The 115,341-nt window shown below is 56.8% G+C and carries 97 protein-coding genes and 1 pseudogene; 37 read left to right on the forward strand and 61 right to left on the reverse strand.

Annotated features, from left to right (window positions below):
- From G516_RS0110175 to G516_RS0110190, 4 genes and pseudogenes are all read right to left on the reverse strand, one after another.
- A pseudogene (locus G516_RS0110175) lies at window positions 1-241 on the reverse strand (IS110 family transposase); the annotation flags it as partial.
- Window positions 242-495: 254 nt separating this feature from the next.
- Entirely contained in the window at window positions 496-1,575 is a 1,080-nt protein-coding gene (locus G516_RS0110180; protein ID WP_245582649.1) for a TRAP transporter substrate-binding protein, read from the reverse strand.
- 70 nt (window positions 1,576-1,645) lie between these two features.
- Window positions 1,646-2,614 carry a PDR/VanB family oxidoreductase gene (locus tag G516_RS0110185; RefSeq protein ID WP_211225094.1) on the reverse strand — a complete coding sequence of 323 codons (969 nt, stop codon included), beginning with the start codon at window positions 2,612-2,614 and terminating at the stop codon, window positions 1,646-1,648.
- A 12-nt stretch (window positions 2,615-2,626) separates the two neighbouring features.
- Window positions 2,627-3,697 carry an aromatic ring-hydroxylating oxygenase subunit alpha gene (locus tag G516_RS0110190; protein ID WP_028293565.1) on the reverse strand — a complete coding sequence of 357 codons (1,071 nt, stop codon included), beginning with the start codon at window positions 3,695-3,697 and terminating at the stop codon, window positions 2,627-2,629.
- Between the two features lie 238 nt (window positions 3,698-3,935).
- Here G516_RS0110190 and G516_RS0110195 point away from each other — a divergent pair, with 238 nt between their 5' ends.
- Window positions 3,936-4,643 (forward strand): GntR family transcriptional regulator, encoded by a 708-nt coding sequence (locus G516_RS0110195; protein ID WP_028293566.1) that lies wholly within the window; start codon window positions 3,936-3,938, stop codon window positions 4,641-4,643.
- 279 nt (window positions 4,644-4,922) lie between these two features.
- Here the strand turns inward: G516_RS0110195 and G516_RS21965 are convergent, their stop codons facing one another.
- From G516_RS21965 to G516_RS0110215, 4 genes are all read right to left on the reverse strand, one after another.
- On the reverse strand, window positions 4,923-5,765 hold the full coding sequence (locus G516_RS21965; RefSeq protein ID WP_036535791.1) for a class III extradiol dioxygenase family protein: 843 nt from the start codon (window positions 5,763-5,765) through the stop codon (window positions 4,923-4,925).
- The gene (locus G516_RS0110205) at window positions 5,765-6,127 is read right to left on the reverse strand and encodes a protocatechuate 3,4-dioxygenase (RefSeq protein WP_028293567.1); all 363 of its coding nucleotides are present in this window, start codon (window positions 6,125-6,127) and stop codon (window positions 5,765-5,767) included. Before G516_RS0110205 ends, G516_RS21965 begins: the two co-directional genes overlap by 1 nt.
- Before the next feature lie 30 nt (window positions 6,128-6,157).
- A complete protein-coding gene (locus G516_RS0110210) occupies window positions 6,158-6,571 on the reverse strand; it encodes a nuclear transport factor 2 family protein (protein ID WP_028293568.1) in 414 nt (137 codons plus the stop codon).
- Window positions 6,572-6,636: 65 nt separating this feature from the next.
- Complete coding sequence (locus G516_RS0110215) at window positions 6,637-7,350, reverse strand: alpha/beta fold hydrolase (protein WP_028293569.1); 714 nt, start codon at window positions 7,348-7,350, stop codon at window positions 6,637-6,639.
- A gap of 182 nt (window positions 7,351-7,532) precedes the next feature.
- Here G516_RS0110215 and G516_RS21970 point away from each other — a divergent pair, with 182 nt between their 5' ends.
- A complete protein-coding gene (locus G516_RS21970; RefSeq protein ID WP_051219230.1) occupies window positions 7,533-8,456 on the forward strand; it encodes a LysR family transcriptional regulator in 924 nt (307 codons plus the stop codon).
- Window positions 8,457-8,493: 37 nt separating this feature from the next.
- Here the strand turns inward: G516_RS21970 and G516_RS0110225 are convergent, their stop codons facing one another.
- The 6 genes from G516_RS0110225 to maiA form a co-directional block, all read right to left on the reverse strand.
- Window positions 8,494-9,768: a TRAP transporter large permease gene (locus G516_RS0110225; RefSeq protein WP_028293570.1), complete on the reverse strand. Its 1,275-nt coding sequence runs from the start codon at window positions 9,766-9,768 to the stop codon at window positions 8,494-8,496.
- A complete protein-coding gene (locus G516_RS0110230) occupies window positions 9,768-10,298 on the reverse strand; it encodes a TRAP transporter small permease (protein ID WP_028293571.1) in 531 nt (176 codons plus the stop codon). The genes G516_RS0110225 and G516_RS0110230 overlap by 1 nt, the downstream gene beginning before the upstream one ends.
- 63 nt (window positions 10,299-10,361) lie before the next feature.
- Window positions 10,362-11,363, reverse strand: a complete 1,002-nt coding sequence (locus G516_RS0110235) for a TRAP transporter substrate-binding protein (protein WP_084644991.1) — start codon at window positions 11,361-11,363, stop codon at window positions 10,362-10,364.
- Between the two features lie 155 nt (window positions 11,364-11,518).
- A complete protein-coding gene (locus G516_RS0110240; RefSeq protein ID WP_028293573.1) occupies window positions 11,519-12,217 on the reverse strand; it encodes a fumarylacetoacetate hydrolase family protein in 699 nt (232 codons plus the stop codon).
- 73 nt (window positions 12,218-12,290) lie between these two features.
- Complete coding sequence (locus tag G516_RS0110245) at window positions 12,291-13,337, reverse strand: cupin domain-containing protein (protein WP_028293574.1); 1,047 nt, start codon at window positions 13,335-13,337, stop codon at window positions 12,291-12,293.
- 72 nt (window positions 13,338-13,409) lie between these two features.
- Window positions 13,410-14,051 carry a maleylacetoacetate isomerase gene (maiA, locus tag G516_RS0110250; protein WP_028293575.1) on the reverse strand — a complete coding sequence of 214 codons (642 nt, stop codon included), beginning with the start codon at window positions 14,049-14,051 and terminating at the stop codon, window positions 13,410-13,412.
- Between the two features lie 127 nt (window positions 14,052-14,178).
- Between maiA and G516_RS0110255 the strand changes: the two genes are divergently transcribed.
- Window positions 14,179-15,108 (forward strand): LysR substrate-binding domain-containing protein, encoded by a 930-nt coding sequence (locus tag G516_RS0110255; RefSeq protein WP_028293576.1) that lies wholly within the window; start codon window positions 14,179-14,181, stop codon window positions 15,106-15,108.
- Window positions 15,109-15,185: 77 nt separating this feature from the next.
- Here the strand turns inward: G516_RS0110255 and G516_RS0110260 are convergent, their stop codons facing one another.
- From G516_RS0110260 to G516_RS0110270, 3 genes are read right to left on the reverse strand one after another with little or no spacing between them, the layout of a single operon-like run.
- Window positions 15,186-16,508: a TRAP transporter large permease gene (locus tag G516_RS0110260; RefSeq protein ID WP_028293577.1), complete on the reverse strand. Its 1,323-nt coding sequence runs from the start codon at window positions 16,506-16,508 to the stop codon at window positions 15,186-15,188.
- Window positions 16,505-17,026, reverse strand: a complete 522-nt coding sequence (locus tag G516_RS0110265; protein WP_051219232.1) for a TRAP transporter small permease — start codon at window positions 17,024-17,026, stop codon at window positions 16,505-16,507. Before G516_RS0110265 ends, G516_RS0110260 begins: the two co-directional genes overlap by 4 nt.
- Window positions 17,023-18,075 carry a TRAP transporter substrate-binding protein gene (locus G516_RS0110270; RefSeq protein WP_028293579.1) on the reverse strand — a complete coding sequence of 351 codons (1,053 nt, stop codon included), beginning with the start codon at window positions 18,073-18,075 and terminating at the stop codon, window positions 17,023-17,025. Before G516_RS0110270 ends, G516_RS0110265 begins: the two co-directional genes overlap by 4 nt.
- 745 nt (window positions 18,076-18,820) lie before the next feature.
- Here G516_RS0110270 and G516_RS23920 point away from each other — a divergent pair.
- Window positions 18,821-19,759 carry a helix-turn-helix domain-containing protein gene (locus tag G516_RS23920; RefSeq protein ID WP_028293580.1) on the forward strand — a complete coding sequence of 313 codons (939 nt, stop codon included), beginning with the start codon at window positions 18,821-18,823 and terminating at the stop codon, window positions 19,757-19,759.
- 173 nt (window positions 19,760-19,932) lie between these two features.
- Here G516_RS23920 and G516_RS0110280 read toward each other — a convergent pair whose 3' ends face one another.
- A complete protein-coding gene (locus tag G516_RS0110280; RefSeq protein ID WP_028293581.1) occupies window positions 19,933-21,021 on the reverse strand; it encodes a hypothetical protein in 1,089 nt (362 codons plus the stop codon).
- Window positions 21,022-21,489: 468 nt separating this feature from the next.
- Between G516_RS0110280 and pobA the strand changes: the two genes are divergently transcribed.
- Window positions 21,490-22,695, forward strand: a complete 1,206-nt coding sequence (gene pobA / locus G516_RS0110285) for a 4-hydroxybenzoate 3-monooxygenase (protein ID WP_211225097.1) — start codon at window positions 21,490-21,492, stop codon at window positions 22,693-22,695.
- Window positions 22,696-22,836: 141 nt separating this feature from the next.
- On the opposite strand, the gene G516_RS0110290 is transcribed toward pobA, so the two are convergent.
- From G516_RS0110290 to G516_RS0110300, 3 genes are all read right to left on the reverse strand, one after another.
- Window positions 22,837-23,349, reverse strand: coding sequence for a hypothetical protein (locus tag G516_RS0110290; protein WP_028293583.1), 513 nt, complete (start codon window positions 23,347-23,349; stop codon window positions 22,837-22,839).
- An 83-nt stretch (window positions 23,350-23,432) separates the two neighbouring features.
- Window positions 23,433-24,809 (reverse strand): class II fumarate hydratase, encoded by a 1,377-nt coding sequence (locus G516_RS0110295; RefSeq protein ID WP_028293584.1) that lies wholly within the window; start codon window positions 24,807-24,809, stop codon window positions 23,433-23,435.
- Between the two features lie 89 nt (window positions 24,810-24,898).
- A complete protein-coding gene (locus tag G516_RS0110300) occupies window positions 24,899-25,264 on the reverse strand; it encodes a hypothetical protein (RefSeq protein ID WP_028293585.1) in 366 nt (121 codons plus the stop codon).
- A 239-nt stretch (window positions 25,265-25,503) separates the two neighbouring features.
- On the opposite strand from G516_RS0110300, the gene G516_RS0110305 reads away from it, so the two are divergent.
- Entirely contained in the window at window positions 25,504-26,046 is a 543-nt protein-coding gene (locus G516_RS0110305) for a flavodoxin (protein ID WP_028293586.1), read from the forward strand.
- A 95-nt stretch (window positions 26,047-26,141) separates the two neighbouring features.
- Here G516_RS0110305 and G516_RS0110310 read toward each other — a convergent pair whose 3' ends face one another.
- Window positions 26,142-27,044 (reverse strand): LysR family transcriptional regulator, encoded by a 903-nt coding sequence (locus G516_RS0110310; protein WP_028293587.1) that lies wholly within the window; start codon window positions 27,042-27,044, stop codon window positions 26,142-26,144.
- A 119-nt stretch (window positions 27,045-27,163) separates the two neighbouring features.
- Here G516_RS0110310 and G516_RS0110315 point away from each other — a divergent pair, with 119 nt between their 5' ends.
- Both G516_RS0110315 and G516_RS0110320 read left to right on the forward strand, forming a co-directional pair.
- Window positions 27,164-28,048 (forward strand): MBL fold metallo-hydrolase, encoded by an 885-nt coding sequence (locus G516_RS0110315; protein ID WP_051219234.1) that lies wholly within the window; start codon window positions 27,164-27,166, stop codon window positions 28,046-28,048.
- Window positions 28,049-28,153: 105 nt separating this feature from the next.
- Window positions 28,154-28,840, forward strand: a complete 687-nt coding sequence (locus tag G516_RS0110320; protein WP_051219236.1) for a DsbA family protein — start codon at window positions 28,154-28,156, stop codon at window positions 28,838-28,840.
- Between the two features lie 18 nt (window positions 28,841-28,858).
- Here the strand turns inward: G516_RS0110320 and G516_RS0110325 are convergent, their stop codons facing one another.
- The 5 genes from G516_RS0110325 to betC all read right to left on the reverse strand — a co-directional run bounded on the left by G516_RS0110325 (window position 28,859) and on the right by betC (window position 36,416).
- Window positions 28,859-29,281, reverse strand: coding sequence for a hypothetical protein (locus G516_RS0110325; protein WP_028293590.1), 423 nt, complete (start codon window positions 29,279-29,281; stop codon window positions 28,859-28,861).
- Window positions 29,282-29,652: 371 nt separating this feature from the next.
- Window positions 29,653-31,266, reverse strand: a complete 1,614-nt coding sequence (locus tag G516_RS21980) for a BCCT family transporter (protein WP_036535793.1) — start codon at window positions 31,264-31,266, stop codon at window positions 29,653-29,655.
- A gap of 586 nt (window positions 31,267-31,852) precedes the next feature.
- Window positions 31,853-33,652, reverse strand: coding sequence for a SulP family inorganic anion transporter (locus G516_RS0110335; RefSeq protein ID WP_036535798.1), 1,800 nt, complete (start codon window positions 33,650-33,652; stop codon window positions 31,853-31,855).
- A gap of 147 nt (window positions 33,653-33,799) precedes the next feature.
- Window positions 33,800-34,705 carry a choline ABC transporter substrate-binding protein gene (locus tag G516_RS0110340; RefSeq protein WP_245582653.1) on the reverse strand — a complete coding sequence of 302 codons (906 nt, stop codon included), beginning with the start codon at window positions 34,703-34,705 and terminating at the stop codon, window positions 33,800-33,802.
- A 169-nt stretch (window positions 34,706-34,874) separates the two neighbouring features.
- Window positions 34,875-36,416, reverse strand: a complete 1,542-nt coding sequence (betC, locus tag G516_RS0110345; protein WP_028293593.1) for a choline-sulfatase — start codon at window positions 36,414-36,416, stop codon at window positions 34,875-34,877.
- Between the two features lie 187 nt (window positions 36,417-36,603).
- On the opposite strand from betC, the gene G516_RS0110350 reads away from it, so the two are divergent.
- Window positions 36,604-37,503, forward strand: coding sequence for a choline sulfate utilization transcriptional regulator (locus G516_RS0110350; RefSeq protein ID WP_028293594.1), 900 nt, complete (start codon window positions 36,604-36,606; stop codon window positions 37,501-37,503).
- 207 nt (window positions 37,504-37,710) lie between these two features.
- On the opposite strand, the gene G516_RS0110355 is transcribed toward G516_RS0110350, so the two are convergent.
- The 3 genes from G516_RS0110355 to G516_RS0110365 all read right to left on the reverse strand — a co-directional run bounded on the left by G516_RS0110355 (window position 37,711) and on the right by G516_RS0110365 (window position 41,422).
- Window positions 37,711-39,486: a tannase/feruloyl esterase family alpha/beta hydrolase gene (locus G516_RS0110355; RefSeq protein ID WP_245582650.1), complete on the reverse strand. Its 1,776-nt coding sequence runs from the start codon at window positions 39,484-39,486 to the stop codon at window positions 37,711-37,713.
- Window positions 39,487-39,694: 208 nt separating this feature from the next.
- Window positions 39,695-40,162: a MarR family winged helix-turn-helix transcriptional regulator gene (locus G516_RS0110360; protein ID WP_028293596.1), complete on the reverse strand. Its 468-nt coding sequence runs from the start codon at window positions 40,160-40,162 to the stop codon at window positions 39,695-39,697.
- A 219-nt stretch (window positions 40,163-40,381) separates the two neighbouring features.
- Window positions 40,382-41,422 carry a TRAP transporter substrate-binding protein gene (locus G516_RS0110365; protein WP_028293597.1) on the reverse strand — a complete coding sequence of 347 codons (1,041 nt, stop codon included), beginning with the start codon at window positions 41,420-41,422 and terminating at the stop codon, window positions 40,382-40,384.
- 533 nt (window positions 41,423-41,955) lie between these two features.
- Here G516_RS0110365 and G516_RS0110370 point away from each other — a divergent pair.
- From G516_RS0110370 to G516_RS0110395, 6 genes are all read left to right on the forward strand, one after another.
- Complete coding sequence (locus tag G516_RS0110370; protein ID WP_028293598.1) at window positions 41,956-43,353, forward strand: aldehyde dehydrogenase; 1,398 nt, start codon at window positions 41,956-41,958, stop codon at window positions 43,351-43,353.
- Window positions 43,354-43,468: 115 nt separating this feature from the next.
- On the forward strand, window positions 43,469-44,323 hold the full coding sequence (locus G516_RS0110375; protein ID WP_051219238.1) for a p-hydroxycinnamoyl CoA hydratase/lyase: 855 nt from the start codon (window positions 43,469-43,471) through the stop codon (window positions 44,321-44,323).
- A gap of 329 nt (window positions 44,324-44,652) precedes the next feature.
- The gene (locus tag G516_RS0110380) at window positions 44,653-45,951 is read left to right on the forward strand and encodes a thiolase family protein (RefSeq protein ID WP_028293600.1); all 1,299 of its coding nucleotides are present in this window, start codon (window positions 44,653-44,655) and stop codon (window positions 45,949-45,951) included.
- An 18-nt stretch (window positions 45,952-45,969) separates the two neighbouring features.
- The gene (locus G516_RS0110385) at window positions 45,970-47,793 is read left to right on the forward strand and encodes an acyl-CoA dehydrogenase (RefSeq protein WP_028293601.1); all 1,824 of its coding nucleotides are present in this window, start codon (window positions 45,970-45,972) and stop codon (window positions 47,791-47,793) included.
- 113 nt (window positions 47,794-47,906) lie between these two features.
- On the forward strand, window positions 47,907-49,784 hold the full coding sequence (locus tag G516_RS0110390) for a feruloyl-CoA synthase (protein WP_028293602.1): 1,878 nt from the start codon (window positions 47,907-47,909) through the stop codon (window positions 49,782-49,784).
- Window positions 49,785-50,103: 319 nt separating this feature from the next.
- On the forward strand, window positions 50,104-50,856 hold the full coding sequence (locus G516_RS0110395) for a DUF4198 domain-containing protein (protein ID WP_028293603.1): 753 nt from the start codon (window positions 50,104-50,106) through the stop codon (window positions 50,854-50,856).
- Window positions 50,857-51,062: 206 nt separating this feature from the next.
- Here G516_RS0110395 and bfr (G516_RS0110400) read toward each other — a convergent pair whose 3' ends face one another.
- The 10 genes from bfr (G516_RS0110400) to G516_RS0110445 all read right to left on the reverse strand — a co-directional run bounded on the left by bfr (G516_RS0110400) (window position 51,063) and on the right by G516_RS0110445 (window position 59,732).
- Entirely contained in the window at window positions 51,063-51,563 is a 501-nt protein-coding gene (gene bfr / locus G516_RS0110400; RefSeq protein ID WP_028293604.1) for a bacterioferritin, read from the reverse strand.
- Window positions 51,564-51,574: 11 nt separating this feature from the next.
- Window positions 51,575-52,048: a bacterioferritin gene (gene bfr / locus G516_RS0110405; RefSeq protein WP_028293605.1), complete on the reverse strand. Its 474-nt coding sequence runs from the start codon at window positions 52,046-52,048 to the stop codon at window positions 51,575-51,577.
- A 240-nt stretch (window positions 52,049-52,288) separates the two neighbouring features.
- Window positions 52,289-52,768, reverse strand: coding sequence for a DUF2947 domain-containing protein (locus tag G516_RS0110410; protein WP_028293606.1), 480 nt, complete (start codon window positions 52,766-52,768; stop codon window positions 52,289-52,291).
- Window positions 52,769-53,114: 346 nt separating this feature from the next.
- Window positions 53,115-54,524 carry a threonine synthase gene (gene thrC / locus G516_RS0110415; protein WP_028293607.1) on the reverse strand — a complete coding sequence of 470 codons (1,410 nt, stop codon included), beginning with the start codon at window positions 54,522-54,524 and terminating at the stop codon, window positions 53,115-53,117.
- Between the two features lie 141 nt (window positions 54,525-54,665).
- Window positions 54,666-56,153: a tetratricopeptide repeat protein gene (locus tag G516_RS21985; RefSeq protein WP_156879013.1), complete on the reverse strand. Its 1,488-nt coding sequence runs from the start codon at window positions 56,151-56,153 to the stop codon at window positions 54,666-54,668.
- Between the two features lie 4 nt (window positions 56,154-56,157).
- Window positions 56,158-56,823, reverse strand: a complete 666-nt coding sequence (locus tag G516_RS21990) for a hypothetical protein (RefSeq protein ID WP_051219242.1) — start codon at window positions 56,821-56,823, stop codon at window positions 56,158-56,160.
- Between the two features lies 1 nt (window position 56,824).
- Window positions 56,825-57,232 carry an ExbD/TolR family protein gene (locus G516_RS0110430; RefSeq protein ID WP_028293608.1) on the reverse strand — a complete coding sequence of 136 codons (408 nt, stop codon included), beginning with the start codon at window positions 57,230-57,232 and terminating at the stop codon, window positions 56,825-56,827.
- A gap of 2 nt (window positions 57,233-57,234) precedes the next feature.
- Window positions 57,235-57,597 (reverse strand): MotA/TolQ/ExbB proton channel family protein, encoded by a 363-nt coding sequence (locus G516_RS0110435; protein WP_051219245.1) that lies wholly within the window; start codon window positions 57,595-57,597, stop codon window positions 57,235-57,237.
- A gap of 12 nt (window positions 57,598-57,609) precedes the next feature.
- Window positions 57,610-58,923, reverse strand: coding sequence for a MotA/TolQ/ExbB proton channel family protein (locus G516_RS25065; protein WP_051219247.1), 1,314 nt, complete (start codon window positions 58,921-58,923; stop codon window positions 57,610-57,612).
- Window positions 58,923-59,732 (reverse strand): DUF3450 family protein, encoded by an 810-nt coding sequence (locus tag G516_RS0110445; protein ID WP_028293610.1) that lies wholly within the window; start codon window positions 59,730-59,732, stop codon window positions 58,923-58,925. The genes G516_RS25065 and G516_RS0110445 overlap by 1 nt, the downstream gene beginning before the upstream one ends.
- A gap of 327 nt (window positions 59,733-60,059) precedes the next feature.
- Between G516_RS0110445 and G516_RS0110450 the strand changes: the two genes are divergently transcribed.
- Together G516_RS0110450 and G516_RS0110460 are read left to right on the forward strand one after the other, a co-directional pair.
- On the forward strand, window positions 60,060-62,303 hold the full coding sequence (locus tag G516_RS0110450) for a TonB-dependent receptor (RefSeq protein ID WP_028293611.1): 2,244 nt from the start codon (window positions 60,060-60,062) through the stop codon (window positions 62,301-62,303).
- 145 nt (window positions 62,304-62,448) lie between these two features.
- Entirely contained in the window at window positions 62,449-63,129 is a 681-nt protein-coding gene (locus tag G516_RS0110460) for a Fe2+-dependent dioxygenase (protein ID WP_028293612.1), read from the forward strand.
- Between the two features lie 159 nt (window positions 63,130-63,288).
- On the opposite strand, the gene G516_RS0110465 is transcribed toward G516_RS0110460, so the two are convergent.
- From G516_RS0110465 to G516_RS0110485, 5 genes are all read right to left on the reverse strand, one after another.
- A complete protein-coding gene (locus G516_RS0110465; RefSeq protein ID WP_028293613.1) occupies window positions 63,289-64,386 on the reverse strand; it encodes an alpha-hydroxy acid oxidase in 1,098 nt (365 codons plus the stop codon).
- 31 nt (window positions 64,387-64,417) lie between these two features.
- Window positions 64,418-66,007: an NADPH cytochrome P450 oxidoreductase family protein gene (locus G516_RS0110470; protein ID WP_028293614.1), complete on the reverse strand. Its 1,590-nt coding sequence runs from the start codon at window positions 66,005-66,007 to the stop codon at window positions 64,418-64,420.
- A gap of 32 nt (window positions 66,008-66,039) precedes the next feature.
- A complete protein-coding gene (locus G516_RS0110475) occupies window positions 66,040-66,870 on the reverse strand; it encodes a DUF4198 domain-containing protein (RefSeq protein ID WP_028293615.1) in 831 nt (276 codons plus the stop codon).
- Between the two features lie 58 nt (window positions 66,871-66,928).
- Window positions 66,929-67,450 carry a DUF2271 domain-containing protein gene (locus G516_RS0110480; protein ID WP_028293616.1) on the reverse strand — a complete coding sequence of 174 codons (522 nt, stop codon included), beginning with the start codon at window positions 67,448-67,450 and terminating at the stop codon, window positions 66,929-66,931.
- Between the two features lie 187 nt (window positions 67,451-67,637).
- Window positions 67,638-68,270 (reverse strand): PepSY-associated TM helix domain-containing protein, encoded by a 633-nt coding sequence (locus tag G516_RS0110485; protein WP_156879014.1) that lies wholly within the window; start codon window positions 68,268-68,270, stop codon window positions 67,638-67,640.
- Between the two features lie 390 nt (window positions 68,271-68,660).
- On the opposite strand from G516_RS0110485, the gene G516_RS0110490 reads away from it, so the two are divergent.
- Window positions 68,661-74,129 (forward strand): glutamate synthase-related protein, encoded by a 5,469-nt coding sequence (locus G516_RS0110490; RefSeq protein WP_036535854.1) that lies wholly within the window; start codon window positions 68,661-68,663, stop codon window positions 74,127-74,129.
- A 9-nt stretch (window positions 74,130-74,138) separates the two neighbouring features.
- The gene (locus G516_RS0110495) at window positions 74,139-75,962 is read left to right on the forward strand and encodes a sulfite reductase subunit alpha (protein ID WP_211225095.1); all 1,824 of its coding nucleotides are present in this window, start codon (window positions 74,139-74,141) and stop codon (window positions 75,960-75,962) included.
- 115 nt (window positions 75,963-76,077) lie between these two features.
- Here G516_RS0110495 and G516_RS23925 read toward each other — a convergent pair whose 3' ends face one another.
- Both G516_RS23925 and G516_RS0110505 read right to left on the reverse strand, forming a co-directional pair.
- Complete coding sequence (locus tag G516_RS23925) at window positions 76,078-77,115, reverse strand: methyltransferase family protein (protein ID WP_051219251.1); 1,038 nt, start codon at window positions 77,113-77,115, stop codon at window positions 76,078-76,080.
- Window positions 77,115-79,193 carry a TonB-dependent receptor gene (locus tag G516_RS0110505; RefSeq protein WP_028293620.1) on the reverse strand — a complete coding sequence of 693 codons (2,079 nt, stop codon included), beginning with the start codon at window positions 79,191-79,193 and terminating at the stop codon, window positions 77,115-77,117. Before G516_RS0110505 ends, G516_RS23925 begins: the two co-directional genes overlap by 1 nt.
- Before the next feature lie 183 nt (window positions 79,194-79,376).
- Here G516_RS0110505 and G516_RS22005 point away from each other — a divergent pair, with 183 nt between their 5' ends.
- A complete protein-coding gene (locus G516_RS22005; protein ID WP_051219253.1) occupies window positions 79,377-80,351 on the forward strand; it encodes an AraC family transcriptional regulator in 975 nt (324 codons plus the stop codon).
- A 51-nt stretch (window positions 80,352-80,402) separates the two neighbouring features.
- On the opposite strand, the gene G516_RS0110515 is transcribed toward G516_RS22005, so the two are convergent.
- Window positions 80,403-81,680 carry an MFS transporter gene (locus G516_RS0110515; RefSeq protein WP_169449525.1) on the reverse strand — a complete coding sequence of 426 codons (1,278 nt, stop codon included), beginning with the start codon at window positions 81,678-81,680 and terminating at the stop codon, window positions 80,403-80,405.
- 297 nt (window positions 81,681-81,977) lie between these two features.
- On the opposite strand from G516_RS0110515, the gene G516_RS0110520 reads away from it, so the two are divergent.
- The 3 genes from G516_RS0110520 to G516_RS0110530 all read left to right on the forward strand — a co-directional run bounded on the left by G516_RS0110520 (window position 81,978) and on the right by G516_RS0110530 (window position 85,233).
- Window positions 81,978-84,080 (forward strand): TonB-dependent siderophore receptor, encoded by a 2,103-nt coding sequence (locus tag G516_RS0110520; protein WP_028293622.1) that lies wholly within the window; start codon window positions 81,978-81,980, stop codon window positions 84,078-84,080.
- 188 nt (window positions 84,081-84,268) lie between these two features.
- Window positions 84,269-84,634: a VOC family protein gene (locus tag G516_RS0110525; RefSeq protein WP_028293623.1), complete on the forward strand. Its 366-nt coding sequence runs from the start codon at window positions 84,269-84,271 to the stop codon at window positions 84,632-84,634.
- A 152-nt stretch (window positions 84,635-84,786) separates the two neighbouring features.
- Complete coding sequence (locus tag G516_RS0110530; protein ID WP_028293624.1) at window positions 84,787-85,233, forward strand: pseudoazurin; 447 nt, start codon at window positions 84,787-84,789, stop codon at window positions 85,231-85,233.
- A 368-nt stretch (window positions 85,234-85,601) separates the two neighbouring features.
- Here G516_RS0110530 and G516_RS0110535 read toward each other — a convergent pair whose 3' ends face one another.
- Window positions 85,602-86,018, reverse strand: a complete 417-nt coding sequence (locus tag G516_RS0110535; RefSeq protein WP_028293625.1) for a hypothetical protein — start codon at window positions 86,016-86,018, stop codon at window positions 85,602-85,604.
- 223 nt (window positions 86,019-86,241) lie between these two features.
- On the opposite strand from G516_RS0110535, the gene G516_RS22010 reads away from it, so the two are divergent.
- From G516_RS22010 to G516_RS0110565, 6 genes are all read left to right on the forward strand, one after another.
- The gene (locus tag G516_RS22010; RefSeq protein ID WP_036535808.1) at window positions 86,242-86,778 is read left to right on the forward strand and encodes a sigma-70 family RNA polymerase sigma factor; all 537 of its coding nucleotides are present in this window, start codon (window positions 86,242-86,244) and stop codon (window positions 86,776-86,778) included.
- Window positions 86,775-87,734, forward strand: a complete 960-nt coding sequence (locus G516_RS0110545) for a FecR domain-containing protein (RefSeq protein WP_028293626.1) — start codon at window positions 86,775-86,777, stop codon at window positions 87,732-87,734. Before G516_RS22010 ends, G516_RS0110545 begins: the two co-directional genes overlap by 4 nt.
- A gap of 154 nt (window positions 87,735-87,888) precedes the next feature.
- Complete coding sequence (locus G516_RS22015; protein WP_051219255.1) at window positions 87,889-90,207, forward strand: TonB-dependent receptor domain-containing protein; 2,319 nt, start codon at window positions 87,889-87,891, stop codon at window positions 90,205-90,207.
- 10 nt (window positions 90,208-90,217) lie between these two features.
- Window positions 90,218-90,496, forward strand: coding sequence for a hypothetical protein (locus G516_RS0110555; protein WP_028293627.1), 279 nt, complete (start codon window positions 90,218-90,220; stop codon window positions 90,494-90,496).
- Window position 90,497: 1 nt separating this feature from the next.
- Complete coding sequence (locus G516_RS0110560; protein WP_028293628.1) at window positions 90,498-90,791, forward strand: hypothetical protein; 294 nt, start codon at window positions 90,498-90,500, stop codon at window positions 90,789-90,791.
- Window positions 90,792-90,848: 57 nt separating this feature from the next.
- Window positions 90,849-92,423, forward strand: a complete 1,575-nt coding sequence (locus G516_RS0110565; RefSeq protein WP_028293629.1) for a PepSY-associated TM helix domain-containing protein — start codon at window positions 90,849-90,851, stop codon at window positions 92,421-92,423.
- A 39-nt stretch (window positions 92,424-92,462) separates the two neighbouring features.
- Here the strand turns inward: G516_RS0110565 and G516_RS0110570 are convergent, their stop codons facing one another.
- Together G516_RS0110570 and G516_RS0110575 are read right to left on the reverse strand one after the other, a co-directional pair.
- Window positions 92,463-93,680 (reverse strand): ABC transporter permease, encoded by a 1,218-nt coding sequence (locus G516_RS0110570; protein ID WP_028293630.1) that lies wholly within the window; start codon window positions 93,678-93,680, stop codon window positions 92,463-92,465.
- Between the two features lies 1 nt (window position 93,681).
- A complete protein-coding gene (locus tag G516_RS0110575; protein ID WP_028293631.1) occupies window positions 93,682-94,413 on the reverse strand; it encodes an ABC transporter ATP-binding protein in 732 nt (243 codons plus the stop codon).
- Window positions 94,414-94,476: 63 nt separating this feature from the next.
- On the opposite strand from G516_RS0110575, the gene G516_RS0110580 reads away from it, so the two are divergent.
- The gene (locus G516_RS0110580) at window positions 94,477-95,115 is read left to right on the forward strand and encodes a DUF3299 domain-containing protein (protein WP_051219257.1); all 639 of its coding nucleotides are present in this window, start codon (window positions 94,477-94,479) and stop codon (window positions 95,113-95,115) included.
- Between the two features lie 18 nt (window positions 95,116-95,133).
- On the opposite strand, the gene G516_RS22020 is transcribed toward G516_RS0110580, so the two are convergent.
- The 4 genes from G516_RS22020 to G516_RS0110600 all read right to left on the reverse strand — a co-directional run bounded on the left by G516_RS22020 (window position 95,134) and on the right by G516_RS0110600 (window position 99,624).
- Window positions 95,134-95,811: a ZrgA family zinc uptake protein gene (locus tag G516_RS22020; protein ID WP_051219259.1), complete on the reverse strand. Its 678-nt coding sequence runs from the start codon at window positions 95,809-95,811 to the stop codon at window positions 95,134-95,136.
- Entirely contained in the window at window positions 95,808-96,965 is a 1,158-nt protein-coding gene (locus G516_RS0110590) for a DUF1624 domain-containing protein (RefSeq protein ID WP_028293633.1), read from the reverse strand. The genes G516_RS22020 and G516_RS0110590 overlap by 4 nt, the downstream gene beginning before the upstream one ends.
- 103 nt (window positions 96,966-97,068) lie before the next feature.
- Window positions 97,069-99,171 carry a TonB-dependent siderophore receptor gene (locus tag G516_RS0110595; protein ID WP_211225096.1) on the reverse strand — a complete coding sequence of 701 codons (2,103 nt, stop codon included), beginning with the start codon at window positions 99,169-99,171 and terminating at the stop codon, window positions 97,069-97,071.
- A 255-nt stretch (window positions 99,172-99,426) separates the two neighbouring features.
- Window positions 99,427-99,624: a heavy-metal-associated domain-containing protein gene (locus G516_RS0110600; protein WP_028293635.1), complete on the reverse strand. Its 198-nt coding sequence runs from the start codon at window positions 99,622-99,624 to the stop codon at window positions 99,427-99,429.
- 253 nt (window positions 99,625-99,877) lie between these two features.
- Between G516_RS0110600 and G516_RS0110605 the strand changes: the two genes are divergently transcribed.
- Both G516_RS0110605 and cueR read left to right on the forward strand, forming a co-directional pair.
- Window positions 99,878-102,391 (forward strand): heavy metal translocating P-type ATPase, encoded by a 2,514-nt coding sequence (locus G516_RS0110605; RefSeq protein WP_028293636.1) that lies wholly within the window; start codon window positions 99,878-99,880, stop codon window positions 102,389-102,391.
- 108 nt (window positions 102,392-102,499) lie between these two features.
- Window positions 102,500-102,892 (forward strand): Cu(I)-responsive transcriptional regulator, encoded by a 393-nt coding sequence (gene cueR, locus G516_RS22025; protein WP_036535812.1) that lies wholly within the window; start codon window positions 102,500-102,502, stop codon window positions 102,890-102,892.
- Here the strand turns inward: cueR and G516_RS0110615 are convergent, their stop codons facing one another.
- From G516_RS0110615 to G516_RS24680, 6 genes are all read right to left on the reverse strand, one after another.
- Entirely contained in the window at window positions 102,893-105,862 is a 2,970-nt protein-coding gene (locus G516_RS0110615; RefSeq protein WP_156879015.1) for a pilus assembly protein, read from the reverse strand.
- Window positions 105,859-106,470, reverse strand: coding sequence for a pilus assembly PilX family protein (locus G516_RS23930; protein ID WP_051219261.1), 612 nt, complete (start codon window positions 106,468-106,470; stop codon window positions 105,859-105,861). Before G516_RS23930 ends, G516_RS0110615 begins: the two co-directional genes overlap by 4 nt.
- Before the next feature lie 3 nt (window positions 106,471-106,473).
- Window positions 106,474-107,493 carry a PilW family protein gene (locus G516_RS0110625; RefSeq protein WP_028293638.1) on the reverse strand — a complete coding sequence of 340 codons (1,020 nt, stop codon included), beginning with the start codon at window positions 107,491-107,493 and terminating at the stop codon, window positions 106,474-106,476.
- Complete coding sequence (gene pilV, locus G516_RS22035; RefSeq protein WP_051219263.1) at window positions 107,490-107,996, reverse strand: type IV pilus modification protein PilV; 507 nt, start codon at window positions 107,994-107,996, stop codon at window positions 107,490-107,492. Before pilV ends, G516_RS0110625 begins: the two co-directional genes overlap by 4 nt.
- A gap of 205 nt (window positions 107,997-108,201) precedes the next feature.
- On the reverse strand, window positions 108,202-109,626 hold the full coding sequence (ffh, locus tag G516_RS0110635) for a signal recognition particle protein (protein WP_028293639.1): 1,425 nt from the start codon (window positions 109,624-109,626) through the stop codon (window positions 108,202-108,204).
- A 199-nt stretch (window positions 109,627-109,825) separates the two neighbouring features.
- Window positions 109,826-110,086: a hypothetical protein gene (locus G516_RS24680; protein WP_156879016.1), complete on the reverse strand. Its 261-nt coding sequence runs from the start codon at window positions 110,084-110,086 to the stop codon at window positions 109,826-109,828.
- A gap of 169 nt (window positions 110,087-110,255) precedes the next feature.
- Between G516_RS24680 and G516_RS22040 the strand changes: the two genes are divergently transcribed.
- The 5 genes from G516_RS22040 (at window position 110,256) to G516_RS0110660 (ending at window position 115,200) form a co-directional block, all read left to right on the forward strand.
- Window positions 110,256-110,972, forward strand: coding sequence for a YitT family protein (locus G516_RS22040; RefSeq protein ID WP_084644996.1), 717 nt, complete (start codon window positions 110,256-110,258; stop codon window positions 110,970-110,972).
- Between the two features lie 144 nt (window positions 110,973-111,116).
- Entirely contained in the window at window positions 111,117-112,691 is a 1,575-nt protein-coding gene (locus tag G516_RS0110645; RefSeq protein WP_245582652.1) for a DUF4331 domain-containing protein, read from the forward strand.
- Window positions 112,692-112,701: 10 nt separating this feature from the next.
- Complete coding sequence (locus tag G516_RS0110650) at window positions 112,702-112,971, forward strand: hypothetical protein (protein ID WP_028293641.1); 270 nt, start codon at window positions 112,702-112,704, stop codon at window positions 112,969-112,971.
- Window positions 112,972-113,104: 133 nt separating this feature from the next.
- Complete coding sequence (locus G516_RS0110655) at window positions 113,105-114,283, forward strand: hypothetical protein (RefSeq protein ID WP_156879017.1); 1,179 nt, start codon at window positions 113,105-113,107, stop codon at window positions 114,281-114,283.
- Between the two features lie 104 nt (window positions 114,284-114,387).
- Window positions 114,388-115,200 carry a cytochrome C assembly family protein gene (locus tag G516_RS0110660; protein ID WP_028293643.1) on the forward strand — a complete coding sequence of 271 codons (813 nt, stop codon included), beginning with the start codon at window positions 114,388-114,390 and terminating at the stop codon, window positions 115,198-115,200.
- Window positions 115,201-115,341: the final 141 nt, after the last annotated feature.

Genomic DNA, 115,341 nt, shown 5'->3' on the forward strand with positions numbered 1-115,341 from the left:
TCACATAAGTTGGATGGATCACTCTAACCTTGTGTCCTAATGCTTTGATTGAGCGTCCCCAGTAGTGAGCTCCTGAGCAAGCTTCCATCGCGACCAGTGCAGTTGGTTGCTGCCGTAAGAAATCCAACAGCTGATGTCGCTTGAGCTTTTTGCTGATCAGCTTCTTTCCTGTTGAGCTATTTACATGAACCTGAAAAACCTGTTTGGCCAAATCAATGCCGATCGTATTAAGCTTGGTCATGTGACCCTCCCACTTACTCTGGATGCCGAATTGATGTAGGTGCAACTTCATCATGGCACATGCTTAGGGTGGGACGGGTCCATTTCATTTCCCGGACAAATTCCCACCTTAAAACAGATACACCAACGGCCCACTCTCCCGGATAGCTTATTCCCTACCCAAAACAGATTCGCCACCAGCCAGCGCCCGAGGGTGGTGCAATACCCGGGTGCGTCGGCCGGTGGCGAAACCCTGCTGTGGTGTTATGCCACCGGTTATTCAGCGATTTTCTCGTACTTGCTGATCAGGTCGTTGGCTTTCTGGTACAGCTGTTTACCGTCGAAGCCTTCGTCATCCATTTCCTCAATCCAGTGGTCGGTTACGGGCTGCATCACTTGTTTCCAGCGAGCAACTTCGGCCTCCGACAGTTGGTTGATGACGTTGCCGTTGGCCACCATGGTCTTGCGGTTACGCACTTCGGCGTCGTCCCACACCTGACCAATCCAGCCGGCGGTTTCAATGCCGGAGTTGTTATCGATCACCCGTTGCAGGTCTTTTGGCAGCTTGTCGTAGCTGTCCTTGTTCATGGCGAACACAAAGAACTGGGTGTACAGGCCCGGTTTGGAAGTGATCTCGGTGGCGTACTGGGTCATTTCATGGATTTTCAGCGGCGTCACCACTTCATAAGCCAGCAAGGCAGAGTCCACCACGCCTTTGGAAATGGCAGATGGCAGCGTCGGCACCGGCAGGAAAACCGGTGATGCTCCCGCCAGCTCCAGCGCTTCAGCCATCAATTTGTTAGGGGCACGAACTTTCAGGCCCGCCATGTCTTCCAGTTTGGTTACGGGTTTGTCGCGTAACAGAATAGAACCGGCATAGTGGGTATGCAGCGCCAGCAGATGAACGTCTTTCAGCTCGTCTTGCATTTCCTCCTCGGCGTATTGCTGCAAAGCCATGCTGCTGACCCGGCCAGAGGTCGCCATAAACGGCAGTTCAAACACACCGGCTTTGGGGAAACGGCCCGGCGTGTAACCCCCCACGGTCCAGACAATATCGGCAACGCCTTTGCGTGCTTGGTCGAACAGCTGCGGTGGCTTGCCACCCAGTTGCATGGACGGGTAAATATCAATCTTGATACGGCCGTTAGATTCCTTCATCACCTTTTCGGCCCATGGCTCAAGGAAGTTGCTATGGGCGTTAGACGCCGGTGGCGACATATGGTGAAGCTTCAGGGTAACTTCCGGTTCTGCTGCCAGAGCATGGGACGCCATGCCCAGCGACAGGGCGACTGCGACGGATTTGGCCAGAGCCGAGGCTCGCGGCGGCAGGACTGCCATCATGGTTTTTATCTTCATACCTTTGCCTTTTTATAGTTATTGCGCTTGGTTGACAGGTTTATTGTTATTACGAGCAGTGCCGGGCGGATCAGAGATCCAGCACCAGCAAAGGGGATGCTGACCGAGAGCAACAAGGCGTGATCCACTGATTGGAAGCCTGCTCTTCTTCGGTCAAATAAAGATCACGGTGTTCGGGCTGACCATCGACCACCCGGGTCATGCAGGAACCACAAATGCCCTTGCCACACGACACTGGCACGTCGACCCCCGCTTCCATCAAAACTGCGGCAATGGATTGGTCTGCCGCAATCTCGAATTCCTGACCGCTGCTGTGCAGCCGCACGGTAAATGCCGCTTCATCAGAGGTTGTTTCAACGGCCGGGGCATCAAAGTATTCGCGGTGCAGGTTGCTGTGGTTCCAGCCCATGGTGTCGGCGGTTTGCCAGATGGCGTCCATATACCCCACCGGGCCACAGGCAAACAGATGGGTATTCGGCTGCGGACGCACCAGCAACCGGGCCATATCGACCCGACCACCGTCGTTGGCAATGTACAGATGCACACGCTCGACAAAGGGCGACTGCTGCAACTCGCGGATAAACGCTGCCTCCGCCAGTGACCGCACGCTGTAATGAAGCTCGAACGAGCGGCCCTGCTGGTGCAGTTGCCAGGCCATCGACAACACCGGCGTAATGCCAATGCCGCCGCCCATCAGAATCGAGTGACTGGCACCGTCGACCAGCGCAAACAGATTGCGTGGTGGGCTGATTTGCAGCCGGGTGCCCACTTGCCACTGGGCATGAATGGCACGGGAACCGCCCTGGCCGTCGTCTTCCCGTTGCACGCCAATGCGGTAGCCTTGCGCTCCCGGTTGGGCACAAAGGGAATACTGCCGAATCAGGTTATCGCCGTTATCCACAGCAATATGTACATCAATATGATCCCCCGCATTGGCGGCGGGTAACGGCTTGCCGTCGAGAGTCACCAGCTCGTAACTGGTGACCCGGGCGGATTGCTGCTCAAGAGCACGGATTTCAACGTCGATCAGATCGCTCATGGCCAGCTCCCGTTACGACACGTTGCGGCGCTGGGCATCGGAGGCAATCACGTCAGCGTGCTGCTCTTCTGCTAACAGGCGGTCGATGATGCGACGGGACTGTACGCCACCGGCGTCAATGTTCAACTTCAGCAATTCCCGCTCTGGCCACTGCAGCAGGTTGGCTTGCTGGCGTTCCAGCATTTCGAGGTCTTCACCAAAAATCTTGCCCTGCCCCTCACGGATGCTGGCGGTCAGCTCGGCATCGTCGGCCTTGAAGTTGCGGGCCATGCCCCAGAAATACCAGTGGGAGGTTTCGGTTTCCGGGGTAATAAAATCGACCACCACGCTGGAAGCGCGGTCTTTCTGGTCGGCGTTGATACCGCCTTTGCCTGCCAGTGCGACACCCACGTCGATCATGACGTGGCTTGGTGGCGTAAACCGGCAGATCTGCCAGCGGTCCACGCTGGCTTCGGGGTCGAGGTCGTTGGCACGCATGGCCATTTGCCAGAATGGCGGTGCCTTGATGCCTTCCATTTCGCGCAGGGTCAGTACCTGTTCACCATCCACTTTGGTTTCCGGCGCCGCTTCGTCAATTTCCTTTTGGCCAATGGAGGTGGAGTGCACGTAGGTTTCGTGGGTCAGGTCCATCAGGTTGTCGATCATCAGCTTGTAGTCACAGTGGATGTGGTACAATCCGCCGCCATAGGCCCACTCGTCGCTTTCCGCCCATTCGTAGTGGTGCATTTTAGCCGGGTCTGCGAGGGCTTTTTCGCCCGGCCACACCCAGATAAACCCGTAACGTTCGATCACCGCGTACGACTTCACACACGGGAAAGCACGTACCCGCTGCAATGGCATGCTGGCGGCCTTGCCGTCGCTGCCCATCGCCAGACCGTGGTAACCACACACCAGCTTGCCGTCTTCCACATAGCCCAACGACAGCGGCGCACCACGGTGGGGGCAGAAGTCTTCTACCGCTACTGCGGTGCCGGTTTCGTCGCGGTAAAAGGCCATCTTTTCGCCACAAATGGTGCGGCCCAACGGCTTGGATTCAATTTCGTCCGGGGTACAGGCAACGTACCAGGCATTCTTGATAAACATGGTGACCTCTCTTGTTGTTATTGTCGGCGCTTGTCTCTGCTCGCCAATTGGATCCAATTAGATAGAAAATATGGATCCAGATCAGCAAAATTTGGTTTTATTGGCTCAATTGGATCCATTTTAGGTATTTTTTGGGATCCAAAAACATTCAAAACCGCGCCATACAGGCAATTTTTGAGCGGCTGACATACAATCGGGATCCAATAACAACAACGCTGACCCAAGGACTTCCATCGTCATGGCTTCTACCGGCAAACAGGTACTGGTTACCCTGCGCAAACAAATTGCCGACGGCATTCTCAAAGGTGGCCAACGGCTGGCCGAGATCCCCACCGCCGAGTCGCTGGGCGTCTCGCGGATGCCGGTGCGCATTGCCTTCAAGGAGCTGGAGCAGGAAGGCTTTCTGATCAAAACTGGCCGTGGCTATACCGTGCGGGAAACCTCCCATGAAGAGATCACCGGCGCGATTGAAGTCCGTGGGGTGCTGGAAGGTTTGGCCGCACGACAAGCGGTGGAACGCGGATTGGATCCAAACGTGCTGCCAACGCTCAGCCAGTGCCTGAAAGACGGCGATGCGCTGTTTGCCAAAGGCTACCTGACCGACGAAGACTTCGAGACCTACCACGACGTTAACTGCCTGTTTCATGAGACCCTGATCAAGGCCAGCCACAACCCGGCCATTGAAGCAGCGCTGGCCCGCAATCAGCACCTGCCGTTTGCATCCGTCACCGCCCTGGCGGTCGACCCCGGCAAGCCGGAACGGGAATTTCGCCGTTTCTACTACGCCCACTTGCAGCATCATGCGGTGGTGGATGCCCTCGCCCGAGGCCAGGGCGCACGCGCCGAAGGCCTGATGCGAGAGCACGCCAACGCCACCCTGGGCTATGCCAACGAATACGCAGCCGACGACTCCGATGGCGAACAAAGCAAGCTGATTCGCCGCTAAGCGTTCGGCGGCTTAAGGACCCTCTGAATAACTCGGTGCCCGCTCTGGATGACAGGGCGAAGCTGAATCACGAAGCTGGTTTGCAGGCTTGACGGGTCAAGTCAAAAATCAGCGACACAGAGTCAGCAATGCCCTGGTATCCCCGCAGGGCGCGGCCTGCAGCCCGCCAGAACGGTGTTGGCGAATTTGGAAAGGGCCAGCCATTCCGCTGCATTCGCCGCCTTGTTCTGACAACCTGCAGGACTCGCGCAGAGCTGTGCAGAGTTATTCAGAGGGTCCTTAACCGTTTTGCAGCGCCAGCAAGCCAATCCCGGTGGTCATGGGGGCGTAATAAAAGCGATGCACCTCTTCAACCTGAGCCGCCATGGCACCGCGCATCACCAACCACATGATGACTTCGCCACCTTCTGCACCGGCGGCCGTCATCACCTCCTTGTGCGATAAATCGGCCAGCGCTTCGGGCTCGGTCTGGATTCGTTGCATCCATTGCTGATCCCACTGCTCGTTGATAAAGCCAAAGCGTTCGCCGTTAAGCTGATGGGATAAACCTCCGGTGCCGACAATCGCGACCCGCAAATCCTCGGGCCAGCTTTCTATCGCCCGCTTCAGGGCTTGTCCCAGCTTGTAACAGCGGCGACCACTGGGCAGCGGATGCTGGATCACGTTCACCAGCAAGGGCACCACCTTCACCGGCCAGTCGTTGTCACTGTGCTGCCACAACAGCGGCATAGCGGTTAAAAAGCCGTGATCGAGTGCCATTTCCTGACACAGGGTCAGATCAAACTCATCGGCCACCAGCTGATTGGCCAGATGACGTGAAAACGCGGCGTGACCTTCAAACTCGGGCAATGGCCGTTTGCCATAGCCTTCATCGGCAATCTGGTAACGGTCTGCGACACCCAGCGCGAAGGTGGGATAGCGGTCCAGAAAGAACTCGGTGCCGTGGTCGTTGTAAACCAGAATCACCACATCCGCCTTGACCTCTTCGGCCAGCCATTGCTTCACCGGCTGGTAACCATCGAACAGAGGCTGCCAGGCGGGATCGGTTTGCTTGTGCTGGTCGTAGGCGCGACCAATGGAAGGAACATGGGAGGAGCCGATACCGGCAACGATTTTGGCCATTACACCGCCCCCGCAACACGCCGGGTTTGCATGAATGCCTCGTAGCTTTCGCCACGCATTTCGGCACCAATCTGATACAACCCATAGCCCAGAGTGGCCGCCAGCTTGAGGAAGAAAAACAGGTTGCCGCCCAGTTGGGTCAAGCGCAGCCAGTCGCGCTGGCGAATGGCGTCTTTTTGTGCCTCGGTCAATTGGTAAGCCGTCATATAGGCTTCTTCATCGGCCAGATACAGGTCCCGATTTGCCTGTGTTTTTAACGAGTTACACATTTTGTTAATGGCATATCCCTGCTGCGACAATGCCAGATCGAAGACATAGGTGCCCGGGATACCCCAATGGGTATCCGTGGTGATATCGGTCATGTGGTTATTCTCCGGGTGGAAATTGCGCGCTTACAAAACGAAGCGGGCCTTGCGTTCGCTGATGCGCCATTCGCCATTTTCGAGCACACATGCGTCCTCGAACTCACCAATCTTCAGCACAGGCTGCTCGTCCGGGCCATCCGCCGCGGTGTCCTTGGCGTACAGCTGCACATAGCTGTGCACCGTGGCTGAGTTGGCACTGTGGATATCGACCCGCATATTGCTGCAAATATGACGGGTAACCCGGCTAGCAGGACGGCTTTCGTAGGCATCAACAATGGCCTTATGGCCTTGCAGTGGGACCGAATTACCAGGCCGATAGAGGCTTCCTTGCTGACTGAAACAACGGGCAAAGCGATCGAACTGACGGCTGTCGACGAAATGCACGGCATCCAGCACCACGCGGATACAGGCGCTTTCTATCTGTTGATGGAACTCTGTCATGGCAAATGTCCTGCAGCTTGATAGCGGCTTACGTGGTTATTGTTATAGTGATTTTTATGGCGGCTTCAGTGATGACTCGTGAGCCAGTCGGCCAGCACCTGATTCACCGCTGCCGGTTGTTCCATGGTGCTCATATGGCCACTGTGCTCAATCACCGCCAGTTCTGCCGTGGGGCACAATTGCGCCATGTCCTGATGACGCGCCAGCGGGCTCCAGCTGTCCTCCCGGCCACACATCAACAAGGTTGGGCAAGTCAGCTGTTGCAATACCTGCGTGGCATCCGGACGGTTTAACAAAGTATGGATCTGGGCGGCAAAAATGGCCGGGGTTTTGGCCTCAATCATGGCCAGAATCAACTCAATAAATTCCGGCTGATCCAGCCGCTCGGGGTGCACCATTCCCTGCACCCATTTCTCCCCAACTGCGCGCATTCCCTGGCTTTGCGCCAGCCCCAGCAGCGCCATACGCCCCGCCCGTTCCTGCTCTCCGGCGCTGCCTTCAGACCGCGCCTGATAACCGGTGTCCAGCAGCACCAGATGGCTTACCCGTTCGGGTGCCAAACGAGCAACTTCCAGCGCTACCCGGCCGCCCATCGAATGCCCGACCAGCACAAACTCTTCTGGACTGGTTGCCAGCACCTGCTGCGCCATCGCCTCAATGCTGTCCAGTTCGCCGTAATCGGCAACCAGACAACGGCTATCGGGGAACGCGTTCAGCTGCTCGCTCCAGACCGTTTGGTCACACAGCAAGCCGGGCAGGAAAACCAGATTGGCAGGCATATCAGCTCCAGCATCAATGGTTGTTATTCAGCGTCAGCCAACGGCTTCAGGAAGCCGCGGTATGACGCTGCTTGGCAGGATATGGCATCATGCTATCTAATCCTTTTTGCAATAAAAAATGCAGAATCGAGCAGTCTGTAATCTCGATTTGGAAAAAATAGCAACACAGTGGAGGCGCAACCATGGATACCCTGACCAACCTGAAAACCTTTCTGGCCGTCTCCAACCATGGCAATTTCACCGCCGCCGCCCGCAGTCTGCATGTGGTGCCTTCGGTGGTCGCCAAACGCATTGCCCAGCTGGAAAACACCCTCGGTAACCGGCTCTTCGACCGCACTACCCGCACGCTGGAATTAACCGATGCCGGCAGTCGTTTGCTGCCTTCTGCACGCCAGTGTCTGGCGGAATTTGAGGCGCTGCTGCAACACGCCAGCACCGACGACAGCAAGCTGGAAGGTCACTTACGGTTGATGCTACCGACCACCATATCCATGGCCGCCCTGTCTCGTTCGATCACCCGTTTCATGGCGACCCATCCGGGCATTACGGTGGAAACCCTGATGAGTGATCGTTCGGTCAGTCCGTTGGAAGAAAACATCGATGTGATGATCAGCGGCCGACTGGCGCACTACGACGGCGTGGTTCAGCTGCCGCTGGCACCAACCATGGTCGGCCTGTACGGCTCGCCGGAATATCTGGCCCAGCGAGGTTCGCCCAAGCACCCCGCCGATCTGGTCGACCACGATTGTCTGGTGTTCAGCCCGCAGGGCAACACCTGGGCGTTTGAATCCAGTAAGGGGCCGGTCTATGTGGATGTGCAACCGCGACTCAGCAGCGACGATAACTACACCCTCACATTAGGAGCCCAGCAAGGTTTGGGGCTGGCTATTTTACCCGCCTACATTGCTCGTGCCGGACTGCAAGACGGCAGCCTGATTGCGTTGATGACAGACATACCACCGCAAGACCGCTGGTATCGGGCGCACGTTCCCAAACGCAATGAGAAACTGGCCCGGGTGCGGGCCTTGTGTGAATGGATCAGAGAGGATATCGAGGCGCTGAACAGTGGCCAGGACCGTCAGGCCCAAAGTGCCCAAAGTTCCTAAAGGGCCTGACGGTGTTTTCAGCTCGGTCTTTAAACAGCTACTTCAGCAAAACAGATGGCAACCAGAGCGACAGCTCGGGAATAAAGGCAATCAGCAACATGCTGACGGCCATCGCCATAAGGAACGGGATCATGGCTTTGAACAGTGGCATCATCTTCAGATCCGCCGACACCATGGCGATGTACAGTCCCGGACCCACCGGCGGTGTAACCAGCCCCACCAATGTCGCCAGACTGATCACCACACCAAAGTGAATCGGGTTAATGCCAAAGCCGATGGCCGCCGGCAAAATGATCGGCACCAGCACAATCATCACGGCGATGCTTTCGAGGAACATGCCCAGCACGATCACCAGCAGGTAAACCAGCATCAGGAACACCCAGGGCGACGAGGTCAGGCCGGCAATCCACTCCACCATCATGTCGGGGATACCTTCGAATGACAGCGCCCAACCCAATACCGAGGCCATGGCGATCAGGCCGGTAATGGTCGCGGTGCTGGTCGCTACCGAGGCAAACACCGCACCGAGGTCTTTCAGCTCAATGGTCTTGTAAACCTTCCAGCCCATCACGAAAGCCATCACGGAGGCAATCGCACCGGCTTCGGTGGGCGTCATTACGCCACTGATGATGCAGAGAATCACGGTGACCGGAATCGCACCCGGCAGCAGCCCATCCAACAAGTCCTTGCGGACATTGCGATGGGCCATGCCCTCGCCTTTCGGCAAGCCCTTGATCACACCGGTAAGGAAAATCACGCTGGCAAAACCGGCCACCACCACCAGACCCGGCACGATACCGGCAATAAACAGGTCGGAAATCGGCTGATAAGCCACCACGCCGTAAATAATCATCAGCATGGATGGCGGAATAATCGGGCCCAGCAGGCCACCGGAAATGGTCACCGCCGCGGCGAATTCCTTGTTGTAGCCCTTCTTCACCATCGACGGAATCATCAGCTGGCTCATCACTGCAATCTGGGCGGTGGCAGAGCCCAGGATCGACGCAGCCATGGCGTTGGTGGTGAGGTTCACGTACGCCATACCACCGCGAAAGCCACCCACGAACACATCAGCGGCGTTCATCAAACGGGAGGTCAGGCCGCCCTTGTTCATCAACTCGCCCACCAGCATAAACAGCGGGATGGCCAGCAAACCATTCTGACTCAGAGAGCCATACAGCTGGATCGGCAGCGAGCTGATCAGCATGGTCAGGTCGGTCTGAAACAGAAATACCAGCGTCCCTAACAGCAGTACGATAAAGATCGGCAGGCCCGCCAGCAGGGCAATAAAAAACGCAGAAACCGTCGCCATCAGGAAGCCTCCTGTGCGGTAGCCGGTGCAGCGGCAGGCTCGGAGGCCAGTTCGCTGTCGGCGGGAATGATCACTCGCACAGCCTGATGGATGGTCATGCAATAAATAGAGAACACCAGCACCGAGTAGTTGTACCAAAGCGGAATACTGGTGGTGGCAGATACCTCACCGCGCACTTCCGGACGGCTGATCCATTCGCTGGCGTACCAGCTGAGAATGCCAAAACACACCAGTCCGACCAGATCCAGTGCCCGCACCAGCCACACCCGGCTTTCCGGCGGGAATGCCAGCATCAGAATATCCACCCGCACCAGTTTGCCCAGATGCACCAGATAGCTGACGCCCATAAAGGAAATCATGATCAGCAGCTGTACCGAGACTTCTTCAGCCCAAAACAGCGGCGCATTGAAAAAATACCGCAGGATCACCTGGGCACAGAGAATCAGGGTCATTGAGCCGGTTAACAGGATCATCACACCCCGTTCGAGCCAACCCAGCCCGCTGTCCAGCTTGTTGATTAACGCCAGCATAGCTACCTCACTTCGTTGATTGCTGGCTACCGGAGCACGGCAGCCAGCAATCACATCGGGCTGTTACTTGTTTTCTTCGTAGAAGGCTTTGATGTCAGCATTCTCGTTGGTGTACTTCTCAACGATGTTGCTCATCAGCGGCTGCAGCACAGACTGATCGAACCGGGTAACAGTCACTCCGGCTTGCTTGAGCGCTTCCAGATTGGAAAGCTCTGCGGCTTCCTGTTGCTTGAAGCCCCACTGTTCGGCGTCCTTGAAGGCAGCCATCACGGTCGCGCGTTTGTCATCGCTCAAACCGTCCCACCATTTCTTCGAGGCCACCACAATGCCAGGGAAAGCCATGTGGTTGGTAAGCGTCAGCACCGGCGCTTGCTGGTACATTTTCAAACCCACCACCACATCAAGGTCGACATCAACAGCGTCGAGCAGGTTGGTGGTCAGTGCCGGGGACACTTCCGACAGCGGCATGGCCGTTGGTGCCGCATCGAGGCCCTGCCACCAGTCGTTGAATACCTTGTTCGGGAACGAACGGACTTTCTTGTTGGCAAAATCGGCAACGGTGTTCATTGGTTGGGTCGAAATCACATGACGCATGCCCGCCAGGGTGTAACCGAGGCCCACCAGTTTGTCTTGCTCCAGCTTTTTCAGCATCAGCTGAGCCTGCTCTTTCTGGGTCGCTGCGGCCGCATCGGCAACGTCGTCAAACAGTCCCGGCAGGAACCAGCCAGAAATGGATTCTTCACGGTTCGACAGCACACCAGCGGTCAGTACCGCCAGCTGGATACCACCGGATTGCAGCAGATCGATCATCTGTTGCTCGCCGCCCAGTTTCGACAGCGGGAAAATCATGATTTTGGTTTTGCCGCCGGTCGCGTCCTTCAGGTTGTCATTGAAGTGGGCGGAGGTTTTGTTCCAGATGTGGCTTGGCGGCGTCACCATGCCCATTCGCAGGGTTTCTGCCTGGGCAGTCACGCTGGTCATGGCAGCAGAGCCAATGATGCCAAGCGACAGCAGGGTATGAGTGAAAGCTCGTGGTAATGCGCTGAGACGGAGTGTCAGGTTCATGGGGTAGCCCTTTGCACGTAATTGTTGTTTTTGATTGCGCTGTTCTTTTGCCGCTCTTCTGGCCTGAATACTGGCCGGAAGAGCAGCAGCGCCAGCTCACTCTGGCGCGGGTCTGACGGGGTGGCCATGTGTGGCCGTTATTACTTGTGTGGCCGTTACTTAATGGTCAGCTCGATATCGCCAAGCTTGTCGATCGATCCGGTGATCACATCACCAGCGACCACTGGGCCAACACCTTCCGGCGTACCGGTGTAAATCAGATCGCCTGGCTGCAAGTGGTAAAACTGCGACAGGTGAGCAATCACTTCACGGACGTTCCAGATCAGCAGGCTCAAAGTGGAAGACTGCTTCACTTCGCCGCCGACTTTCAGTTCGATCTTGCCGTCTTCGATCACGCCCACCTCTTCCTTACGGACGATAGGGGCCAATACCGCAGACTCTTCGAAGTTCTTGCCCAGATCCCATGGACGACCGGTTTCACGTGCCTTCAGCTGCAAGTCACGACGGGTCATATCAAGACCACAGGCATAGCCGTAAACGAGGTCGTCGGCATCCGCTTCGGCGACGTTGAAGCCTTCCTTACCGATCGCTACCACAAACTCCATCTCGTAGTGGTAGTTGGCGGTTTTGGCCGGGTAGGCGATGGTGGCACCGGTTTCAACCAGCGCACTGGCGTCTTTCAGGAAGTAGAACGGCTCCTGGGTGGTTTTATCCACCGCCACGCCCATCTCGGCGGCGTGGGCCAGATAGTTACGGCCAACACAGAAAATACGGTTTACCGGGAAGCGTTCTTCAATGCCTTTGACGGGCGCGCTGACAACCGGCTTGGCTGGAAACAACAGGGAATCGGTCATGCTGGATATCTCCTTTGCTGGCGGCTGAAGGCTCTGGCGTCAGCCACCACAGTGATTATTTACGGGGTTCGAATTAAAAAATGCCGAGGTATTGGTGCAGCGGCTCTTCATCGGCGGTCATGATGAACAGCGGCTCACTGCCAGAGGCATTACTGAGGGTGATGTCGGTGTAACCCGGTGCCGCCAGCGTGTCTTTTTCAACAAACACCAGCGGCTCTCCAGCACTGGATGGATGACCTTCAACGGTCATGCTGCCTGCCCCTTCAATGATGTGGAACACCACCGGCGTGGTACGTTTGGGCAGTTGCACGGTTTCACCCGGACGCAACATCAGGGCACCAAAGCCAATGCTCGGGAACAGGCTGCGGCCGGTTTCCGGATTGACGTAACGGGTGCTCAGCAACCCCTCGGCGTAGTCGTTGGCCATTTCCACCAGACAGGCACGGGTCTTCGACCATGGGTAACGCATCATCGGCGTATCGGTGCTGCCGCGTTGCATGTTCACATTCGGCACTACCCCGGCAGCGCTGTAGTCGGAATAGGACTTGTCACGCTTGGCTTTGGCGGTTTGCAGTTCACCCTCAATGGCCCAGGAGCTGTTGAGGCGATACATCAGTGGCAGGTCGAGCACGTCCAGCCAGACGATCGGGCCATCACCTTCGTGATGGTGTTCGTGCCACTTGCCGGACGGCGTCAGGATCAGATCGCCACGTTCCATCTTGCAGGGCTCGCCATCGACCGTGGTATAGGCACCCTCGCCTTCCACAATTACACGTACGGCGTTGGGGGTGTGGCGATGGTTGGGCGCGGTTTCGTTCGGCAGAATCAGCTGCATACCGAGGTAAATGCTCGGGGTCGCCTGAATGTTGTCGAGGCCGTGACCCGGGTTGGCCAGAATCAGCACCCGCCGCTCGGCTTTTTCCATCGGTGTCAGGTCACCGGCTTGCATCAACAGCGGCCGCAGACTTTCGTAATCCCAGTTAATTACCGAGGTATCCCGGGTTGGCACATGGGGCGGCAACACCGAGCGCATGGATGGCCATAGCGGCACCAGATTGCGCTCGGTCAGCGCTTCGCGGTATTCAAGTGGCAAGTCTTCCAGCTTTCCGAGTTCTTGCATGGGTCAGTCCTCGTTCGGGAGCTGGCCAGCAGCTCCGTTTGTTATTTTTGTTTTCCGCAGCAGGCGCTGGCCTTACTGCATAAAGTCCGGCTGATTGGCTGGCGCCGCTTGCTGGAAAGCAGGCAACGTCATGCAATGTTCGTAAATGGCATTGATGCGCGAATAGGCCGACAGATCACAACCAAAGCGCTGGGCATTGGCGACCTGGGGAATCAAACAGACGTCCGCCAGTGTTGGCTCGTCACCAAAGCAGCAAACACCATGGCCGTGTTTTGCCAGCAGAGCTTCGGCAGCATCAAAGCCTTCCTTGATCCAGTGTTTGTACCAACCGGTTTTGTCGTCGTTGGACACATTCAGCGTGTTGGTCAGGTAGCCCAACACCTTGAGGTTGTTGACCGGGTGCATGTCGCAGGCAATCACACTGGCCAGCTCCAGCACGCGGGCTTTCGACAGGGCATCTTGCGGGATCAGACGTGGCTCAGAGTGGCGGTCATCCAGCCAGGTCAGAATCGCCAGCGACTGGGTGATCAGAGTGCCATCGTCTTCCACCAGAGTCGGTACGCCTTTGGCCGGATTGTGGATAACGTATTCCGGCTGACGCTGCTCCCCAACGCGAATATTGACGCCGTGGTAGTCATAACGAATGCCTTTCAGGGCCAGGGCAATCCGCACCCGAAACGAGGTCGAGCTGTTGAAGAAACTGTAAAGCTGCATTTGTTGTTATCTCCGTTGCAGTCCGGCAGCCGCTGATGGCTGTATTGGAAGTGGAGTCAGTATTGACCAGTGGAGATAAAACGAATAATGATATGTTTCGATAGAGCCATACCCTAAAGGATATACCTTGAGTTGGACCAAACAGCTGCGTTTCAAACATCTGGATTTGCTGATTGAGCTGGCTGAAAGCGGCAGTCTCAGTGATGCCGCCCGCGCCACACACTCCACCCAGCCGAGCCTGTCGAAGTGGCTGCGGGATCTGGAAGATGACATTGGCTCGCCCTTGTTCGAGCGTCACGCTCGTGGCCTGAAGCCAACGGCGCTGGGCAGTATGATGATTGCCCATGCTCGCCGGATGAAATCGGAAATCGACCGCACCCAGCAGGATCTCAACTCACTGATTCAGGGCGGCAGTCGCATTCTGTCGGTAGGCACTTCCCCGGCGGCGGCGCCCAACTATGTGCCTGGCACCATCATGCGATTCCTGCGCGAGCACCCCAATGCCCGCATCCATGTCGAAGAAGGCACCATGAACGCCATGCTGGAAAAGCTGGCGCTGGGCAAGCTCGATCTGGTGGTTGGCCGGATGGATAACTACCGCCCCAGCGAGCGGCTGCGCAGCACCATTTTGTATGACGAACGTCTGACTGTGGTCGCCCGCCCCAACCATCCCCTGACCCAGAAGATCGCCCTGCAATGGCGCGACCTGTATGAGTACGACTGGATTGTCTGGCCCGACGGCACCCCGATTCGCGCCAAGCTCGATCACGCCCTGACCGCCGCCGGCATGAAGCCTGCACCCATGCGGGTGGAATCGTCGTCACAGGTGGCCAACCTGTGGATGATTACCTACAGCAACATGCTGTCGATCAGCTCCGAGCGCGTCGCCCGCCACTTTTCCGAGCGCGGTCTGGTGGTGCAATTGCCGATGGAAATCGCCCACGCCGAGGGCAGTGTTGGTATGTGCTGGCGTGACAATCAGGAAGACGATGCGCTGTTACAGAGCTTGCTGGAGTGCTTCAAGCTGGAAGCCGAGAAAGTGACGTATCTGGACTGAGCCGTTTCGGTCTTTGAAACAGCCACAAAAAAACCGGACGCTGCATACACAGGGTCCGGTTTTTTATAAGGTCAGGCTCAGCCGATCAGGTGCACCAGCCAGAGCGTGATGCCCGGGAAGATGATCATCAGGATCACCCGCAGGATGTCGGAGATCAGGAATGGAATCACACCGCGGAAGGCGTCGGTCATCTTCAGTTCCTTGTCGAAGGACTTGATGATGAACACGTTCATGCCCACCGGAGGCGTAATCAAACCGACTTCCACCACCACCAGCGCAATGATGCCGAACCAGATGCCCAGATCGGTTGGTGACAGACCAAAATCCATGCCCATGATGATCGGGAAGTAGATTGGAATGGTCAGCAGAATCATTGCCAGCGAGTCCATGAAACAACCCAGAATCAGGTAGCTGATCAGCATGATGGTCAGCACCATGTATGGGGAGTAACCGGCGTTGCTGATCCACTCGGCACCCGCTGCTGGCAGCTGGGTCAGGGCCACAAACACACTGAACAGGTCAGCACCCAGCAGGATGAAGAAGATCATCGCAGTGGAAACCGCTGTTTTCAGGATGCTTTCCTTGAAGCCGTCCCAACGCATACCACCGTGGGTGAAGGCCAGAACCGCGGTCAGTACCACACCCACAGAAGCGGCTTCGCTTGGGGTAAAGATACCGGCGTAAATGCCGCCCAGTACCACCAGGAAGATCATGGTGATGTGCCATACATCCAGTGTGGAGCGGAATTTCTGTGCCCAGCTGGTTTTTTCACCGGCAGGGCCTGCTTCCGGCTTCATGCGCACAACCACTGCGATTGCCAGCAGGTAACCAAAGGCGGCCAGGAAGCCCGGCACAAAGGCCGCAATAAACATCTTGGCGATGTTCTGCTCGGTCAGTACCGAGAAAATAATCAGTACCATGGACGGTGGAATCAGGATACCCAGGGTACCACCTGCTGCCAGCGCACCGGCAGACAGACCGCCGTCGTAGTTGGCTTTCTTCATTTCCGGCAGCGCCACTTTACCCATGGTAGAAGCGGTGGCCAGAGAGGAACCACAAATCGCACCAAAGGCCGCACAGCCGGATACGGAGGCCATCGCCAAACCGCCACGCAGCTGACCGATCCAGGTGTTACAGGTTCGGAACAGTTCACTGGTAATACCGGCACGGGTTGCCAGTTCACCCATCAACAAAAACAGCGGTACCACCGACAGGTCGTAGGTGGAGTACTTGGCCACCGGTACGGTACCAAAGTAGTCCAGCACGGATTCATAACCCGCCAGCAGGGTATAACCCAGCGCGCCACAAGCCATCATGGCCAGCGCAATCGGAATACGGAAGGCCATCAGCACCAGCAGCAGTGCGATCATGCCAAAGGCCAGTTCTACGTTCTCAGTCATTCTTCACTTGCCCCCATAAAAAAGCTGATGAGGCGTTCCAGAGCGCGCAAGCCCACCAGGGTGCTTGCCAACACACCGGCTGCGTAAACAATCCACAGCGGCAGTTCCAGAATCATGCTCTGTTCCATGTAGTCGTAGGCGTCGTAACCGGCGATGGTCATTTGCCACGCCATCACACAGGACACTACGAAGAAACAGAACTCGCCAACGGTCTCCAGTACCTTCAGGGGCTTGGGAGCCAGGTTGTTGGTGAATACGTCCACCACCACGTGTCCGCAGGCACGGTGGCCTTCGGGCAGAAACAGAAAGATCGCAATCCCTAAGCCGGCTTCTACCAGCTCGTAGTCTCCACTAATCGCAGTTGAAAACAGGGCGCGACCGATAACGCTGACAACAGTCATGAAGGCTAGGGCCAACATGATGACACCGCCCACCAGCGCAAGCTGACGGGCGAGCCATGTCAGAATGGCGCGCACCTGTACCAGCCACGCAGGCTGGTTCAGGGCAATGTCATTCATGATTCACTTACTACCTTTTCGTACTTCTTGATCAGATCGTTGGCTTTCTTGTACAGACGAGTACCGTCGAGATCTTCGTCGTTCATGTCTTCAATCCAGTCGTCAGTTACCGGCTGCATGGCTTTCTTCCACTTGGCGGTTTCTTCCGGAGAGATGGTGTAGAACTTGTTGTTCTCGGCACGGGACACTTCGTAGCCTGGCAGTTCTGCCTGGTCGAATTCGTAACCCATGCGACGGGCTTCGTTGATACCAGAGTTGTTATCAATCACTTTCTGCAGGTCAGCAGGCAGCTTGTTGTAGGTTTTCTTGTTCATCACGAACATGAAGAACTGGGTGTACAGACCACGCTCGCCCTTCACTTCGGTGTGGTTAGGCGCCAGCTGGTGAATCTTCAGCGGGTTAACCACCTCGAAAGGCATCACGGCAACGTCAACAACACCTTTGGACAGTGCGCTTGGCAGCGTAGGTACCGGCATGAACACAGGGCTTGCACCCAGAGTGCTAAGGGCTTCTGCCATGGCTTTGTTTGGCGCACGCATTTTCAGGCCGTCGATGTCATCAGCGGTCTTGATCAGGGTGTCACGGGAGTGGAACGCACCCGGCGCGTGAGTGTGCAGGGCCAACAGATGAACGTCTTCCAGCTCGTCCTGCATTTCAGTCTCGGCGTATTCCTGCAGTGCCATGGAAGTGGCTTCTGCATTTACCGGCATGAATGGCAGTTCGAAAGCACCGGCTTTCGGGAAACGACCCGGGGTGTAACCACCAACGGTCCAGACGATATCAGCAACACCTTTACGAGCCTGGTCGAACAGCTGTGGTGGCTTGCCGCCCAGCTGCATGGCCGGGTAGATGTCGATTTTGATACGGCCGTCAGATTCTTTCATCACTTTCTCGGCCCACGGCACCATCAGCTTCTGATGGGTTGGCGACAGTGGCGTCAGGAAGTGATGCAGCTTCAGAGTGAATTCAGGTTCAGCGGCCTGGGTGGTGGCGGCAGTCAGGCTGCCCAATGTGATACCCAGTGCTACCAGCAGGTTCTTCAGTTTCATTGTTTTGCACCTTGTTATTTTTATGGGTCAGATATTGCCCCGGCCAATTTCGGCACTTACGGCAAAATCATACAACCTCTGGACTGTTATTTTATGCAACAGATTCTGGCTTTCCGTCAGGTTCCGGAAGGTCTACCCACATGAGTATTGAAAAAATACCCTGCCATCTGGCGGCACGCAGACCCATTGCGAAATCCTCACTTCAGGACTGCAAGCTAGCACCATGAAAGTACGGCTGGTAATTAAATAAGCAGGGATACCATTCGTTTTTTGCATAGTTGCATATTCAAAACGGCACCTTTGAGACTACAAAACGCATCGTTAATAAGCGGTTAAAATCGCTACAAGCCCCATTATCAAAGGGTTTAACCGGCTTTTAACGAAGCAAGCCAAGCTATAAGAACATTGACCGGGATCATTCCAAAGCGACATATCCGTAACGCTGGCCGATGAACAAATTTTCGGCCCTATAGCAAAAACCAATACCCCACTGGTGAAATTGGACTTTGCCCTGACAGCCACACAGACATAACATTCGAGACCATAAACATGCCGTCAGAGCATGTAGCCGGTACACCTCGATGTAACGCAACAGCACCCGCAAAGCCGTGGAAGGGCACGGTTTTTCAGGGACGATGTTGTTTTTGTACCAGTCAGTACGATGTTTGTACCAGAGACTTCAGCGCGATTTCTGGTAATAGTGAAGTAACCCTATAATCCCAACAAAATAATAACGAGGGATTCCATGCTGGGAAGCTATCTCCATCGGTCGGTTGATCTGGCCGTCAATCAGGGCAGTGACCACCAGGCCCTGCACAGCCCTTTACTGCAGCTGTTTGCCTGCAGGGATAAAGGCTTCTTCATAGACTGCGCCAGCGGCCAGAACAGCGACGCCCGTGTGCGCCAGAACCAGTGGCGCATTGGCGACCTGCAACTGGCACGCCTGCACTTTAACCGCAGCTGCCGGGTGGCCATTGAATGCCCCGACGGCATCAGCCTGCTGGTATGGCCGACCGATCCCTTCGAGAACCTGCTGGCGCAACCCCATTGGGTCAGCCATCAGCAAGCTCTTGAATTAGGCGCCAGCGCCAATCAGGACTGGCTCTGTGTGGCGGTCAACAACCAACGACTGGACATGACCGACAGCAGCCAGCTGAACCGGATCTTCCAGCAACAATGGCAACAGGGCCGCAACCAGCGACTGCAATTTCTGCTGCAATCCCTCTGCGCCGAACCGGACACGCCAATCAGTGCCAGCAACTCCGACTGCTACCAGCAGCTGTTCTACCACGCCCTGTGGCAGAGCCTGCAAAGCCACGACAGCACCAGTCCCGGCGTTGGCCACAGCCAGCACCCACGGGTGCAAAAAGTACGGGCATTGCTGTTACAGCACATCACCGAAGACATCGACGTCAACTGGCTGGCAGCACAATGCGATGTCAGCGTGAAGACCCTCTATAACCTGTTCAACAAGGAACTGGGCATCACCCCGTCGGTGTTTATTCGCTGCGTGAAACTGCAGGCCGCCCACGACGACATCTGCAACAACCCCAGTCAGAACATCACCCACATCGCCACCCGCTACGGTTTTACCAACCTGTCGCGCTTTGCCAGCTACTACCGTGAGCGCTTTGGCGAATCGCCATCGGATACCTTGCGCAGCAGCCGTAGCAAGAACGTCTGAAGTCGGGTGTCGGGTGTCGGGTGTCGGGCGTCGGGCGTCGGGCGTCGGGCGTCGGGCGTCCGACATAAAAAAATCCGGTGCTCATGACAACACCGGATTCTTTACAACACACAACGGAGAGTTTGTTGGGTCAGCCTTGCCGCCAATCAGCAAGGCCAACGCCGGGCCAGTACTCAGAACTTGTACATGGCCATGATTTCCAGCTGCTTGCCCTTTGGACGGATGTTCGGGAAGCTGGTTGGGTTGTTGAGGGTATCAACGTCCTGCTTACGGAATTCAACGCCGATATCCAGGCCTTTGGTGTAGGCGTAGGTCAGGTTGGCGTTCATCACGTTCATTTCGGAATCGGCCGCATCGTCAACGCTCACACGACCCATACGCACACCGGCTTTCAGGTCGTCGCTCAGACGGTAGCTCAGACCCGCCGCGAAGCCCATCTGGCTAACCAGATCGCCGTCTTCGGCGTCGGCGTTCTTGACCGGCGCGTACGCACCGTTCACACCAAAGCCGGAGAACACGCCGACACCCTTACCGGTGTATACGGAGCCGTGCAGGGTCAGATCGCCCATGCCCAACTTACCGGCGAACGACAGGCCGGCACCAAACTTGGAATCTTCATCACCGGTGTTGCTGCCATCACCAACGGCAACGTCACGACCGGTGGCCGCCACAGTGAAGCCGCTACCGCCGTCAAAACGCTGGGTGTAGGACGCCACCAGATCCGGGTAGCCAGCTTTGGCGTTTACCGGGTCCTGAATACTGATACGAACCGGGCCACTGGTGTAGTGCAGCACCAGATCCGGACGAATGGTGCCGCCGTTACCGCCCAGTGTGCCGAGGCCCAGACCCCAGAAGTTGAACTGTGGCGCATCCATCGGCGCCGTTGCGAAGAACACACCGCTCCAGGTCTGACCAACGGTCACGTTATCTACCTGCAGGTAGGCGTGACGCAGACGCCAGTTGTAAGTCGTACCCGAGTTGAACTGACCACCGTAGAAATCGCCTTCAATAAAGGTCTTGATCTTGTGACCTTCAATTTCACGCTGGGTAGCAAAATTGATACGGGATTGACGGGCAGTCGCGTTAAAGGAGTTGCTTGCATCCAGTGCGGCATCGGAGTCCGGACGGTTGAAAACACCTTCCACCTTAACGTAACCACCAATGCTGTATTTCACGCCGTTTACGTCGGCGATTTCACCGGCACCTGCAACGGATGCCATAACGGAGGCTGCAACAGCCAGAGCCAGGGAGTGCTTCTTCATGATTTAGCCTTTCTTTTATTTATTGTTGTGCCGGGCTGTTCGTTAGGACGCCAGCGCCGGAATAGTCAGCCAGTTCAGTTTGATTGAGCCCACCCCCAAAGGCTGTACATATACTGCAATCGGGGTACATATGTTGTAAAAACCGATTGTTTTAATTACCACCTATATAAGTTTTTGAGATAAATCACATTCCAAAAACAGATATAGAGCACACCTGAGCGTTTTGCTCACACGGCCCTGCAAGGTCAGTCAGCATCAGTGTTTGAAGGGAATTGGAAAGCAGAAAGAGGACAAGCCACAAACAGTGCATGGGGTTTTCAAAAGGCCTGAAAAGGTACCGAAACCACCACAAAGACATGTAAAAAAAGTGCCAGTCGTCGAATGATTTCTCCATTCAGAGCAGCGTTTATTCGGACGATGATGGAAAGGTAACAATAAAAATGTACCGCAGAGGCACTTATGAAAACGATAAAAACCCAGGTAGCCATCATCGGCTCAGGCCCATCCGGCCTGTTGCTTGGCCAACTGCTGCACAAGCAAGGCATCGACAACGTCATCATCGACCGCGTAGACCGTGACTACATTCTGGGTCGTATTCGCGCCGGTATTCTGGAACAAGGATTTGTCGATCTGGTACGTGAAGCCGGTGTGTCCGAGCGTATGGATGCCGAAGGCCACGTCCACGACGGCGTTGAACTGAGCATCAACAACCAGCGTCATCGCATCGACCTGAAAGAACTCACCGGTGGCAAAACCGTTATGTGTTACGGCCAGGTAGAAATCACCCGCGACCTGATGGACGCCCGTGAAGCCGCCGAGCTGCCGACCTACTACTACGCCGAATCGGTACAACCACACGACGTGAAGTCCGACAGCCCATACGTGACCTTCAACTATCAGGGTGAAGATATCCGTCTGGAGTGCGACTACATTGCCGGTTGTGACGGCTTCCACGGCGTTTCCCGCAAGACCATTCCGGAAGAACTGCGTACCGAGCACGAACGTGTTTACCCGTTCGGCTGGTTGGGCCTGATGGCCGACGTGCCACCGTGCAACGACGAACTGATCTACGCCATGTCGGATCGAGGTTTTGCTCTGGCCAGCCAGCGCTCGCTGACCCGTTCCCGCTATTACCTGCAGGTGCCGCTGACCGATAAGGTTGAAGACTGGTCCGACGAACGTTTCTGGGACGAGCTGAAAAAGCGCCTGCCAGAAGACGTTGCGGCCAACATGCAAACCGGCCCAAGCATCGAAAAGAGCATCGCGCCGCTGCGTTCCTTTGTGTGCGAGCCAATGCAATACGGCAACCTGTTCCTTGTGGGTGATGCCGCCCACATCGTGCCACCAACCGGTGCCAAGGGCCTGAACCTGGCAGCGTCCGACGTTGCTACGCTGTACAAGATCATGACCCGTGTTTACAAAAACGGCGACAAGGCTTGCACCGAGCAGTACTCCGAAATCGCCCTGCGTCGGGTCTGGAACGGTGAGCGTTTCTCCTGGTGGATGACCAACATGATGCACGACTTCGAAGGCGAAGTGTCCAGCACCGGCATGGACCCACTGATGCAGAAGCGCTTTATGCAGTCTGAGCTGAACTACTACCTGAACAGCGAGAACGGCCGCAAGGTGATCGCCGAGCAATACGTTGGCTTGCCATACGAAGAGCCGAAGTAAGTGTTAGCCACTTGAACGAAAAGCCCGCTGGCCGAAGGATCAGCGGGCTTTTTCATAGCCAATAACCGTAGGCTGGGCCCCGCCCAGCGAATTGTTGGGCGGGGCCCAACCTACGATTCGGTGCACCGCGCACCAACGAACTCAATGCAACGACATCCGGTTCTGCTTCGGTGCCAGAGTGCCCAGCTGGGCAATCAGCGCCTGCAACGCCGGTTTGTTGGTTTGAATCCGCCCCAGCAATTGCGGGCATTCTTGCGCCAAACGCGCAGCCATTTTCTGCACACACAGCCGAATGCCTTCGTGGTCACAGTCGTTATTCTGTGATGCCAGCAGGTTCACACAGCGATTGAGACGCACCAGCGCCATTTCACTGCGGCCTTCGGCCAGATAACTTTCCACCAGATTCAGCAGCGCCAAAACCACACTGGCCAACGCCGTCTCGTAAGACACCATCGGGTATTGGCCGGGGCAGTACAGCAGGTCGTAGCCGAAGTCGAGCGCTTGCACAAAGGACTGACTCGCCGCCTGTGGATCGCCCGCTGCCAGCGCTTGCTGACCCATTTCAATATGGTGCTGCCAATCCAGTGGTGGCTTTTCGCCATGGCGGGCCTGAATACCCGCCTGCCAGGTGTGGTTTGTGTCTCGCTGCGTCATACGACCTCCATCCGGTGTCGTGATGCCCAAACCAGAGCCGTGTTCACTCTGGTCAGGCAACGGCAAGTGTAGTCAGGGACGAATCAGATACCGCCATGAGTCAGTTTGGCAGGGTCCAGCAGGCGTTCCAGCTCTTCACGACCCAGATCGGTTTGCTCGTCGGCAACGTCGAGTACCGGGCGCTTCTCTTTATAGGCCTGCTTGGCGATTTCAGCCGCTTTCATGTAACCCACAATCGGGTTCAGTGCAGTCACCAGAATCGGGTTTTTCGCCAGCGCTTCCTGCAGTTTATCTTCATTCACCTTGAAGCTGGATACCGCTTTATCGGCCAACAAACGCGAGGTGTTCGCCGCCAGCTGAACGCTGTTCAGCAGGTTGGCAGAGATCACCGGCAGCATCACGTTCAGCTCGAAGTTACCGGACTGACCGCCAATGGTGATGGTGGCGTCGTTGCCAATGATCTGGGCAGCGGCCATGGCCGTGGCTTCCGGAATCACTGGATTCACCTTGCCCGGCATGATGGAGGAACCCGGCTGCAGGGCTTCCAGCTCGATTTCACCCAAACCGGCCAGCGGGCCGGAGTTCATCCAGCGCAGGTCGTTGGCAATTTTCATCAGAGCCACGGCGAGGGTTTTCAGGGCACCGGAGGTTTGCACCGCGGTGTCCTGGGAGCTGATCAGAGCGAACAGGTCAGGGCCTGGCTGGAACGGCAAGCCGGTCAGTTTGCTCAGTTCGTGGCTGAACAGTTCCGAGAATTCCGGGTGAGCGTTAATGCCGGTACCCACAGCGGTGCCACCCTGGGCCAGACGCAGCAGCTGGGTCAGCTGGTGATCGAGGTTCTTGCGGCAGCTGCGAATCTGTTCGGCCCAACCGCCCAGCGACTGGCTCATGCGCACAGGCATGGCGTCCATCAGGTGAGTACGGCCGGTTTTTACAAAGCCGTCGACTTCAGCAGCCTTGTCGCGGATGGCTTGCTGCAGGTGATCCAGCGCCGGAATCAGGGTATCGCTGATTTGCATCGCGGCACTGATGTGAATGCTGCTTGGAATAATATCGTTACTGCTCTGGCCGCAGTTAACGTGGTCGTTCGGGCTAACGTCCTGACCCAGTGAACGGGTAGCCAGCGTGGCGACCACTTCGTTGGCATTCATGTTGGAGCTGGTGCCGGAACCGGTCTGGAACACGTCTACCGGGAAGTGGTTCATCAGCTCGGCATCGCCCAACAGGGTATTCACGGCATCGACAATGGCATCACCAATGGGTTTTTCCAGCATGCCCAACTGCACGTTGGCTTTGGCAGCAGCAGCTTTGGCCAGCAACAGGGCGCGAATAAAAGCCTCTGGCATCGGCTGGCCACTGACCGGGAAGTTATCAATCGCACGCTGGGTTTGCGCCCCCCACAGTGCCGCTTCCGGTACTTGCAGTTCGCCCATGCTGTCTTTAACGGTACGGTAATTCATTGCCTGTCTCCTGTTGGTTGGCGCTGGCCGGATCGGATTGGCCGCTGACGCCGTGCTCTTTATGCTTGTTGGGTATGCCAGCTGTGCTCTCAGCTGTATTGGAGGAAATAGCCTGCCAGGGTGTTCATTTCCCACCGCAAGCGGTTAACCGCCTTGCGGTGGTGCGGCTTGCTGGCGACTGCCGACAGGCCGTTCAACGGATGATGAATATGATCCAGACACAGCTGTCGCCAGGTTTCCGGCACCAGCTCGTCGGTGATGGCGTCCATCAAGAGGTCGTATTCACGGCGGTACACCCGGCGTTTGATGCAGTTGCACACGCGCGGAAAGGTGATTTCTTCCAGCTCCAGCCAGCGCGTCAGAAAGCCCGGACTGTCCGGTTGTTCGCCGTAACGCACTGCGTGGCGCATGTCGATCAGCTCGAGAAAATTTTCCATCGCCTGCTGTTCCGCCATGGCGCTGCCCCTTCGGTGTCCGATAAGATTCATAACTGTAAGTTCGACTGCACCCAGCGCTATCGTTTGGCAACGCATTAAGGTCATTCGGGAACAGATGTTTTCCACAAAAAGAGTGTCCCAAACCGCGAGTCAAGCCTTGATTTATTAATGATAATGATTAGCATTTGGTGCAGAGTCAACCTGGTTTGTTCATCAGGTTTATAAAGTTTTGAAATGAAGAATTCAGAGGCACCGTTATGAGCAGCCCACGCACCGGTATTATTTTTGGTACCGACACCGGCAACACCGAAGACATCGCCAACCGTATTGCCGAACAGCTGAAAGAGCATGGCATTGACGCCGATTTGCACAACATCACCGACGTGGGTTCCGAAACATTCGGAGAGTACGAACTGTTGATCATGGGCATCCCGACCTGGGATTTCGGTGGCATCCAGGCTGACTGGGAAGATTTTGAAGACGCCCTGAAGGCGCTGGACCTGAACGGTCAGGTTGTGGCCCTGTACGGTCTGGGCGACCAGTTCGGTTACGGCGACTACTTCATCGACGCCGTGGGCTGGCTGCACGAGTGTCTGGCCGACACTGGCGCCAAGTTCGTTGGCTACTGGTCTACCGAAGGCTACGAGTTTGACGGCTCCCGCGCATCCATCGACGACGGCAAGCGTTTCTGCGGTCTGGCGGTTGACGAAGACCAGCAGTTTGAACTGAGCGACGACCGCGTAGAGCGTTGGGTCAAGCAGGTAGTGGCCGAATACGCCGAGAAGAAAGAAGCTGCCTGATCGGCGCTTCGAGCTTCACAAGCACAGGGTGGCCTTGCCATCCTGTGCTTGTCATCTTGTGACCGTCCTGGTCCCTTCCCCAGCACGTCTGACGACTACCAAACCTGCTGTTTGAACCAGACTTCCAGGTAATCAATCAACGCCCGCACCGCCGTCGACTGATGTTTGCGGGAGGCGTACAGCACATAGATTTTCAAATCGTCCAGCGTCCATTGCGGCAGCACCTGTTGCAACTCGCCCTGTTGAAGTAACTCCGACGCCAGATACGTTGGCTGCATCGCGATGCCCATGCCTTCCCGGGCGGCAGTCATCAAGGCGGTGACCTCGTTGGAGGTCAGCCGACACTCCACATCAATCGAACGTTCGCCCTCGTCCGGATGGTGCAAATGCCAGACATGCCGCCCTTTCTGGCGACTGAAGTTGCGATAGCCGACGCAATGGTGATGTTGCAAATCTTCCGGCTGTTGCGGTACCCCACAACGCTCCAGATAGGCCGGTGACGCCACCAGCACCGATTCACACAGGCCAATGGGCTTGCCGATCAGGGATGGGTCCGGCTGGGTAGCAAACCGCAGCGCCAGATCGATGCGCTCGGTCGTAAGGTCGGTCACATGATCTTGCAGCTCCAGCTCAACCCGTACCCGCGGGTACTGCGCCATAAAACCGTTCAAGGCCGGTACTAGTTGGGAAAAGCCGAACGACATGGTCGTTGCCAGCCGAATAGTACCCGCCGGTTGTTGCTCGGCCACCAGCATGCTTTCCAGCTGTTGGGCTTGCGCCAGCCAGCGTTCTACTTCGGGTAAACAGGCTTCCCCGGCGGTGGTCAGCGAAATCTTGCGGGTGGTACGGTGGAACAGACGCGCCTGCAGCCAGCTTTCCATCAGTTCCAGATGACGGCTCACCATCGGCCGCGACATCTTCAGCCGGTCTGCGGTGCGGGTAAAACTGCCTGAGCGCGATAAATCCACAAACACTCTGGCGGCCATGATGCGATCCATACGGAAACCTGTTCACAATCTGAAATAATGATGACGATTATTAGCTATTTTTCAGCACCCAATCAAACCCCACAATGCCCTCATTCCAACCTGCTTTCCGTTCATGAGGAGCCCATACCATGCCATCATCGAAGCTTTCCAATACCCTGTTGGCCAGCGCGGTCGCCGCAAGCCTGTCACTGCTGTCAGCCAGCACGCTGGCCGACCCACTGACCTTTGACGTTTACAACGCCGGTCCATCCAGCTTCCACGTGAACGCCACCCTGATCGTCGGCGAGTCCGAAGCCATACTGATCGACACCGGTTTCACCAAGGCCGACGGCTTGCGACTGGTTGCCAAGGTGCTCGACAGCGGCAAACCGCTGAATACCATTTTTATCAGTCAGGCCGACCCGGATTATTATTTTGGTGCAGAAGTGCTGAAGCAATACTTCCCCAACGCCCGGGTCATTACCACGCCAACCGTGCGCAAAGCGATCGAGAAAAAGATGGCTGCCAAAGTGGCCTACTGGGGACCGATTCTGGGCGACAACGCCCCCGGTCAACCACTGCTGCCAGACGCCTACAACGGTGACAGCCTGACGCTGGATGGCCACACCATTGAAATTCGCGGCACCGAAGGCGTACTGGCCAACCGCCCCTACCTGTGGGTCGCCGACAACAAGGCCTTGCTGGGGAATATTGCGGTGTTCAGTGGCTTGCACGTATGGACAGCCGACACCCAAAGCCAGGCCCAACTGGACGCCTGGAGCCAACAGCTGGATACCATGAAAGCGCTGCAACCCGAGCTGGTTGTGCCGGGTCATATGGCGGCCAATACCGAACTGACCGCCAGCGCCATTGATTACACCCAGAGCTATTTGGCCGACTTCCGCCAGGCCCTGAAGCATCACGACAACAGCGCCGACGTGAAAGCCGAAATGCAGCAGAAATACCCGAACGCCGGTTTGGGCATTGCACTGGAACTGGGCTCCAAAGTGCACACCGGCGAAATGAAGTGGTAAGACGAGTCGGTAACTTTATCACCGGCTTCCGGCTGGCTTCTGGTGTTATCCAAAGCCAGCAAAACCAATCCCAACCCCGCAGGGGTTATTAACAGGACCCGCACCATGACCGCAGACAACCGCGCCGCCGCAGAACAGCAAACCAGGCGTATTCATTACTTTTACGACCCGGTCTGCGGCTGGTGCTACGGTGCCACTGCCCTGATAGACAAGCTGCATCAACGTGCGCAGCAACAGGGCTGGCAACTGCTGCTACACCCCGGCGGTATGATTCCACGCCGGGCCATCGACAGCAGTTTTCGTCAGCACATACTGCATGCCGACCAGCGCATTGGCGCACTCACCGGCATGCCGTTTGGCCAGCCCTACCAGCAACGTGTCGCCAGCAACGATGCGCTGGTGCTCGACTCCATGCTGCCTACCCAGGCGATTCTGACCGCAAAAACACTGGGGCTGGACGACGTCCGCATGCTGAAAGCCATTCAGCAAGCGCACTATCAGCACGGGCTGGACATCAGCAAAGAAGAGACCCTGCAAGACATCGCATTGCAGCAAGCCCAAAGCGCAGCTATCTCACTCACGCCTACTCGCTGGCAAGCGGCACTGGCAAGCCATGATGGCCTGCTGCAACAGACCCTGCAAGACAGTCATCAATGGATGGGGCAATTGGGCGTACAAGGTTTTCCAACCCTGCTGCTGGAAACAGAACAAGGCTGGCAACGGTTGGATCACAGCCGTTACTACGGTGACCCGAAAGGTTGGCAGGAAGTGTTGACTACCCTGATCAAATAGACCAACACAGAGGATGGCTCAGTGTGACCGGGCCATTACCTCGATAAACCACTTGGGTTCCATGGCGTCAAAGTCAGTGCGGATGTTGGAGGGTAAATACGCCGCGGAATCCAGCACAAAAGGCTGTCCGGCCACTCGTTTGAACACTACCCAGTGCCAGAAGTCCTTACCGTCTTCCTGATGGTGCTTGATGGCCAGTAATGCCATATCCGGCAAACTGCCCCAGTCGGTGAAAGGTATTTCCGTTGGCGAGGTTTCGATGCTTTCGGTCGCCAGCATCTGACGTACATAACGGGTGTCTGACCACAACGACTGGTCATCGGCATGAATGCCCATGTCGTTGGCAATGTCCTTCATCTCCGGATAGGTTTTACCCAGAATATTGGCCACCGAAGCGATGCCGCAGCCCGTCGGCTCTTGCTGCTTTACGGGAGTGAACATGATCTGATCCTCGCTGCTGTGCGCTGTTTTGTCAGTCATAACGAATCCTTCGTTCTGATAACAGTCTTGCACATCCTGTCAGCCGCCGCACCCTTGTGGCCGCAACAGCACCGCAACTGGCGTATTCAGCTACCCCGCACCCATCGCAGGCAAGCCTGCTCCTACGACGCCAAAGCAATAAAACCGCAGCTCTGTAGGGTGCGCACTGCGCACCAGTCACTGCCCTAATCAAAGCCACAATCAAAGCCCCCCATCGCAGGCAAGCCTGCTCCTGCGACGCCAAATCGATAAAACAGCAGTCCCACAAACAACAAAGCCCGCACGAGGCGGGCTTGGTCAGGCTCTGTTACCAGAGCCGCAAGTCAGGGCAATCAGGCGTTGGCCATTTTGCCTGGTTTTTTCAGACGCTGGATGCGCATTTCGTTCTGCAAGCCCAGGTACAGGCTCAGACACATGGCCAACAAGATGACGGTGAACGGCAGGCCAGTCGAGATAGCACCCGCTTGCAGTGCGCTCAGAGCTGCCTTACCACCACCAATCAGCAGGGCAATCGCCACCAGACCTTCAGCAGACGCCCAGAACAGACGCTGTGGTACTGGAGATTCGATCTTGCCACCGGTGGTGATGGAGTCGATCACCAGCGAGCCAGAGTCGGACGAGGTAACGAAGAAGGTCAGTACCAGCACGATGGCGATGAAGGAGATGATGCCGGTCATTGGCAGGTGCTCGAACATCTGGAACATGCTCAGGGAAACACTGCTGATGCCGTTAGCCAGTTCGCCCACGCCAGTAGTCGCTTGCTCCAGTGCAGTACCACCGAAGACACCCATCCATACGATGGTGATCAGCGTCGGAATGATCAGCACAGCCGTCATGAATTCACGCACGGTACGGCCCTTGGATACACGGGCAATGAACATACCAACGAATGGTGACCAGGAGATCCACCAGGCCCAGTAGAACACAGTCCAGCCGTGGTAGAACTTGTCGTCTTCACGACCAATCCAGTTGGACAGCGGCACCACATCAGTGGCGTAGCTAACAACGGTAGTACCAATCCAGCCCAGAATTTCCAGGGTTGGGCCCAACAGGAATACAGCCACCAGCAGCAGTGCAGCAACGATCATGTTGAAGTTGGAAAGCAGCTTCACACCACCGTCCATACCACGTACCACAGAGAATGCAGCAACAGCGGTAACACAGATGATCAGGAAGATTTGAGTGGTAATGGTATCCGGCGTACCGAACAGGAAGTTCAGACCAGACACCGCTTGCTGGGCACCCAGACCCAAAGACGTTGCCAGACCAAACAGCGTGGCCAGTACCGCGATGATATCAATCACGTTACCCATCCAGCCCCATACGCGCTCGCCCAACAAAGGGTAAAAAGCGGAACGAACGGTCAGCGGCAGACCCTTGTTGTAACAGAAAAACGCCAGCGCCAGACCCATCACGCCATAGATGGCCCATGGGTGCAGACCCCAGTGGAACATGGTCGCGCCAATCGCAGCCTTGGCACCTTCCGGCGTATTGGCCGCTGCGTTCAGCGGCGTGCCCCACCAGTCGGTGAAGTAAGCAACCGGCTCAGCCACACTCCAGAACATCAGACCAATACCCATACCCGCTGCGAACAGCATGGCAATCCAGGATACGGTGGAAAATTCCGGTTTGGCATCGTCGCCGCCCAGACGAATCTTACCCACAGGCAGGAAGATCAGCGCCACACAGAAAATAACGAAGACGTTACCGCCAACCATAAACAGCCAGTCGAAGTTACTGATCGACCAGGATTTGGCCGCCCCCAGGTACTCGCCTGCGGCTTCCGGGAACAAAAGTGTTCCTACAATGAACGCGACGATAAGTGCCGCGCTGATAAAAAAGACGCCCTTGTGCAAGTCCATGCCCATGAACTCAAGGTTGTCTTGTCCAGCTTCAAAGTCACTCTGATATTGCTCTTCAAGAGCGCGAATATCGGCTTTATTCATGCTGATCCCCTATTGAATGTAATCGCTAACAGTCGTTTCAGACTGCCAACCCTCCCCATCCGTCTTGTTGTTGGCGCGGTTTCCTCCCCAGAAAACAGCGCTACTTATCCGCCGACCAAACGACCGGCGAAAGATGGATTTCACTACCATCACTTGCCCTTGGTGGTGCTGTCAAAGCAACCGGGTCGTGTTTGAACAAGCCTGTCGCGGATAGACTCTTACAAGTCGGATACGGGTAGATTGATAGATTATTATAATAACGATTTCAGAATTTATTTCGACCTCTAAACTTATACTTTTTTGACAGGCTTCTGATATTTTCATGCAGAGCAGGAATGTGAAAGATTCAGAAAGAGGGAAAAATGCGGTGAAAGATGCACAAAGAGTGGCAAGAATGCTTAATAAATGGCCAAAAAAGCAGCCAAAATATTCAACAAACTTATTGATACATATTTGATTTTGATTGCCAAACAACCAAACAGGACAGAAAAACCCATCGATTAATTAGACATAGATGGATTATTTCTGAACAGAAAAAGAAAGGCTCCGGCGAGCCACTATTCAGCGCGAGAAGTTCTAAGCCGAATTACAGGCACCAGTCCGGCTCCATCGCGGGACATTGCCTGAACACCCGCAAGGTGCAATTTTGACAGCGCTCGGGCGTCACCTTTGGAACCAGAGCCGCAAGTGCGTCGGCACTGGTATCGAACACCCGCTGGGGGCCCAGCTGTTGAACCAGCCGTGCGGTATCCGGTTCCTGCAACAACAGGTTCTTGAGCCAACACAGTGTCAGCTCGACGCCCTGTTGTTTTGATAGCGGTTGTTTTGGTAACTGTTGCAGCCGTCGCTGTTCCTGCAGCAGCATCTCCGCCCCGGCCAGATCAATGTGATGCACGCCCGTGCAATTGAGGATCAGAAACCGCACCTGCGGGTGCTGTTCGCAAAAGTGCTGAATCGATTGCTGAATGTGATCGGCAGAGCCAAAAAACACCGCGCCGTCGATTCTCAGAATGCGAACCTCCGGGCACACCGGCAGCTGCAAACGCTCCACGTTGCGACATTCCGGCTCGGTTTTGGGCGCCATCGGCGCCACTTCCACTACATTCGGTCGTGCTGTTTTATCCAGAAACAACAACAGCGACACCACCACCCCAAGCAATACAGCAAACTCCAGCCGAATCGTCAGGGTGGCCACCAGCGTCACCACAAACACCACCCACTCGCGTCGGTCCGAATGGGCGAAGTGCGCCAGCTGCCTGAAGTCGAACAGGTTCCAGGCAATCAACAGAATACCGCCCGCCATGGCAGGCAAGGGAATCCACTCGGTAACGTCAGGCAGCAGCAACAGAATGACCAACAGGAACAGCGCCGAGCTGACCACCGCCAGTGGCGAGCGAGCGCCCGAGTCGTAATTCAGACCACTGCGGGTAAACGAGCCCGAACCGGCAAAACTGGAGAACAGGCTGCCGACCAGATTGGCCAGCCCCTGCCCAACAAACTCCTGATTGGCGTCGATGCGCTGGCCTGAACGAATCGCAATCGAACGGGCAATGGCAGCGGCTTCCACCAGCCCCAGCAGCGCCACAGTCAACGCCCCCGGTAACAGCATGGCAATCAGCTCAAGGGAAATCTCCGGCACATGAAACAGCGGCCAACTGCTGGGGATTTCGCCCACCATGGCAACGCCCTTGTGTTGGCCATCCAGCAACCAGCACAAGCCAGCGCCCACCAACATACCCACCAGCATGGCGGGGACTCGTTTGGACAGCTGTTTCACCAGCAAGGTCGTCGCCAGCGTCACCAGCGCAATCAGTACAGACAGCCCATGGCTGGACGACAGCGAAGCCAATAACTGCTGCCACTGAACCAGCAGCGAACCGCCGTCCAGATGCTCCAGACCTAACGCATGTCCAAGCTGACTGGTGGCAATCAATACCGCCGCCCCGGAGGTGAAGCCGACCACCACGGTGTGGGAGATATACGCCACCAGATTCCCGGCCCGCGCCAGCCCCAACACCAGCTGAATCACGCCAGTCAGCAGCGTCAGCAACAGTGCCAATTCAATAAAGCGTTGCGAACCGGGTTCAGCCAGTGGTGCCAGCACGCTGAACAGCATAATGGCCAACGCCGCCGCCGGGCCGGTGACCAGATGACGGGAAGAACCAAACAATCCGGCAATGGCTGCCACCACCATGGCACCGTACAAACCGTATTCTGCCGGCATACCGGCGATCAGGGCGTAGGCAACCCCTTGCGGTAACACCATCACGGCACCGGTGATCCCGGCAATCAGATCGGATCGAACATCATCCCGGCTAAGCGACCGGCCCCACGCCAGAAACGGCAGCAAGCGGTCAAACCGGTGGAGGTTCGCAGAAGATGGCATGCAGGAGCTCACAAATGAGTGAAATGTATTATTCAGAATAGTCAAACACACGGCCCCGTCGCGTAAACAGCGGGGCCGTGTGACAACATCAGGCGGCAGACCGGGAGAGCATACCACCTGAATCCTGCGAGTCAGGCCGTGGCCGGATCAGAGTTCCAGATACTGGTACACCGCGCCTTTGCCTTCCTTGCCTTTCACTGTGGTCACGCCTTCAAGCCAGGCGTCCATCACCTGCGGATTGGCTTGCAGATACTTGCGCGCAGCATCGGCCGGTTTCATGCCATCGTCCATGATGTAGCCCATCACGGTGTTTTCCATGGTCAGGCTGAATTCCAGGTTGTCCAGCAGCTTGCCGACATTTTTGCACTGGTTGCTGTAGCCATCGCGGGTCAGGGTATGAATAGTGGCACCGCCATAGTTAGGGCCAAAGTACTTGTCGCCACCGGACAGGTATTTCATTTTAAAGGTGGTGTTCATCGGGTGTGGCTCCCACCCCAGGAACACAATGTACTTGTCGCGGCGCACCATGCGTTTGACCTGCGCCACCACGCCCTGCTCGCCGGATTCCACCACGGTCCAGTCGCCCAGGCCGAAGTCGTTGCTGTCGACCATGTTTTGCAGCAGCTGGTTGGCCGGTGCGCCCGGCTCAATGCCATAAATGTTGCTGTCGAACTCATCGGCAAATTTGGCCAGATCGGCAAAATCCTTCACACCAGCGTTGTAGGCGTATTCTGGCACCGCCAGCGTAAACTTGGCCCCTTCCAGGTTGGTACGTACTTGCTCGACGTTGCCTTCGGTGACGTATTTGTCGATGAACTTCTGCTGGGCTGGCATCCAGTTGCCCAGGAAAATATCGATCTCGCCGTTGTTCAGCGCCTCAAAACCAATCGGAACGGCCAGGGTTGTGATCTTGGTTTTGTATCCCAATCCTTGCAGCACCTCGGCGGTTAACGCGTTGGTGGAGTTAATGTCGGTCCAGCCCGGGTCGGTAAAGCGCACGGTCTGACAGCTGGCTGGAACCTCTGCCATGGCACTGGCGGCGCCCGTCAGCATCAGCGCGGTCAGCGCGGTCAGCGCGGTCAGCGCGGTCAGCGCGGTCAGCGCGGTCAGCGCCAGTGATTTGCCGGTCTTGATCATGATGTTGCTACTCCTCGGTTGGTTTTTCTTTTTTCAGCTTGAGCCATCGTTTCGATCGACTCAAGCTGGCAGTTCATATATCTATTTAATCAACGACGGGAAAACGGGCGCGACGCTCAAGGTCATCCAGATCGATGTTGTTACGCATATACATGGTGCTGGCGTCGAAGATCGGCTGGTGATCCCACTTTACCTCTTTGCCCTGCTGATGGGCGGCGGTCACAACCCGGCGGCGCTTCTGGTTGATGATGACGTCGCGGGTAATGGCCTCTACATCCCAGCGTTCGGCGGCTTCGGCACGGAAGGCGGCCACCCTGTCGGCACATTCCGGCAGCTCGGCCAAATTGTGTTGCTCGGACGGATCGTCCTTGAGGTTGAACAGCTGTTCTGGGTCATCGCCACAACACACGTATTTGAAATCCCCACGGCGAATCATAAACATCGGCGACGTCACACCCTCGCCCATGTATTCACCAATCACCTCGTCGTGGGCGTTGGCGTTATCGCCACGCAAATGCGGGTTGAGGCTGCGGCCATCCAGCGGCATGGCGTAATCGGTGTCGTCGTGGCCGGTGGCCCATTCAACGAAGGTGGGCAGCAAGTCCATGGTCGAAATCGACTGACGGATGCGACCCGCGCCAAAGTCAAAACCCTGCAAACCTTCTGGCGCGGCAATGATCATCGGCACCCGGGCAGACCACTCGAAGTAGCTCATTTTGTACCAGAGGCCACGTTCGCCCAGCATGTCGCCATGATCACCGGAGAACACCACGATGGTGTTTTTATCCAGACCGGTGTTTTTCAGGGTTTGTAGCAGTGCGCCAATCTGGTCATCGACGTAGCTGCAATTGCCGTAGTAAGCGTGGCGGGCATCGCGGATTTTCTGGTCCGCAATCTGGCTGCGGTCTTTCTGGTACACATGCAGCAGGCGTTTGGAATGCGGGTCTTGCTGGTCGTCGTCAATCTCGAACGACGGCATATCAATCTCGTCGTTGGAATAACGGTCCCAGTATTCCTGCAAGCAGGCGTATGGGTCGTGCGGATGCGTCATCGACACCGTCAGACAAAACGGCCGCTCGTCGGAACCGCGTACGTAATCATTCAGATAGCGTTGGGCCTGAAACACGACTTCATCGTCGAAATCGAGCTGGTTGGTCCGTACCGCCACTCCGGCCTGAGTGACCGACGACATGTTGTGGTAGTAGCTCGGACGCTCTTCGAAATTTTCCCAGTCCACCACCCAGCCGTAATCCGCCGGGTAAATATCCGTGGTCAGTCGTTCTTCATAACCGTGCAGCTGATCCGGGCCGCAAAAGTGCATCTTGCCGGACAGCGCGGTTTTATAGCCTTCGCGGCGCAGGTAATGAGCGAAGGTTGGAATATCGGCGGGGAAGTTGGCGGCGTTGTCGTACGCGCCAATCTTGCTGGGCAGCTGCCCGCTCATCAGCACAAAGCGGCTGGGAGCACACAGCGGGCTGTTGCAATAAGCGGAATCAAATACCTGGCCACGCTCGGCCAGAGCATCCAGATGCGGGGTTTTGGCGACCTTGCCGCCGTACATTTTCAGCACTGGCGCGGCCATCTGGTCGGCCATGATGAACAGGATATTCGGTTGTTGCTGGGTCATACGTGCTCCGCTGGTCACACTGGTGATGGCTGTTTGATGCCAACCTGCAAAGCCAACAGACAAGGCCAACCACCATCCGATATTTCAGTTTTTTGCCCGCCGACGACGTCTGGGCCTTTTTCCAATGTATCGTTCAGTGAATCTCTGTAAACTGCCCGGCAACTTATGCCAGCCATTAGGTGAGCTAATGCCACTCCATGACCAATTGCCCACATTGCAAGCACTTGTGACCTTTGAAGCCGCTGCACGCCATCAGAATTTCACCGCGGCAGCGAAGGAGCTGGGCACCACACAATCGGCCGTAAGCCAGCAGGTACGGGGACTGGAGCAAGAACTGGGAATTGCGCTGTTCGAGCGAATCTATCGGGGCGTAGCGCTGACCGAAAGCGGTCAGGAACTGTACAAAGTGGCCAGAGGCAGCTTGCGGGACATCGCCGATTGCAGCGAAAAACTGCGCACCCACCGCGATAAAAAAACCCTCAATGTCGCAACCGATTTCGCTTTTGCCGCTTTCTGGCTATTACCGCGACTGCCCGACTTCCGCCAACGTCACCCGGATATTGAAGTACGCATCGTCACGTCACAGGAGCGCCACTTGCTGCTGGCCGCCGATATCGATGTCGCCATTCTGTTTTCCAGTCCGGCGGCGCACCCCAAAGCCTTACGGCTGTTCGGTGAGCAGGTGATGCCTGTGTGCAGTCCGGCCTTTTTGCAGCAACACGGTCCGGTGCGCAGCCACAAGGGGCTGGCATCACTGCCGATGCTGAAGCTGCGGGTGGATGACAGCCAATACTGGTTTCAGTGGGCCGACTACTTTGCCGCCCGCAACAGTCAGGTAGAACCCGGCGAACCGGTGCTGACGTTTGATAACTACACCCTGCTGATTCAGGCAGCGATTGCCGGTCAGGGACTGGCACTGGGTTGGAAACATCTGGTCGATGAAATGCTCAGCAATGGCCTGTTGGTTGGGCTGGAGGAGTACAGCGCCCGTTCAGACAACGGCTATTACCTGGTCGAACCGCAACCGGGTACCCGTTCGCTGGCCAGACAAGCGTTGCTGGACTGGTTTGAAGAGATCAGTGTTTGAGGGAGCTGCAGGTCGGGTGTCGGGTGTCGGGTGTCGGATGTCAGGTGTCGGAGAAGACTATAGAAAAGATACGAATGGCCGCAGTCAACGTGACTGCGACCATCCGAACCAGCAGGTGCCACCCTGCCACCAATTGGACCCGCCCGGCAACGGAGAGAACACCGGACGGGGTACTGCCATCGTGCGCGTCGTGCTGAACTTGTCGGACTACAGCTGGCAGCTAAAGTTCTCGGCAGAATCAATATCGCCACTGCCGTTGTAACGCGCTACCTGCGGGTACGGACACAGTGGACGAGTACGGTCTTCGGCCCAGTCATCTGGCAGCTCGGTGTTTTCGCCACCGGCGTTATCCACACCACGCGCAGTGGCTACTACCGCCTCTGGTGCTTCGCCCTGCTCAACCCAGGCAATCAGCGGGGTCAGCATGTCGAACTGATCGGTCGACAAACCACCACGACAGTGGCCCATACCCGGCACCGCGTAGAAGCGGGCAAAGGCTTCGGCATCGCCTGTGCCTTCATCCAGGGAGTCATACCAGTCGGCAGTGTCCTGCACCGAGAAGATGGCATCAGAAACACCGTGATACACCATGATCTTGCCACCGCGATCTTTCAGCGTGCTCATGTCCTGCGGGCTTGGCGGAGCCATAAAGTCCATCGCTGATTCGGTGTATACATCGGTGGTGGTTTCGGTGTTGGCCGCCAGGGTGTCGAGGTCAGAATCGAACACAAACGCCGAGCCATCGAAGTTGGCAATGTTGAAGTCGGCCAGCTCAACCGGGGCGGTGTTGAAGATCATCGCCACTGCGCCGGAATCGCGGGTGATCGGTGCGCTGAAGTCCCAGCTCATCACATCAGAACCGGCAATGCCGTGGTCGAATGGGAACGAGTTGTAGATGGTCTCGCCAGTGGAGGTTTGCACCCCGGCGTAGACGGCTTCAATCACGTCTTTCTGCTGTTGGGTCAGACAGCTGCCATCCCGTTCGGCGTCGCAGGTCGCCACATCGGTCTGAATATCAAACGCCGTCTGACAGGCCTGGAAGTCCTGCACCATGCCGTCTTCCACACCATCCAGCGCATCACATTGCTCCAGCACAGCCGCTGCCACCGTGGCATGTTCTGCGGCAGTAAACGCAGTGCTCAGGTCAGCCGTATCGGTGCCATCAATAGTGGCATAGGCTTGTGCGCCACCAATATTTGCCACGGCGGCTTTTGGCAAACGATAGCCCGGTGCGCCGACCAGAATGCCGTCGTACTGATCGGCATAACGGGTCGCGGCCACCATGGCGTGACGACCACCGTTGGAGCAACCACCGTAATAACTACGATCTGGGCCTTTGCCGTAGGTTTGTTCAATCACCGACTTGGCCATTGGCGTCAGTGTTCCGGCTGCCTGATAACCGTAATCCAGACGGGCTTGTGGGTCGTAACCGAAGGTCGGCAGGCCCGGGCTATGACCGGCGTCAGAGCTGATCACCGCAAACCCCATCGACAGGGCGTTAGACAAGGAGCCACCGCCGTGGGCACCTTCGGCGGTGCGCACACTGCCATCCAGTCCACCATTACCCTGATAGAAGAAGCGGCCATTCCAGTCGACCGGCAAGCGGATCTCAAAGCCAATGGCGTAGTCCTTGCCATCGACGTCGCTGGTGCGTGGGTTCATATAGCCAGACACCAGACAGTGTTCACCAATGGCGGTATCCGCCACGGTTAACGTGCCTGCGGCGATGGTTTCAACCGAGGTGATGGTGGTGTTGTCGTAAGCCAGCGTACCGGCCAGGGAATCGCACGAACCGGTGAAGGTACTGGCGGTGGCGGCGCTGAGTTGTGGGATCGGGTTTGTGGCAACGTTGTTATCGCTGCTGTCGTTGTCTGAACCGCAACCGGTTAACAACACAGCCGCTACCAGTGCGGTAGCCAGCGAGGGACGAACAAACGGCATACGGCCGCTGTCCGCGTTCTGCGCGGAGTGCTGACGAGTCATTGGAAAGCTCCATCAAATTGTTTTGTTATTTTTGTTTAAGTGCAAAACAATTGTTTTTTAAAGCAATCAGTCTATCCAATAAGTTTTATCTCAAAAGCCATTACATTTAACGGATGCGAGAACGTCACTCCAGACACAAAAAAACCGGCACTTGGCCGGTTTTGAAACTTGCGTTTTACGTGCGCTCCAAAGGGACATAAAAGCGTTGTCAGTCGTCACCATCACGGGCAGCACACAGCCGTGCCAACATATCCAGCAGCAGCTCTTTTTCACCTGGACGCAGCACTTTTTCCAACTCACCTTCGTGCTGCAACACCCGCTGGCGCAGCCTTTCATAGAAGCTTTCGCCGTTGTCCGTCAGGTACAAGGCATAGGAACGACGGTCGGTGCGGGATGGCCTGCGCTCCACCAGCTCCAGCTTTTCGAGCTTGTCGACCGCAGCCACCATGGCCGAACGGTCGTTGCCCAGCGCCTGGGCGATGGCGGTTTGGGTGCGGCCCGGGTTTTCCTTCACCAGCGTCAGCACACCAAACAGGCCCGGGCTGATGCCAAGGTCGTTACAGGCGTCTGCAAAGCTGTTGAAAAACACCATTTGAGTACGGCGTAAACGGTAGCCGATTAATTGATGCAACATGCCAAAATCGAGGGTATCGGAGGGATTGTCAGAAGCGGACATGGGAAAAGGAAGTGCCTTGAGCCAGAAACGATAATTGCCAGATTGTAGCAAACTGCAATTATAACGCCATGCAACAAAGGTGACCTTCCTGAGCCATCGCAAGCCGTTTCAGGAATTGAGTGTCGGACGCGGAGGAAACCGACACCAGCGCCCCGGTGCAAGGGAGCTAACTGGCATCGGCTTCCAAACCGATCACGCTAAAGCGGGGTCAATCTCAGCCTAGTGACCAACCTGCTTGCGGTACTTCTCAATCAGGGCGTTGGCCTTGTCGTACAGACGCTGGCCGTCGTCGTCCATGTCATCAATCCAGTCATCGGTAACCGACTGCGCTTGCTTGCGCCACATGGCCACTTCGGATTCTGGCAGCGTGTAGAAGCTGTTGCCATTCTTCACCGCCACTTCACGAGCAGTGGCTTCGTAGTTATCGAACAACTGACCAATGTGCTGGGCCAGCGGAATGCCGGAGTTGTTGTCGATCACCTTTTTCAAATCGTCAGGCAGCTTGTCGTAGGCCTTCTTGTTCATGCTGAAAGCAAAGAACTGGGCATACAGGCCACGCTCGCCTTTGATCTCGGTGTGGTAAGGGGTTTGCTCATGAATTTTCAGTGGCGCAACCACTTCAAACGGCAGCACCGCCACGTCCAGCACCCCTTTCGACAAGGCACTGGTCATCTGGGTCACTGGCATAAAGATCGCGCTGGCTTCGACGTTGCTGAACACCTCGGCCATGGCCTTGTTCGGCGCACGCACTTTCTGGTTAGCAAGGTCCGATACCTGCTTTATCTGACTGTTACGCGCATGCAGTGAACCTGGCGCGTGGGTGTGCAGCGCCAGAATGTGGACGGAATCCAGCTCGTCCTGCATCTCGGTTTCGGCGTATTCCTGCAACGCCATGGAGGTGGCTTCTGCGCTGGCTGGCATAAACGGCAGCTCAAACACAGAGCCCTTCGGGAAACGGCCCGGCGTATAACCGGCAACGGTCCAGGTAATGTCGGCAACGCCCTTGCGCGCCTGGTCAAACAGCTGCGGTGGCTTACCGCCCATCTGCATGGCCGGGTACACATCAATCTTGATGCGACCGTCGGATTCCTTCATCACCTTGTCGGCCCAGGGTTGCAGGAACTGACGATGCGCCATCGACATTGGCGGCAGGAAGTGATGCAGCTTGAATGAGTATTCGGGTTCAGCGGCCTGTGCATTCACTGCGGTCAGGCTGCCCAGCGTGATGCCCAACGACACCAGCAGAGTCTTGATCTTCATGGTTCACACCCAGGTTATTTTTATATTGGTTTGTGTTTCAGATTGCCGTGGCTGATGCTCGCCGTGGGCAGTCGATCAGCCGATCCATCACCAATCTGATGGCAACGAGTGTGTTTTACGCACATTGTTTATGTCAACAACAATTTGTTGGGCATATTACCTGATCCGGGTCATCACAGGTCGTCAACGCGTCACCTGACGGGGCCGTACAGATTCCAATTTTTTATTTAAATTCAAACACTTAAAAAACCTATTCTGCCGAAAATCCGTCGCTGTAACAAAACAGGCCAGGCTGATTTGAGCCTTCCAGTCTACGCCTTTGGTCTTAGTCGTTTCAGAAATCCATTGAAAATTGTTGTGGTACTAAACTATATTTTCAGGCAACAATAAGATCGAAGCTCAATAACCCGAGCCCGAAAACCACCGCTGATGCGGTTACTGTACTCGCCAGACACCGCCTCGATTCGGGCCAGTTACTGCAGCGCGTACCCAAGCCACAACGTTATCCACTCAAAATAAAAACGGAGATAACAATGAACTTTGAACGCCTGAACCCACTGACTGGCGACGTCGCCAGCACTGCTGTTGCCATGCAAGCCAGCGATATTGCCGCGGTAACAGAAACCGCTCAGAAAGGCTTTGAAGCCTGGTCGGAAATGGGCCCTAACGCCCGTCGTACTGTATTGCTGAAAGCCGCCGATGCCCTGGCTGCCCGTCAGGCCGACTTTATCGATGCCATGGCCAATGAAATTGGCGCGACCGCTGGCTGGGCTGGCTTCAACGTTATGCTGGCCACCTCCATGCTGCGCGAAGCGGCTTCCCTGACCACCCAGATTTCCGGCGAAGTAATCCCTTCCGACAAGCCGGGCTGTCTGGCCATGGCCGTGCGCCAGCCCGTCGGCGTGATTCTGGGCATTGCGCCATGGAACGCCCCTATCATTCTGGGTGTGCGTGCTATCTCTACCGCACTGGCCTGTGGCAACGCCGTGATCCTCAAGTGCTCTGAAATTTGCCCGCGCACGCACTCGCTGATTATTGAAGCACTGGCCGAAGCCGGTTTCCCGGAAGGCACCGTCAACTACGTAACCAACGCACCTGCGGATGCCGGTGAGGTGGTTGGTGCCCTGATCGACGCGCCACAGGTAAAACGCATTAACTTCACCGGTTCTACCGACGTGGGCCGCATCATTGCCAAGCGCGCCGCCGAACACCTGAAGCCATGTCTGCTGGAACTGGGTGGTAAAGCCCCGTTCGTGGTGCTGGAAGATGCCGACCTGGACGAAGCGGTAAAAGCTGCGTCTTTCGGTGCCTATATGAATCAGGGTCAGATCTGTATGTCGACCGAGCGCCTGGTGGTGGTTGAGTCGGTGGCTGAAGCATTCGCTGCCAAGCTGGCCGCCAAGGTATCCAAAATGGAAACCGGCGACCCACGTGAAAACAACACCCCGCTGGGTGCCGTGGTGGACCTGAAGACCGCCCACAAGGTGAATGAGCTGATCGACGACGCCGTATCCAAAGGCGCGTCCATTCTGGCAGGCGGCAAAGCCGATTCCGTGCTGATGCCTGCCACCCTGCTGGGCAACGTCACCAAGGAAATGCGCATCTACAGCGAAGAAAGCTTCGGTCCGGTGTGCGCCATGATCATCGCCAAGGACGAAGCCGACGCCATTCGCATTGCCAACGACAGCGAATACGGTCTGAGTGCTTCGGTATTTACCCAGAACACTGCTCGCGGCCTGAAGGTTGCCAAGCAAATCCATTCCGGTATTTGCCACGTTAACGGTGCCACCGTACACGACGAAGCCCAGATGCCATTTGGTGGTGTTGGCGCTTCCGGTTATGGCCGTTTTGGTGGTCAGGCTGGCATCGACCAGTTCAGCGAGCTGCGCTGGATCACCATGGAAACCGAGCCGGGTCACTATCCCATTTAAGACGCCAATTTAAGGCGCCCATTAAGACACCCAATTAATACAACCCATTCCATCAGCGCAGCCGCCGTGGCTGTGCTGACTGACCACTGACAAGAATTTAAAAAGGTTGAGAGACATGAGCATTTACGAAAAAGACATCCCGCAGGACGAGCTGGACACCGTTGCCTTTGAAGTTGTGGATAACGTTGCCTGGGTGAGCTTCAACCGCCCGGAAAAACGCAACTGCATGAGCCCGAAGCTGAACCGTCAGATGATGCGCGTGCTGGACGAACTTGAATTCCGCGACGACGTCGGCGTACTGGTACTGACCGGTGAAGGCACTGCCTGGTCTGCCGGTATGGACCTGAAAGAATACTTCCGCGAAAACGAAGCCAAAGGCCTCGGTGCCACCCGTGGCGCCCAGCGTGAATCCTACGGCTGGTGGCGTCGTCTGCGTTGGTACCAGAAACCAACCATCGCCATGGTTAACGGCTGGTGCTTCGGCGGCGGCTACGGCCCGCTGTACTCCTGCGATTTGGCCTTCGCCGCTGAAGACGTTCAGTTCGGTCTGTCTGAAATCAACTGGGGCATCCTGCCAGGCGGCGGTGCCACCAAAGTGGCCACCGACCTGCTGTCGTTCCGCAACGCCATGTACCACTCATTGATGGGCGAAAACATCACCGGCAAAACCGCCGCTGAATGGGGCCTGATCAACGAAGCGGTACCAGCCAAGCAACTGAAAGAACGCGTACAGGAAGTGTGCTCCGTACTGCTGCAGAAAAACCCGGTTGCCCTGAAGGCCACCAAAGACGCCGTTCGTCGGGTTCAGGAAATGACCTACGACAACGCCGAAGACTTCCTGGTCCGTGCTCAGGAAGCCGCCAACTTCTTCGACAACGACGGTCGCAAGGAAGGCATCAAACAGTTCATCGACGACAAGACCTACAAGCCAGGCCTGGGTGCTTACGACAAGTCCAAGCAAGGCCAGTAAGCAAGTCAGGTCTCATGAAAAGCGGTTTGCAGGAACCGCATCTGCGCCTCGAGATGGGCCGGTTAGAGCAACAACACACCGGTAGCACCGGCCATGGATGGCCGGGCAGCGCAGTTGAAGCAGGGATGCTGAATCTGCGCGTTACCGCAGGGTGTTGGCAGCAATAACCGATCAGCGAATCGGCAGCGCGAAGTGGGGTTTGCCGTCCGGCCCAGGGGTAAGACCCCTGAAGAGGACCAACCCCCGCCACTGCAACACTCGCAGTAATAGCAACACAAAAACAACAATAAGCCGTCAGGCCCCAACAACCCGAACATGGCAGCTCTGGTATGAACGCATTCGCAGCAGCAGAACAAGGCGCAATGATCTCCCGCTACGACGACATCTGGCTCGTCGACGGAGCCCGCACCCCGTTCGCCGACTACACCGGCGTCCTGCGCGATGTGTCGCCTACCGATCTCGGCATTTACGCCACTCGTGCACTGCTCGACAAGGTTGGCAAAACGTCCGGCCTTGAGGCCACTGACGTCGACTTTATTGTTGCCGGCAACGTCGCCCAGGCCAGTTACGACGCCTTCTTTATGCCTCGTCATATTGGCCTCTACGCAGGCGTGCCACAGTCAGCACCTTCCGTGCTGGTTCACCGATTATGCGGCACCGGTTTTGAAGCCATTCTGACCGCTGCCGACCAGATTACGCTGGGCAAAGCCAAGCTCGCGATGGTAGTGGGCACCGAATCCATGTCCCGCAACCCGATCGCCGCTTACACCCACCGCGCCGGTTTCCGTATGGGCCAGGTCGAATTCAAGGACTTCCTCTGGGAAGCCACCATCGACACCGCGCCAAACATCGGCATGGGCCATACCGCCGAAAACCTCGCCGTACGTTATGGCATCTCACGCGAAGACGTCGACGCCTATGCCGCGCGTTCCTTCGCCAATGCCGTTGCCGCCCAACAAAACGGCTACTTCGATGACGAAGTGGTCGCGGTCGTAAACAGCGAATGGACGCTGGAAGGCTATCAGCCACGCAAACTCAAGCTGGCCGACCGCGCTGCGTCGTTCGACCACGACGGCCACGTGCGCCCCACCAGCCTCGAAACCCTGGCCAAACTACGCCCGGCATTCCGTTCCAGCCAATACACCGATGCCTACGACACCGGCGTGCAAACCGGTGGCAACAGCTCCGCCATTGTTGATGGCGCGGCAGCGGTACTGGTGGTCAGCGGTGACTATATGCGCGCTCACGGCCTCAAGCCGCTGGCGCGAATAGCGGGTGGTTCCGTGGTGGGCGTGCCACCAGAAATCATGGGCATCGGCCCGGCACCGGCCATTCGCTCGCTGCTGAACGACCGTGGCATGAGCGTCAATGACGTTTGCCGCTACGAAATCAACGAAGCCTTCGGGGCTCAGGTCATGGCGTGCGAACGCGAGCTGGGACTGGACCGCGAACGCCTGAATATTCACGGTGGCGCCATCGCTATCGGTCACCCGTTAGGGGTGACCGGCGTGCGCCTGACTCACACCGTTGCCCGCCAGCTGAACCAGACCGATGGCCAGTTCGCCATCTCGTCAGCCTGCGCCGGAGGCGGCCAGGGCATCGCCGTGCTGTTGGAAAAATTTGGATAATTTACAGGGTCAGCAATCATGAGTGACTACCAAGCCCCGTTAAAAGACATGCTGTTCACGCTCGACATGGTGCGTGAATACAACCAGCTCGACCGCTTCGACACCCTCGCGGAGTACCCGGCGGATTTTGTCGCTGCAATTCTGGAAGAAGCCGGTAAATTCGCCAGTGGTGCTCTGGCACCACTGAACGCCAGCGGCGACGTGCAAGGCTGCCGTTTCATTGCCGACGGCGATGAAAAGGGCAAAGTCATCACCCCGGATGGCTGGAAAGAAGCCTACGCCCAGTTTGCTGAAAACGGCTGGACCGGACTGGCGCTGCCCGCCATTTACGGCGGTCAGGAACTGCCTCGCATCATCGCCCAGCCAGTCAACGAAATGTGGCTGTCGGCCAACCTGGCCTTTGTGATGTTTCAGGCACTGACTCAGGGCGGCAGTGAAATCCTCATGCACTTTGGTACCGAGACCCAGAAGCAAACCTATCTGGAACCCATTGTCAGCGGCCGCTGGTCGGTGGCCATGGCGCTGACCGAACCGTCTGCCGGTTCCGATCTGGCCAACACCACCACCAAAGCCATTCCGCAGGGAGATGGCACCTACAAGATCAAGGGCCAGAAGATTTTCATCACCTACGGTGAGCACGACATGGCCGAGAACATCGTCCATCTGGTGCTGGCCCGCACTCCCGATGCACCGGAAGGCAACCGTGGTATTTCGCTGTTCGCGGTGCCCAAGTTCCGCATTAACCCGGACGGCTCATTGGGCGACAGCAACGACGTGGTGTGCAGCGGCATTGAACACAAGATGGGCCTGCACGGCAGCCCTACCTGTTCGATGGCCTACGGCGACAATGACGATTGCATTGGCGAGCTGATCGGCCAGGAGAACAAGGGCCTGATGGCGATGTTTGTGCTGATGAACGAAGCCCGACTGAGCACCGGTTTGCAGGGCGTTGCCTTTGGCGAGCTGAGTTATCAACACGCCCTTGGCTACGCGCTGGAACGTACCCAAGGCGCCGACTACCAAACCGGCGAACGGGTCACCATTGCCCGTCACCCGGACGTACAACGCATGCTGTTGTCGATCGCCAGCCAGACCACCGGCTTGCGGGCACTGGGTTACTCCATTGCCGCCTGGATCGACATGGCCGAGCAGTCTGACGACAAAAAACAGGTCGCAGCCCTGCGCGAGCGCATCGCCCTGTTAACACCGGTTATGAAAGCCTTCTCGACCGAACAGGGCAACCTGATGGCCGGTACCTGCACCCAGGTGTACGGCGGCATGGGCTTTGTTGAGGAAACCGGCGTGGCCCAGTTTATTCGTGATGCTCGTATCACCACCATTTACGAAGGCACCACCGGCATTCAAGGCCGCGACCTGATGTTCCGCAAAATCCTTGGCGACAACGGCACCGCGCTGCAAAACCTGTTGCGACAGATTTCCAGCGATGCCGACCAACTGCCAGGCGAGCTGCAGGAGCTGCGCGCCGGACTGGTATCCGCTGTGGCCGCCATTCACGGTCAACTGCGCACCCTGCTGGAGCTGCAACCGAACGCCAACGGCGGCATTGGCAAACAAGCCGACCAGGCCCGTTTGCACGCCGGTTCTGTACCCATGCTGGAAGCCATTGGCCGACTGTGCAGTGGCTGGCAACTGGCGCTGCTGGCCAACCTGGCCCACAAACAGGTGCAGCAAGACCGTGACCCGGCATACCACCGCAACCAGATGGCACTGGCGAAATTCTACTTCGCCCACGGCATGCCGCAGATTCATGCCTTGCTGACCACGGTTGCCAACGCCACCAGCGGCCTCAGCGAATTTGATTTTGCACTGGCGGGCGAATAATCCCGCAACGCAGCTCCTGACGACCAACGTCAGGATTGACCGAATAGAACATTACAATTAAAGAAGCTCAGCAGCCGCCATAAACATAAAAAAGGCGGCATGGAGAAAACACAATGAACGCGGAATTTCGCCCCGTCGACGTCACGGCCCACAAGGTCACCGTTGAACATCGTGAAGATGGCAGCCAGATTGTTCGCCCACAAGGCGAGCTTGGTCAGTACCCGGACCGCATTACCGACTGCCTCGACCAATGGGCAGCCAAAACCCCGGATCAGCTGTTTGTAGCCCAGCGCTGCATCAACAACCCCGAACTGAACCACTGGGAAGCCATCAGCTACGCCGAAGCCCACCAGCAAGTGCGTGCCATTGCTCAATGGCTGTTGGACCTGCGAGTAGACGGCGAACCGTTGGGTGTCGAGCGGCCAATCATCGTGCTGTCCGGCAACAGTACCGAACACCTGTTACTGTCGCTGGCGGCCATGTACGTAGGCATTCCCTACGCACCGATTTCCACCGCCTACTCCACCATTTCGACCGACTTCGGCAAACTGCGCCACATCGCCGGTCTGATGACGCCGGGACTGGTGTTTGCCGACAACCTTGGGCCGTACCGTAACGCCATCGACGCCGTACTGCCAGGTTTGCCAGTGCTGTCGGTGATTACCGAGCACGGCGACGATAACCTCAAGGGCGAGCTGAGCCGCTTTGAACAGATTCTGGCCACCCCGGTGACCGAGGCCGTCGACATTGCCCACCAGCAAGTGACGCCAGACACCATTGCCAAAATCCTCTTTACCTCCGGTTCGACCGGCATGCCCAAAGGGGTGATTTGCCCTAACCGCATGCTGGCCTCGAATCAGGAAATTCTGGCCGACATCTTCAATTTTGTGCGTAACGAACCGCCAGTGCTGGTCGACTGGCTGCCGTGGAACCACACCTTCGGCGGCAACCACAACACCTATCTGGCGTTATACAACGGCGGCTCGCTCTACATTGACCAGGGCAAACCCACGCCAAAACTGCTGAAGCAAACGCTGGAAAACCTGCGCGAAGTGGCCCCGACCATCTACTTCAACGTGCCCAAGGGCTACGAGCTGTTGGTACAGGAACTGCGCGCCAACCGCGATGTAGCCGAAAACTTCTTCAGCCGCCTCAACGTGATGTACTTCGCCGGTGCCGGCATGGCCCAACACGTCTGGGATGCACTGGATGAGCTGGCAATAGAAATCACTGGCAAGAAAGTGCCTATGATGACCGGCATGGGTGCTACCGAAACCGGCCCGGGTGCCTTGTTTGCCTCCATCGCCGAATGCGCCTCTGGCGTGGTGGGCACGCCATCACCGGGTTGTGAAATCAAACTGGTACCAAACGGCGGCAAACTGGAAGCTCGCATCAAGGGCCATTCCATTACCCCGGGATACTGGCGCGACGCCGAAAAAACCGAACAGGCGTACGACGAAGAAGGCTACTACTGCCTCGGCGATGCGCTGAAATACATCGACGCCAGCGAACCCAACCGCGGTTTCCGCTTCGACGGCCGGGTATCGGAAGACTTCAAACTTGATACCGGCACCTGGGTCAGCGTCGGCGCCTTGCGCCAGCAAACCATTCACCAGTGTGCACCGTACGTACAGGACCTGGTGGTGGCAGGCCACGACCGCAGCTACATCAGCGTAATGGTTTTCCCGGACATGGCGCAGCTGAGCAAGCTCACCGGCCTGCCACTGAGCAGCGACCCACAGGCACTGGTCGACCACCCTCACACCCGTGAGGTATTCCAGGGCCTGCTGATTGAAATGGCTTCGGCAGCAACCGGCAGCTCCAACAAGATTGTGCGGCTGACCATCGAAGCCAACGCACCGCAGCTGGACGCCCACGAGATCACTGACAAAGGCTCGTTGAACCAGCGCTCGATTCTGGAAAACCGCGCCGACACGGTGAAGAAACTCTACGCCGATGAGTTGCAAGAGGGCGTACTGGGGCTGAAGTAATCTTTCAGCCGGGAATCCTCTGAATCACTCGATGCCACCACAGCGCATTCTCCGGTGCTGTGTTGGCAGACACTGTGCTCCCGGTCGTTTGTTGACCAAACGCCGCTTTCGCCCGGTTTTTTGTAGTGGGAAAACCGGGCTTTTTTCCAAAGGCCTTCCTATCCTTGGGCTTTTTAGCTCTTGGGATGTTTAACACAGGGAGAGCCCCCACCGAGCAGAACCCAGCACCCCGCACAAATAAAGGTTACATTATTTCATTCAAGAACCAATCTCGTTACCATGATGAAAAATTCCAATCCGATCATGGTGCTGATAACGAATGAAAACCCTCGCCCACACACTGCTGCTGAGCTCTGTTCTGCTTGTCTCCAACACAGCCAACGCCCACGGCGTCTGGTTTGCTGAACGCTCCTCCAAACTGGCCGTGGTTTATGGCGATGGTGCCGAAGACCTGGATACCATCAAACGCCAGCACAAATTCCGTAGCCCAACCCGTTACGATGCCGACTGGAACGCCACCAGCACCGAACTGACGCCCTCTGGCCCATTGCTGCTAATCGACACAGACATCGATCAAGACAAGCAAGCCAGCGCCGTATCAGTCGTGATGTTCAACGGCATCTGGAGCAAAACCCCGGACGGTAAATGGCACGCCAAGGGCCGTGACGAAGTACCCGACTCCATCCTGAGCCTGACCACCTTCAAATACGCCGTACACCTGAAAGGCGAACTGAAGCCCGTACCCGTGATTGAAAACCAGCGCCTGCAAATCATCCCGCTGCCCCCCAAAGGCAACCACTTCCCACACCACCTGGGCCACGACGTAACCTATCAGGTGCTATACGAAGGCCAACCGGTCGCAGGCGCCCATGTGATTGCCGATTTGGTCACCAACCCGGATGCCAAACCCGTGATCACCGGCAACGACGGCAAAGCCACACTGGCCATTCGTAATCAGGGCTTGAACGTCGTCGCCGCCAGCTACGAAGGCCCAGCCATGGACCCAAAGAAAGAAGACAAGGTTGAACACCTGGCCACCCTGTCGTTTTCACTGGAGCATGAGGAAGAGTAAGCAATATCGCTGCCCCCTCTGAATAGACAGTTCAAACAAAGCAGCTATAAGGCATTAGCCCCGAATTTGAACCATAAAAAAGCCCCGATACCTTCTGCGGGTATCGGGGCTTTTGATTTGCTCTCTCATCAAAGCAAATTTTGTCTAACTCTGACTCATAGTATAACTGCTAACCGGGTGCTGTGGCTCGCAAATTTTACAAATGTTCAGTGAGCGCCGCCGGTGTTGGCTGGCTCTTCGCCCATCATCGACTGCTGGTAGTTTTCCAGACCAATGCGATCGATCAGCTTCAGTTGTTTCTCCAGCCACCAGGCGTGGTCGATTTCGGTGTCGTCCAGCATTTTCAGCAGGATGTCGCGGGTGACGTAATCCTGAACGGACTCGCAGTAAGCCATCACTTCGCGCAGGTCGTCGACTACCTTGTATTCCAAATCCAGGTCGCTTTTCAGCATTGCTGGAACGTCTTTGCCAACGTTGATATCAACGCGGGTCACCATGTCTGGAATACCGCCCAGGAACAGGATGCGATTGATCAGCTCAGACGCATGCTCGCGCTCGTCGAAGAATTCGTGGTCGATGCGCTCGTACAGTTTCCACAGGCCCCAGTCGGCGTACATGCGGGAGTGGATAAAGTACTGGTCCATGGCAGACAGTTCACCGGCCAGCAGCATGTTCAGTTTTTCAATTACTTGAGGATTACCTTTCATGTGTCTGTCCTTCAGTCGTCGCTCATCATGGATTGCAGGTAGTTCTGGATGCCCGTCTGTTCGATCAGGTGCTGCTGGGTTTCGATCCAGTCGAAGTGTTCTTCTTCGTATTCCAGGATCTCTTTCAGCAGTTCACGGCTAACGAAGTCGCTGACGGATTCACAGTAGGCAATGGCTTCGCGCAGCAGGGTCATTTGCTCGTCGATCTGATCCATATCGCACTGCAGCATTTCTTCGGTGTGTTCACCAACGCGCAGACGATTCAGTTTTTGCAGATTCGGCAGGCCTTCGAGGAACAAAACACGCTCGATCAATTCGTCGGCCTGTTTCATATCCTTGATGGATTTTTTGTAGCACTTCTCATTCAGCTCTTCGAAGCCCCAGTTTTTGTACATGCGTGCATGCAGGAAATACTGGTTAATGGAAGTAAGTTCGATGGTGAGTACCTGGTTCAGGTATTCGATAACCTTGCTATCGCCTTTCATACCCTATCGCCCTGTGAATTAATTATTGAGGTGGAGTTTAGGGCTTAAAAATGAATTCAACAAGTAAAGAAATATAATAAGGCGTTATTTGATAATTTATGAGCAAATGTATTTGATATCGAATATCAAATACATTCACAAGCACATTTAAAGAAGATACAAACCATTGATTTGAAAGGGTTTTTTAAATTTAACATATAGATATTTATTAAACCCATTCCCACCCACAAATAAGAAAGATTAGCGTTTTGGTTTCATTCCGGTCTGATAGCTGCCATCGGAATGAAATCGCACACACTCATTGCGATTCTTTCCCAACAATATCGGTTCATCATCGACAAACAGAAAGTTTTTCCAGTGCTGTTGAAATATATCCCAACGGGTTTGTACAACATGGTCGACGTCGTAACAGAAAAATACGGTTACGTTACTTTCCCATTGGATATGTTCGGCCAGCGCTTCCGGTAATTCCTGACTATCGCTATCCCAGGCCGCTTCCCAGTTTTCCTTGTCGTTCCACACGCCGTTATGGGAAGGCCAATCATCACCGAGGAAATTCACCGCGTGGGCGGCTTCCTTGCTGATATGGGTTTTCCAATATTGATTGGCGGCGTTTTTGGCCAGCGGTCGAATCAGTTCCAGATGCTCGGACGGGATGGGCAGTTCGCGGTGGCGGAAAATCCAGCCCCATTTAAAGTCGCTGAGCGGAACGTAATTCATAGTGAGTCCTGAAGATTGGGTCGAGAGTAGATAAGTCAGCAGGGTAACAAAAAAGTCTGCGGGTGTCGGGTGTCGAGTGTAGTGCGGGCCACGCAGGCTCGGGTGTCGGCAGACATTGTGGGAGAGAGCTTGCTCTCGATGCCAGGCATAAGAACCGGTGTCAGATGGCTCCCGCTCGCGAATAAATTCGCCCCTACGTACCCCAGAGCCATGACCTGCAAGCGCCACAAACAAAAACGCCCGCAGGATTGCTCCGGCGGGCGTTTGCCTTCTGTGGGTAAGGTGCGCACTGCGCACCGCCCCCTGAATCGACTCTGCAAGGTGCGCGCCGCACACCCTACGAGAATTAATCCTTGAAGGTGTTTTTGGCGATAAATTCCTGCACGGTTTTCAGGTCCGCTGGCAGCACGTCTACGCGCTCTTCGCGGTCCATCAGGTCGGCCAGGTGGTGTGGCAGTTTTGGCATCTCGTAACCGGCACGCAGAACCGCTTCCTCGAATTTCACCGGGTGGGCGGTGCCCAGGGTGATCATCGGAATGTTCTTGTTGCGACGGCATTCACGAGCGGCTTTCACGCCAATCGCGGTGTGTGGGTCCAGCAGGTAGCCGGATTCACCAAATACCTGTTGCATGGTTTCTACCACCACGTCTTCGGTCACAGCGTAGCTGTCGAATACTTCGCGGGCCTTGCCCAGCTTCTCTTCAGACAGTTCCACTTCAACGCTGCGATCGGCCATTTTGCCCATCAGTTCAGACATGACGGCGCCATCGCGGTCGTACAGGTCGAACAGCAGACGTTCGAAGTTGGAAGATACCGCAATGTCCATGGACGGCGTGATGGTGTGCTTCAGCGGCTCAACCTTGTACAGGTTGTTGCTCATCAGACGGTGCAGCACGTCGTTTTCGTTGGTAGCGATGATCAGCTGCTCAACAGGCAGACCCATCTTCTTGGCCATGTAACCGGCGAAGATGTCGCCGAAGTTACCGGTTGGAACTGAGTACGCCATTGGACGAACCGGACCACCCAGGTTCAGCGCAGAATAGAAGTAGTAAACGATCTGGGACATGATGCGCGCCCAGTTGATGCTGTTTACTGCAACCAGCTTGCGCTCGCCACGCAGGAAGGCCTGGTCGCCGAAGGAGGCTTTGACCATGTCCTGAGCCTGGTCGAAGTTACCTTCGATGGCGATGTTGTGGATGTTGTCGCCTTCAACCGTGGTCATCTGACGACGCTGAACTTCGGATACCTTGCCGTGCGGGTGCAGGATGAAGATATCGACGTTCTTGCAGGTCTTGGTGCCTTCAATGGCGGCGGAACCGGTGTCACCGGAGGTCGCACCCATGATGACGACTTTTTCGTCGCGCTTGGCCAGTACGTAGTCCAGCAGCTGACCCAGCATTTGCAGGGCGAAATCCTTGAACGCCAATGTCGGGCCGTGGAACAGCTCCAGCACGTATTCGTTGTGGTCGATCTGCTGCACCGGGGCGATGGCCTTGTGACCGAATACGTCGTTGTTGTAGACGGATTCCAGCATCTCTTTCAGCGCGTCGGATTCCACACAGCCTTCAACGAACGGGTAAATCACCTTGTGAGCCAGTTCGGTGTAAGGCAGGTCGCGCCAGGATTCAATCTCTTCCAGAGAGAACTGTGGCACTTCCTTCGGTACGTACAGACCGCCATCAGCGGCCAGACCGGTTAACAGAACGTCGTCAAACGCCAGCTCTGGCGCATTACCCCGAGTGGAGATGTATTTCATCATGGTGTGAAACCCGAATGCTTTGAATATGAGCAGCCAGGGACGGCCAATTCGAGGGAATGAACCCGCCCCTGAACAGAAAGTGCGCTAGTGTACCCGCTTTGGGCAAAGAGTGCAGTGCCGGTCTTGCACCGGCACGGCTTAGCCCTGGGTTTGAACCAGATTCTGCAATGATTGAATGCTGGCGCTGAGGTCGGTACGGGCTGGATTTTCGCGTACCACGGAGGAAATCAGACGCAGGGCTTCCTTATAGTTGCGCTGGTCAATTTCCAGTTGGGCACGGCCCAGCATGGCACGTTCACGCACGCGGTCGATGGATTCTGCCCGCAGGTAGATCATGCCCGCCTGTTGATAACGTTGCTTGTCGGCCAGCAATTGCGCCAGCAGCAATAAGGCATCGCCATTGCCCGGGTGACGGTCCACCGCTTGTTTGAGCAGTTTTTCAGCCTGGGTCGACTTGCCTTCGGCCATCGCGAGACGGGCTTCGCTGATCGCCAGACGACCACCGGCCTGTTTCGGCAGGTCTTTCTTGTTGACCTTGGCCAGCAACGAGCGCAGCGCTTTCCAGCGTTCTTCACTGGCCAGCCAGTCGGCGGTCTGAATCAGAGTATTCACCGCACCGCGAGATTGCTTGCCAGTCAGCAGGCGACGATCGGTCAACAGCTCAATGGTGCGGTCAAGACTGCCATAACGGCTGTGCAGCTGCGCCGCGGTGAGCATGTTCGACGGCTTGTTGTCGCCCAGCATCATGGCGTATTCCAGGCTGCTGAGGGCTTCGTTGTAGCGGTCCTGACGCAGTGCAATCTGGCTGCGAATCAGCCAGAACTCGGCACTGTCCGGGGTGCTGGCAATCAGCTCTTCCACCAGTCCCTGAGCCTGATCAAACGCCTGGCTGCGAGTCAGTGCAAACAGCAGACCCCGCGCCCATTGTTTGTTTTCGGCATCGAGGAACAACGCTTGCTGGTAGCCGGAAACCGCTGCTGCCGCGTTGTCCATTTGCAGGTTTACGTAGGCCAGCTGACCAAACAACTGGGCTTCTTGTCCCCCCAGCGCCAGTGCTTTTTGCAGGTGCTGACGGGCGGCTTTGAAGTTCTGGTTTTTCATGTAAATCATGGCCAGTCCACGATGCGCCGGAGCACTGTCGGACTTCAGCTCGATGACGCGTTTCAGAGAGCTTTCCGCGGCCTTGAATTTATCCAGAGTCAGCAGAATCTGGCCACGCAGCAACGCCATGCGCACCGAGTCCTGATCCGCCGGACGAGCGTTCAACAGCGTCAGTGCCTGGCTGTATTGTTTCTGGTCCAGCAGCGGTTGCAGCTCACGCGCCAGCGTGCGCTCTTCCGGGCTCAGCTCGTCGGCCGTGGACGGCAAACCGCGGGTATCAATCACGAAAGACCAGCTCTGGTCTGGCATCACCAGCGCCACATCGCTGATTGGCGCTTCGAACATGCCGTTATCGCCACCGCCGCGTTCCATGCCACGGTCGCCGCGCGGTTTGGCCGCTTCACTCGGTTGGCTGAACAGGCTCGACGCCAACAGCACGGAACCGGCCAGAATCAGGCTCAGGGTCTTGCCAGCAAAGGGCAAGGAAGAAACATTAGACGGCTGGGTTTTGTTCAGATTTAACACGTTTTCAAGCCTCAATTTCCAATGGCCACACGAAGCGGGCCCGGACCTTTTTCTGGTCCTTGGTCGGCGCGCTGAATCGGCTGGTGCGAATCAGACGGCGAATTTCAGGTTCCATTTGCGGATAGTCGTTCTTGATGATGCGGTTCAGCGTCAGCTTGCCCTTTTCATCAATGGTGATGTCCAGTTGCAACGACAGCCGTTTGACGCCCTGACGGGTCAGGCTGCGTGGCAAGGTAATGCTCACCGGTGTCAGCAGGGTTGGCAGCTGGTCCAGCTCGTTCAGACCAAAGGTGCTGAAATCAGGAGCCATTTCGGTCAGCTGCACATCCGGCATGCTGAAATCAGGGGCATCCAGATTGCCAAGGTCGATGTTTTTCGGCACATCCAGGTTCGGCAACGCCGGGCCTGCTCCACTGACCGCCAGTTCCAGCACCATGTCGTTTTGTGGTGGCGTGACCGCCGCCGGTGGTGGTGGCGGAGGTGGTGGCGGCGCCATGCTGATATTGCGAACCTCCAGCGTCGGCGATACCTGTTGTTCCAGTCCCTGCCCCAACAGCAGCAGCAACATCAGTACCGCAATCAGCCCAAGCCCCAGCACTGCCGCAATCAGATGACGACGAACGCCATGGCGACCGGCCGGGCCTGCTTCAACAGAAAGATGCTCGGCCATATCAGTCTCGCAGGGCTGCAATGCTGACGGCCGGAGCACCGGCCAGTTTGGCTTCGTCAATCACGGCTAACAGACGTTCGGTTACGACGTTTTTGTCGGCCTGAATCACCACCGGCTTCTCAGAGCGCTGCTGCAAGTCGGCCACCAGTGCCCGCACGCCTTCAACACCAATGTTGCTGCCGTCGTAGACCACTTCGCCGGTGTCCGTCACCGCAATCAGAATGACGTTACGCTCCAGCGTAGCCGCCGATACCGCTTGTGGTTTATCCACTTCAACACCGGTTTCGCGCACGAACACCGTGGTCACAATAAAGAAGATCAGCAGAATAAAAACCACATCCAGCAGCGGCGACATATCAATGCCTTGCGGCTGCTGTTGTTCCAGTCGTTGTTGCAATCTGGCCTGCATGATCAGGACTCCTGGCGGGCCAGCGCACGCTGTGGCAGGTGTTGCAGAATCCACGCCGGGATGGCGCACAGCAGTCCCAGTTGGGTGGTCAATAAGGCATCACCGATGCCGGCACTGAACAGGGTCACCCCGGTGGCACCGGCCGACATTGCCTTGAAGCAGCCCAGCAAACCCATGATGGTGCCCAGCAGGCCCAACAGCGGCAGCGCGCTGGTGAGCGTGCGGGTAATCTGGTCTTCTTTCTGGGCGTGCAGTTCACCAGCCATCCATTGCAGCGCCATGCGGTGATAACAGAACAACGCAGTGGCCAGAATGACCCAGCACATGGCGCTGTGGGCCATATCGGAAAACACTTCAATATTCATCGTTCGCGCTCCTTATGCCGGTTGAGCAACGGCGTCGCTGGATGCAGCGCCCTGTTCCGGTTTGATCACTTGTTCGTCACTGGCCAATACCAGCGCAAAGTTTTCCAGCTGCTGGTAGTAGGATTTGGCACGACGGGACAGCAGTGAGTGAATCACCAGCGCCGGGATCGCAACCACCAGACCCAGTTCGGTAGTGATCAGCGCCTGGGCGATACCGCCAGACACCACTTCCGGGTTACCACTGCCAAACAGCGTCATCATGCGGAAAGTTTCGATCATGCCGCTGACCGTACCCAACAGACCCAGCAGCGGTGCGACCGACGCAGTCACAGCCACCGCGGTGAGGCGTTTTTCCAGCTGGTGACGATCCTGACCCAGTTGCAGCAGCAGCTGGTCATCGCGCTCGGCGGCGCTGTCGCTGTGTTGTGCCAGCTCCAGCAAACGGGCCTGCATGCTGCCTTTTGGCAGGGCATCACCCTGACCTTGCAGCAGTTTCACCACGCCGTTTTTGGAAATCTGGCGAACCGCAGGCAAACGCAGCAGCTGTACCGCTTTCAAAATCGCAATCACCAGCGCCACCAGTGCGAACAGCAGAATTGGCATCGCCCACAGGCCGCCACGCTCGACGTGCTCCAGCAGGCTTTCGCTCGGGGCATTGGCCTGGGTGTTCAGCGATGGGTCAAAGCGGATGCTGCCGTTGCCGGTTTGTTGCACCGACGTCAGCGCCGACGAGGACTCTGGCGACAATGCTTCCAGCACCTGCCACTCGCCTTCCTGTTCCGCCACCCGGTAGGCGCTGGCGCCATCCAGAGCCCAGTGCAGCGGGCCGGTATCGAGTTGTTTCAGTGAACGGATATCGCCGGATGGCAATACCACGTCGCGGCTCTGCCAATGCGGCGTCAGCCAGTTTTCCACCTGCGCAGAGGTACGCAGCAGTTGCAGGGTTTTGTCATCCAGTGTGGACTCCTGCCCCAGCTCGGCACCTTGTGAACGCAGGTACTGTTGAATCAGATTGAGCTGGTAGTTGTTCTGGGCGCTCCACTCTTTCAGGCGGCCCTGCAGCTGGTCGAGGCTGAGGTTGCGTTCGTCCGCCAGACGGCGCGCCGCTTCGCTTTCCTTACGCAGGGTAATGACATCGCGTTCCAGCGCGTTCAACTGCTTGGTCAGTTTGTTTTGTTCATTGGTCACCGTACGCTCGGTTCGGGCCAACTGGGCCTGTGACTGTTTGATGCGCTCGCTCATTTGCGCTTCCAGCGACGCCGCCTGAACCGCGGAGCCTGCTACCAGCGCCAGGCTTGCCAGCGTCAATCGGGATAGCCAGTTCATTATTCGCCCTCCGTGGTGGTAATGGTGGTGGCGTCTTGTCCCATCGCCAGGGAGTCAGACAGTGCCAAAGGCAGGGACACAGGTTCGGTAGGCACCTGTGAGTTGGCGGCATCGATGGCAGCCAGTACCGCTTGCGGGTCGATGGCCGGGTCCTGCAACCACTGCCATTCACCATCCACTACCCGGCCAACGCCGCTGTAGCTGCCATCGGCGCTGACAAACCAGGCCTGCGCCAGACCCAGATACAGCTGCTTGACCAAAACATCGTCACTGCCGCTGGCAGCACCCACGGTGGCCGCTGGCAAACGTGCGGACACCACAGTGAGACGATCATTGAATTCTTCCAGACGGCTCAGACGCGCCAGCTGACGACGCAGCAACTCCGAAGGTTCAACCTCGTCGTCGTTCATCCAGTCTTGCTGCAACGGTGGTGGCAACATCGAGAAGTAGCCATCCAGACGGGACTTCAGCGACTGGGTCACTTCGGTGATGCGGGCCTGATCCTGCTCAACCTGGGTCTGCTTTTCGAGCAGGGCAATGCGCTGTTCATCAACGTCGTTGCTGCTGGTTTTGCTGCGCTTGATCACCTCGGACAGTTCGCTTTTCTCGGCTTTCAGCAAGCTGATGCGCTGTTCCAGCACCGGCTTCTGCTGCCGCCAGCTCTGTTCAATGTGACTGGCCTGTTGCTCGGTCATCAACCACTGACGGGATAAACCGTCCAGTTGACGTACCAGATCGTCGCCATGAGAGGTACCAAAAGACAGCAGCAAGGTCGCTGCCAGCAGGGGTTTGGAAGGGAATCTGTTCACTGAATCGTCCTGTCGTGTTGACCGAGGCAGATGAGAAAGTCGACCGGCGGCCAAGCTGAAGTCGTGCCTGATAGGAAGCGATTATTTCGTGAACAGACTCATTTGTAAATAAAAATGGTTTGCATTTGAGCGAATGTAAAGATATGTTGCCACCCCGCTGGAATGCAGTCGCACAGGTTCGACCGGTTTATTCCGTTTCCGGAACAGAGCCTGTGTGCCAGCAAATAACAACAAAGCGACAGTCCGCAAAGAATAACAACAAGCGTAGTCCGCGCCGCAGTAACCGGGGTTGGTAACAGACCCAAAATTAGAATCTGGACGATCATGATGGAAAAGCGTAATCCCACTTCCGGCTGGAAAAAGCAGGCCCTTGCCCTGGCTATCACCGCCGCCATTCCTTCTGCTGGCCTGATGGCTGAAGAAGTTCGCCAACTGCCAACCTCCAAGGCATCTGCCGAAGCCGAAGAAGGCTACAAGGTTGACAAGAGCTCCTCAGTAAAACTGACCCAGCCTATTGCCAAAACACCGAAGACCATTGACGTTGTATCCGGCGAAACCCTGCAAGACCAGGGTGTAACCAGCCTGACCGACGCCCTGCGTAACGTATCCGGCGTATCCACCTTCGGTGGCGGTGAAGGCGGTGGTGGTGTGGTCTCTGCCAACGACAAGGTCACCATTCGTGGTTTCGATGCCCGCTCCAGCATTTACGTTGACGGCATCCGCGACGTCGCAGGTTACAACCGCGACCTGTTCAACTACGAACAAGTGGAAGTCACCAAGGGCGCCAGCGGTTCTCTGGATGGCCGCAACACCGGTGGTGGTAGCGTTAACCTGGTGACCAAGCGTGCCAAGCTGGACGATTTTGGTTCTGTCGGTGCTTCCTACGACACCGCCGACACCAAGCGCGTGACTCTGGATGGCAACAAGCAGCTGAGCGATGACACGGCTGCTCGTATCAACCTGTTGTACTCCAACGGTGGCGATGCTCTGGACAACGGTGTTGAAAACTACAAAACCGTTGCCGGTGCAGCGTCTGTACTGTTCCAGGCCAGCGAGCAAACCAGCATGACGCTGGATGCCATGGTCATGAAGCAGGACAACGTGCCGGTACTGGGCTTGCCGTTCATCAAGGAAACCAATGCGGCGTCGACCGGCATGGCGGAAGGTCCGATCGACTCTTCCCGTTGGGATGAGTACTTCGGCGTGAAAGGCCGTGATTACGAGAAAGTGAACACCAGGATGTTGACCTTCACCGTAAACCACGACGTCAACGACTTCATCAGCGTTCGTTCCCAGACCCGTTTTGGCAAAAACGACAAGGAATCGGTACTGAGCCGTCCATGGTGGGGCAGCCTGACCGGTGACAACGACGAGTACGACGACACTGGCCTGATGCGTCTGGATATTTCCCAGAACCTGGATCAGAGCAACAAGCTGTTTGTTTCCCAGCTGGACACCACCATTGCTCTGGGCAGCGATGACTTCACCCAGGATATCGTCATTGGTGCCGAATACGCCCGTGAAGACCGCACCAACTACGGTGTTACCGGTGACTTCACCTACACTGGCGGCATTGCCAGCAGCAACCCGGAACGTACCGACGTGCTGTTCGACCCAACCGTTACCAACGGCGCCGACAGCATTCGTGCAACCGGCGGCCTGGTACGCAATGGTGAAGACACCATCGGCAAGTCCACCACTCTGTCGCTGTACGCCTTCGACACCCTGAAGTTTGGTGAACAGTTCCAGGTTGACCTGAACCTGCGTTTCGACAAGTTCAAGATTGAGGGTGACTCCTGTAGTCGTGGCACCTGTACTGAAAACGTTGACGCTTCTGCCAACACCTTCAGCTACGGCGCAGCCTTCAGCTGGTTGCCAACCGATAACGGAAACATCTACCTGGGTTACGCAAATGCCCAGCAGCCACCGGGCACCGACCTGGCACTGAGCAACAACGTTGGCCGCAACGCCCTCGACCCGGAAGAGTCCAAAACACTGGAACTGGGTACCAAGTGGGAACTGCTGGATGAGCGTCTGATGCTGTCTGCCGCCATCTTCAAAACCACCAAAACCGTGGCTGACTCCGAAGGTCGTGGTACTTCTGCCCAGTACTACCTGACCGGTGAACAGGAATCCTCCGGTTTCGAACTGAGCGCCGTTGGCCAGCTGAGCGACAGCGTGTCGCTGACCACCAGCTACACCAGCCTCGACACCGAAGTAACCGAAGACCGTACTGCGGAAGCAGAAGGTCTGGGCCTGCAAGGTTCTCCTGACGACACTGCCAGCCTGTGGCTGAGCTACACCGGCATGGACGACCGTCTGACGTTGGGCGCTGGTGGTAACTACAACTCCGGTGAAACTTTCTGGCGTCGTAACACCGCCTACTACACCGTAGATGCCTACACCGTATGGTCGGCAATGGCGGCTTACCAGGCGACCGATGCACTGAAACTGCAAGTGAACATCGACAATCTGACTGACGAAGAGTACGTCACCGACTACAGCGCCAAAGGCCACTTCAAGCCAGGCAACCCTCGCAGCATCAAAGGCAGCCTGACCTACAACTTCTGATAGGCCAGTGCGGATAGCCAGCCCGGACGCAGCCGCTGTTGATAACTCACCAGTAGCTGCGGTTCAGGGTTGGCCAACAAGGACGTTGCTGTAACACTGTCCGGATCAGACTTGTCTGATTCGGATATTTTTTTGGTGCCCCCCCATGCTCATACGTATTCCACAACTGATCAGCCGCGACCAGATCGCGGAAGCCCGAGCCTTGCTGGAAGCAGCCGACTGGGTCGATGGCGCGGCGACAGCCGGTCATCAGGCGCAACTGGCCAAGCGTAACCTGCAACTGCCCGACGACAGCCCGGAAGCACGCCAGCTGGGCGACTTTATTCTGGCCTGTCTTGGCCAATCGCAAACCTTTATGGCAGCGGCGCTGCCAAACAGGATTTTCCCGCCGATGTTCAACTGCTATCAGGGCGGTGGCGAATACGGCTTTCATGTCGACAACAGCATCCGCCGGGTGCCCGGCACATCGGTAAAAGTCCGCACGGATTTATCGATGACGGTGTTCTTTTCAGACCCGGATGAATATGAAGGCGGCGAACTGGAAGTGCTCGACACCTACGGCGAGCAGAAAGTGAAATTTGCCGCTGGCGACGCGGTGCTGTACCCGTCCACCAGCATGCACCGGGTAACGCCCGTTACCCAAGGCCGCCGACTGGCGTCCTTCTTCTGGATACAAAGCCTGATCCGCAGCGACGACCAGCGTCGTACCCTTTACGACCTCGACCTCAGCATTCAGGCCATCACCGCCCAGAACCCCGACAACCCGGAACTGGTGCGACTATCCGGCGTTTACCACAAACTGCTGCAACAGTGGTCGGAGACGTAAGAGCGCGGGGTCTGGGGTCTGGGGTCTGGGGTCTGGGGTCTGGGGTCTGGGGTCTGGGGTCTGGGGTCTGGGGTCTGGGGTCTGAACAACATTGTGGGAGAGAGCTTGCTCTCGATAGCCATCCTCGACAGCAAGCTACACCCCACTAAACTGCCCACATCAAAACTTCGGATAACGCACCAAATCCGGGGTGATATCGGCCAAACTGGCGCAACCACACAACGCCATGGTGAGCTCCAGCTCATCCCTTAACAACCGCAAGGTATGCGCGACGCCCAAAGCACCAGCAGTCGCCAGACCGTACATCACCGGCCGGCCAATCATCACGGCATCGGCCCCTAATGCCAACGCTTTCACCACGTCACCACCACGGCGAATACCACTGTCGACGATCAAGGGCACACGGCCTTGCACCTGCTCAGCGATGTCCGGCAGCACTTCAATCGGATTCGGCAAGCCATCCAGCGTGCGGCCGCCGTGGTTCGATAGCACCAGACCATCAATGCCCTGTGCCAGCGCCTTGTCGACGTCCTGTGGATTGGTGATGCCTTTCAGAATAATCGGCAGCTGCGTTTGCTGGCGCAGCCATTGAATATCCGCCCAGCGCGGCGCTTGTGCCATCAGCCCCTGAAACACCCGGCTGTCGCCCTGCTGGATTTGCACCGGTACCGCCGGGGCGGTGACATTCACCGCCCGTACGTCTGCGGGCAACTGAAAACCTGCCCGCTGCTCGCGGTTGCGCAGTCCATTAACAGGCGCATCCACAGTGACCATCAGGGCCCGGTAACCGGCCTGTTCGGCACGTTGAACCAGTGCCAAGGTATGTTCCCGCTCGCTTTGAAAATACAGCTGAAACCAGCGCGGTCCGTCGCAATGTTCGGCCACGTCTTCCAGGCTCTGGCTGGCCAACGTGCTCAAACAAAACACCGCGTCCTGAGCCGCAGCCGCCATGGCTGAAGCAATTTCACCGTCCGGATGGGCCAGCTTCTGGTAGGCCACCGGTGCCACCAGAATCGGGTGTGCCAAGCGCTGGCCCAGCAGCGTCAGTTCGGTGTTGCCTTTGGACACATCGGCCAGCACCCGGCTGTTCAGTTGCAGCCGGTTGTAGATGCTCAGGTTACGTTGAAAAGTGACTTCGTCGGCGGAACCGCCATGAATGTATGCCCACGCCTGCTCGGTCAGATTACGCTGGGCATAGGCTTGATAGTCGGACAGCGACGCCAGATCGGGCGGGATCTGGTTAAGGTAGGAAGGCATGTCGGTTCCTGATGCTGATTACAAATAAGAATCAGTATACATCCCGACGATAGCGACCGCTCGTATCCAGATCATCCACATAGTCATCGCCGAAGCCGGCCCGCAACACCTGATCCACGCCTTTGGCCATGCCTGCACGACTGCCACACACATAGATCATGGCGCCATCGTCCAGCCACTGTTTGAGCGTATCCAGCTGCTGTTCAATGGCGTGTTGCACATAGCCGTGCCAAAACTGACCACCGCATTCAGCAAAACCCGCAGGGTTAGCAGCATCCAAAGGGCTCTGTTGCAGTTGCTCGATGGTGCTGCGGGAAAAGGCCAGATCAAGCCGGCTCAGGGTGTCGTTTTGCAGCCAGGCCGACAGTTCATCGTGCCACAGCGCGTCGTGCTCCAGACTGCGCTCACCAAAGATCAGCCAGTGGCGCGCCTGAGCCAGACCTTCACGCTGCTTCAGGTGCGCTCTGAGCCCAGCCAGACCGGTGCCATTGCCGATCAGAATCATCGGAACATCGGCTGCCGGGCTGTGGAAATTTGGGTTGTGGATAATCTCAAAGCGGGCGGCGTCGCCGGTTGCCAACGACAGCGTCAGCAAGCCACTGCCCAAACCGGGCTGGCGTGGCTGATTACCTTTGGGCGGATGAAACTGCTGTCGCACCAGCAACCGCACCGTGCCTTCGGATGGCAAGCTGGCAAGGGTGTAATCACGATGCTGCCAACTGCCGTCAGCCACTGGCAGGTGCAAGCGGGCAACATCACCGGCTTGCCACTGTAACGCCCGTTCAGGCTCTGCAGGCAAGGCAAAGTCGATCTGGTAAATGCCTTCGCCCAACGTGCCTTCGTTAAGACACTGACGCTTGAGCAGCGTTAATGACGTTGGTTCATGGTCGGGACCAGAACCGGAGCTCGAAGTGCTTTGGGAAACCTCTTGAGCAGCCTCCTGATCAGCGCCCGCCAAAGACGCCACATCAAACGGCAAATCAGCATAAACAGCGGCAGCGACGGCCAACTGTTGATAAAAAAGGTCGATATCGGCGGGGTTCAAATCGTCCACACACACCGCATCAAACAGAGGAGTAGCACCCGCCTGTTGCAGCTCTTGCTGAAGCGTCAGGCCAAAAGCGCAATAGTGGGGATAACTGACATCACCCAACGCCATGACGGCAAAGCGGGTGTTCGCCAAACGGCGATCAGCGTGCTCGGCCGCAAGGCCTGAGCTGTTCAAATGAGTCAGAAAACGCGCGCCATTGTCTGGCGCGTCGCCTTCGCCGGTGGTGCTGGCAAACACCAGCACATCGGCATTTTGCAATCGTTCCGGGAGCAGTTGGTTCAGCGTCAGCAAGCGGCTCGGCTGAGCGCCAAGCTGCTGCTGACAGGCTTGTGCCAGGCTGCGGGCATGACCACTTTCACTGGCGTACGCCAACAGCAGTGGACGCCCGTTAGTGGCGATTTGCGACGCCGCCTGCGAGCTACTGACAGGGCTGTCGCCAGCCGCCATAAAGCCCAGCAGGGCGGGCCAACGTTCGGCCAACGCCTCACGATAGCTCCAACCGGTAAACACCAGCCAGGCAGCAATCAATCCCGCTGCCTGCCATTCGGCGACGCTCACCCCAAACCCCATCAGTCCAGCACTCCCGGATCAGTTCAACGCCATTATTCTGGCAGGACTTCCAGCACCAGAGAGTAGCTGCCCTTGCGCTCGGTGGCTGGCGCCTTGGCTTTGTTGTCTTCGTACTCGGCTTCCATGAAATAGCGACCGGCACCACGCCATTCAACGGTGATTTCACCCTTGGCGTTGGTTTTGGCTTCAATGCTGTCCTGGTCGTCGCGGTAGCGAGTGCCTTCACGCACCAGCACAACTTCAGCGCCTTTGACCGGCTTGCCGTCCATCAGGAATACAAAGGTGGCTTCTTCACCGGCATACAGATCGTTCGGGTGGGTCACTGGCTTCATTTCAAAGCCTTTGCCAGACACCGTCATGGCGTTGTCGGATGGCGTACCGTTGGTCACAAAGGTTTCCAGACGACGGGAGAACTGGCTTACGGTCAGGCCGTCAGCCTTCTTTGGAACCACTTTGTCGAACTCGGCCTGATCAAACGCCTGACCACGGCCCGGGTACATCTGACGCTTGCCATCAGCGTCTTTCCACATCGCGCGCATGCCCTGGGATGCAGTGAACACACGGTAGGTGCCTTCCTGCTTCAGTGTCACGTCGAACACGCCGCGGTAACGCAGCTTGGCGCCGTTTTCTACTTCAACGCTGCTGCCATCCGGGGCGGTCACCTGGAACTGTTTTGGGTCCAGGGCAAAATGGTCGAAGTTAAAGATTTCGTTGGATACCGCAGCATCGAAGGTGGCAATCGGCTTCTCACCCGAGAAAGACGCTGCATCCGGCAGCAACCAGGCGCGGTGGGCATTGACCTGAGAGGCCATCAGGGTGGCACCGGCAAGAACGACGGCGCTCATCAGTTTGATCGGTTTCATACGTGCTCCTTTTGAAAAATTGGCAGTCAAGGACCGGTGGCCGGTCCTTGTGATCGGCTTATGGTTCGATGCTCAGAGCCACTTCACCCAGCTCCTTGGAGCCGCTTTTGGATGCTGTAAAGGCCTTGTCGACAGGCCAGCTGAATGGAATCGAGATCAGCTCACGACCGCCCACTTCGCGAGCCGCTTCCACACGCAGCTGGTAGTTACCCGCTGGCAGGTCTTTCAAACGGGCGTCAGAGGCTTCAAAGCTGATGTCGTATTTGCCTGGGCCACGGGTGGCTGCGGTGATGCCATCTACCGGCATATCCAGCTCACGACCACTCTTGCGCCACCACTGACGCATGTCTTTCAGCCACTTGTTGCCCTTGTTGTTTTCCATACCAGCGTCGTACCAGACTTCCAGGTTGGTCACCTCGCGGTTGTCCTTGTTTTCCAGCCAGATCGCCACGTAAGGCTTGTGGTATTCGGCCACGGACAGCTCAGGGATCTCGACACCAACGCGCAATTCAGCGGCACTGGCGTGCAGCGCAAACAGACCGGAGGCTGCGCCAAGCAACAAGGGTTTTACGAATGACATAAGACTTCCTTACGAACAATGAATTGAATAGAAGCGGATCTGGAATCGGCAAAACGCCGGTCACGTTATTGAGAATCAATATCAAATGAAAGGTTAACGTTGCGTTAACAAATTACCTCTATCTCATCAACGCAGCGGCCCGCCTGTTGAACAATTGCTGACAAACGCTTTATCACTGACAAACGGCTTAATGAATCGACAGCACAATCACCAACAACGGAATCACCACCCCCAGCGTCACCATCGGCCAGGTACCGGGACGAGTGCGGGCATAACGCACCAACAGCCACATACCGCTGAGGGAAAACACCAGACAGGTAATGGAAAACACATCCAGAAACCAGCTCCAGGCGGTGCCGGTATTACGGCCCTTGTGCAGGTCATTCAGGAACGACACGGTGCCGCGGTCGGTGCGCTCGTACATCAATTCGCCGTATTCCAGATCAATGCTCAACCAGGCATCACCACCCGGGCGCGGCAGCCCCAGATACACTTCCGAGCCGTCCCATTCGGCATCGGACGCGGGAATGTCGAGGTCGTGGTTTTGCCGTAACCACTCACGTACCGCCAAAGGCAGCGGGCCTTCATCACGGTCTTCCATCAAGCTCAGCAAGCCGGGCGAAAGCTCCGTTTCAACCGTGGTAACCACCGGCTCGGCGGGAATATGTGCCGCGTTATTCAAGGTAATGCCGGTGACGGCAAACAGGATCATGCCCACCAGACACAGGGCCGAACTGACCCAGTGCCACTGGCGCAACAGATTCAGCGAAATGGACTTGGCCGTTGGCCGAGCAGGTGCAGTATTCACAGGATCAGACATCGCAGGGCAATCATCACAGCACAATAAAAAGGAAACGCAGACTAGCAGTTCATGGGTTGAATGAGAAACGCTCTCAGTTTTAAAACAGAGTGTTTTGGTCACATAGCCGTCATGCAAGGCCAGGCACCCTCTGAACAACCCGGCTCCCGCTCTACTGACCACCCGACCAGCATGTTCCACTAAAACCCCGCCAGATTCAGTCTTTTCCACTGCCTCCGACGCCAAAAAAGCCGATATACCTCTTACCTGAATGCAAATTATTTGCATTAGTGTTTTTGCATTTGTATCCTGCTGCGCCCCGTTGAGGGCGAGGAACGCAATTCTGGTGCCAACCAGACCCGGAAGAAACGCCAATTGCTGGCGTTCGTCAGTTACGGAGATTCGATTCAGATGCGAACGTTATATAACCCGAATCAGGAGCATTCGAGCTGCGGCGTAGGCTTTATTACCAACAAGCACAGCCAGCAGACCCACGAACTGCTGGAACTTGCCCATCAGGCACTGTGCAAGATTCCGCACCGTGGCGGCATGAGTTCTGAAGGCATTGGCGATGGCGCCGGTGTCAACGTGGATATTTCAGTCAACTTCTACCGTTACCTGACCGGCAACGACGCGCTGGAATACGGCGATTTCGGAGTAGCCAACTTCTTTTATCCCCGCAATCCACTGCTGCACGATGAAGCCGAGCAAATCATCAACAAGGCCCTGCGCGATCATGGCCTGCCGGTATTAATGTGGCGCGACGTGCTGGTAAACGGCAAAGCCCTCAACAAGGCCAGCCAACAGGCGCAGCTGTCGATCCGTCAGGTGGTGTTCAGCCGCCCGCAAGAACTGGCCGAACAAGCCGACTTTGAAGCCCGCATTAACGCCGCGCTGCTGGATATTGAATACCCGGCATTTACCCGCCCGGAACTGGCCGGTTTTTACCCGCTGTCAATGAGCAGCTACACCCAGGTGTATAAAGGTCGCTTGAACAGCTGGGAAGTGATTCCCTACTTCCGCGACCTGACTCACCCGGAACACCACATTCATACGCTGTTTTTCCACACCCGCTTCTCCACCAACACGGCACCGAACCCGATGTTTGCGCAGCCGTTCCGGCGCATGGCCCATAACGGCGAGTTGAACACCGACAAGAAAAACCGCCTCAGCGAAGACGCCATTGCCCGCCTCAAAGGTGAAGAAGTGATCTTCCCGGATGGCCAATCGGACTCTGCCCGCCTCGACCAGACCTTCGCCCGCCGTATTACCGAAGACGGCATGGACATTGTGCACGCGGCACTGGCGATGATGCCGCCAGCGTGGGAAAACGACGCCGACCTCAATGATGACGTGCGTGCCATGCTGGAATACTTCAGCCTCTCGGAAGAAAAGAACGACGGCCCGGCGGCACTGATTTTTGGTGATGGCATCAAGGTTGGTGCGCGTCTCGACCGCCTTGGCTTGCGACCACTGCGCACGGTAGAAACCCACGACTATTTCGCAGTGATGAGCGAAGCCGGTCAGATCGACTTTAACCCTGAAGATGTGCTGCGCCGGGGCCGTATTGAAGCCGGTGGTATGGTGGTATTCGACCACCGCCAACAGCGCATTCTGGAAAATGACGAGGTGCTGCAACAGCTGGCACAGGCGCAGGATTACAAAGCCTTGCTGGCCAATGCCCGCATCAATCTGGCGGAGCTACCTGAACAATCTCTGGAAGCCTTTCAGGATCTTTGCGAACTGAAAGTATCCGCCCGTCACGTGGCCTACAGCCTCAACCAGGAAAGCTTCAAGTTCATGCTCGATCCCATGCTGCAAAGCGGCATGGAGAAAATCTCGGCAATGGGTTACGGCCTTGCGCCCAATGCGCTGAATGCCGAAGAAGGCGGTATGTCGCGCTACTTCAGTCAGCGTTTTGCCCAGGTTACCAACCCGCCGCTGGACAGTATCCGCGAAGCCGATGGCATGACCTTGCGGGTGGCTCTTGGCCCCAAGCCCGGTTTCAGCCAAAGCGACAATCCCGGCCGCCAGCTGGTGATTCCGTCGCCTATTTTGCAACCCCAACAGTTGCTGCAAATCTATGCCCAGCAGGAACTGCGGGTTGAAACCATCGCTACTCTGTTTGAAGCCGACAGTGACAACCCCGAGCGCAACCGCAGCAACCTGCTGGAAGCCCTCGAACGAGTGTGCAGTCATGCCGAAGCCGCCGCCCGTTCACGCTACGACGTGATTGTGCTGAGCGACCAGAACATCAGCATGCAGGATGCCGCGCTGCCCGCCATCATGGTGATTTCCGCCGTCAACCAGCGACTGATTCGCCAGGGCCTGCGCTTTAACGCCAGCGTGGTGTACCTCACCGGTCAGGCCGCCAGCACCCACGACATTGCCTGCCTGTTGGGCTTTGGCGCTGCCGCCGTGTGTCCGCTGAGTGTGTACCACCGCGCTCAGGAACTGGCCGCCGATCAGGCCGGTGTGCAAACCGCGCTGAACAAGTTCCAGAAAGCGGTCGAAAAAGCCCTGATGAAAACCATGGGCAAATTCGGCCTGTGTACCGCCGAAAGCTACATTGGCGGTGAGTTTTTCGAAGCCAACTTTATTGATACCGCCGACCCGGTACTGGCACCGGTATTCCCTAACATTCACTCACCGGTGGGCGGTGTGCAGTTTGCCGACATCGCCCAGAGCTGCGCCGACTGGCATAGCCGCGTGCGCTCGGTACAGCAGGAAAACGAGATCCCGCTGCTGGGCTTGTTCAAGGAACGTGCGGAAGGCGCTGGACACGCGTTCGGTACTACCGCCGTACGCGAATACGTCAACATGACCGAAGAGGCCATCCAGTACACCAGCCCAGCCGCTCAGCTACAGAACGAGCAGCCAAACAGCGAACAGCCAGAAGACGAACCGCGCATTACCCCACCGGCGGAAACCGCGCATCTGGACCTTGGCTACAGCGCCCGTACCCCGGAGCAAATCAATCAGGCGGGAATCACTCCAGCTTACCGTGAATTCCAGCGCGAACTGTACGCTGAACGCGAGCAGCGGCCATCAACCCTGCGTGATGTATTGAGCTTGCCGCTCGACTTCAACAGCGCCAACACCGCAGCAGAATTTGCCGCCTTGCTAACCCGCTACAACCCGCGCGGCAACCTCAACTACAGCGTTCAGGGCCTGCACACCGAACGGGTGGCTGACCGCGACTGGCAGCTGACGCTGGATAACGCCAGCAAGGATCGCTACGCCGCGTTGCTGAGCGCCCTCAGCGACACCTTCGGCAACGACGTCAGCAGCATTGCCTCATCGAAAAAAGTGCCCGGCAAACACGTGCGCGCCAACGGCAAGGCCGCCGAATACCTCGCCATGCTGGTGTACGCCCCGTCTGCCATCGCGCTTGAGAAAGTTCAGCCAGCCGCTGAAATCACCGCCTGCCTGGCATCCGGCGCCATGAGCCACGGGGCACTGGTCGCCCGCGCCCATGAAGCGGTGGCACAAGGCACCAACATTGCCGGTGCCATGAGCAACTCCGGCGAAGGCGGCGAAAACTCGCGCCGCTACAACAGCGTCAAAGCCAGCAAGATCAAGCAGTTTGCCTCCGGTCGCTTCGGTGTCTGGACCGGCTATCTGGCCGACCCGTCGTTGCAGGAAATTGAAATCAAGATCGCCCAGGGTGCCAAACCCGGCGAAGGTGGCCAGCTGCCATCACCCAAGGTGAATGTCGAAATCGCCGCCGCCCGTGGCGGTACGCCGGGGGTGGAACTGGTGTCGCCACCGCCACACCACGACACCTATTCCATTGAAGACCTCGGCCAGCTGATTCACGACGCCAAAGCCGCCCGCGTGCGGGTCATCGTCAAGCTGGTGTCGTCGGAAGGGGTCGGCACCATCGCGGTGGGTGTCGCCAAGGCCGGCGCCGACGTCATCAACATTGCCGGTAACACCGGCGGTACCGGTGCCGCTCAGGTAACCTCGCTGAAAAACACCGGCCGGGCGGCCGACCTCGGCATTGCCGAAGTGCATCAGGCGCTGGCTGAAAACGGCCTGCGTGACAAAGTGGTGCTGCGTTGTTCCAACGCCCACCAGACCGGCCTCGACGTGGTGAAATCCGCCATTCTGGGGGCCGACTCGTTCGAGTTTGGCACCACCGCCCTGATGATGCTGAAGTGCGTAATGGCGAAGAACTGCAACATCAAATGCCCGGCGGGTCTGACCACCAATGCCGAAATGTACGCTGGCGACCCTCGGGCACTGGCGCAGTATTTCATCAACATTGCCCACGACACCCGCGAAGTGCTGGCGCAACTGGGCTTCAAATCCCTGCGCGCCGTGCGTGGCCAAACCTGGCTGCTGAACCTGATTGACCATCCGGCCATGGTGGGCCAGCTGGATATGTCGGCAATGCTGCGCGAAGTGCAGGAAATCCAGATTGCCAAACCGGTGTATCTGGAAGCCAACTTTGAGCCGGACGACCGCTTCCTGACCGAGTTCCAGTCGCTGTTCATCGACCAGCAACGCAGCAACATCCAGATTGCCGGACCCAAGCTCAACAACTGCAACAAAACCGTCGGCGGTCAGTTCTCGATTGATATCGAACGACTGCTGAACTACGGCCTCGATGCGGGTCAGCAGCAGGCGCACCCGGCTATCCAGAAACTGGCTAACGGCCGCAAGGTACTGGCCCGCGACAGCGTCACCGTTAACACCCACAACTCTGCCGGCCAAAGTTTTGCGGCCTTCAACAACAGCGGCGTGATCATGGATCACAGCGGCACCTGTAACGACGGCGTCGGCAAAGGTGCCTCCGGTGGTGTCATTATTGCCCGCGACCCGACCCCGGCAACCGAGACACTGAACGAAAACGTACTGGTGGGTAACTTCGCCCTGTTCGGCGCGACCGGCGGCGAGCTGTACGTACAAGGTCAGGCCGGTGACCGCTTTGGCGTGCGTAACTCCGGTGCGATCGCAGTGGTGGAAGGGGTTGGCGACTTCTGCTGCGAGTACATGACCAACGGCAGCATCGTCAATTTGGGCGGCTACGGCAAAGGTCTTGGCAACGGCATGAGCGGCGGCACCGCCTACCAGTACGACCCGCAACACCGGGTTGCTGAACGGTGCAGTCAGGATTCCGTGGTGGCCTTCCGCCTCAACGAAGACAACGAGCTGGCCCGCGGTCAGGAGCAAGCACTGCGCTGGCACCTGCAACAGCACCAGCAGCGCACCGGCTCAGCGCTGGCGCAACAGCTGCTGGACAACTGGGACACTGCCCGCAATGACTTCTATTACCTGATTCCACGCTCGCTGCTGGCTTACCACCGTGCCGAACCGATCCGCCACAGCATGAACCGCAAGGCGATGATCGACGAGCTGGCCAGTGGCTGTGCCGAGCGTCAGCTGGAAAACCTCAAGGAAGCCTACCAGCAGCCACATCGCAAAGGCCTGTTTGACGGTCGGGTACCGACCTACGGTGACACCGACAGCCCGCTGATGCTGCACATGATCAACGCCGCTGGCGCCTTGCGCCGGGCACTGGAGTGCGCGCAAAAAACCGACCCTCAACAGGCCGATGCGCGGGTACCCGAACTGATTGAACAGCAAGACAAGAAACTGCTGGATGCCCTCACCAAGGACGCCAGCAACGCCCTGAGCGACTACGACGAAGACGCCCTGGCCTGCCTGTTGGCGCACAAGCGCCTGAGTGACTATCAGGACTCCTTACGCCGCCGCGAAGTCTGGGATACCCAGGCATTGGGCACCAGCGTCTGGATTCTGGAATGCCAGCGCATCAACCGCCAGCAACTGGCGCAATTCCCAGCCTTTGACCTCAAGCTGGCGCAGCAATACGCCAGCCTGTTGGCCGAAGCAGCTCGTGCTGCGGCCGCCTGACGGAGAAGTATGATGACCAATACCAACACCAATCTGAATCCATCCGCCAACGCGGCTCAGCAACCGGACGCCGTACAGGTGCCAGGCTTACCAGCCAACCTGCCGTTCAACAGCGACCAACAACACTGGCTGGCCGGTTTTATGGCAGGCCTGCACAACCGCCTGCTGGTGAACGAACAAAGCGCCGAGGCTGTCGCCCCTGCTGCTGCCGTACAGCAAAAGCCGCTGACCATTATCTACGGCTCCCAGACCGGTAACGCCGAAAGCATGGCCGAGCTGGCCGCCGAGCAAGCCAGCGCCCACGGCATGCTGGCCAGCGTCAAGGACATGGACGACGTAAGCCTTGCCGAACTGGCCCAGGCTGAACGCCTGTTAGTCATCACCAGCACCTATGGCGAAGGCGAAATGCCCGACAACGCCCAGATGCTGTGGGACGCCATCAGCAGCGACGACGTGCCTTCCTTCGCCAACACCTTCTTCTCGGTACTGGCGCTGGGCGACACCAGTTACGACGGTTTCTGTGTCGCCGGTCAATTGTGGGATCAGCGACTGGAGCAATTGGGTGGCCAGCGCGTTGCCGACCGGGTCGACTGCGACGTTGATTTTGAAGCCCCGGCGCAGAGTTGGATTGACGCCGTACTGCCGGAAATTTCCAGCCGTGGCGATCAGGCCGCAGCCGCGGTCTCGACCGCTTCGGAAGCGCCCCTGAAAGCCAAGTCCAAATTCAACCGCCAGAACCCGCTGCAAGCGGTGCTGAGCCGTAAGGCGGTACTGACCGGCGACGCCTCCAGCAAACAGATTTGTCACTTTGAATTCAATCTGGGGGATTCCGGCGAACACTACGACGCCGGCGACGCCCTCAACCTGATTCCGCACAACCGCGCCGATCTGGTCGACGAACTGCTGCAACTGCTGAACAGCAACGCCGAGCAGTCCGTTAACGGCCAGCCACTGCGCACCTTGCTGACCGAACAGCTGGAAATCCGCACGCCGTCGAAAGAATTACTGGCACGACTGGCACAAGCCGAAGGTGCTGAAGCCGCCAAGCTCAAACAACTGTTGGACAGCGACGACAACGAGCCGCTGAATGACTATTTATGGGGCAAGGACGTAGTGGATCTGCTGACGCTGATTCCAGCCAATCTGGATGGCGACGAATTCGTCAGCCTCAGCAAGCCGCTGGCACCTCGGGCCTACTCGATCTCATCGAGCATCAACAAACACGCCAACGAAGTTCACCTGACCATCGGCAGCGTGCGCTACCACAGCAACGGCCGCGACCATAACGGCGTGTGCTCGACCTGGCTGGCCGACGAACTGGATGAAGGCGCCAAGGTGTCCTGCTACTTCGCACCAAACAAGCACTTCGCTGTACCGCAGGACGACAAGCTGCCAATCATCATGGTTGGCCCGGGTACCGGCATCGCACCGTTCCGCTCGTTCCTGGAAGAACGTGAAATGCGCGCTGCCGAGGGCGACAACTGGCTGTTCTTTGGCGACCGCAACGCCGCCTCCGACTTTATCTATCGCGAGGAACTGGAAGGCTGGCAGCAATCCGGCTTGCTGACCCGACTCGACCTTGCCTTCTCACGGGATCAGGCCGAGAAAATCTACGTGCAAGACCGCATGCTGGAACACGGCAAGGAACTGTTCGAGTGGTTTGAACGGGGCGCCTATTTCTATATTTGCGGCGATGCCTACCGCATGGCCAAGGACGTCGACGCCGCTCTGCACCAACTGGTCGCCGAACACGGCGGCTTCAGCGAAGCCGACGCCGTGGCCTATGTGAATAACCTCAAGAGCCAGAAGCGCTACGTCCGCGACGTGTACTGAGCCCTACGGCAATCCACCAGCCCCCTCTTGCCCGGCCCCTGGACATACTCCCGGGCATATTTCTGAGTAAGAGGGGCAGCTGGATTTTCTTCAATACCAAGGATACGGCTGACCGTCAGAGTGCTCGTTGAGCCGTTGTCAGTTCCATCGGCCCAAAAGGTGTCGCCAGCTTTTCGGTGGCGACTGCCTGAAACCCCACCCGCTGCAAGGCGGCGTGGATTTCGCATTGATCAAACGACAAGTCATTGCCATTCATGGCCGGAGCAAATCGGCCTAACACGTGGTAGCTTGGTTGGGTTCGTTCGTTGTACAAGCCTTCGTGTAACGACAGCATGACACCGCCGGGCTTCAATTGCTGTTTAAGCCGCATGAGCAGTCCGTCGAGGTCATTGGCAAAGTAAAGTGCCATGGACGACCAAACCAGATCGTACAGCCCTCCCAGTTCAATCTTGTTGAAGTCACCTGCCAGCAGGTTAAGGCGAGTTTGGCTGTCCGCGGGGAGCTGGTCGAGCCGTTGACGGATGCAGTCGATGCTTTGCGGCAGGTCCTGTAGTGTCAGTGTCAGCGCCGGGTATCGCTCAAGTAAGGACGACGCCAGGGTTTCCGATCCAGCGCCCAGGTCCAACATCTGCCAGTCGCCAACGGCACGTTGCGCCAGCTTATCTGCCCAGGGCTCTATCAAGCCCAATACGTAGTCGTTACTGGTACTGCGATGGAATGCCAGCAAGTTGTCAGAGGCCGTTTGCCAGAAATTGGCATCGCGGAAATTCATCCGTGACTGGTAGCTGGCGTCGTCAGCGGCTGACGGGGTTGCCGCCAGCAACTGCTTAATGCGGTCAACCGACATCTGTTTAACCTTCGCCATATGCAGCAGGTTGGCCACCATGCTACGCGGATCGTCCGAGCTCAACAGGCTTTGGTATTGCTCTGCCAGTTGGTACCGCTGCTGCCGCTTGTGAAGAATACCGAGACTGGCCAGAGCATCCAGCAACAGGCCTAACTTGTCCGGGTTCAACCGGGTCTGCTCGGCGACATACGCTGCTTTGACCGGCTGGAGCAGAAAGTCGAAGACCTTCAGCTCCAGCGCAGCTTGCAGCAAGTTCCAGTGAATGGGCGCTTGCACCCATTCCAGTAATTGCTTTGAGGCTGTCATTAAAAATCGGCTCCAATACGAACACCGATATAACGTGGCGCTTTGTCTTCCACCGCAACCCCAACCCCTGACACGGTGACGGCTCGTTCAAACACTTCTTCGTTGGTCAGGTTGGTTGCCACCAGTGCGACTTCAAGCTGTCCCAGCTGGGACTCTGTGAAGCGGTAGCCGAGGTCGGCATCGATCATGCGATAGCCGTCCTGCTTGATGCTGTTGGCAGAGTCAAAGTAGTACTCGCTGCTGCCATGCAGGTTCACGCTGGCAAAGAAGCCATAGTAAGGATCGTATTGGGCCGTCAGACCATAGCTGGCTTTTGGGGCATAAGGCAGGTCATTGCCGGAATAGTCCTGCGCCACCAGGTTGTAATTCACCAGCCCGGATACCTCGTAGTCTTCCGCCTCGGTGTTCAGATAACCCAGCTGGCCTTTCAGGCTCCAGTCATTCTCAAAGCGGTATTCCGCTGCCACTTCTGCACCCTGGCTGACAACGCTGGCGGCATTCGAGGTATGGAACGAGAAGTCCTGGGACACATCGGTAACCTGTTTATCACGGGTGGCAATGTGGAACACACTGGCTTGCAGGTTCAGGCGCTGATCCAGACTCGCCAGCTTGAAGCCCGCTTCCAGATTGCGGCTGGTTTCCTTGTCATACACCAGCGTGTCGGCCGATCCCGCACCGGTGTAGTTGTAGCCGCCCGGCATATAGCCTTTGGCATAGCTGAGGTAAACCGAGCGGTCGTCCGCCAGCGCATAGGACGCAAACACTTTGGGCAACCAGGTGGTGCTTTTGCTGTCATCGCCGTAACTGGATTCAAAGCCGTTGATCAGACGGGTTTGGTCACCTTGCTGGGTGAGCTTTTCACCACGCAGGCCAAAGCCGACTTTCAGCGCACTGGTCAATGCCAGTTCCGCCTGACCAAACAGCGCCACTCCGCGTTGTTTAATGTCGGTGGTGCGGGCTTGAGGCACCATCGCCGCCTGCTCGAAGTAGACGTCGGTGTGCTCCTTGAAGGCGTATAAACCAGCCAACCATTTGAGGTCGCCCTGCTCGGAAGAGAGACGCATTTCCTGCGACAGCATGCGGTCCTGCAAGTCCAGCTCGGAGTAGTAGGACGCCATGGCGTTGAGGTCCAGGTCTTGTACAAAATCGCGGTCGAAACGGGTCAGGCCTGTGACCGCTTCCAGCTTGAGATTGCCCAGCTGCTGCACCACGTTGATGGAGTGAATGCGACTGGTGCGATCGTCATGGCTGTCGGTATTGTAGTTCGTGGTGTAGCGGTCGGTGGCCATCATGCCAGTGTCGTAGCGCAAGCGACCTTTGCCATCCCGACGGGATTCCATCAGCGTATTGAACTGCACATGGCCCGCTGAACCGGTCAGAAACTTCAAACCGGCATTAAGAGTACGGCGATCTTGCGAGCCGCTCTCATTGTCGTCGGTGACCTCGTTCAGATTCGGCCCCTGGGAGTCCTGCCAGCTCAGGCCTATGCTGCCTTGTATGGCATCGGCAACCAGCTCACCACTGGCTCCCAGATTGATCAACTGATGAGCCGCGTCACCGTCCGCCCCGGACAGTTGGCCGGAGTTCAATTGCGCCTGAAAGTGGCTCTGTGCCGATGGCTGCTGACTGTAAACCTTAATCACGCCCGCTTCAGAGTTACGGCCGTATAGCGAGCCCTGCGGTCCTTTCACCAGTTCAATCTGACGGGCATTGTCCAGTGCTGGTAGCTGGCTGCCGCCCAGTGGCAAGGCCACACCGTCGTAGTAATAGGCCACCGGTTCGTACAAGCCTGTGTCAAAGCCGCCGCTGCCACGCACCACTACCCGGGTCTGAACGCTGGAGTCTTCAATCCGTACATTGGGTGCAAAGGCAGCCAACGCTGCGATACCCTGGTCGCTCTCTTCACTGTCGATAACATTTACGGTATCCGGTACATCCGCCGGGGCTTCCTGCCAATAACGCGCTTGCACCACCACCTCGGGAATCACTGCATCGTCGCTTGTAGTAGCCCACATCTGAGTGGCAGACGTTGCCATCACAATCAGGCCTGGCAGCCTGATCCATTGCCATTGGGTCATTATGTGTCCTCTGAAAACATCCCTAAAAAACGCAGACGATGATTTCAGAGCGGGCAGACTGGCGACTATCAAACGGAGCAAGCACAACTGTTAAATAGCGAGCATTCTTATGTGACCACCCTTTACTTTTGATAATAATTCTCATTAAGATCAAGACACGACACAGCGTACACAGGAGTTCTCATGCAAACGACCGCAGTGGCTACCGCCAGCGACATCGCAATGAGTAGTTTTCCCGGTAACAAAGCACTGAAACGCGGCGCCTGGGTGATTCAGAACTTGCCCTCGCACAGTGGCGTTGAATTCCGCATTTGCCACTTGTGCAGCCAGATCAGCTGCACGGTCAGTAGCTGTGACGTTACGGAAGACTTTGAAAACCAGATTCCCTATGACCAGCCCGTCACACTGCTGGTGTTTGGGCTACAAGGGCAAACCCGCTTCCGCTTTGCCGACGGCAGCGCCGAGTGCGTGGTCAGAGAAGGAGATGTGTGGCTGATTAACACGGTTGGCGCACCCATCCAACGGCATACCCCAGGCCGTACTCATGCAAGAATGGCGGTGCTGAAATATTCTACGGCCCGCATCAATGAAGCCTTTACCGAAGAAGACGACATACATCAGTTGCTGGACCAAAATCGCATTGTGCGATTGGCCCGCCAACAGCCTCTGGACAAACGCGTGGCAAGAATCATGGACAACCCGATGCAGAGTCCATCCTCACGCATTTTGGCAGAAGCCAAAGCACTGGAAATTCTGGCACATTGGGTGACCACTGCAGACAGCTCCAATCTGCATCATGATGGACAACCGGATGATGAACCTTCTCCCCGGTCGCAGGCACTCAAACAGGTTATCGCTCATCTGATCAGCGACCTAACCCGAGCACCCAGCCTACAGGATCTGGCCCGCGCTTCAGGCATCAGCCACACCTGTTTGAACAGGCATTTTCGCAAACAGTACGGGATGACCGTTTTTGAGTGGTTTCGGGCCCATAAGCTGGAGCGAGCGCAAAAATACCTCGCTGATGAACAGCGCTCAATTACCGATATAGCCCACCAATGTGGTTTCAGCAGCGCCAGCCATTTTGGCCAGTGCTTCAAAAAGCAGTATGGCTGCTCACCGGCGCAATACCGGGAGCAACAGGGCCCCTCTGAATAAAACGGGCCTCGCCGGCTGCACCGGCAGACCCGAAATTGGCCGCCATATTCCTCAATACTGACCGCGCTGAACCAGCAGCATGGCAACAAAAGCCACCAACACAGCAGCCAGCAAGGCCGCACTCAACCAGTAGGGCATCGCGGTACTGCTGGCGTACAGGGCAGCGCCGAGAATAGGACCAATGGCCATACCGACGCCTTTACTAAAGCCATTGACCCCTGCGGCCTTGGCTTGATTCCGCTGCCCGACTGCCAGACTCAATAGCGCCAGATTACAGGGCAATAAAATACCAATCCCCAGGCCCATGAATCCCATCGACAACAACAGCGATTGAGGGTCGGTAGCCATCGCTGCCATCGACAACGCCACGCAGGAAACCGCTGCTCCTAACACAGCCATACGCTGTGGCGTCAGCCTGAGTAACGCCACCAGCACCAACTGGGAAAAAATCATGGCCGCCATCGAAACCATCATGATGCGCCCGGCAAACTGCACAGAACCGTTAAAGTCCAGACCAAAATCATCCTGTAAACGCAAGGCAGTAATTTGCTGAATCAGACTGTACACCGTTAAACACAACAACGTGGTTAACAGAAACGGCAGCATTGACCCAAACCTGAGCGACTGCTCAGCTGGCGCCTGCTGCCCATCCCAACGACTACGATAGCGGGCTGCAGCGGCGGCGGCAGACAAATCTTCCGCCGTTTCAGGGTGACTGAACCACAACCACAGGCAACACAACAGCAGCGCCGTGGTGATCAGGTAAAACCCCTCCAGTACATGCTCACCACCTGTCGCCATTGCCAATGTACCGCCCAACACCGTGCCAACACCAAATGAACCTCCCAACAACCCCATGCCACGACTACGCTGGGTTGGACTGGTCAGATCAGCAATCACAGCCTGAGCGGCAGGCATCAGACCACCACTGGCACAGGACTGCGCCCAGCGTACCGCCAGCACAGAAAGCAGCAGGGTTTGCATCGGCAGCCATTGTCGCTCACCAGCCTCGAATACCAGTACCAGCAAGGCCAATCCCAGGGTTGTACCTATGCTGCCAAACAGAACCACAAAGCGGCGCCCTCTGGCATCGCAAATCCAGCCCCAAAACGGCGCAGCCAGAGTCAAAACCAATGCGCCGCCTCCCATTACAAAACCGGCCTGCATATCGGTTAACGAGTATTCACGTGCCATTGCAGGAAAGGTAATCACAAAATATGCATGGCCAATGGCGCTGCATATCAACGTCAAAAACAATGGAATAAACGCCCGCCTGGATGCGGCTGACGAGCCCGTTGCCGCAGCGAGGGTGGAAGAAAGTTGGGTCACAAGACACTCCCTGTTAATAAAATCACCAACGGGAGCCTAACCAAATGCAGAAATGAACAATATCAGCCGAAGAACAGCCCGCTATTAAATAGGGCAATCCGTGAAGGATCACAAACTGCCCAACGGCCAATAAATAGAAATAATTATCATTAGATTCAAGGCAAACTCTTCTGTAACATCCGTCGCAAACGATAACCATTATCAATACAGGCAGAAACGGATATTCAGCCAACGCTCGCACCGGATGGCCTCTTTTTTACCGCTACTTGCAGAAAGACAAACGGAGTCCACGTTCCAATGAACCCTCATTTCAAACCCGCACTGGCACTCAGCCTGCTGCCACTGACATTCACCTCTTTAACCGCCAGCGCCGCTACCGAAGAATCTGATGTCGAGGTTGTCTATGCCTATGGTGAAACCGGCAAAACCGATACTGCGACCAAACTCAACCTGACCGTCCGGGAAACCCCTCAAAACATAACAACCATGTCACTGGGTCAGATCGAGGATTTCAATCTGACCAAGGTCAACAAGGCACTGGATTACGCTCCCGGCGTTACCGTTGAAGAAATCGAAACCAACCGCACCTACTACACAGCCCGCGGCTTCGACATTGTGAACTTCCAATACGATGGCGTTGGTGCGCCGTTCGTCTCTGGCATCAATCTTGGCCAACAAGACACTGCAACGTACGAAAAAATTGAGGTTATTAAAGGTGCTGCGGGCCTGATTACTGGCGTTGCCAACCCATCGGCGACGGTCAACTATGTACGCAAACGCCCAACTGAAGAATTCCAGGGCTCGGCAGCGCTGACGCTGGGACAATGGAACAATCGCCGTATTGAAGGCGATGTATCCGGCTCCCTGTCCGACTCCGTCCGCGGCCGTGCAGTGGTCGTAGCCGACCAGGGCGATTCCTATCTGGACCGTTATAGCGATAACACCAAATTGGGTTATGGCATTATTGAAGCCGACCTGACCGACAGCACTCAGTTGAGCCTGGGCTATAAAGTCGACAAGAACCAATCGGATGGTGTTCTGTGGGGAGCCCTCCCGTTGGTTTACAGCGATGGCTCCCGTACCGACTACGACGTATCCACCAGCACTGCAACCGACTGGACCTTTGCCAACACGACTCAAAAGCAAGCGTTTGTTGAACTGAATCAGGACATCAACTACGACTGGTCTGCCCACCTGGTGTTCACCCGTAGCCAATATGACTACGAGTCGGAACTGTTCTATGTGTACGGCACCCCGAATGCAGACACCGAAGTCGGACTGTACGGCTACGCCAGCGCCTACGACCGTAAGGAAGTACAGCGCAACCTGGAGGCCTACCTGTCCGGTAACCTGATGATTGGTGAACAGGAACACCAGATTGTCGCCGGTATCAGCAACACCACCATCACGGTGGACGAGGCGTCCTACTACAACTACACCGAAGGCTATCCGGTACTGGGTGGAGACTGGATGGACGGCAATACCCCGGCCATGGACTTCCCGGATCATAATCCGGCGACTGGCACAACCGACCTAGAAATCACCATGCGGTCAGTCTACCTGGCGACTCGCTGGAATCTCAGCGACTCGCTGTCAATTCTGGCTGGCGCACGTACCAACGACATTGAGCAAAAGGGCGTTAGCTATGGTGGTGACGCCGATACTGATGCCAACAAGACCACGCCATACCTGGGCGCTACATACGACCTGACCGAAGATACCACTCTGTACGGCAGCTACAGTGAGGTATTCAAACAACAAACCTTTGTTAACGCAGAGCTGCGCCCACTCGGTGCCGTAGAAGGAGACGCCACTGAGTTTGGCGTAAAACACTCTTTAAACGACGGTCTGGCTTCCATCAGTGCCGGTGTATTCAGCTCCAGCCAAAGCAACTTTGGTGTCTTTGTTGGTCGTAACGATGCAGGCATCGCGTTGTACGAACCCGCAGAACTGGACAGCGAAGGCTTTGAAATTGAACTGGCCGGTGAAGTAGCCGATAACCTCAACCTCAGCGCCGGTTTCAGCAGCTTTGAGATTACCGACAAGGATGGAGAGAAAGCCCGGACATTCCTGCCGACCAAAACCCTGGATATTTCCGGTAGCTATGCGCTACCTGCGATTGAAGGTCTGAAAATAGGTGCCGTTTTGTCCTGGCAGAACGCCATTAAAACCGAGGGCAGCTACACCAACACCGACGGACAAGCCGCCACAACAACCATCAAACAAGACGCTTATGCCTTGCTTGATCTGTCGGCTCAATACCAGGCCACCGAAGCCTTGGGCTTTTCCGTTAACGTTGAAAACGTAACCGACAAAAAGTACCTCAACAGCCTCTACTGGACACAGGCGTACTACGGTGCTCCGCGTAATATTTCCGCGGGTGTCCGTTGGGATTTCTGATGCATTGACAGCATCAACAAAAACGCCCCATTCAGTCGAATGGGGCGTTTTTGTATAAAGACTCTCTTTATCTGGCTCAGTCCACCAGAACGGTGTTGGCGAATTTGGAAAGGACTGGTCATTCCGCTGCATTCGCCGCGGGGTTATTGTGAAGAGCCAATGACAACCTGCATGACTCGCGCAGAGCTGTGCAGAGTTACTTAGAGGGGCCCCAAGCCTTTGTCCCCGCCAGGGACTTCGAATTATCGAAGCAGTTTTATCAGGACATGGGCTTTACCATGGCGTCTGACGAAGGCGGTATTGCTTACTTTCACCATCAAAATTGCAGTTTCCTGCTGCAGGATTTCTACCACCCTGAACACGCCGAAAACGTGATGATGCACTTGCTGGTGAGCGATGTGGATGGCTGGTACGAGGCGTTGTTGCAGCAGGATTTGCCAGCAAAGTACGGCGTGCGTCTTGGGCAGCCGGTCGACCAGCCATGGAAGATGCGGGATTTCATTCTCACCGACCCGTCCGGTGTACTTTGGCGCATTGGCCAGAATATTCAGTAGCCCTGAGCCCCGCCGGAATAACGAAGCACGACTATTTGATGTCTCTCAAGTCCGAGACGTTTAGCCCAAAAGTACAAATAAGAATCGTTTACATAATACTAATCAAGCTCTAGGCTTGGAGGTTCCTCGCTTTTGGAGTCAAGAGTCAGCCTATGAAAACCTTACCCCTGTTAGTTGCCATGACATTGGGCCTGACGGCCGTTACCGCACAAGCAGCCGAGCACACCGTTGCCATGAAGAATACCGGTGCCGAAGGCATGATGGTGTTTGAACCTGCGGTACTGAATGTGGCGGTGGGTGATACCGTCAAGTTTGTGCCGACGGATATGGCGCACAACTCCCAATCTGTGGATACCCTCAAACCGGCCGGTAGTGCCAGCTGGGTGGGTGCCATCAATGAGCCAGTTACGGTCACGATCGACAAGGAAGGTGTGTACGTCTATCAGTGTGCGCCGCACGCCATGATGGGCATGGTCGGTGTCGTGGTGGCTGGCAAGCCGGTCAATCTGGAGCAGGTGAAAGCCGATTCCAAAGCCCTGACCGCTACCTTTATGATGAACCAGACCCGTCTGGATGATTATCTGGCGCAGGTGAAATAATCTGCCATAAAGCGCCTGGGCATAAGGGGACATCTATTTAATCCGGTGCTCGCTCTGGGCTACCGGATGGGTTCGAATCACGAAGCCGATTTGTAGGCCTGACGGGTCAAGTCAAAAGTCGGCGACACAGAGTCGAGATCATCCGACAGCCCCCGCAGGGCGCGGGTTGCCGTCGCCCAGTGCGGTGTTGACGAACTTGGAAAGGACTAGTCATTCCGCTGCATTCGTCGCCTTGCCCTGAACAACGGCAACGCTCGCGCAGAGTCGTGCAGGATTAAATAGATGTCCCCATAAATAACCCGGGCGTAAAAAAGCCGCCTGTTGCCATCACCAACAACAGGCGGCTTCACGGTTAGGCCAGTCGCCCCTCACATCCCTTTACGACTGTGCCAACCTTCCTTGCGCTCCACCCGGGAGCGACGAAACATCGGGGCAATGTTGCTGCCCTGCTGGGTGCAGGCATCACGGGCGGCCAATTCCGCCGCGTCACACGCCATCGCACACTCGAACACGTAATCTGCTTCAACATCCGACCGCTGTTGCTCACTTTGCAATTTGAACACCAGCTGCAGCCGCATCATCAGCGCCTGCAATGGCTTGTCGAATTGCTCCAGCACCTGCAATTGGGTGTCAAAACGCTGCAACAGTTGTTGCAGTGACGAGGTTGTCGGGCTGGTTTGCAACGCCACACTGGCCAGGTACAGCGCGGTGTTGGCTTGCTCGTGGGCAATCAGGTACTTGTCGTGGCGCACAATGCGTTGCGCCCGTTGTTCGGGAGTTTCCATAGTGGCAGTTTCGCTTGCTGTCTTCAGTGTGTGTTCAAGTGCGTTCCCATTCCCCAAAGACTAACAATAACGATTCTCATTTGCGACGGTGTTTGAACAATTTTTTCAAACTGGCCGGCTGATTCGCAAATTCATGTCAATATCACCACCCATACTTGATAATAATTCTTATTTGAAGCTAGCATAAACATTACCCCCATTGATGTTCTGCCCGGACTCAGCCATGAACCAGCCCGATCATTCCCAGGATTCCAGCATCGAAACCCTCTACCTCGAGAACCATCGTTGGTTGCAGGGCTGGATGAACAAGAAATTGGGCTGCTCGTTTCGCGCCGCCGATTTGATGCACGACACCTTTGTACGGCTGCTGGGGCGCGAACAACAACCTGCCATGGAGCAACCTTCGGCCTACCTGATGACCGTCGCCAAACGGGTTCTGGTGGATCACTGGCGGCGAGAACAGCTGGAACAAGCCTATCTGGAAGCGTTGGAACAGCTGCCGCAAGACGTCGCGCCGTCGGCTGAGTTGCAGCATGAAATCTTCGATACCCTGCTGGAAATTGACCGTCGTCTGGATGGCTTGCCTACCCCGGTGAAGCAAGCCTTCCTGCTGGCACGCCTCGACGGCATGAAGCTGGCAGCCATTGCTGAGCGACTCGATATTTCGCAAAGCACGGTCAAACGTTATCTGGTGCAAGCCAGTGCCCAGTGCTATTTCGCACTGACGCTGGAACACAGCAGCGTGGAGGCCGACGCATGATTCAGGGCGCACCGATCCCGCATCAGATTGCCCAGCAGGCCGTAGAGCTACTGGTCGAATGGCAAATGTCAGAACAGCCGCAGCAAGCACGCCAACAGATCGACCAATGGCGCAGCCAACACCCGGACCATGAACGTGCATGGCAACACATGGAACAGGTAAACCAGCAGTTTGAGCAGCTCAGCAGTGGCCCGGCGCAACAAGCGCTGATGCAACCGAGCAACCGTCGTCAAATGCTAAAAACCCTGGCGCTGGCGGCCTTTGCGGTTGGTGTGTCGATTCCGGCCTGGCGCTCGGATACCCTGCAAGGCCTGCTGGCGGCCCCTTACCGCACCGGCAAGGGCGAGCAAGGCAGCTGGACGCTGGCCGATGGTTCGTTGCTGAAGCTCAACAGCGACAGCGCCGTGCGGGTGCACTTTGGCCCCGGCCAGCGCGACATTGAATTGCTGTATGGCGAAGCCTATGTCGAAACCGGCCATGCAAACGCGCAACTGGCCAGTCATCAGGCGCTGACCGTTCGTACCCGCGACGGCCTGGTCACCCCGCTGGGAACCCGCTTCAACGTTCACGAGCAACAGCAAAGCATCCATGTGCAGGTGTATCAGGGAGCGGTGCGCCTGCAGCCCCGTTATGGCTCTGCCAGCAACATTGAAGCGGGCTGGCAAGCCAGCTTCGACAACGCCAGCAGCACCACCGCCAGACCGCTAAGCCAGCCTCGGCCAGCCTGGACCCAGGGCATGATCGTCGCCGATAACATGCGGCTGGACGACTTTCTGCGCGAACTGAACCGCCATCGCCACGGGGTTTTGCAAGTCGACCCCGCCGCTGCCGACTTACGGGTGTCAGGCACCTACCCAATCGATCAGGCCGACATTGCCCTTGATCATCTGGCCAGCATTTTGCCCGTAAAAGTACAGCGCTTTACCGAGTTGTGGATTCGGGTTCTGCCCGAATAATCCGGCGCTCTGGCGCACCAAAGCAGCCCCCATCACATAATCCCGAAAAATTGCTAAAAAATTTGAGCTGATTTTGATTCTCATTCGACAAGGTATTCAGAACACCTGAAAACGTCGTCTGACATCACCCAAGAACCAGCTGTCGGGAATACCCATGCATCGCTCGAAATTCACAAAACACCCTCTGTCATTGGTGGTCAGCGCGTCGCTGGCCCTGCTGCCCGCTGCCAGTGTGCTGGCACCTGCACTGTTGGCGTCCACCAGCGCTAACGCCCAGACATCCGCCAATGCCGTTATCCAATACGATATTCCTGCTGGCAGCCTGACCAAGGCGCTGAACCTGCTGGGCCAGCAATCCGGGCTGGTATTGATGTATTCCCCCAGCCTGACCGAAGGGCTGAGCACCCCGGGGCTGACGGGCAGCATGACGGTGGAACAGGCCCTCGACAGCCTGCTGGCCAGCACCGAGCTGGTGTACACCATTAACGGCAATCGCGTGACCCTGATTGAAAACAACGTCGATGGCGACGACATTGCCCTGCCGCCCATCACCGTGACCGGTGAACGGGTAAAACGCTCCCTGCGCGAAACCGCTTCCAGCGTTGAAGTGATGGACGCAGCCAGCATCGAGCGACACACCTCAATAACCTCCGGTAACGACCTCAACGCCCTGATCAGCAACCAGGTCGGCAACGAAACCACCAACTATGCGCCGGCGGTTCGTGGTCTGGATGGCACCGGCCCGGCTCGCGGCGCCATTGCCTTCTTCGCGGGCACCCGATCCCGTTTGGGGCTGATCATTGACGGTCGTCCGGCGGGCTTCAACGAACTGGTGTTTGCCGACTCCTCCATGTGGGATGTCGAGCAGGTCGAGGTGTATCGCGGTCCCCAAAGCACACTGAATGGTCGCAACTCCATTGCCGGTGCCATGGTGATGAAAACCAAGGACCCCAGCTTTACCCCGGAAGGTGCGGCCCGAGTGGCCTTCGGTAACAACAACAGCCGTCAGTATGCGGCGGCGGTATCGGCTCCGATCAACAGCGACTGGGCCTTCCGGGTAGCCGGTGAATACAAGGCCCGTGACAGCTTTATCGACTTTGAAGGCTACGAGGCGGATGAAAATCCGGGCGAATTCCGCTCCAACAATGTGCGCGCCAAATTGCTGTATCAGCCGGATGCCAACCCCGACCTCACCAACCTGATCACCGTCAGCTATCAGGACTACCACGGCCCACAAGGCGAGCAACTGGTGTATCCCTTCTCGGACCACCAGCCAGACTCCGCCCAGACCGCGACCTTCAGCCCCAAAAGCACCAACGCCAGCATGGAAACCGTGGTGCCACTGAACAGCGACTGGCAACTGGAGAACACCCTCAGCTGGTCGGACTTCAACATCAATCGTACGGTACCGACCGCCGGTCGTGGCAACGTCGACATCGATGGCAGTGAATACCTGCTGGAACCGCGCCTGCGTTACACCGGCAGCCAAACCATCAGCGGCTTTGTTGGCCTGTACCTGTTCAATTCCAGCCAGGACGAAGACATTGACCTGTGGGCCAGCCTCTACGACGACTCCACCCGTACCACCGCCGTTTTTGGTGAGTCGCAAATTCAGCTGAGCCAGGCACTGCAACTGACGTTGGGTGGCCGCTATGAGCGCGAGCATCGTCAGCGCGAGGGCGGCGGCAGCTTTGCAGCGTCCAACGTTGATCTGGACGAAACCTACTCGGCCTTTATGCCCAAGCTGGGGCTGGGCTACCAGCTGTCCTCCAGCACCACCGTCGGCCTGCAGATTTCCAAAGGCTTTAACGGTGGCGGTGCCGGGGTGACTTTCGCCGACCCATACACCTCGTACGAATACGACCCGGAAACCGTCTGGAACTACGAGGCCTACCTGCGCTCCAGCCTGTTGAACAACCACCTGGCGATCAACGCCAACGCCTTTTACGCCGATTACACCGATATGCAGCTGCCTTACCAGTTGGCGTCTGAGTCGATCGTGATTCGCAACGCCGAATCGGTGCAAACCTACGGTCTGGAAACCGGCGTGCAGTGGCTGCCTATGGACCACATCAGCGTTTCAGGCGACATCGGCCTGCTGCAAACCGACATCAGCAAATACCCGGACTCCGGCTATCAAGGCAACGAGTTGCCACGCTCTCCAGACCTGACCAGCTCACTGGCGGTGAACTACTCCGACGATGACATCGAACTGGGGCTGAACGCCCGTTATACCAGCGCCTACTACGTTGATATCGACAACACCGAACGCGTCAAAACCAGCGCTTTCTGGGTTGCCAATGCCGAAGCGGCCTGGAAGTACAACAACCTGCGCCTGTTCGGCTACATCAAGAACCTGTTCGATGCCGACGACGTCACCTACTACCGCACCGTGGGTGCCACTCAGGCGGACGACGTTGCCTATATTGTGCAACCGCGAAACGCCGGTGTTGGCGTTGATATGAAGTTCTGATCAAGTCCCGATGATGACAACGTCTGCGTTTGCCCCATGGCTGGGGCTATTGCTGTGCGGTGCCAGTGCGGCGAGCTGTTGGTACAGCTCGTCCGGCGGCAACAGCCAGCGCCGTATGTGGCTCCTCGGACTGCTGCTGTGGATAACCGCGCTGATCTGCTGGCACCAGAACGTCAACCTGCTGGCGGCGGTGTGCATCACCACCGCCTTGTGGATGGCCGCCTGCCTGCTGCTGTTGTTCCTGATGCCTCTGGTACGGCAACAACCCGACACTCCAGGAAACCGCTGATATGACATTTGCGATGCCTCGTTCCCGCCGCCACACCTCGTTGTGGCTACGGGTGTTGGCAGGGGCCATCGGTGGCCTGCTGCTGTCGATTGCTCTCGCCGGACTGTACGGCTGGAGCAGCCGGGATGGCATGGCCGACCGCTACATGCTGCTGCTGTGGCTGTTTATTCCCGTCTGGGTGGCCTTTTTCAGTCTCTGCATCTGGTGCAAACAGGCTCGTATCGCCTGGCTGCTGATGATTGGGCTCAATGTGATCTGCTGGCTCGGGCTGTATGCCTTGCAGCAAGCTCCCTGACGCCTCAGACACCCCCAACATCCATAAAAAGAGACAATCCATAAAAAGAGACAACCCATGAAGTTGCAACCCGTGACCCTGCAAAGCTTCAAACTGATACATATCTGGGTCGGTCTGCTGGCAGGCTTGCTGCTGTTTATCGCGTTTTTTGCCGGCACCATCACCCTGTTCCGCGACGCCATTACCCACTGGCAGTATCAGCAAAACCAGTTACTGACCGACGAATCACTGGCGCTGGTGCCCGACTTTGTCGACGCCATTGTCGCCCACGACCCGGTCGCCCAGCGGGGTATACGCATTGCCCTGCCCGGTGGCCACGAGCCCGGGCTAATGGCTGAGTGGCGCAAGCCCGACGGCGAGGTAGGCAGTGCGGCGCTGAACAAGGATGGCTCGTTGCACTTTGACGATGAGGTGATCAGCCCATTGTCGAAAGTGGTCGACCACCTGCACCGCAGCGCCGGTATTCCCGGCCACGAGGGGGAATGGATCATGGGCACCGCCGCACTGCTGTATGGCGTCGCGCTGGTATCCGGTGTGATGCTGTTTTTGCCAACCCTGCTGCGGGACCTGTTCAGCTGGCGTCCGGATTCACCGGTACGGCGACTGTGGCTTAATGCCCATGCCGCCATCGGCACCCTGAGTCTGCCGTTTCATATCGTTTTCGCCCTGACCGGTGCAGTGATGTGTTTGCACGACCCCATGTTTGAAATCATGAACAAGGTGATCTACCCGGACAACGGCCGCCAACTGATGATGCAAGCAGTGCTGCCACACCAGTTAGCACCCGACGACAGCCCGGCGACATCGCGTCCGACGCTGGAGATCGTCAAAGCCGTGCAAGCCGAGCATCCGGGCTTTGAGCCATACGGCGTAATGGTCACTAACCCCGGTCGCGCCGATGCCGTAGTTTCCATCATGGGCGATATGCCGGGCATTCTGGCGCACCGGGTGCGAGTGGTGGTTGCTGGCGTCAGCGGCGACATCATGGGGGTTCAAATGCCGGGAGAGCGTCCAGCCGGGATGGCTGCGTTATCGGGCTTTTTTGCCCTTCATTATGGCGACTACGGTGCCGACCTGATGCCGTCGGACGGCCGCTCCAGCGGCCTGCTGTTGATGTCGACCTATTGCCTGTTAGGGCTGTTGGGGTGCGTGCTGTTCTTCTCCGGTAACCTGTTATGGCTGGAAGCTCGCCGTAACAAGCGGGCGGCCTTGCAAGCCCGCAGTCACCGCTTGCTGGCATCACTGACGGTCGGAATATGCGCCGGTTGCTGTCTGGCCATTGCCAGCCTGTTTGCGCTGACCCGACTGGAGGTGTTGAACAACCAACAGCCGCTGATCGACTTGCTCGGTGGCTATTGGCTGGTGCTGGCGCTGGCCTGTGGTTGGGCAATGTGGCGGCCCGCCGCATTGGCGTGCCGGGATTTGCTGGCGGCCAGCGGCGTGATGTGTACCTTCACCGTGTGCCTGAGCCTGCTTTATGCCGCAGGCATTATCGGTCAGGCGGTTGAGCTGACGGCCGTCGACGCGGCCTTGCTCGTCAGTGCCATCGGGTTTCTGCTGTTGGCCCGCAAGGTTCAGCAGCGGGCCCAACACGGTGTGGCCAATAGCGTCTGGTCAGCTCAGCCGGGCTGAGCTGACGCCTTGCTCTTTGATGGCTCTTATTTAACGACTTCAGTGGGCCTCGCTATGCAGCTGTTTCAACAACACCTTGCGGCTGGCACGCCAGGCCAGCGGTGCTGCCACCAGCAAGCTGACCAACAACAGCGCGCCAAACCAGATCAGCATATCGAGGTTGGGCTGCAAGGTGGCCAGCACAATGCCGAGCCAACGCTCCAGCCAGAAGCCTGCCACGGCGGTTCCGGCCCAGCTCAGCAGTAAGCCGCTGACCAGCGCCGACAGGGTAATCAGCAAGACTTCCAGTTCAATCAGCACAAACAGCGTCCATGGCCCCGCCCCTAACGTCCGCAAGGTGGCGAACTCGCTCTGGCGTTGCTGCAGGTTCACCAGCAGCAGGGTCACCATGCCGAGCAGCGACGACAGCAGCACCAGCGCCGAAATCGCCCGCAAGCCGTTTTCGACCCAGCTGAGGTTTTCCCACAGCAGGCTCAGTTCCACACCGGGCAAAATCGCCATAAGGGCTTCATCCGGGTAGTCGTTAATGGCTCGCTGCAACACAAAGGTGTAAACCCGGTTCTTCAAACCAAACAGCGCCGCACTGATGCTGTCCGGATGGTCCCGGCCGCTGGCGGCAAACGACTGACCATGAATGGCATCCATGGCGTCCAGATTAATCAGCAGGGTTTGGTCGATCGGTGTGCCGGTTGGCGCCAGAATGCCCACCACGCTGAAGGGGTGATCCGAGTGTTGGGTAAAACTGGTTCGACCCGAGCCGTGCGATAACACCAGCTGATGACCCATGCCATAGCCCAGCTGGCGGGCAACAGCGGCACCCAGCACCACATCCTGATTGGTTGCAAATGGCTGCCCCTGCTGAAAGGCGAGGGCTTGTTTCTGGCCGTATTTGAAGTGTTTGAAAAAGTCGTCGGTGGTGGCAATCACCCGATGGCCGCGATGGCTGTCACCCATCGAAATCGGAATCGCCCAGGCCACCTGTTTGTGCTGTTGCCATTGGTCAAACGCCTCCCAGCTGACATTGCGGGTCGGGCTGCCAATGCCAAACAGCGAGCTGAGCAGCAAATTGGTGGAGCCGGTACGAGCCCCCACAATCAGGTCGGTGCCGGAAACCGTGCCCTGAAACGTGCTCTGCACCTCGCTGCGAACGTGCTGCACCGACAGCTGCACCGCAAAGGCAATCGACATGGCCAGTACAATCAGACCCACCGTTACCCGGCGGTGCCACAGGCTCTTGCGCGCAATACGCCACAACATCTCAGCGGCCCTCCATGGTGGTTGCAGCCGCAGGTTCGGTTGGCTGCATCAGAGTTTGCAACGACAACGCCTGATCAAACAGCGGCGCATGACGCTGGTCGTGGCTGATCATCAACACGGTGGTCTCGGCCGCCAGAGTGTTCAGCAGCAGGTGCATAAAGGCATCGGCGGATTCGTAATCAAGTGACGAAGTCGGTTCGTCGACCAGCACCAGTGGCGGTTGATTCACCAGTGCGCGGGCAATGGCCACCCGCTGTTGCTGGCCCTGACTGAGGCGGTGTGCCGGGCTGTGCATCAGCGACGCCGGCAGCTGCAATTGCTGTAACAAGGTGGCGATACGCTGATCCAGCTGGGCATCGACCTTATTGGCCAGTCGAGCCGCCAGAGCGATGTTTTCAGCCACCGTCAGATAGGGCAATAAATGCAGTTGCTGGGAAACCAGACCGATGTTCTGCGATCGAAAGCGATCCATGGCGGCAGGTTTGAGGGCGGTGATGTCTTCGCCCAACAGCTGAATACGACCCTGTTGGGGCGGCATCAAACCGCACAACAACCGCAGCAAGGTCGATTTGCCACTGCCGGAGCGGCCGTACAGAAAACAGCGTTGGCCTTGTGCCAGCTGCCAGTGGTCGATGGAAATAACAGCGCTATCAGCGCCCGGGTGGTCATGAGGGCCGTGTGAATGGCCCTGCTGATAGGAAAACAACAGGCTTTGAATGTCGATGGCCAGCATGGTCTGCTCAAGCGTCCAGGTTTGTTATAGAGTAACGGCATTCACAGACAGCGGATAGACTTGATGATTCCCAATTCCCCCGGCGTGCCCCACGCTGCTTTTTTACCAACCCGTTTGCCAACCCGGCAAGCACCTCTGACGGCCTGGCTGGGCATGTTGCTGATGGCGCTGAGCTTGCTGTGCAGCCCATTGGCCAATGCGGAGGAATACCCTGAAATTGACTGGGTCGATTTATTGCCCGCCGACGATCTGGAAGCGCTGGAAAACCGCCCGGACTTCATCAATAACATTGCCGAAGGTTCGGCAGCCGATCTGGATGGCAGTGCCCCTGCTGACGATCTGAATCTGGATCAGCAAGCGGCCTGGCAGCGTTACGACGCGGCGCTGAAGTCGACCCGCACACGACCGGAGTTTGATGGCCGCAAGGTGAAGATCCCGGGCTTTGTGGTGCCGCTGGAGTTTGACGAGCAACAGAACGTCAGCGAGTTCTTTCTGGTGCCGTTCTTTGGCGCTTGCATCCATGTACCGCCACCACCGCCAAACCAGATCATTCACGTAGTGCTGTCAGCGCCGTATCAGATGGCCTCGATTGCCGATCCGGTGTGGCTGACCGGCACCGTTCGATTGCAGCAAACCGCCAATGATCTGGGGGCGTCGGCCTATTCCCTCGATGTGAAAACCATCAAGCCTTATTACGACTAGAATCGCCAGAACGTTGGATCAGTCCAGCGTCAGCTCACCATCGGTTTGCCACAGGGCTGCGCCCTGCCCCTGTGCCGTGCTCCATTGCAGGTTCAGGGTCACCATGCCGGGGAAGTATTCAAACAGCCGCGTGCTGAGTTGCAGTGAGCTGGCGCTGCATTCAAACACCCAGTGGGCGCTGAGGTCGGAATGCACTGCATGGCCGTCATGGTCATGGTCATGGTCATGGTCATGGTCATGGTCTTCATGCTCGTGTTCTGCATGAGCATGATCGTGCTCTTCATGATCATGTTCGCCATGCGCTTGTTCTTCATGATCGTCATGGCCGTCGTGGTCATCATGATCCGCCTGTGGATAACTGGCTTCCATATCCAGCAACTGGCAGTTCTTGATGGCTATCAGCGGCAAATCCAGTTTGGTTTTCAGGTCCTGCATGGCAGCCCGCTGCTCATCGTTGGCGGGCTTGCCTTCAAACCCGACCAGGTTGGCCATGGGGCTATCCAGTTGTACCAGCACCTGATCACCGTCCTGCGCCAACGTCAGTTCCGCAACCCCATGCTGATGGGCCGCTGCAGCCTGCGCAGCCATCGGAGTGGCACTCAGTAGCACTGCGGTGGTCAGCGCACCAAGGGTACAGCGGGAGCCCGCCAGCAAACGATGCAAGGACGATGACGTCAGGGAAGAACAAGTGCTCATAGGTATTTGATCCAGGGTTGTGTCGATGCGTGTTTGTATCGACTGAAGCTACGGGTTGGCCACCAGGTAACTGCCGCCATCACCAATGTGATCAGCCATACCCAGGCAATATGATCGACACCAAAGAAGGCCCCCTGGTTCGTTCCCCAGATGGCGACCGCCAGATAATAGAGTCCCATCAGCAGATACAAATGCAGCAGGTAGAAGAACATCGGCGCCGAACCAAAATCCACCAACACCTGTTCAACCTTGCTGCCTTGCAGCCGTGGGCAACGCTCCAGTACCCGCAAGGTGAGGAACATGATGCCCAGCGTCAGTAACAGGAAGTCGAGGGACGGCGGGTATTTGGTGTAGTTGAAGAAATCCATCAGGGTGCGCACCCAGTCGCCCTGCATCTGCCAATCGAGGGTTTCACCGTAGAGGTTCATACCGCGCAGAATCAGCAGAACGCCCAGACAACCCAGTCCCATATTCAACAGCCAACACTGACGCCATTGAGCATCGGCACTGCGGGCAAACAAGGGCCCGGCGCAGTAACCCAGCAAGATCACCCCGATCCACGGCAGCAGCGGGTAGCTGACCTTGAAGCTGATCATCTCGCTTTGCCATAAATAGCCACGGTCGTGCAGGATGGTCCAGATGCCATAGCCCCACTCACCCGGCGCAAACTGGATGGGCGTCAACGCGTTGTGGCCCAACGTAATCAGCAAGCCCAGAGCCAGTAACACCGGATACGGCAGTCGACACAGCAGCGCCAACACCAGCATGGTCAGACCGATGGCCCAGATCACTTGCAGGTAGATGGTGTTGGCCAGTACAAACCAGAGGCCGGTGAGCACCACCACCTCCAGAAAGATCAAAAACAGCCCGCGTTTGGCCAGAAAACCCGCCGGAGAACGGTAACCGGACGCCGGATGGGCATACAACCAGGCCGACAGACCGGTCAGGAACACAAAGGTCGGCGCACACAAATGCGCGGCCATTCTGGTCCAGAACAACATGGGATCTGTCTGTTGTACGTCCATCGGGTCGTTGACGTACTGATGCAGGAAAAAACGCTCGCGGGTGTGGTCGATCAACATGATCAACATCACCAGACCACGCATGGCATCGATGCTGCGAATGCGGGCTTTTTTCACGGCGGTTTGGGTCATATCAGCTGCGCTGGCAGCCATACCGGGGACGTTCAATTCGTTGTGCTCCAAACGACAAGCGGCAGCCGAAGCTGCCGTTGTTTTTTCAGGTAGTGGTGACCTGTCAGAAGGAATAGGTCACACTGGCTTTCACCGTGCGCGGTTCGCCCGGCTGGGTCCAGTAGGCGTTATAGCTGTTGGACATGTAGTCCTTGTTAAACAGGTTGCTGATACTCAGCTGGCCTGCAAAGCCTTCAACAAAGTTGACGCCAGCATTCACATTCACCAACCAGTAGGCTGGCAAGCGGTAATCCGGGTTGATGGTATCGCCCAGGCGGTCGTCAACGTACTGGTAGCTGCCGCCAACATAACCGTCACGACCCGCAACCACCAGTTCCTGTTTCAGCGACACACTGAGGGTGTTGGCTGGCACGTTCAGAATATCGCTGCCCGCCGGGACTTCCACACCCCAATCGGCATTGATCACGTCTTCCGTGGTGCTTGTGTCCAGCCAGGCGTAGGAGGCCGTCATGCTCAGGGTGTCAGTGAAGTAACCCTGGGTATCGAATTCCAGACCACGGCTCTGGATGCCACCCAACTGGGCTGAGCCACCATTCACGGGATCAGCGGTCAGAATATTGGATTTTTCAGCATCGAACAGCGCCACAGTGGTGATCCAGCCACCGTCGTTGATTTTCACACCCACCTCTCGGGACTTGCTCTTTTCCGGGTCAAACGGGTTGCCCTGGTAGTCGGAGCCGGTCAGCGGCATAAAGCCTTCGGAGTAGCTGGCATACACCTGCACTTCCGGGGTCAGGGCGTAGGTCACACCCAGACGTGGGCTGACTTCAGTACCGGAATCGCGGTTGGTGGCGTACAGACCCACCTTACGCTGATGGTACTTGTCCACACGGGCGCCCAACAGAATTTGCAGGTCTTCGGTCAGCTCCAACTGATCCTGCACGTAGACACCAAAGGCTTGTTGGTATTCGTGATCGTCCTTGTTGGCGCTCAGGGCAGGTTTGGCCTGACCATACACCGGGTTGGTGTAGTCAATTTCATAAATAGTTTCGCCCCATGCTGCACGGGCACGGTCCATGCGCTCATCCAGGAAGTAGCGATAAGCATCGGCACCCAACATGAAGTTATGCACAACCGCACCGGTTTCGGCTTCGCCACTCAATTCCACTCGGGCGGAGCGATCAGTGGCCTTGTAGTCACGGTAGCGGTACTGGCGACCCAACTGGGTTGAGCCATCGACACCCGCGCTCTGACGACCGCCAGACAATTCTGCTTCGGTGGAGTAACCCTCCAGCGAGGAGAAACGCTGGGTAACACCGGCCACCAGATTCCAGCCGTTATCCAATTCGGACTGCAGACTCAGCTGATGACCCCACACCTTGCTGGTGATTGGGCCGTCGTTTGGTTCACCCAGAAAACGGCTGTTCGGAATGGTGTCGAAGTCGTTGTTCAGTACGATCACACCACGGTCCAGCGGCTGCTGCTGTTTGACGTACTCCATTTCGTACAACACGGACATGCTTTCGCTGACGTCGTACAGCAGGGATGGCGAGATGGTTTGCTTCTTCTGATACATGTGATCGCGGAAGCTGTCACTGTCTTGCCATGCGCCGTTAATACGACCCGCCATGTTATCGCTGATGGCACCGGTAATATCCGCTTCTACCCGCTTGTGGCTGTAGCTGCCCACTTCGGCCTTGATGCGACCTTCACGGAAAAACTCTGGCTTCAACGTGGTGATGTTAACGATACCGCCCGGTTCGGCACGGCCAAACAAGGCAGAGCCCGGGCCCTTGATGATTTCAACGTTTTCAATGTTGGAAACGTCACGACGACCGCCATAACCACGGCCACCACTGAAGCCGTTGATCAGGTAACCGGACGGCATGTTTTCATTACCCGGGAAGCCACGCATGGCAAAGCTGTCGAACATGCCACCCATGTTGTTCTGACGGGACACGGTCGCCGACATATCCAACACACTTTGAAAATCGTTCAGGCCAGCATCGACAATGGCCTCACGGCCCACCTCTTCAATCGCCTGCGGGCGTTCCTGATTCGGAACATTGCCACGATAGGCAGGCACGTAAGTGGCAACCACCTCTTCCATATCGGTGTTTGCAGCGGCGTCTTGCGCCAGTACCGGTTGAATATTCAGGGCAGCAGCAGCCACCGCCAGAGTGAGCAAGTGAGGGCGAGTGTTCAAGGGCGTCATAGGTCTGAGTAGTAGTAATAAAATAACATTAGTAATGTTATTACATTTTTTGAATGAAGTTAACGTTACAACAGAGGCTAAACGCGGATTTTTACAAATAATAATGATTTTCAACTGTGGCACATTGTCGCAGCACACACAGGGCCGGCTCAAGATGAAAGAAATTAAAGAGGTGAAAGAGATGACTTCGGGGCTCAGGTCGCAGAAAGGATAGAGAAGTAGAGCGCCCCGAGGCGCTCTTGCTTATTAGTCAGATACCCGAGCTGGGAAACCGCCGTCGTCCAACGCCTCGCATACTGCGTCAGCATCGGCTTTGGCCGTGGTTTGTACCACACCGGTTGCCAGATCGACCGTTACCTCGGCAGCGTCATCCAACTCATGGATGATATTGGTCACGGCTTTGACGCAGCCGCCGCAGGTCATGCCTTCTACCTGTAATTTCATAAAAACCTCCAGATCACACGTTTCAGGCGTCACTTTAAAGCTTGCCACCATTGTAAGGTCAAGAGGAACGTCAAGAGAAAGGTCAGAAGAAGGGCAAGAGAAAGGACACAGATTAATCCTTCAATATCGGCGCGCACGAGAAGCCGAAGAGCAGGCTTACATGCGATCTCGCTGCAAACCAACTTGGCCCCTTTACCTTACCAGCATGGGAAGGTTTATGATCATGTCATCAGAATCAACAAGGACCGACAGCATGAACAAACCACTGTCCCTTCCGGTCGAGGGTATGACCTGCGCATCCTGTTCCGGCCGGGTTGAACGAGCACTGTCGAAAGTGAACGGCGTAGAAAGCGCCAGCGTGAATCTGGCTACCGAAACCGCCACCGTTACTGGCAAGGCCAAACTCGATGAGCTGATCGACGCGGTGCAAAAAGCCGGTTATGCGGTTCCCGCAGGGCAACCCATTGAGCTTGCGATTGAAGGCATGACCTGCGCCTCCTGCTCCAGCCGCCTCGAACGCGTGCTAGGCAAGCAGGCCGGGGTCACTGCAGCCACGGTTAACCTCAGCACCGAACAAGCTCATATCGATGCCTTACCGGGCACCGCCGCAGACGATCTGATTAATGCCGTTCGCAAAGCCGGCTTTGATGCAAAGCCCATCAGCCAGCAAGCACAGAATATTGGCCAGTCATCGCTCGATACCCGCAAAAAACGCGATCAGGAAGCCAGCCGCTACCAACGCGACCTGGTTATTGCAGCACTGCTGACCCTGCCGGTGTTTGTGCTGGAAATGGGCGGCCATCTGGTGCCAGCCTTTCATCATTGGCTGTTCGAGGCCATTGGCCAACAAACCAGCTGGGTTATTCAGTTTGTACTCACCACACTGGTATTGGTTGGTCCCGGCTTGCGCTTTTACCAGCGCGGCATTCCTGCACTGCTGCATGCCGCACCGGACATGAACTCGCTGGTGGCAGTCGGTACGCTGGCTGCGTGGGGCTTTTCCACCACCGCGACCTTTATGCCCGCAGTGCTTCCAGAGGGCACCGTGCATGTGTATTTTGAAGCTGCCGCCGTGATCGTGACCCTGATTTTGCTGGGCCGGTTGCTGGAAGCCCGCGCCAAGGGGCAAACCTCAGAGGCGATTCAACATCTGTTGAAATTACGACCGCAGACCGCGCGGGTGATTCGTAACGGCCAAACCGTCGAACTGGCGTTAGCTGACGTCGCCACTGGCGATACGCTGGAAATCCGCCCCGGAGAACGCATTCCGGTCGACGGCGAAGTGACTGACGGCCAAAGCTACGTTGATGAGTCGATGATCTCCGGCGAACCAGACCCCGTTGATCACCGCAGTGGCAGCAACGTTATTGGCGGCACCCTCAACCAGACCGGCGCCCTGACCATCAAGGCCACCGCCGTGGGTGAACACAGTGTGCTGGCGCAAATCATCCAACTGGTCGAACAGGCGCAAGGGGCCAAATTGCCCATCCAGACCTTGGTCGACCGTGTGACACTTTGGTTTGTACCGGCCGTCATGGCGCTGGCGACCCTGACCTTTCTGACCTGGCTGATCTTTGGCCCTGAGCCCGCCTTAACCTTTGCACTGGTGAACGCCGTCGCAGTGCTGATTGTTGCCTGCCCCTGTGCCATGGGATTGGCAACGCCAACGTCAATCATGGTGGGCACCGGCCGAGGGGCTGAATCCGGCGTACTGTTTCGCAAGGGCGATGCTTTGCAACGGCTGGAAAACACGGCGGTTGTCGCGTTCGACAAAACCGGCACGCTGACCGAAGGCAAGCCAGCCCTGACCGACCTGATCGTCACCGAAGGCTTTGATGAAAACGCCGTTTTGGCCGCCATCGCCGCGCTGGAAAGCCAGTCGGAACACCCCATCGCTCGGGCCATCGTCAGCGCTGCTGAACAGCAGCAACTGCCAATAACCAGGCCCACGAACTTTCAGTCACTGACCGGGCTCGGGGTATCAGGCACCGTACAATCAGAAGGGGAATCAGTCGATGTGCTGCTGGGGGCTGACCGCTTGATGCGGCAGCAGGCTGTGGATATGTCCGCCGAGCAAACCCTCTCTTCTGGGTCACTGACGTTGCAGCAACACGCTGAGCAACTGGCCCAACAAGGAAAAACCCCGCTTTACGCAGCGGTGAACGGCAAGCTGGCCGCGGTGTTGGCGGTGTCCGACCCCATCAAGCCATCCACACCCGCGGCCATCAAGGCATTACACGACATGGGCCTGACCGTCGCCATGATCAGTGGCGATAACCAGCACACCGCCAATGCCATTGCCGGCCAGCTGGGCATCGACCACGTGGTGGCTGAAGTTATGCCCGCAGGTAAGGTCGACGCCATCCAGCAACTCAAACAATCGTTAGAGAAAGACCAACAGCTAGTGTTTGTGGGGGACGGTATCAACGATGCGCCGGCACTGGCCAGCGCCGACGCCGGAATGGCCATCGGCACCGGTACCGACGTGGCCATTGAAGCGGCCGACGTGGTGCTGATGTCCGGCAACCTGCAAGGCGTCGTCAACGCCATCGCCCTGAGCCAGGCCACCATGGGCAATATTCGCCAGAACCTGTTCTGGGCCTTTGCCTACAACACCGCTCTGGTGCCGCTGGCCGCCGGTGTGTTCTACCCGGCGTTTGGACTGTTGCTGTCACCGGCCATCGCTGCCGGAGCCATGGCGCTGTCATCGGTGTTTGTGGTGGGTAATGCGCTGCGTTTACGGCACTTTACGGTTCAAGCGTCATAAACGCTTTAAATACAGGCCACTGAATAGCCCATGGTGCGCGGTGCACACCCTACTCCATACAGCCTGTAGCGTGCACACGGCGCACCCAAACGGAAAGGATCAGAAAACATGAACATTGGAGCCGCCGCCAAGGCATCTGGCATCAGCGCCAAAATGATTCGTTACTACGAAGAAACCGGCCTGATCCAACCGGCCAGTCGTACCAGCGCCGGTTATCGCCAATACCGCGAAGCCGATATCCACACCCTGCGGTTTATTCGCCGGGCCCGCGATATGGGCTTTTCCGTCGAACAAATTGGCGAGCTGCTGGCACTGTGGCAAGACCAGTCCCGTCACAGCGAAGACGTGAAACAACTGGCCCAACAGCACATCGACGTGCTGAACCAGAAGATCAGCGAACTGCAATCGATGGCCGCCACCTTACAGTCGTTAGTGAGCTGCTGCGCCGGGGACGACCGGCCGGACTGCCCGATTCTGAAAGAATTCGAAGGCAACGACTGATTATTCAGACGTCACTTCTCGCCAGCCGCTGCGACCACTTGGTGCCGTCGTGAATGAGAACACATCATCCACGCCCGAGATGCCACCCAGGTTGGTGTCGCTGCTGCCCTGCACCACCACTTTGTTGTTCAGCACCATCAGGTTGGCCTGGTAGGCCGTGCCAGTACCAATCAGTACGTTGTCGTAGGTCAGGTCGGTGCGATACAGGGTGTTGCCCGGGAAGTAGCCGTCTTCCAATCGGTAGAGATAGTAGTAGGCATTGCAGCTGGTTTCGGTTTCTTCCTGCACCGGCAGGAAGATAACGCTGGCGGCAATGGTCACCCGATCGGTGATGGTGGCACCGCTGGATGGCAGTTTCTGGATGTGTTCGGTATTGGGTGTGAAGGTGGTTTCTGCGGTGTAGGCAGTACCGGATTCATCCCAATAGCCCGAGCCTCCGGCATAGCTGGTCCAGTCCGGGCGATAGTCGTCATCGTCCGATGGCATGCGGAAGGTTTTCAAACGAGTGGAGGACTGGGCCGTTACGTATTCGGCGCTGCTTTTGGTGGCGTGCTCCAGATACAGTACGGCATCAGAGGCCGACGAGCTGGTGCCAATATGGCCCAGTGTCGAGATGCGGTAGTTGTTGTTCAGGCTGCTGCCACTGACCAGTTCGCCTTGGTAGATGTAACCATCGCTGTCACCCAGGTAGAGGTCCGCCCTTTGCACCCGGGCGTTGCCGCTGCTGTCGAGTACGTAGTCGACTACGGCCATCGGAGCGGCGGTCAGCTGGCTGTCGGAGTCTTCAAGACGGTTAGAGACATCGTAGGTTTTCTCTGTCGGGCTGCTGCTCAACGAGCGGGCAACCACGGTGCTGTTGCCTGCCAGCCAGATGGCATACGGCGTGCTGCCAATTTTCATCAACAGCGGCGAGTGAGCCAGATTGGCACTGCGCTGATCGGTCCACAAAGCTGATGACAGGTTGCCGCTGCCGTCGATTTTGAGAGCGTAGTGGAGATCACCGGATTGGCCGGTTCCGACCAGATAGCCACTGGTACTACTATCACTGTCGGTCAGGACTGCCAGCTGGCCGGCCATCGGATGCGTGCTGTAGAAGCTGTTGTAGTCTTGCAGTCCGGCCACCAACGGCCGTGGGATATAGCCCCACTTCAGTTCTCCACTGCTACCGTCGATGCCATAGACAAAGCCGTCGTCGGTTTGGAACACAACAATACCGCCCATCACCACCGGTTGGCTGATGTAAGGCGCACCGATCATGGCGCTGCTGTCGCGGCTGCCCAGATAAGCGCCTTCCTGATAATTGGGGTCGATGGTGTATTCGATAATGGTGTTAGCGCTGAGGCTGTTGCTGATGGCAAAGGCCTCGTCATCCAGAGCGGTCAGTTTTACCAGCGCGCCATCGGCGTCGGTCGACCAGAGCCGTTCCCGTCGGAGATCGGCGGTCATCAATGCATTGGCATCCCAGCTGGCGGTGCTGCTGGTCGTGCCGTCGTCTTGCAGCGCAAATGCCTTGATGTGACCGGTAATGCCCGACTCGCTGGTGTTGTCAGTCTGGGATGGCACATACACATAGTCGCCGCTGCTGGTTTGGCTGGCAGAGGCCGTATTGGCCAGGCTGAACTCGCCGCTTCGAGCAACGGTGCCGCCTGTGTATAACTCGGCAAAGGTACCGGTGTCCTGATAGGCCAGTGTGATGCTTTCTTCGTTTTTGATCAGGATGTCTTCGGCAATGATCTCGCCGACAATGGTGGTGTCTTCTGCATCGACCCGGAAGTAGCCATCGGCAACATAAATGCTGGCGGCGACATTACTGCCATCGTCATCCAGTGACAGGAAGTCGTTGTAAATAAAAATAGCCAGTCGATCCGCTCGGACGTTATCAGTGTTGGTCACCACATCGCGGTTCTGATAGTCACAGCTTAGGTCATCAAGGCTGGTCAACTCTTCCACCACATCCATGTTCATACAGACGTAGCCGTCGAAGAAGTTCTCCGTGCTGGCGGTCGTGGCATCATCGTCCAGACGTGTGTTGTTGATATAGAGTTTGACCTTGCCGGAGCCATCCCCCAGCGCATTGCCGTCGTCATCCACAGCACGCACCAGCAGGTTTACACCGTCAAACTGGGCATGTGAGATGTAATAGGTGCCCGGTTCCATAATCACAACCGGGGTATCATCGAAGCGGAAATAGCCGATGTGGTAAGGGTCTGCATCGGCGTCGTACTCAAAGTAGACCGGTCGGTCGACGTCGTCAGCGTATACCCGCCCCCAATCGCGATTGGAGAAAATCATGCTTTTCACACCAATCGCGAAGTTATCCACAAAGTCCAGTCGGGCGGTGCCTTCATCGACCTCGAAGCACCCCGCCAGCGTCTGATCCTCTTCATCTTCTTCATCACACCAAAAGCCCTGCGCTGCTGTGATCAGCCCCGGATGGTAGATGGTTCTGTCATTCAAGGAATCACTATTGCGGGACTCGCTGTAGGATTGATGAATACGCAGCTCGTCGTCGCCAGTCGTGTACTTGGCCGAGTTTTTACTGGTGCTGGCTTCGAAAGTCGGCAACGTCAGCTGCCCGAGCGAGCTATCGGAGGCCGTCACGCCGCAATTTTCGTCGCCTGCCGTATCAAGATTACCGGCCTGAACATTCACCGTACCCAGACCGCCACCGATAAGGCTCAGTTCGCACTCATCACCTCGCGCGGCAAGATTGGCTCCCAGGCGGGAATAGCTGACGCTGTCGCCAATGTAGATCATGCCGTAGCCGTCACTCGACTCGTACACGCCCAAAATAGATGGCTCTATTCCACCGACACTGCAAGCCCCTGCGACCACCAGGGATGAAAGCAGCAATGCCGGACTGGAGATCAGGGTAGAACATAAACCCGCCGGATAGCCTTTGGCTGTTTTCGCCACTCCTCGATGAATGGCTGACGGGCTGGAACAACGTCCGGATGAATGAGCTTTCATAAGCTGACACTCCATGTTTCTTGCAGCACAACCTTGCTGCCTTCCCCTTTGCCGTAGCCAATAGCGGTAATGGTAAAACGCAGCACATCGATATTGGCGCCTGCGCCACTGGCACTGTCGGAATAGCCGTCAGCAACGGTGCTGGAATAACACACACTGAGTGGGTTCGTTTCGGTATCCAGACCAATCATGTAGCGAGGGTTGGCGCGCAACCCCATCTGACTGAAAGGAGTAACTGAGCGAATGTTAACTTCAAAGGAATCGTCAGCATCCCAGCTGGCGACCGAGCTGCGCCAATTGGAGTGACTGATGCACTCGCCTTCGCTGTCTTCCAATGCCCGATACAAGCCATTGGTGACGCCGAAGCGATCAAGCCCCGTGGTGCTGTCCAGCAAGCTTTGGATATGACTTTCGGCTTCTCGTAACGCCCGTTCGGCTGATTGAAAGGCCCGGTTGCGGTCTTCCATTTTGGTCGCCATGTTCTGCTGCATGGTCGACCCTTGCATGCTGTGCGTTCCCAGCACGGTCATCACCAATAACATCACCAGAGTGACCAACAGGGCTGCGCCTTGTTGTTGGCGCTGCAAGCCAGTAAGTGGTTGTCTCATGGTTTACTCCGTCCGGTTGCGCAAGGCAGTGACAAAGCTCATCCGACGGTACAAACGCCGGTCGTCAGCGGTAACTTCGGCGCCGTCGAAGGTATAGGTTGGGTAGCCATCCAGCAGGTTGTCTTCCTGACTGGCGTACAGCAGCTCAAACCGCACGGATGACACCTGATTCCAGTCCGTCACGGCTGACGCTTCGAGGTAACTGTCGACACCGGCCACGGTATTGGTGTCGACACCATAGGTAATTTGCATGTTTTCGAGGCCGTACAGCAGCGGCACCGTAGATACCGTTCCGCTGTCGTTGGTACGGCGATACAGGACCCGACGACCGGAGTCATCCTCCGTCAGGTAATACACACTGGTGTGTACCTTCATCACCCGGGAGCCGGCTGCAAAGCTGTGATTAAAGCTTTTGGTGGCATTGCCCGGCGTGCCATTACCAGTGTTATGCACAATGTTACCGTTGGCATCGGTGTAGTTGGTAACCTGGAAAACAGCGGCGCTGGAGCAGTCGGTAACCAGTACGATGTCGTCAGAAGCAATCGGGGCGGGGTCCAGTACGGTGGTTTTCAATACCGCACTGCTGTCCGGCATTTCAGACTCCAGCGTGACTTCCGTGCCTTCGGCCGAACGAATCACAAACACATCGGTGCCGCTGATCACATCCGCACTGACCGCTTGCGGGTAACCGGTTGTTGAGTCATAGCCTTGCAGCGGCGTACCAAAACTGTAATCGAGGGTCTGTGAACTATTGAGGGTATTCACCACCGTCGAAACGTCATCCAGACAGCCAAAGCCGGCTTCCCGGACTTCGCTGGTGATCAGGTAATCGCTGAATCGCATGGTCTCTTGCAGGTTGCCAAGGGCCTCATCCAAACGAAATGCCTTCTGGTTACCCGCCATCACCGACATGGCGCCCATCACAATCATGACGTCCAGCAGCAGTGCAATCATCAATTCAATCAGAGTAAGGCCACCCTGACGCTGCAAACGCAAGGACGCCTGCTGGCGCAGTGTTTTCATAGTTGGCTCACCATCACCAGCTGCTGGATGGCATCGTCCGCATCAACGTTACCTTGCTGGTCAACATCGCTTTGTTCAAACCGCCGCAACCAACGGATTTCAACCCGACAAATGGCATTGCCATCACAGCTGATGGCCCCCTCCCCATCCGGCAGCCAACTGTCGATGGATGACAACCAGTCGTTGATGTCTTGCTGAGGAATGGTAGAAGCCGACCCGGACAGGTCAGACAGATCGCTGAGGGCAAGGTTATAGGAACCACCAACCACCTGCGGGCGATTGGCGATCATGCGCTCGAACATATCGAAGATCAGGATATTGGCCACGGAACGATGCATGGCATCGCTGTTGACCCCAACAGACTGACTCTGCAATGCCATCAACCCCAGTACACCAATACCAAAAATGGCGACTGAAACCAGCACTTCAATAAGAGAAAAACCGCCCTGCGCCGCCAAATGACGAGGCTGTCGTGCACGCGATTTTAAAAGGACCCGTTCCATGGCTTTCTGTCCGTGTCTTCCTGACTCGGACCGATAATAGCGTTAAAAAACCACCATTTCACCAATTTGAATCAACAATAAAACTAATAACAGGTTTATTAATTCCGATTAAGAAACAATATATAACAGGTGTTCAGTAATTTACTGTGTGTAAAAACAAAACATCCCCGCCGGAGCGAGGATGCTGAGATGACTCGATGGGCAGTTAGCGCATCGGCGGGAAGCCGCCGCCACCCATTGGCGGCATACCGCCACCACCCATACCGCCCATTCCACCTGGACCGCCGCCCATGCCACCCATGGCGCGCATCATTTTCTTCATGCCGCCTTTGGCGGTGACCTTCTTCATCATCTTTTGCATTTGCTTGTGCTGCTTCAGCACGCGGTTAACGTCCTGAATCTGGGTACCGGAGCCCGCTGCAATACGCTTTTTACGTGAGCCGTTGATCTTGTCCGGGAAGCGACGCTCGTCCAGCGTCATGGAGAAGATGATGGCTTCCATCTGCTTGAACTGACCTTCGGCCGCTGCGGTTTGCTTGGCCATCTGGTTCATGTTGCCCATGCCTGGCAGCTTGTCGAGCATGCCGGTCAGACCCCCCATGTTCTTCATTTGCTGCAGCTGGTCGAGGAAGTCTTCCAGATCGAAGCCTTTGCCTTTCTGGATCTTCTTGGCCAGCTTGTCGGCCTTGTCCTTGTCGATCTTGCGTTCGGCTTCTTCGATCAGGGTCAGTACGTCACCCAGATCCAGAATACGGGACGCAACACGATCCGGGTGGAACGGCTCCAGAGCATCGGTCTTTTCACCCATACCCATGAACTTGATCGGCTTGCCGGTAATGTGACGCACCGACAGCGCGGCACCGCCACGGGCGTCACCATCGGCCTTGGTCAGTACCACACCGGTCAGCGGCAGCGCTTCGTTGAAGGCCTTGGCGGTGTTGGCCGCATCCTGACCTGTCATGGCATCAACCACGAACAGGGTTTCAATCGGATTGATGGCGGCGTGCAGATCCTTGATCTCAGCCATCATCTGTTCATCTACCGCCAAACGACCGGCAGTATCCACCAGCAGGACGTCGGCGTGGGCTTTTCTGGCCGCTTCAATCGCGCCGTTGGCAATGGCGATTGGCTTCTGCTCAACGCTGGACGGGTGGAACAGAGCGCCGACTTCACCCGCGAGGGTTTCCAGCTGTTTGATCGCCGCCGGACGATACACGTCGGCAGAAACCACCATCACCTTTTTCTTTTCACGCTCGGCCAGATACTTGGCCAGCTTACCCACGGTGGTGGTTTTACCGGCACCTTGCAGACCGGCCATCATGACAATGGCTGGCGGCTGGGTAGCCAGGTCGAGTTTTTCGTTGGCTTCACCCATGACAGCTTGCAGCTCTTCATGGACGATTTTCAGGAATACCTGACCCGGGTTCAGGCTTTTCAGAACCTCGGTACCAATGGCACGCTCTTTTACCTGATCGGTAAAGGCTTTTACCACCGGCAAGGCAACGTCGGCTTCCAGTAGTGCCATGCGCACTTCGCGGACGGTGCCCTTGATGTTGTCTTCTGTCAGCTTGGCCTGGCCCGAAATACTTTTAAGGGCTTTGCCAAGGCGGTCGGTCAAACTCTCGAACATAACAATACTCGTTATCTGGTCGGTTGCTGTGGCCTGCGGCAAGAACGCATCGGCACTTTGGATACAACAGCGAATAAAAATTGTGCGGAGTATACCCCGAACAGGGGCCGTTCGCCTAAGCGGATTGGCAATAAGGCAACCGGAAAATATCAGCGCCGATTCCGTCGCCGGGCAGCAACGGCTTATGAAGTCATCTGGCTTATCGAGAGCAAGCTCTCTCCCACAACTTGTCCAGACTCCCGAGGCTGCGCGCCCCGCACACACCCGACACCCGACACCCGACACCCGACACCCGACACCAGACACCAGACACCAGACACCAGACACCAGACACCAGACACCAGACACCAGACACCAGACACCAGACACCAGACACCAGACACCAGACACCAGACACCAGACACCAGACACCAGACACCAGACACCAGACACCAGACACCAGACACCAGACACCAGACACCAGACACCAGACCTCAGAATGCTCCCAATGGCGACTCCATCCAAGGTACAACTGGTGAAGTGACCAATCTCGCGCTATAAGGATTTCTATACCGCCGCTCGCGCTCACAAGGCCCGCCCACAAGGCACGCGGCACTTCCAACATGGCTCACAAGGCCCGGAGACACTGTATGAAAACCCGCCTATTCCCGCTAACCCGTTGGGGTGCGCCGGGCCTGTTTGGCCATGTTCGCGACCTCTGCAAACCACTGCACACTCACCTGCCCAGCTACTACGATCTGCAAGGCATTGCCTTCGGCATCATTATGATCAGCCTGGGGGTGGTCTTCCTGCAATCCAGCCAATTGATCACCGGTCAGCTTGCCGGTTTGGCAGTCCTGTTGGGGATGTTCAGTCAGGTCGATTTCGGGCTCTGGTATGCCATCATCAATGTGCCCTTTATGTGGCTGTGCTGGCGCATGAAAGGCACCGACTTCACCTTGCGTACGCTGTTTGCGGTGGCCGGTATCTCGGCACTGACGCCGTGGCTGAAAACCGCTCTGGTGTTTGAATCTATTTCGCCCATGCTGGCGGCAACATTGGCTGGTTGTTGCGTGGGCATTGGCGTCATTGCCCTGTTCCGGCATCACTGCAGCCCGGGCGGTATGGGCGTTGTGGCGCTGCTGGTCGATACCCGTTTTGGCATTCGCGCAGGTTGGGTGCATCTGGCATTCGACGTGGTCCTGTTTGCCATTGCGCTGTGGTGCATGCCATTTGAGCTGGTGCTGTACTCGTTCTGGGCCGCATTGGTCATGAACCTGCTGATCGCCTGGAATTTCCGTCTGCCACTGCCGGTCGCCGCCAGTGGCGCAGAAGTGTTCAAATCCCCAACCGCAGCGGCCAAATAGCGAAAACCAACAGCCGAGTCACATAACCCAACCTGGTGCAGTGTTTCTTAACAAAACACCGCACCGATAAAACGCGAGCCCGTGTCATTGTTGTGCGGGGTTGTACAAACAGCAGCCCACATCCAATAACAAGAGGTTCGCAGTTTGAACACACTCCCAAAAGCGGCTTTTATGGCCGTGGCAACGTCCGTTGCCTTGTCCGCTCCAACCGTGCTCGCCTCCAGTCACCGTGAAGCCCCGGCCATCACTCGTACTCCGACGCTTGATGCCGCCGACTTCTATATGTTTATGGATTACACCGACGCCGATGACAACGGCATGGCGGACAATCCGGATCACGTGGTGCTGATGGCCAACTACGTGCCTCTGCAAGATGCCTACGGCGGCCCCAACTATTTCAGTCTGGACCCCAACGGCCTGTACGAAATTCACATCGACCAAAACGGCGATGGCATGGAAGACGTCACTTTCCAGTTTCAATTCAGCCAAACACTGGGTGGTGACGGAGGTGTGGCCCTGACCATTGACGACCGCGATGTCGATATCCCCCTGAAAAACTTCGGCCAGATCGACACCACCGACCCGGCTGCCAGCGCCACCAACTATATGGAAACCTACACTGTTGCGATGGTCACCGGCGACCGCCGTAGTGGCACCCGAACCGTATTGAACGGCGGCATGAGTTACGACAAGCCGATGGACAACATCGGTGAGAAATCCTTTGCTGACTACGCCAGTTACGCCGCAGGCTATGTGCACGATCTGAGCATCGACAGCTGCTCAGGCGGTGAAGTATTTGTTGGTCAACGCAAAGACCCGTTTGTAGTGAATCTGGGCAAAACCTTCGACCTGGTGAATTACATTCCACTGCCACTGGGCGATGAAACCTGGCAGGGCATTCAGGATGACGCCAACGATGACCTGGCCGACAAGAACGTCACCACCATTGCGCTGAAACTGCATAAAGACTGTCTGCTGGGCGAGTCCGGCACCGTGATTGGTGGCTGGACCACCGCCAGCACCCAGCAGGTGCGTATCCAGAATCCGAACGCCGACTTCGATAAGCCCGACGTGTACGGCGGTGCTTACGTGCAGGTGTCCCGACTGGGCATGCCGCTGGTGAATGAGGTTGTGATTGGCCTGTCGAAAAAAGACACCTTCAATGCTTCTGAGCCAGTTAACGACACACAGTTTGCCGACTACGTCACCCACCCGACGCTGCCAGCCCTGATCAATATCCTGTTTGGTGAAGCCCTGACCGGCGACGCCAACGCCAACATCGCGCCAACCAACTTCCCCCGTGCCGATCTGGTGACGGCCTTCCTGACCGGCTTCCCCGGTGTAAATCAGTTGTCGGACGGTACCTTGTCTGAAATGGTGCGTCTGAACACCGCCGTGGCGGCCACGACCGCCTCTGAGCAAAGCACCTTTGGCGTGGTAGCCGGTGATTTGGCCGGCTTCCCCAACGGTCGTCGTCCCGGTGACGATGTGGTCGACATCGCCCTGCGCGTGGTGATGGGCGCACTGTGCCATCCCATTGCTGTCGATCTGGATGGCAGCGGCACCGCCGGTGATGCCGGAGACAACCTGGGCCTCTGCGAAACCAGCGATGCACCGGTTGGCACCGCCGAGCTGACCGACCGCGCACCAGTGAACGTCAGCTACTTCGACGCCGCGTTCCCTTACTTCAAGGCCCCATTGCCGGGTTCCAGCAACTGAGGAGGCAGCCATGATGCTTAAACCATTAATGCTCCCGGCGGTTGCTGCCACGGCATTGTTGCTGGCGGGTTGTTCGGACAGCGACGACGCCAACAAGCTGACCGACACGCTGGATCAGTATCAGGACAACGATACTGAAGAAGCCGACCTGCTCAGTTTCGTTAACGATGCCTTTGCCGTCAGTGACCCTCTTACGGCGGAGCCCGTCGCCATCGACGAACTGACCTTTACCGGCACCGAGCTGGAAACGTCCCAACTGCAGGATCTGCTTAACCAGTAGATCGAGCCCCTGTGTTTTCCACCCAGCCTCCGGCACCGCTGTATATGCAAGCGGTCGTCGGGGGAGCTGGGGAAAAAGCGACTATCTTCCATAATCATCGGCCCGGATGGCCAATCAACGAGCGGTCCTGGCTATGAAACCCTTGTTCGTCTTTACGCTACTGGCCGCCATGGCCACTTCTGTCTGGTCGCATTCGGTACCGGACATTGCCAAACGACTGGAGCAACTGCTGGCGCAAACACCTGCTGCGTTTTCTGTTGTGGAATTTCAGGATTACATCGACCAGCAACTGGCTCGTCGGGCGCTTCCGTCCGGCTCAGACCACGTGATCATTGCCGAGACACTGATCCAACAACACCCTCAAATATTTGAGCAAACACCGACCGATTGGCAGCAACTGACACTGGCCAGCATCGACCAATACAACCATCGCTTTGCGACGACACTGGAGCAGTTACAGCAGATTCCACCCACCAGCCGCTATTGGCCGAGTGCCATGCTGATGAAGGCCCGCACGGAAGTGATGTTGGGCGAATTCGAAGCTGCCGAAGCCAGCTGTAAATCCCTGCTGCTAAAAGCATCCACATTGGTCGTCAGCGCCTGTTTGTCTGATGCGCGCAGTAATCAGGATGCCAACCTGCAAGCCATTATTCAGCAGGCGCGGTCTTCACAAGCGGCTTTCCAGCCGCAGGACGCCAGCTTCCAGCACACGAATCAGGGCGGCTTATCCAAAGCCGTCCCTCAATCCGAGTCCCGAGCCGTCCCTCAAGCCGGACCCCAAGCCGAGTCTCGTACCCTGCCGCGCTATATGGACGTTTGGCTGAGCCAGCTGCACGCCGAGTACCTGGAGCAGCAAAGCCATCACGATACAGACAGCCACCAGCAAGCCTTCAAGGTGTTAGACAGCATCGCCCAGAGATACCCAGCCGACAGTTTGCCGGTGGCATTCTGGGCCCAATGGGCAGACAGCGCGCTGGCAACCCAACAATATCAGGCCGTTATCCACACCCTGCCGCAGCTGTACGCCAAAGACTCGCTGATGGACGACGCTCTGATGCTACGTGTCAGCGAAGCCTGGCTGCACAGTCAGCCGCGAGCCCGCGACGCCAAACGCTGGAAGTCGCTGATCGCCCACCGCATTCATTACCGACTGCACAATCAGGCCAGCGTCCACGCTTACGAAATCAGTCGCTACTACCACAACATCAAGGGCAACCACACCAAGGCCCTGCACTGGGCCAGAGCCAACCTGAACGACAACCGCAGCTGGCGCGATCAACAATGGCTGCAACAGGTCAAGAATTCACGATAATCAGGTCACGCTGTCTTGATCCAGGCGGATGAAATTGACTCTCATCGACTTTGCTAAGCAAAGGCCATGTGCGACACTGAGCCAGTCTTAATGGAACACTGGTTATGTCTGAAATTCTTATCGTACTGCCGGCCATCGTGCTCTACGCGCTGGCGGCGTTTCGTCAATGGCAAGTGGTGACAGGAAAGCGTCCCGCTGCTCGCAATCAGGTGCTGACGTTCAGCATGCTGGGGGCCATCGCCCACCTGGTGTATGTGGGTTACGCCGTGCTTTATGCGTCACCGGTGGACCACCCCAGCATCAATTTTGCCTTCTTTGATATTGGTGCCGTCATCGGTTTGGTGATGGTGCTGCTGGTGTTGTTTTCGAGCCTTAGAAAACCGGTAGAAAACCTGCTGGTTGGGCTACTACCGATGATCAGTCTGGTGTTGCTGCTGGCGGCAGCAACCGACCAGAAGTTCTCTCTCGATCACCTGAGTTACAGTCTGGTTTGGCATATTCTGTTGTCGATTCTGGCTTACAGCGTGTTCGTGATTGCCGCTGTGCAATCGGTATTGCTGTACCTGCAGGACCGCCATCTGCGCAGCCACAAGACCCACGGCCTGATTCAGGCACTGCCACCACTGCAAACCATGGATTTACTGCTGTTCGAGATGATCTGGCTGGGTGAAATCCTGCTGACGTTGGCCTTTGCCATTGGCTGGCCCAGCGTCAGCGACATGCAAGCCCAGCACCTGGTGCACAAGGTGGCGTTTGCCAGCATCGGCTGGGCGGTGTTTGCCGTATTATTGTTTGGCCGCTACCGCTACGGCTGGCGCGGCGTTACGGCCAGTCGCTGGACCTTGACCGGCACCGCCTTTCTGATCCTGTCGTATTTTGGCTCCAAGTTCGTACTGGAAATGCTGATCGGGCAATAAACTGTCGCGTTTCGGCAATCTGCCTAACCCCGACTGTGTCTGTTCAAGCCACAGTCGCCTTTGATAAAGTCCGCCACTTTCTGTTCTCTGACCCTGAGCACCACTGAACGTGATGGACTTTTCCCCCAATACCGCCGCCAT

This window comes from Oceanobacter kriegii DSM 6294 (genome assembly GCF_000422845.1).
GTDB lineage: Bacteria > Pseudomonadota > Gammaproteobacteria > Pseudomonadales > Oceanobacteraceae > Oceanobacter > Oceanobacter kriegii.

Excerpts from the sequence above, each read along its gene's own strand:
- G516_RS0110180 (WP_245582649.1), bottom strand. The coding sequence starts at position 1,575 with ATGAAGATAAAAACCATGATGGCAGTCCTGCCGCCGCGAGCCTCGGCT.
- G516_RS0110185 (WP_211225094.1), bottom strand. The coding sequence starts at position 2,614 with ATGAGCGATCTGATCGACGTTGAAATCCGTGCTCTTGAGCAGCAATCC.
- G516_RS0110190 (WP_028293565.1), bottom strand. The coding sequence starts at position 3,697 with ATGTTTATCAAGAATGCCTGGTACGTTGCCTGTACCCCGGACGAAATT.
- G516_RS0110195 (WP_028293566.1), top strand. The coding sequence starts at position 3,936 with ATGGCTTCTACCGGCAAACAGGTACTGGTTACCCTGCGCAAACAAATT.
- G516_RS21965 (WP_036535791.1), bottom strand. The coding sequence starts at position 5,765 with ATGGCCAAAATCGTTGCCGGTATCGGCTCCTCCCATGTTCCTTCCATT.
- G516_RS0110205 (WP_028293567.1), bottom strand. The coding sequence starts at position 6,127 with ATGACCGATATCACCACGGATACCCATTGGGGTATCCCGGGCACCTAT.
- G516_RS0110210 (WP_028293568.1), bottom strand. The coding sequence starts at position 6,571 with ATGACAGAGTTCCATCAACAGATAGAAAGCGCCTGTATCCGCGTGGTG.
- G516_RS0110215 (WP_028293569.1), bottom strand. The coding sequence starts at position 7,350 with ATGCCTGCCAATCTGGTTTTCCTGCCCGGCTTGCTGTGTGACCAAACG.
- G516_RS21970 (WP_051219230.1), top strand. The coding sequence starts at position 7,533 with ATGGATACCCTGACCAACCTGAAAACCTTTCTGGCCGTCTCCAACCAT.
- G516_RS0110225 (WP_028293570.1), bottom strand. The coding sequence starts at position 9,768 with ATGGCGACGGTTTCTGCGTTTTTTATTGCCCTGCTGGCGGGCCTGCCG.
- G516_RS0110230 (WP_028293571.1), bottom strand. The coding sequence starts at position 10,298 with ATGCTGGCGTTAATCAACAAGCTGGACAGCGGGCTGGGTTGGCTCGAA.
- G516_RS0110235 (WP_084644991.1), bottom strand. The coding sequence starts at position 11,363 with ATGAACCTGACACTCCGTCTCAGCGCATTACCACGAGCTTTCACTCAT.
- G516_RS0110240 (WP_028293573.1), bottom strand. The coding sequence starts at position 12,217 with ATGACCGATTCCCTGTTGTTTCCAGCCAAGCCGGTTGTCAGCGCGCCC.
- G516_RS0110245 (WP_028293574.1), bottom strand. The coding sequence starts at position 13,337 with ATGCAAGAACTCGGAAAGCTGGAAGACTTGCCACTTGAATACCGCGAA.
- maiA (WP_028293575.1), bottom strand. The coding sequence starts at position 14,051 with ATGCAGCTTTACAGTTTCTTCAACAGCTCGACCTCGTTTCGGGTGCGG.
- G516_RS0110260 (WP_028293577.1), bottom strand. The coding sequence starts at position 16,508 with ATGACTGAGAACGTAGAACTGGCCTTTGGCATGATCGCACTGCTGCTG.
- G516_RS0110265 (WP_051219232.1), bottom strand. The coding sequence starts at position 17,026 with ATGAATGACATTGCCCTGAACCAGCCTGCGTGGCTGGTACAGGTGCGC.
- G516_RS0110270 (WP_028293579.1), bottom strand. The coding sequence starts at position 18,075 with ATGAAACTGAAGAACCTGCTGGTAGCACTGGGTATCACATTGGGCAGC.
- G516_RS23920 (WP_028293580.1), top strand. The coding sequence starts at position 18,821 with ATGCTGGGAAGCTATCTCCATCGGTCGGTTGATCTGGCCGTCAATCAG.
- G516_RS0110280 (WP_028293581.1), bottom strand. The coding sequence starts at position 21,021 with ATGAAGAAGCACTCCCTGGCTCTGGCTGTTGCAGCCTCCGTTATGGCA.
- G516_RS0110290 (WP_028293583.1), bottom strand. The coding sequence starts at position 23,349 with ATGACGCAGCGAGACACAAACCACACCTGGCAGGCGGGTATTCAGGCC.
- G516_RS0110295 (WP_028293584.1), bottom strand. The coding sequence starts at position 24,809 with ATGAATTACCGTACCGTTAAAGACAGCATGGGCGAACTGCAAGTACCG.
- G516_RS0110300 (WP_028293585.1), bottom strand. The coding sequence starts at position 25,264 with ATGGCGGAACAGCAGGCGATGGAAAATTTTCTCGAGCTGATCGACATG.
- G516_RS0110305 (WP_028293586.1), top strand. The coding sequence starts at position 25,504 with ATGAGCAGCCCACGCACCGGTATTATTTTTGGTACCGACACCGGCAAC.
- G516_RS0110310 (WP_028293587.1), bottom strand. The coding sequence starts at position 27,044 with ATGGATCGCATCATGGCCGCCAGAGTGTTTGTGGATTTATCGCGCTCA.
- G516_RS0110315 (WP_051219234.1), top strand. The coding sequence starts at position 27,164 with ATGCCATCATCGAAGCTTTCCAATACCCTGTTGGCCAGCGCGGTCGCC.
- G516_RS0110320 (WP_051219236.1), top strand. The coding sequence starts at position 28,154 with ATGACCGCAGACAACCGCGCCGCCGCAGAACAGCAAACCAGGCGTATT.
- G516_RS0110325 (WP_028293590.1), bottom strand. The coding sequence starts at position 29,281 with ATGTTCACTCCCGTAAAGCAGCAAGAGCCGACGGGCTGCGGCATCGCT.
- G516_RS21980 (WP_036535793.1), bottom strand. The coding sequence starts at position 31,266 with ATGAATAAAGCCGATATTCGCGCTCTTGAAGAGCAATATCAGAGTGAC.
- G516_RS0110335 (WP_036535798.1), bottom strand. The coding sequence starts at position 33,652 with ATGCCATCTTCTGCGAACCTCCACCGGTTTGACCGCTTGCTGCCGTTT.
- G516_RS0110340 (WP_245582653.1), bottom strand. The coding sequence starts at position 34,705 with ATGCTGACGGGCGCCGCCAGTGCCATGGCAGAGGTTCCAGCCAGCTGT.
- betC (WP_028293593.1), bottom strand. The coding sequence starts at position 36,416 with ATGACCCAGCAACAACCGAATATCCTGTTCATCATGGCCGACCAGATG.
- G516_RS0110350 (WP_028293594.1), top strand. The coding sequence starts at position 36,604 with ATGCCACTCCATGACCAATTGCCCACATTGCAAGCACTTGTGACCTTT.
- G516_RS0110355 (WP_245582650.1), bottom strand. The coding sequence starts at position 39,486 with ATGACTCGTCAGCACTCCGCGCAGAACGCGGACAGCGGCCGTATGCCG.
- G516_RS0110360 (WP_028293596.1), bottom strand. The coding sequence starts at position 40,162 with ATGTCCGCTTCTGACAATCCCTCCGATACCCTCGATTTTGGCATGTTG.
- G516_RS0110365 (WP_028293597.1), bottom strand. The coding sequence starts at position 41,422 with ATGAAGATCAAGACTCTGCTGGTGTCGTTGGGCATCACGCTGGGCAGC.
- G516_RS0110370 (WP_028293598.1), top strand. The coding sequence starts at position 41,956 with ATGAACTTTGAACGCCTGAACCCACTGACTGGCGACGTCGCCAGCACT.
- G516_RS0110375 (WP_051219238.1), top strand. The coding sequence starts at position 43,469 with ATGAGCATTTACGAAAAAGACATCCCGCAGGACGAGCTGGACACCGTT.
- G516_RS0110380 (WP_028293600.1), top strand. The coding sequence starts at position 44,653 with ATGAACGCATTCGCAGCAGCAGAACAAGGCGCAATGATCTCCCGCTAC.
- G516_RS0110385 (WP_028293601.1), top strand. The coding sequence starts at position 45,970 with ATGAGTGACTACCAAGCCCCGTTAAAAGACATGCTGTTCACGCTCGAC.
- G516_RS0110390 (WP_028293602.1), top strand. The coding sequence starts at position 47,907 with ATGAACGCGGAATTTCGCCCCGTCGACGTCACGGCCCACAAGGTCACC.
- G516_RS0110395 (WP_028293603.1), top strand. The coding sequence starts at position 50,104 with ATGAAAACCCTCGCCCACACACTGCTGCTGAGCTCTGTTCTGCTTGTC.
- bfr (WP_028293604.1), bottom strand. The coding sequence starts at position 51,563 with ATGAAAGGTAATCCTCAAGTAATTGAAAAACTGAACATGCTGCTGGCC.
- bfr (WP_028293605.1), bottom strand. The coding sequence starts at position 52,048 with ATGAAAGGCGATAGCAAGGTTATCGAATACCTGAACCAGGTACTCACC.
- G516_RS0110410 (WP_028293606.1), bottom strand. The coding sequence starts at position 52,768 with ATGAATTACGTTCCGCTCAGCGACTTTAAATGGGGCTGGATTTTCCGC.
- thrC (WP_028293607.1), bottom strand. The coding sequence starts at position 54,524 with ATGAAATACATCTCCACTCGGGGTAATGCGCCAGAGCTGGCGTTTGAC.
- G516_RS21990 (WP_051219242.1), bottom strand. The coding sequence starts at position 56,823 with ATGGCCGAGCATCTTTCTGTTGAAGCAGGCCCGGCCGGTCGCCATGGC.
- G516_RS0110430 (WP_028293608.1), bottom strand. The coding sequence starts at position 57,232 with ATGCAGGCCAGATTGCAACAACGACTGGAACAACAGCAGCCGCAAGGC.
- G516_RS0110435 (WP_051219245.1), bottom strand. The coding sequence starts at position 57,597 with ATGAATATTGAAGTGTTTTCCGATATGGCCCACAGCGCCATGTGCTGG.
- G516_RS25065 (WP_051219247.1), bottom strand. The coding sequence starts at position 58,923 with ATGAACTGGCTATCCCGATTGACGCTGGCAAGCCTGGCGCTGGTAGCA.
- G516_RS0110450 (WP_028293611.1), top strand. The coding sequence starts at position 60,060 with ATGGAAAAGCGTAATCCCACTTCCGGCTGGAAAAAGCAGGCCCTTGCC.
- G516_RS0110460 (WP_028293612.1), top strand. The coding sequence starts at position 62,449 with ATGCTCATACGTATTCCACAACTGATCAGCCGCGACCAGATCGCGGAA.
- G516_RS0110465 (WP_028293613.1), bottom strand. The coding sequence starts at position 64,386 with ATGCCTTCCTACCTTAACCAGATCCCGCCCGATCTGGCGTCGCTGTCC.
- G516_RS0110470 (WP_028293614.1), bottom strand. The coding sequence starts at position 66,007 with ATGGGGTTTGGGGTGAGCGTCGCCGAATGGCAGGCAGCGGGATTGATT.
- G516_RS0110475 (WP_028293615.1), bottom strand. The coding sequence starts at position 66,870 with ATGAAACCGATCAAACTGATGAGCGCCGTCGTTCTTGCCGGTGCCACC.
- G516_RS0110480 (WP_028293616.1), bottom strand. The coding sequence starts at position 67,450 with ATGTCATTCGTAAAACCCTTGTTGCTTGGCGCAGCCTCCGGTCTGTTT.
- G516_RS0110485 (WP_156879014.1), bottom strand. The coding sequence starts at position 68,270 with ATGTCTGATCCTGTGAATACTGCACCTGCTCGGCCAACGGCCAAGTCC.
- G516_RS0110490 (WP_036535854.1), top strand. The coding sequence starts at position 68,661 with ATGCGAACGTTATATAACCCGAATCAGGAGCATTCGAGCTGCGGCGTA.
- G516_RS0110495 (WP_211225095.1), top strand. The coding sequence starts at position 74,139 with ATGATGACCAATACCAACACCAATCTGAATCCATCCGCCAACGCGGCT.
- G516_RS23925 (WP_051219251.1), bottom strand. The coding sequence starts at position 77,115 with ATGACAGCCTCAAAGCAATTACTGGAATGGGTGCAAGCGCCCATTCAC.
- G516_RS0110505 (WP_028293620.1), bottom strand. The coding sequence starts at position 79,193 with ATGACCCAATGGCAATGGATCAGGCTGCCAGGCCTGATTGTGATGGCA.
- G516_RS22005 (WP_051219253.1), top strand. The coding sequence starts at position 79,377 with ATGCAAACGACCGCAGTGGCTACCGCCAGCGACATCGCAATGAGTAGT.
- G516_RS0110520 (WP_028293622.1), top strand. The coding sequence starts at position 81,978 with ATGAACCCTCATTTCAAACCCGCACTGGCACTCAGCCTGCTGCCACTG.
- G516_RS0110530 (WP_028293624.1), top strand. The coding sequence starts at position 84,787 with ATGAAAACCTTACCCCTGTTAGTTGCCATGACATTGGGCCTGACGGCC.
- G516_RS0110535 (WP_028293625.1), bottom strand. The coding sequence starts at position 86,018 with ATGGAAACTCCCGAACAACGGGCGCAACGCATTGTGCGCCACGACAAG.
- G516_RS22010 (WP_036535808.1), top strand. The coding sequence starts at position 86,242 with ATGAACCAGCCCGATCATTCCCAGGATTCCAGCATCGAAACCCTCTAC.
- G516_RS0110545 (WP_028293626.1), top strand. The coding sequence starts at position 86,775 with ATGATTCAGGGCGCACCGATCCCGCATCAGATTGCCCAGCAGGCCGTA.
- G516_RS22015 (WP_051219255.1), top strand. The coding sequence starts at position 87,889 with ATGCATCGCTCGAAATTCACAAAACACCCTCTGTCATTGGTGGTCAGC.
- G516_RS0110555 (WP_028293627.1), top strand. The coding sequence starts at position 90,218 with ATGATGACAACGTCTGCGTTTGCCCCATGGCTGGGGCTATTGCTGTGC.
- G516_RS0110560 (WP_028293628.1), top strand. The coding sequence starts at position 90,498 with ATGACATTTGCGATGCCTCGTTCCCGCCGCCACACCTCGTTGTGGCTA.
- G516_RS0110565 (WP_028293629.1), top strand. The coding sequence starts at position 90,849 with ATGAAGTTGCAACCCGTGACCCTGCAAAGCTTCAAACTGATACATATC.
- G516_RS0110570 (WP_028293630.1), bottom strand. The coding sequence starts at position 93,680 with ATGTTGTGGCGTATTGCGCGCAAGAGCCTGTGGCACCGCCGGGTAACG.
- G516_RS0110575 (WP_028293631.1), bottom strand. The coding sequence starts at position 94,413 with ATGCTGGCCATCGACATTCAAAGCCTGTTGTTTTCCTATCAGCAGGGC.
- G516_RS0110580 (WP_051219257.1), top strand. The coding sequence starts at position 94,477 with ATGATTCCCAATTCCCCCGGCGTGCCCCACGCTGCTTTTTTACCAACC.
- G516_RS22020 (WP_051219259.1), bottom strand. The coding sequence starts at position 95,811 with ATGAGCACTTGTTCTTCCCTGACGTCATCGTCCTTGCATCGTTTGCTG.
- G516_RS0110590 (WP_028293633.1), bottom strand. The coding sequence starts at position 96,965 with ATGACCCAAACCGCCGTGAAAAAAGCCCGCATTCGCAGCATCGATGCC.
- G516_RS0110600 (WP_028293635.1), bottom strand. The coding sequence starts at position 99,624 with ATGAAATTACAGGTAGAAGGCATGACCTGCGGCGGCTGCGTCAAAGCC.
- G516_RS0110605 (WP_028293636.1), top strand. The coding sequence starts at position 99,878 with ATGAACAAACCACTGTCCCTTCCGGTCGAGGGTATGACCTGCGCATCC.
- cueR (WP_036535812.1), top strand. The coding sequence starts at position 102,500 with ATGAACATTGGAGCCGCCGCCAAGGCATCTGGCATCAGCGCCAAAATG.
- G516_RS0110615 (WP_156879015.1), bottom strand. The coding sequence starts at position 105,862 with ATGAAAGCTCATTCATCCGGACGTTGTTCCAGCCCGTCAGCCATTCAT.
- G516_RS23930 (WP_051219261.1), bottom strand. The coding sequence starts at position 106,470 with ATGAGACAACCACTTACTGGCTTGCAGCGCCAACAACAAGGCGCAGCC.
- G516_RS0110625 (WP_028293638.1), bottom strand. The coding sequence starts at position 107,493 with ATGAAAACACTGCGCCAGCAGGCGTCCTTGCGTTTGCAGCGTCAGGGT.
- pilV (WP_051219263.1), bottom strand. The coding sequence starts at position 107,996 with ATGGAACGGGTCCTTTTAAAATCGCGTGCACGACAGCCTCGTCATTTG.
- ffh (WP_028293639.1), bottom strand. The coding sequence starts at position 109,626 with ATGTTCGAGAGTTTGACCGACCGCCTTGGCAAAGCCCTTAAAAGTATT.
- G516_RS22040 (WP_084644996.1), top strand. The coding sequence starts at position 110,256 with ATGAAAACCCGCCTATTCCCGCTAACCCGTTGGGGTGCGCCGGGCCTG.
- G516_RS0110650 (WP_028293641.1), top strand. The coding sequence starts at position 112,702 with ATGATGCTTAAACCATTAATGCTCCCGGCGGTTGCTGCCACGGCATTG.
- G516_RS0110655 (WP_156879017.1), top strand. The coding sequence starts at position 113,105 with ATGAAACCCTTGTTCGTCTTTACGCTACTGGCCGCCATGGCCACTTCT.
- G516_RS0110660 (WP_028293643.1), top strand. The coding sequence starts at position 114,388 with ATGTCTGAAATTCTTATCGTACTGCCGGCCATCGTGCTCTACGCGCTG.